This window comes from Bacillus sp. FSL R5-0593 (genome assembly GCF_038603755.1).
In the GTDB taxonomy this organism is placed as follows: domain Bacteria; phylum Bacillota; class Bacilli; order Bacillales; family Bacillaceae; genus Bacillus; species Bacillus velezensis.
The window spans coordinates 1,535,878-1,651,220 of sequence record NZ_CP152011.1 but is presented as its reverse complement, the minus strand read 5'-3'; the positions used below and the strand labels follow the sequence as shown (position 1 = coordinate 1,651,220).

Sequence of the window (115,343 nt, the reverse complement as noted above, 5' to 3'; positions counted from 1 at the left end):
CCGAGAGGGCCGAGAACGTCTATCCTGCCGCCCTCTTTTTTCTCGGACAAAAGACGCGTTCCCTCACCGTCAGCTCTGTAGATAACGGATACTTCATTCGCGGCGAAATTGACGTCCGCAATGCTGAGCGGTCTTCTTAATAGCGGCGTGACCGCGTCACTTACCTTCAGATGAAGAAATTGACCCGGCTCGGTAAGGTGCCGGACAAGCTCTCCTTTCAGCACCATCTTATAAATCCGGTCGGCAATTTCTAAGTTGGATTGAACAGTCAAATGCCCTTTCTTCATATCGTGACTGCCGCCTTTTGATTGGTTTCGGATGCAGGCATATGATCCGCCCGGAATGTCATGCTTTCCAGTACCCGCAAAATGGCTTCGGCCGTATCTAAAGATGTCAGGCAGGCGACTCCGTTCTCAACGGATTCGCGGCGGATTCTGAAGCCGTCTCTGGCCGGCTGTTTGCCCTTTGTCAGCGTATTGATGACAAATTGCGCTTCGCCGTTTCTGATCACATCGAGCAGATTTTTCCCTTCTTCGCCGATTTTTCCGACGACTTGAGCCGGAATCTGAGCGTCTTTCAAATAAGCCGCCGTTCCTTCCGTCGCCAAGATTTTATAGCCGATGGCGTGGAACCGCTTCGCGATCAGCAGTCCTTCTTCTTTATCTTTATCGGCAACAGTCAACAGCACTGAGCCGTAGTTCGGGATTTGAATGCCAGAAGCAATCAGCGCTTTATAGAGCGCTTTTTCCAGGGTTGAATCTTTGCCCATGACCTCTCCCGTCGACTTCATTTCAGGGCCTAACGTAATATCCACTCTTCTCAGCTTCGCGAATGAGAAGACAGGCGCTTTCACGAATACCCCCTGCTGTTCAGGCTGCAGCCCCTCTTGATAGCCGAAATCAGCAAGCTTTTGGCCGAGAATGACCTTTGTCGCCAGATTCGCCATCGGAATCTTTGTGATTTTGCTTAAGAACGGCACGGTTCTGCTTGACCGCGGATTTACCTCAAGCACATACACTTCACCTTGCGACAGTACGAACTGGATGTTCAGCAACCCGATGATGTTAAGGCCTTTTGCCAAGGCTACAGTGTATTGTTCGATTTTTTTCTTAATGTCTTCGCTTAAAGACTGAGGCGGATAGACGGCGATTGAATCCCCTGAATGGACGCCGGCCCGCTCGATATGCTCCATAATTCCCGGAATAACGACTGTTTCGCCGTCAGATACGGCATCGACTTCGATTTCTTTCCCCGTCAGATAACGGTCGATTAACACCGGATGCTGCGGGTTGATTTTGACCGCATTTTTCATATAGTGAAGCAGCTCTTCTTCGTGATAGACGATTTCCATCGCCCGGCCGCCGAGCACATACGAAGGGCGGACAAGTACCGGATAGCCGATGGATGCGGCAATTTTGACCGCTTCGTTCACCGACACGGCGGTTTTTCCGAGCGGCTGCGGCACATTCAGCGCCTCAAGCGCCTGCTCAAACTTATCCCGGTCTTCCGCACGGTCTAAATCTTCAAGTGATGTGCCGAGGATTTTGACGCCGCGGGCGCTCAATTCTTCCGCAAGATTGATCGCCGTCTGGCCGCCGAATTGGACGACAACGCCTTCCGGCTGTTCCAAATCGATGATGTGCATGACATCTTCTACCGTCAGCGGTTCAAAATACAGTTTGTCTGATATGCTGAAATCAGTGGACACCGTCTCAGGATTGTTGTTGATAATAATCGCTTCATAGCCTGCCTGCTTGATCGCCCAGACAGAATGAACGGTCGCATAGTCAAATTCGACGCCCTGTCCGATACGGATCGGCCCGGAACCGAGGACGACGACGCTTTTTCTTGAAGTAACCTCAGACTCATTTTCTTCCTCATATGTGCTGTAAAAGTACGGGGTTTCTGATTCAAATTCCGCCGCGCATGTATCCACCATTTTATATACAGGCTTGATGTCTGCTTCTTTTCGCATTTGATACAGCTCTTGTTCCGGCATGTTCCATTCCCGGCTGATATATTTGTCGGAGAAACCGAGTTCCTTCGCTGTCTGCAGGACGGTAAGGCTGCCTTTTTCCGCTTTCAGCTCTGTTTCAAAAGCGACCAGCTTACAGAGCTTGTGCAAAAAGAATACGTCAATTGCAGAAAACTCATGAAGCTGCTCGACTGTATAGCCTCTTCTGAACGCTTCAGCAAGATAAAACAAGCGTTCATCCCCGGCCTTTCTGATCCGTTTTTCCAAAAGCCCGTCAGAAATCTCTTCCGCATCCTTCAGTTCCAGGTGATAGACATCAGCTTCCAATGAGCGGACCGCCTTTAACAGCGATTCTTCAAGGGTGCGTCCGATGGCCATGACCTCTCCGGTGGCTTTCATTTGCGTCCCGAGCCTGCGGTTTGCCGACTCAAATTTGTCGAACGGCCAGCGCGGGATTTTAGAAACGACATAGTCAAGCGCGGGCTCAAAAGCCGCATATGTTTTTCCCGTTACGGGATTCATCATTTCATCAAGAGAAAGCCCGACTGCGATTTTCGCCGCAAGCTTTGCGATCGGGTAACCCGTCGCTTTTGAGGCGAGGGCAGATGAGCGGCTCACCCGCGGATTCACTTCGATAATGTAATATTGGAAGCTGTCGGGATCGAGCGCGAGCTGAACATTACAGCCGCCTTCAATGCCGAGCGCGCGGATCAGCTTTAATGAAACATTGCGCAAAAGCTGGTATTCCCGGTCGCTCAAAGTCTGGCTCGGGGCAACGACGATGCTGTCGCCCGTATGGATGCCGACCGGATCGATATTTTCCATGTTGCAGACGACGATCGCGTGATCTCTGCTGTCTCTCATGACTTCATATTCGATCTCTTTGTAACCGGCAATGCTTTTTTCAAGAAGGCACTGATGGACGGGGCTGAGTTTTAATCCGTTTTCGACGATCTCTTTCAGTTCTGCTTCATTCGAGCAGATGCCGCCGCCCGTTCCGCCTAATGTGTAAGCGGGGCGCACGATAACCGGAAACCCGATCCGGCCGACAAATTCCTCGGCTTCCTGTAAAGTGCGGATGATCTCACTTTCCGGCACCGGTTCATTCAGCTCATTCATCAGCGTACGGAATAAGTCGCGGTCTTCCGCCTGCTGGATGGCGGACAGCTTTGTCCCGAGCACTTCCACTCCGCATTCCTCAAGAACCCCGAGTTCAGACAGCTCGACGGCAAGATTCAGTCCGGTCTGTCCTCCCAGAGTCGGCAGGATGGCGTCCGGCCGTTCTTTTCTGATAATACGCGTGAGAAACTCCGGCGTCAGCGGCTCTATGTATACCCGATCAGCCATTTCCGTATCCGTCATAATCGTTGCCGGATTCGAGTTGACGAGAATGACTTCATAGCCTTCTTCCTTCAAAGCGAGACACGCCTGTGTGCCCGCATAATCAAATTCCGCCGCCTGTCCGATAATAATCGGGCCTGATCCGATCACTAAAATCTTTTTAATATCTACGCGTTTTGGCATACCGCTTCCCCTTCTTTCTCAGTTGTTTCGATCAAGTCAATGAATCTGTCAAATAAATGATTGGCGTCTTCCGGCCCCGGTGAAGCTTCAGGGTGGTACTGAACCGTAAATGCCGGCAATGTTTTATGCTTGAGTCCTTCGATCGTTTGATCATTGATCGCAATGTGCGTCACTTCAAGCTCTGTCTCATCTATTGAAGAAACTGTATATCCGTGGTTTTGGGCGGTTAAAGCGACTTTCCCTGTCGCAAGCTCTTTAACCGGATGATTGGAACCCCTGTGTCCGAATTTCATTTTTTCCGTTTCCGCTCCGGATGCCAGCGCAAATAATTGGTGGCCGAGGCAGATTCCGAATAACGGCACCTTCCCGAGTATTCCTTTTATCATTTCAATGGCTTCCGGCACATCTTTCGGATCTCCGGGTCCGTTAGAAAGCATGATGCCGTCCGGCTTGAGCTGAAGCACTTCTTCCGCCGTTACATTGTACGGCACAACGATGACATCGCATTTTCTTTTGTTTAACTCTCTTAAAATGCCGTGCTTCATACCGAAATCGACGAGTACGATGCGTTTGCCGCGGCCCGGACTCGGATATGCCGTTTTCGCAGATACTTGAGCGACTTGATTTCTCGGCAGTTCCGTTTCTTTCAGCCTTGCAAGAACCTCTCCGACATTCTCCTCACTTGAAGCAAACGTTCCTTTTAATGCGCCGGCCGTGCGGATCATTCTTGTGAGCTTTCTCGTGTCAATCCCTTGTAAGCCGGGGATATTTTTCATTTTCAAATACTCGTCAAGCGTGTAAGCCGAACGCCAGTTGGAAGGCAGCTCGCACAGTTCTTTTACGATCAGCCCTTTTACAAAAGGAGTGATGGATTCAAAGTCATCTCTGTTAATTCCGTAGTTGCCGATCAGAGGATACGTCAGCGTCACGATCTGCCCGCAGTAAGAAGGGTCTGATAAAATTTCCTGATAACCGGTCATTCCCGTGTTGAATACGACTTCACCCGCGGTATGCTCCAGGCTCCCGAATGCTTCACCCTCAAATACCGCTCCATTTTCCAGCACTAGTCTTCTTTTCATTTGACGAGTCTCCCTTCTTCGTATGCAAGCTTACCGGCAGCCATCGTTGCAACAGGCCAGCCGAAGCACTTCATCTTGTTGAATGGCGTATTTTTTCCTTTAGATAAAAATGTATCTTTGTCAATGGCTGCTTCTTTTTCCAGATCAATCAGGGTGATGTCAGCCGGCGCCCCCGGTGCAAGCGTTCCGTACGGAAGATCAAATGCCTCGCAAGGTTTTACCGTCATGAAATCAACCAGCTGCTTCAGCGTCCACGCCCCGTTTTTCACAAAATGTGTGTACAGAAGCGGAAAGGCTGTTTCTAAACCGACGATCCCGAAAGGCGCAAGCTTCATATCCGTGTTTTTCTCTTCTTCTGTATGCGGCGCATGGTCAGTGGCGATGAAATCAATCGTACCGTCTAAAAGCCCTTCAATCAGCGCCTCTCTGTCCTCTTTGCTGCGAAGCGGCGGATTCATTTTAAAATTGGTATCAAGTCCCGGGATATCTTCCTCACAAAGAAGCAGGTGGTGCGGCGACACTTCCGCCGTCACGCGGATTCCGGCTTTTTTTGCGTCTCTTACGGCTCTGACGGATTCTTTCGTACTGATATGACACACGTGGTAATGGCAGCCCGCCGCTTCCGCCAGCAGGACGTCACGGGCGATATGTACCGCTTCACAAATGGAAGGTATGCCGTTCAGGCCGTTCGCTTTTGAAAAAGATCCTTCATGCACGCTCCCTCCGTAAATAAGCGAGTTATCCTCACAATGAGCGACAATCGCTTTATTCATTGAAGCCGCCCATTTCATGGCTTCATACATCATTCCGGCCGTCTGAACGCCGACGCCGTCATCGGTAAAGGCGAATGCTCCGGCTTCATGAAGCGCCTTAAAATCTGTCATTTCTTCGCCGGTTTGTCTGATCGTAATGGATGCGTAAGGAAGAACCCTGACAGATGAGGTTTCTTTGATCCGGTTTTGCAGCCATTCCATCTGCTCTTTCGTATCCGGCACCGGCCTTGTATTCGGCATGGCTGCGACTGTGGTAAAGCCGCCCCGCGCCGCGGCTTTAGAGCCCGTCTCAATGGTTTCTTTTTTCTCGCCGCCCGGTTCTCTGAAGTGGACATGAAGGTCTACGAGTCCCGGTGAAACGAACAGTCCGTCAGCGTCGATCACCGTTTCTCCGTCTTTCGCTGTCAGAAGCCCGGTTTCCGAAATGAATTCACCCGTTACCCGGATATCCTGTGCCACTTTTTCTCCCTGTTCATTTAACATCCAGCCGTTTTTAATGAGATAAGACATAAGCCGCTTCTCCCCTTTTCACATTGGTTTGCAGTGCTCTTTTTAAGACTGCCATTCTGATATACACGCCATTTTCCATTTGTTTAAAGATTCTTGATTTTCCGCATTCCACTAATGTTGTGTCAATTTCGACTCCTCTGTTCACCGGTGCGGGATGCATGATGATGGCATGCCGCTTCATGCTCTCCGCCCGCTTTGCGGTCAGCCCGTATGCTTCCAGGTAGCCTTTTTGGTCGGCTTCTGTCTGATGCCTTTCATTTTGGATGCGGAGCAGCATGACGACATCTGAAGCTTGTATGGCTTCATCCGTCTGAACACAGGTGCCGAAGGCGTTTTTCTCATCCTGCCATTGCGGCGGCCCTGAAAACAGCACGCGTGCGCCGAGCCTTGTCAGCACCTCGGCATTTGACCTTGCCACCCTGCTGTGTTTGATATCGCCATGAATGGAAACCGTCAGGCCCTGAAAGGTCTCAAATTCCTCTTGAATCGTCATTAAATCGAGTAATGACTGAGTCGGGTGCTGGCCGCAGCCGTCGCCGGCGTTTAAGATCGGAATATTGACTCTGCCGGTCAGATCTTTGTAATATTCATCCGTGCTGTGCCTGATGACGCAGGCGTCCGCTCCGATTGATTCCAGTGTTTTGACCGTGTCATATAAGGACTCGCCTTTTTGAACGCTTGTGCTCGTATCGTCTAAGCTGAGCACGTTCATTCCGAGTTTCTTTTCCGCCACTTCAAAGCTGAACCGCGTTCTCGTGCTCGGTTCAAAAAACAGATTCGCAACAAATTTTCCCGCGAGATCAGGGCGGACTGTTCCCTCTTTTATTGCTTTTGCCTCACGCAGCAGTTCTGTAATTTCAGCCGTGCTCAGTTCAGACATCGCCGTTAAATGATTCATGTTTTTCTCCTCCGTTTCCGCTTGAAGGCCGTAAAAAAACACCCCGGTCTATAGACTCGGGGTGCGGTTAAAGAGAGAAGCAGCGTACAGCTTCTTCCCGTTATAACCCTTCCAAGCCTCTCTGGACTTTCTTTAAAAGGTTTTACATATGATTTTGTTTTTCTGATGCCATCGCGTCTTCTTCATTTGCATGCGGCAGGATGAGGTTCAGGATGACTCCGACGATTGCCGCAAGCGCCATGCCGGATATTTGGAATCCGCCTTTTGATACTTGAATAAAAGCCCCTCCGACGCCGATCACGAGGATGACGGATGTGATAATCAAATTTCTCTTGTTTTCATAATCAATGTTGTTGTCAATCAGCATTCTTAAGCCGCTGGAGGCGATAATTCCGAAGAGCAGGAAGGAAACGCCTCCCATAACCGCGGACGGAACAGAGCTGATCAGCGCCGAAACTTTTCCGATAAATCCGAAGCACAGCGCAATCACTCCCGCGCCGCCGATGACAAAGACGCTGAAAACTCTCGTAATTGCCAGTACACCGATGTTTTCGCCATATGTTGTCGTGGGCGGGCCGCCGATTAACGAAGCAATGATCGTCGCAACACTGTCCCCCATTATGGAGCGGTGCAGTCCCGGCTTTTTAATGAAATCCTGTCCGACGACTTTACTCAGCACCATTTGATGGCCGATATGTTCTGACATCGTCACGAAAGCGACCGGCACCATCGCAGCCGCAATGCCCAATGTCACTGACGGCGTATAGTCTTTGAAAGGGATGATAAATTCAGGAACGGCGAACCATTTTGCATCAATGACCGGCTGAAAATTGACGATGCCCTGTGTCAGCGCAAACAGATAGCCGCCTATAATGCCGATCAATACCGGAATCAGGCTTAAAAATCCCCGTAAAAAGATGGCGCAGATAATGGTGATGGCCAAAGTGACGCCGGCTACACTGAAATGTTTCAAGCTGTAGACGAGTTCCTTCGCATTCGGATCGGCATACATTGCCATATTGACGGCTGTGCTTGCCAGTCCGAGACCGATGACGATGATGACCGGCCCAACGACGACCGGGGGCAGCAGCTTCATCAGCCACCCCGTTCCAAGCTGCCTGATGAGCAATGCGATCAGGCCGTACACAATTCCCGCCAGGAAAGCGCCGACCATGGCAGCCCCCGGCCCTCCCGTCGCCTTCACCAAGATAATCGGTGATATAAAGGCGAATGATGAGCCGAGATAAGCGGGAATCTGGCCTTTTGTCACCAAGAGATAGGCGAGTGTCCCGATTCCGCTCGTGACAAGCGCCACTGCCGGGCTCATTCCGACCAGTTTCGGCACGAGTATGGTTGAACCGAACATGGCGAATAAATGCTGCAGGCTGAATGACAGCCAAGACAATGGATTGGGGACGTCCCTGACTCCCAGGTTTACTTTTTTCTTACTCATGGCGTTTTCCTCCCGGTTGACTTTCAAATGGTATAAAAAAACCTCTTTGCTTTTTGCGCAAAGAGGCATACAAAACCTGGCCGCGTCGATCCGCCCGGCTTTGTGTTTTAAAATCCTCTTCGCAAACTCTCTGGAATGCATTTAAAAAGGGTGATTATTCATTTTCGTAAATGGCGACCATATCAGTCTGATCAACTTCGCTCAGCTGAACCATCACTTTTTCAGCTTTTGAGGTCGGAATGTTTTTCCCGATATAGTCCGCTCTGATCGGCAGCTCCCGGTGCCCTCTGTCGACAAGCACGGCAAGCTGTATCGATGACGGCCGTCCGACATCAACGAGGGCATCCATCGCCGCTCTCACCGTCCGGCCGGTATAAAGCACATCATCAACCACAATGACCTTTTGGTCTGTAATATCGGCCGGAATGTCCGCGCCTTTTACAAGCGGCTCTTCATTGCTCGTTTTTTTCGTGAGGTCGTCACGGTAAAGGGTGATATCGATTTCCCCGACGGTGACCGGATTCCCTTCAATCTGTTCGATCCGCTCGGCCAGCCGCTTCGCTAAATAAATGCCTCTTGTTTTAATCCCTACAAGAATGCAGTCATTCATTCCTTTATTCCGTTCGATCATTTCATGGGCTATCCTTGTCAGCGCCCGCCTGATCGCCTGTTCGTCGAGAATAACAGCTTTTTGATTCACTCGTGACACCTCTCCATTCGTATATAAGAAGAAAAAACCCCTCCTGCCAGAGCATAGAGGGGTTCCTTTCCAGGACGAAGACACATGCGTATCTCTTCTGTCCTATCCGTTATCCTTCTCAGCCTCTCTGGACTGTGTTAAAGAATCTATTCAGCTTGTTTTTATTATTTCAGAAAAGAAAGTCGCTGTCAATGGCTATTTCTTAAATCTTCAATGAGTTTTTTCATATCTTCAGGAAGGGGCGCTTCAAACTCAATGTATTCGCCCGTCCGCGGATGATCAAAACCTAATATTCCGGCATGAAGCGCCTGACCATTGAAATCAATGGTTTTTCTCGGTCCGTACTTCGGGTCGCCCGCCAAAGGAAACCCGATATATTTCATATGAACACGGATCTGATGCGTTCTTCCGGTCTCAAGCCGGCACTCTACGAGCGTGAACTCTTGAAAACGCTCAAGCACGTGGAAGTGCGTGACGGCGTTTTTGCTGCTTTCTCTTGTTACGGTCATGCTTTGACGGTCTTTTTTATCTCTCCCGATCGGAGCGTCAATCGTTCCGTCATCATGTGAAATCACCCCGTGGACAACCGCTGTGTACTTTCTGGTCACGGTTTTATTGACGAGCTGATTAACGAGTGATTCATGCGCCATATCGTTTTTAGCGACCATTAACAGACCGGAAGTATCTTTATCAATCCGGTGGACGATTCCCGGACGCATGACGCCGTTAATGCCGGAAAGGTCGTTGCAGTGAGCCATCAGTCCGTTTACAAGCGTCCCTGTCACATGGCCGGGCGCCGGGTGTACAACCATGCCCCGCGGTTTGTTCACAACCAAGACGTCCTGATCCTCATAGTAAATGTCCAAATCCATCGGTTCTGCAAGCACGTCCAATTCTTCCGGTTCAGGAATGGTGACGTTTACCTGATCGCCGGGCTGCATTTTATAATTCGCTTTTACGGATTTGCCGTTAACGGATACCAGTCCCTCTTTTACCCATTGCTGCACTTGAGTGCGTGACCAGTTTTCTCCCGTTGAAGCCAAAAATTTATCAATCCGTTCGCTCTTTTGTTCAGGCTGAACGGTTATCTCAAATTGATTCATGTTATTGCTCCTTCTTTTTCCCGCTGTCAAACAGCATATGAATAAATAAAAGTATTACACCGACGCACAGTGAGGAGTCCGCGATATTAAAAATCGGATAGTGATAATCCACGATGATGACATGAATAAAATCCACCACTTCCTGGCGCGCCGCCCGGTCAATAAAGTTTCCGGCCGCACCGCCCAGCATTAAGCCGAGAGAACTTCCGAGTAACATCTGCCCTTTTGCATAACGCTGTATGTAATAAACGATTCCGATAATCACGGCGATGGTAATGACGTAGAAAAACCACATTTGGCCGGCTAAAATCCCCCACGCCGCTCCCGTGTTGCGATGAGATGTGATATAAAGCACCTGGTCGATGACAGGTATGCTTTGTCCCAATTCCATATGGCTGACGACAAGCCATTTGGTCAATTGGTCGGCAATAATAATAAAAAGAGCGATAAGATAATAAAGCACACACGTTCCTCCAGTATACAGTTACTTTTATCCTTTATGAATTTTATCAGTAAAAGGTGCCAGAGTAAAGGCAGATCATAAGCGCATGCAAACAGACGCTGTCACTCATACAGCGCCTGATCATATGCATAATCTCCGGGTTCCCAATATGGAAGGGTTTTCTTTTCAAATTGAGCGGGATAATAGAAATCATCAGCGGTTCTGGCCGTCGGCAGCACCGCAAGTTTTTCAATCGGAATGGGGTCGCCTGTTTTTTCACAATAACCGTACGTATTGTTTTCAAACTTAGACAGGGCAAGAAGAACGTCCTGAAGTTCTTCTTTTATATGATAGATCAGAGTTGCTTCTTGGTCGTTCATTGAAGGTTCAACAGATGCTGACATTTGAAAGCAAGAATATTCGAATAATCTTGATTGAAGTTCTTCTTTCATCATGAGAAGCTCCGTGTGGATTGCGGTCAGTTGATCATTCATTCATCACAACTCCTGCTCTTGATGTTATAGCTTTATTGTTGCCCCCAGGGCGCCATTTGAAGCCCATAAGATTTTTCCTGTCGTTCTAATCGATGACATTAGTGGCATGTAAAAAAAGCGCCCGGCTGTCACCGGGCGCTTTCTCATTCATTATTTTTGATAATATTTTTCAACGATTTCCGCATTGCGCAGTGATAATGTCGGATATTTCGGATTGGCTCCGACATCTTTAGAAATTACGCGGGAACGTTCACACATCTGGCCTTCCGCTTTTTCTACGGTCATTTTTCCTGTTGTGAAGCTTTGCGCGTTTTCAGGCGCTTCACTTTCGTCTTTTACTGTCAGTTCTGAGACGATAAACAGCTGCGCGATATTTTCTTTAATGGATGACAAGAGGTCGCGGTTTTCTTTGTTCGGATACAAAGTCAGGCTCGCTTCCAATGATCTTCCGATAATTTTTTCGTTACGGGCTGTTTCCAAAGCTTTCAGCACGTCGTTTCGAAGCTCCATGAAGCGGTCGAACTTTTCTTCTGTCGCTTGACTGTCCGGAACAGCAATGGTTTCCGGCATATCTGTCAGCTGCACGCTCGCTTCTTCAACAAATGATAAGTGAGACCACATTTCATCCGCCGTATGCGGGAGAATCGGCGCCGTCAGCTTCACTAACGCCAGCAGCGTTTCATAGAAGACGGTCTGCATGCTGCGGCGGTCCGGATGATCCGCATGCTCGATGTACACAACATCTTTTGCAAAATCAAGATAGAAAGAGCTGAGCTCGATCGTACAGAAATTGTGAATGCTGTGATAAACAACCGCAAATTCATATTCATCGTACGCTTTTTTCACCTTATCGATCAGCTTATTCAGCTTGATCAGCATATATTGATCCACTTCGCGGAGATCTTTTACATCCACGGCATTGACGCTTGGATTGAAATCGAACAGGTTGCCGTGAAGGAAGCGGAACGTGTTGCGGACTTTCCGGTATACTTCCGCGACCTGCTTCAGAATGGCGTCAGACACGCGAACGTCCGCCTGATAATCCACTGACGATACCCATAATCTTAAGATGTCGGCACCAAGCTGTTTCATGACTTTAGCCGGAACAACAACGTTACCGATTGATTTACTCATCTTGCGTCCTTCTCCATCCAGTGCGAACCCATGGCTGAGCACACCTTTATACGGCGCTTTTCCTGTTACGGCTACTGCTGTAGAAAGAGAAGAGTTAAACCAGCCGCGATATTGGTCAGATCCCTCTAGGTATAAATCAGCCGGGCGAACGAGGTCATCACGTTCTTCAAGCACTGCTTGATGTGAAGAGCCTGAATCAAACCAAACATCCATGATATCCTGTTCTTTTGTAAATGTGCCGTTCGGGCTGCCAGGATGCGTAAAGCCTTCCGGAAGAAGATCCTTTGCTTCTTTTTCAAACCAAATGTTTGATCCGTGCTGTCTGAACAATTCAGAAACATGTTCAATGGTTTCATCTGTAATAATCGGTTCTCCGTTTTCAGCGTAAAATACCGGAATCGGCACACCCCACGCACGCTGTCTGGAAATACACCAGTCTCCGCGGTCCCGAACCATGTTGTGCAAACGCTGCTCACCCCATTCAGGAACCCATTTGGTTTCTTTAATGGCATCCAGCAGGTCTGATCTGAAATCTTTAATAGACGCAAACCATTGCGCTGTCGCTCTGAAAATGGTTGGTTTTTTTGTTCTCCAATCATGCGGATAAGAGTGAGTAATGAATTCAAGCTTCACAAGTGCGCCTTTTTCATCGAGCTGCTGTGTGATCGCTTTGTTTGCATCATCATAGAACATGCCTTCAAACCCAGGAGCTTCGCTTGTCATTACACCTTTTTCATCGACCGGGCAAAGCACATCTAAACCGTATTTTTGGCCAATGATAAAGTCATCTTCCCCATGTCCTGGCGCTGTATGAACACAGCCTGTTCCGGCATCAGTTGTTACGTGTTCACCAAGCATAACGAGAGAGTCTCTGCCATATAGCGGGTGTTCAGCGATAATGTTCTCAAGGTCTTTTCCTTTGACCGTTCTTGTCACTTCATACTGATCAAATCCGCATGCTGATGCAACACTTTCGACTAAGGCACTTGCTACGACAAAGCGGTCTTCACCTACTGCAATCACGCTGTACTCAAGATCAGGGTGCACTGAAATTCCGAGGTTCGCCGGAATTGTCCAAGGCGTTGTTGTCCAAATGATGATGCGCTCGCCGTTTTCAAGAACGCCTTTTCCGTCTTTTACACCAAAAGCGACGTAAATAGATGCTGAACGTTTGTCTTGATATTCGATCTCGGCTTCAGCCAGAGCAGACTCACTTGAAGGTGACCAGTTAACCGGTTTAAGGCCTTTGTAAATGTAGCCTCGTTTTGCCATTTCACCAAATACGCGGATTTGCTGCGCTTCGTATTCCGGTTTTAATGTCACGTATGGGTTTTCCCAGTCACCGCGGACACCAAGACGTTTGAATTGCTCACGCTGTCCCTCGATTTGCTTCCAAGCGTACTCTTCACATAGTTTGCGGAAATCAGCGACGGACATTTCTTTCCGGTTTACTTTTTTGTTTTTCGTCAGCGCCGTTTCAATCGGCAGTCCGTGCGTATCCCAGCCCGGCACGTACGGTGCGTTGTAGCCGCTCATTGATTTATAGCGGACGATGAAGTCTTTCAGGATTTTGTTCAGGGCATGGCCCATGTGGATGTCTCCGTTTGCATAAGGAGGTCCGTCATGCAGCACGAATTTCGGGCGGTCTTTCGTCCGTTCTTGAACAAGACGGTAAATGTCCTGCTCCTCCCAGTCTTTTTGCATGTCCGGCTCACGATTCGGCAGATTTCCGCGCATCGGAAAATCTGTTTTCGGCATTAACAGCGTATCTTTGTAATCCATTTTCATTCCTCCACAACATTTTTCAGAAAATAAAAAAAAGCCCTCTCATCCCATAAGGGACGAGAAAGCTTATCTCGCGGTACCACCCTTTTAGAAAAAACGGATCATCCGTCTTTTCCTCTCGAACATCGTAACGTGATGGAACGTCCTTTCCTACTCTCGGTTCAGAAAGGAAACTAAAGGGCTGATCTGCATGATTCCGGCCATCCCGGGCTTTCACCTTCCCCGGGTCGCTTTATAGCCTGTTTTGAGTCATGCCGGTCCCTTTCAATCGTCTTTTCATCTGAATTTATGAACGTATTATATTCGAACGGGCCGGAGAATGTCAAGAAAATCAGAAAATTATTCTTTTTCCTCAAATACCGCGTCGACTTCGTATTCCAGCAGATGATCCCAATCATCGTTCTTCAGCAGATCGAGCTGAGCTTCAATCAGCATTTGGAAACGTGTTCTGAAGACTTTAGACTGTTTTTTCAGCTCTTCAATTTCCATTGCGATTTTTCTTGATTTGGAAAGCGACTCATTGATGATGCGATCAGCATTTTTTTCTGCTTCACGGACGATCAGCTTCGCTTCTTTCTGCGAGTTGCGCTTTACGTCTTCTGCGGCTTCCTGGGCTACGAGAATTGATTTATTCAGCGTTTCTTCGATATTGGCAAAGTGGCCGATTTTTTCGTCCAGCTCGTTCACTTTCGCCTCAAGCTCCGTTTTTTTACGGAGTGCGATTTCGTAATCTTTTCTGACCTGCATTAAAAATTCATTTACTTCATCTTCATCATATCCGCGAAAACCTTTTGTAAACGTTTTGTTATGGATATCATTCGGCGTTAATGGCATATTGCCACCTCCATTTTTACATTTCAGTACGGTTATCTAGTTCACATTATAAAACAAATACGGCACAGATGGAGAAAAAAACTGAAAAAACGACTCATTTTTGCCGTTCAAATGTAACTTTCCATTTGTCTTTTTTCGTTTTTCCGTCAACTTTTGCCAAACTGCATCGTCCGAAGCCGCGAATCGAGAGCATGTCCCCTTCAGCAACCTGATAAGACGGATCTTCAATGGCTTTCCAATTCACCTTAACGAGCCCGTTTTTCACAAGCGCCTGCGCTTTCTGCCGGGATTGCCTGCTCATTGAAGCGCAGACGGCGTCGAGACGCAATGAAGAAACCGTGTCATCTCTTATTTCGACATCTGAAGCGGGAATGTGAAGAGCGGAAAGCTCGATTTTCTCAAGCTTTACCGGCGCTTTGCCCGCCTTGGTCAGCTGAGTGCTGACAAAATCGGCGATTTCACCGGAGACGATCAGCTGCACGGCTTCCTCTGAGAAAATCAGATCGCCGTATTTCTGCCGCTTTAAGCCGATCCCCATTAATGATCCGAGAAGAGAGCGGTGGTCAATGCTGACGAATTTTTCAGCGTATTGAACGTCAAAAGCCCGAAGCTCAAAATCATCCTGTTCAGGTTCCATATATTCAGGGTATAAAATCGCGCGTTTGCGCTCAGCTCTGTCATATCCTCCGAAAAACGCAAGACCGCAGGCGTCGCCGATAACGGCTTTTACAATGACCTGTTCTCTGGGATCTAAGAAATCAGTCAGCTTCATCCGATACTGGTCCAGGACAATCTGTTTCCATTCAAGCACCTGATCAATAAAAGGCCGCTCGTCTTGTCTGAAGTGCTGGTAAATATCGCTCATGTTCTTTCCTTTCTATGTAAAGAGGCTTGGCTGGTGCCAAGCCCGTATCAAACTGTCGCATTCAAGTATACATTGCGATCATGCGGTATAGGCCCCAAAGTCCCGTCGTGGCAAACCGAAGCACGATAATCGCTACAATCGGGGATATATCCAGCATGGCAATGGGCGGAATGATCCTTCTGAACGGCTCTAAATACGGTTCGCAAATCGCTGCGAGAAACCGTCCGACCGCCGTTTCTCTCGTACTCGGCACCCATGACATAAAGATATAGATGATCAGGGCAAACGAGTAGATGTAAATTAAATAACTCAGAACGGAAAAAATTTGATAAAGAATCATCCTGCTTTACCACCTCTGATGTTCGTCTTCATTTATAAGCTCCGAAATCGTGCCGGAAACGTCGACATTATCAGGCGTGCACAGAAAAATATCTGAACCGATTCTCTGAATGTCGCCGCCGATGGCGTAGACGGTACCGCTTAAAAAGTCGACGATTCTTTTCGCCTGATCATGCTGGATGCGCTGCAGATTGACGACAACCGCCCGCCTGTTCTTTAAATGATCGGCGATTTCCTGCGCTTCCGCATATACACGCGGTTCACTCAACACCACTTTAGAGGATTTCTGAACACTTTGCAAGCTTACTACGTTCTGCTTGCCCTGCGGCTTCTGAGCGTAAGCAGGCTGTTTATCTTTCTGCTGTTCATGCTCTTCCGGATGATCCTGCTCCGTTTCAATGTATTCGTACTCGTACTCCTCCTCATCCATTGAGAAAAAGTTTTTCAGTTTATTTTTCATGCTCATTTGTTTACACCCCCCGGTTCATTTCCGACTAATGAAGAGCCGATTCTGATAAAAGTTGCGCCCTCTTCAACAGCGATTTCATAATCATTTGACATGCCCATTGACAGTTCCCGGCACGGTGCGTTTGTCTGATTCAGTTTTTGCACCTGATCCCTCAGATCACGCAATTGCCGGAAGCAGGCTCTGATCGTTTCTGTATCGTCTGTCAGGGGAGCCATCGTCATCAGGCCCTCTACAGAAATGTATCTAAACTCAGAAAGCTCTCTGATAAAGGGGATGACCTCCTCTGTTTTCAAACCGTGCTTAGACGGCTCAAGCGAAGTATTCACCTGCACAAAACAGCGAACCGCATGCTGCGCCCGTTTTTCAATTTCTTTTGCCAATGACAGTCTGTCTAAGGAATGAATATAAGATACACGGTCAACGACGGCCTTCACCTTTCTGGACTGAAGACTGCCGATAAAGTGCCACTCCGGGCTGCCTTTGATGACTTCCTGCTTATGGATAAGCTCGGCATCCCGGTTTTCTCCCAGACTTGTAATACCGGCATCAACGGCCTCTTGAGCCCTTTCAGCTGATACGTATTTTGTAACCGCGATGACGGTAACATCTTCGGGGCTTCGGCCCGATCTGTTACATGCTTCGTTTATTCTTTCGTTTATATGTCGTAATTGATCAGCAACACGCAAGATCTTACGCCTCCTTCATTCCGATAAAGGACATCATGCGTCCCGTTTTCCCTTTGTCGCGGCGGTGTGAAAAGAATAGTTCATGCTCTCGTTCGGTGCATAAACCGCTGACTGAAATGTTTTCTTCCGGAATGCCGCAATGTATCAGAAGAAGACGGTTGACCTCTTTTAAATCAAGCTGATACTGGCCTTTTTCCGTTTCGCATATGGCGGATTCAGCCGTAAAAGGCAGCGCCCGCACTTCATTGATGACGCGGTCGTCGACTGTATAGCTTCCCGCGCTGATGGACGGACCGATGACAGCCTGAATATCTGTTAAACGGGAGCCTTCTTCGTTTACCCAGCGTTCCGTCATGATGCGTCCGATTTGTTTGACCGTCCCCTTCCATCCGGCATGGGCAGCGCCGATAATGGATTTCACCGGGTCATAAAAATACAAGGGCACACAGTCCGCAAAACAAAGGGCCAAAAAAAGATTCGCATCTTTCGTGTAGAGCCCGTCCGTCCCGCGGAATGCGGAAGAATAGTCTCTCGCCCCTTTTCCTTTATCCCCGGCTGTCACGCGCCGGACGCGGTTTTCATGTGTCTGGTCGGCGAACACCCAGGAATCCAGATCAGTACCGCATAAGGACGCTATGACTTCACGGTTTGTCACAACATCATGAGCTTCGTCTCGGACGTGCAATCCGGTATTTAATGACTCATACGGAGGATTGCTGACCCCGCCGTTTTTCGTCGTGAATCCGGCGATGACCTTTGTGTTAAGCTGATTCACACAGTTCCAGTCTTCTATCATGAGTGCCGAGGGGGTGGTAAGACTAAACGGGTGATATGTATTCATGGAGATCCAACCTTTCGACAAACATTAAAAAAGCGTAATTTCCCACTCATTTTAACACAATTTTAAGCATACGTTTAGCGGCTGATTGAAAAATGAGATAAATAAATGTGCCGGAAACATTGAGATTTCCGGCTTTTTACAAGTAAAGGGAGGATTACGCTCCCCCCTTTGGTTCGTTTACACGCACTAAGATGACATCTTCCCCAATTTTAACTATATTTCGCCAAGGAATGATCATTTCCTCTTCTTTTCCGAAAAAACCGAGAACTTTTCCGCTGCCGCCTAAAATAATCGCCTGAATTTTTCCCGTTGTCACGTTAATATCAATATCACCGATGCTTCCGAGTTTTTTTCCGTTCGACACGTTTACCACATCTTTTATTTGAAATTCAGATATGCTGATCATCCGTATCACGCCCTTTGCCCGTTCTTTTTCCTATTATATGAACGGCCGGGCTGAACCTTGTCACATCGGGCAATCTTTTTTGCGGCTGCACCAGCCGAGGATAAATCTCAGCATAATTTTCGTATAGTCCATAAGCTCATCAACGGACACTTCCTCGTTTACGGAGTGGGCGTTTTTTAAATCGCCGGGACCGTATATGACGTTCGGAATCCCGGCATGATAAAGCCACCCTCCGTCAGTTACGGTTTGGGAAACATCAATGACGGGCTCCTGTTTTCTGACGGCTGAGTGTGATGCAGCCAAGACAGAAACTGCCGGATGATCCGGGTCGATTTCCAGCGCCGGGAACACCTCTCCTCTGTCTTCAATCATCGAAGATCCGCCCCATTTGAACACCGGCCTGTTTTCTTTGAGCCACAGATCACTGTCAGCGACACGATTAATATAGTCTTCGATTTCTGCGGCTGCTTGTTCGTGCGTTTCGTTCGGATAAAAGTGGACGGTGATCCATAACCGGCATTCATCGGCGACAAACGCTGCGTGTCTTCCGCCTTCAATGACGGCGGGGTTGATCGTATTGGTGCCGGGCGCAAAGCCGGGATAGCTTTTCGTTACCGCCCAGTGGCGCTCCAGCTCTCCCAAGGCAGTGATGATTTTTGCCATTTTTTCGATGGCGCTCGCTCCGAATGTGCCTCCGCCCGCATGAATCATATTGCGCCTCATGCCGTCATGAAATGTTTGTTTGCTTTTCAATTCTATCCAGCCGGTGATGACACCGCCCTGCCCTTGAATATGCAGGCTGCTCGTATCCGCAACAACCGCAAAATCCGCGTGATAGCCGCGGTTGCAGCATTCCAGCGTCCCCGCCTCACCGACTTCTTCTCCGATTACAGACTGTACAATGAGGTCGCCCGGAAGCTCAATGCCGGCATCATGGATCAGCTTCAGAGAGAAAAGAACACACGCCAAACCCCCTTTCATATCAGCGGCGCCCCTTCCGATCAGCATGCCGTCTTTTACGATCGGCTGAAACGGGTCAGAGTGCCAGTCTTCGCCCCCGGCTTCTGCCACATCAATGTGTCCGTTTAAAATCAGGCTTTGATGCCTGCTTGAATCTGTCCCTTTTAAAACACCGACTACATTCGGATCTTCCGGATACACATCCCACATATCGACCGAGAAGCCCGTTTCTTTTAAAAAGCCGGCCACCCACTTTTGGGCTTCTGCCGTATTTCTTGCTGGCGGGGCCGGAGTCGGAAAGGCTATCAACCTTTCAGCAATATGTATGAAGTCATTCCGCCGTTTTTCCGCCTGGTGTAACAGCATATCAATCTGATGCATTGGAAATCTCCCCTTTGGCTGTATCAAAAAACCCGTTTCATTCATGAAATGAAACGGGTGAAAAACGGATCTTCCTCCGCTTTTTTCACCGCTTCCCTCCGCCGGCATGATCCGGATCAGGTCCGTTAAGGGTTGAGACAACGTCTCTCTCAGCCGCATGGCAGCACCCCCAGGGTGAATTTATGTTATTTTACGGATGATGCCTCTTTTGCACGTGTTAAAAACGGGCGGCCATTGTTCCATAAGACATTGACAGGCGTATCGAAAAACGCTGTAAGCCGCTCGTCAGAAAGCATATCCCTGATTTTCCCGGAGGCGAACACCTCGCCCTGTTTTAAAAGCAGCGCCTGATCAAATACCGGCAGAATTTCTTCAGCGTGATGGGTGACATAAAGGATGGACGGCGCATTTTCTTTTTCGGCGATCGACGTAATCGTGTCCAGCAGCTGCTCCCTTGCCATAAAATCAAGACCCGTCACGGGTTCGTCCAAAATCAGCAGTTCCGGATCAGCCATAAGCGCCCGCGCAATCAGCGCTCTTTGTCTTTCCCCTTGTGATAACGTTTCATACCGTCTGTCGGCGTAACCGATGGCGCCCAAATCCTTCAGAAGACCGATCGCTTTTTCCCTTACCTGCTCACTTGGAGTTTCGTACAGCCCGATTGAAGCGTACGCGCCGCTGAGGGCGATTTCAAAAGCGGAGTCCGCGGCATATAATTTGTGCTGAAGACCTGCTGAAACAAGGCCGATTTTCCTCCTGAGCCTGTCACCGAGCTCTGTTTTGCCGAATTGATGGCCGAGCACCTGCATCTCTCCTGAAGTGGGGAAGTAATAAGAGCATAACATATTCAGCAAAGCCGTTTTTCCGGCTCCGTTTAATCCGTACAGCACCCAATTTTCGTTTTTCTCGACGCGCCAGTTGATATCTTTCAAAATCCATTTCCCGTTTCTTTTTAATGACACACTGTCCAGCTGTAAAATCATTGCAGTTTCCCCCGTTTACTTTATTTAAATTTTCCAAAAACTTTTACACATTAGAATACATCACTTTTTTGCAAACGTAAACCATCGCATGAAAAAAGCCTTTAAACAAGGTTTAAAGGCTTTTTCCGTTATTGATGGATATTCTTATTCATTTGTTTAATGGCTGCCTTTTCAAGCCTTGAGACCTGAGCTTGGGATATGCCGATTTCTTCAGCGACTTCCATTTGGGTTTTCCCTTGGAAAAAGCGCTTTCGCAAAATCATTTTTTCCCGTTCGTTCAGTCTTCTCATGCCTTCTTTCAGAGCCAGCTCCTCAATCCATTGTGTATCCTTATTGCGCTCATCGCTGATCTGGTCCATCACGTAAATCGGATCGCCGCCGTCATTATAAATCGGCTCAAACAGTGAAACCGGATCCTGGATGGCGTCAAGGGCAAACACAATTTCTTCATGGGGCACTTCAAGAACTTTGGCGATTTCCTCTGCTGTCGGCTCCCTGCTTGTCTCACTGATTAACCGCTCTCTTACTTGAAGCGCTTTATATGCGATATCGCGAAGCGACCTCGAGACGCGGATCGGATTGTTATCCCGCAAATATCTGCGGATTTCTCCGATGATCATCGGTACAGCGTATGTTGAAAACTTAACATTATGGCTTAGGTCAAAATTATCAATGGATTTCATTAGTCCGATGCAGCCGACCTGAAATAAGTCATCAACATACTCTCCTCTGTTGTTAAACCTCTGAATGACGCTTAAGACAAGGCGCAGATTGCCGTTTACAAGCTTTTCCCTCGCTGAATCATCGCCCTCATCCTGTAATTGCCTAAACAGCTTTCTCATCTCTTCATTCTTGAGCACCGGTAATTTGGAGGTATCCACCCCGCAAATTTCGACTTTATTTCTTGACACGTTTTTCCCTCCCACTAGGAGCTGCTGTACAACGTTAAGTATCTCCTCGGGTGGGAAAAATATGCACCGCCATTTTACAGAAATAAACATCCGGCTGCGGCAATCCTTGCAGCAGTAAGGGCTGTCAGATGGAAAAAAATTTACACCATTTTGTTAAACTCTTTTCTCAGTCTTTTGATAATCCGCTTTTCGAGCCGGGAGATATAAGATTGTGAAATCCCCATCATGTCGGCTACATCTTTTTGTGTTTTTTCTTCTTCTCCGACAAGCCCGAAACGCAGTTCCATAATCTGCTTTTCTCTTTCGTTTAATTGCTCAAGCGCTTTTTTCAAAAGTTTTTTATCCACATTGGCTTCAATGTCTTTTGTAATAATATCATCATCTGTGCCGAGCACATCCGAAAGCAGCAGTTCGTTTCCGTCCCAATCAATGTTCAGCGGTTCATCAAAGGACACCTCTGAACGGATTTTATTGTTTCGGCGCAAGTACATTAAAATTTCGTTTTCGATACATCGCGACGCGTAGGTGGCGAGTTTGATTTTCTTTTCCGGATTAAAAGTGTTTACCGCTTTGATCAAACCGATGGTGCCGATGCTGATTAAGTCCTCGATATTGATGCCGGTATTTTCGAATTTGCGGGCAATGTAAACGACAAGACGTAAGTTTCTCTCAATCAGAATGGCCCGCGCCGCCTGATCCCCGCTCGGCAGCTTTAATAAGAGCACCTGCTCCTCTTCTTTAGACAAAGGCGGCGGCAGCGCCTCGCTTCCTCCTATGTAATACACTTCATCGCTTTTCAGTCCGAGTTTCATCAGCCATTTATACCACAAATATGTCAGACGCAGCTTAAGTTTTTTCATCTTCCTCCCCCTTCTAAATACAACGCGTTTTGAGTATGATGAATAACAGACTTTTCGTCAGGAAACATGTTTTACAGCCTTCCCTGTCAGCATCTTCGGATGAACGATTCCGTCAAATTCACCGTCCGCGGATAATGGTTTCGTGCTGATGCCGATCAGGCATTTTTCACAAGCGATCATTTCGTCTTTTGTTAAAATCGTGACGTAATCCGGCTTTAAACAGAGTAAAAATTGATTGTCCTGGCCGACGCCCCTGTACGGAATCAGCCTCAGCTTATCCGCATGGCGGAACGAATCATCAAGCTGCTCTATCACTTCAAGCGGACTGGCGGATTTGATGAGGGCCGTTTCCTTTTCGCTGAGAATCGGAGCGAATTTGTCAATGTGAAGGATCATGACCGGCGTTTTCGTCAGCGGATCATACAGCTGATTCCCGGAATCCACCAATCCTTTCGCGCGGATTGTCTGTCCGCTGAATTCCGCCTGCACCATGACAAGTTCATCGTACTGAATGGACTTCGTCTCGATGTCTTCAATTCTCTTTTTCGAAAAAAACCATATGGCCGGAAATCCGATAACTACAAACATCCAGCTGATCGGGTCGCCGAATCCGGTCTGGCTTGTGACCATTACGCCTTGCTGCACAATTGATTCTGTCTGCAGCAGGGAATGTACGCCGATCATTCCCCCGCCGACGAGAAAAGTCGCGAAATAAAAGGCGAACAAATTTTGAAAAAAGTATCGGAACCGTTTAAAGCCAAAAGCCGCAAGCACGATGACTACTGAAAACGCCATTTTTCCCGCCGGATGCTCCACAAAGGGAGAAACAGGCGTAAACATCAGAAGCACAATGGCTGACCCGATGAAACCGCCGGCGGCCACTCTTCTTTTTTTTACCTGGCGTTTTAAAATAAAGGCGGTCAATAAAAGCAAAAGAGAATCAAAACAAAAGTTCAACAGCCAAATGACATCCAGATAGATTTTCACATCTGACCCCTTTCCTCTTTTGTCTTACTTATCTGTTTCTCTCTCTTGTTTCATAAGTATAAAGCAAGCTCTGTGGGAAAGTCTGTCAATTAATGTTGAGGGTAAAGTACAATTTTTAAGGGATAACCGTTTTATTTGTCGAGGGCCAAAAAGGTTGATTTCCTATTGTCCGCTTCAACTAAAAAAGCGCTGCCGTGATCTGGCAGCGCTCTGTTTTTACTCATTGATATAAAGTTTTCCTTTAGCCGTCTGTCTCGTTTCATTTCCGTAGTCATCTCTAGCGATAACGTCAATTTTTGCTCCGCTTGCTTTGATGGAAGAAGTCGCCGTCCAGTAACTCTCATATCGTCCCGGAGAAATTTCTCTCAGCGGAAGCTCTGTTGCGTTTTGGCTCCCTGCCCGGGCGTTTGTCAGAGGCAGACGGATAACGAAGGAAGCGTCTAATTTCTTTCCGCTTGAAAAAGCGATTTTCACTGATTCTCCGGCTTTTAATTCCTTATCCGCTCCGGGAACCAATCCGGAAATGACGGGAGCATTGTAATTGACATCGATTACCGTCTTTTTCGTTGTTTTGTTACCCGCTTCATCTGAGGCCGTGACCTTGATCTCATTGCTGCCGTTTTCCAGAAGGGTTCTCGCTTGATAAGAACCGTTATTTACTTCAGCTTTTTTTTCGTTCACCTTTACCCATTTTAAATGGGCGTCGTGCACTTTTCCTTTTACGGTCACTGCTTCTTTATTTGTTTTATCACCGTTTGCCGGACTGTCAATCGTCACATCCGGCTTATCCTCATCCAGTATGACCGTGACAGGGCTTGACTCATCGGTTGACCCGCTGTCTGTCACAGATGCCGCCGTCAGCCGATTGGCATCTTCAGTGAGTGTGACGCCGGCCTGGAAATTGCCGTCTGCATCTGCTTTCGTTTCTGCGGCGGTTTTACCGTTATTGGTAAGACGGACAGCGGTTTTTGGTGAAGCCGTTCCTTTCACCGTGATTGACTTCTTGTTTGTAAATGACCGGTCTTCAGGCGACGTTATGTCAGGCACAGAAGCTTCGTAGTCGACCAAAGCCCTGATCATAAAGTTTCCGTCTGATTTATCGGTTTTAGACCAGCGGCCGTCGAGGTATTGCCAGTTTCTGTTCGAGTACGGACTGCCGTCATCAGATGACAGGGCAGGTGTATAAGGATCGGGTTTCGTCTGGCGGAACACAAGATAAAAATCCTTTCCGACCGCGATTCCTTTTGAGCTGAGATCCACTTTGGTCCATTCGCCGTTTCGAAGCGCTTCAGCTTGGAACGGGCCGGCAATTTTGCTGCCCGGAGCTCCATCAGGGCCGGATGCATCATATACTTCTGCTTGAAATTCGGTACCGCCCGGATCAGGCCAGTCGGCGCCCCAAAATTTAAAAAGGCCTCCCGTCAGCATACCGTGTTCTTTTCCGTCTTTGAGCGTCATCTTAACGGCAGATTTGCTGCCGGCTTTAAAATATGACAGCGCGGCTTCTTCCGTTCCGTTATCATAGGCAATTTCCCCTTCATAACCGATATACGGCTTAAGCTTGACGTTTTTTTCAGCATCTCCTTTGATGTCAACGGAAAATTCGCTATTGTAAAAGCCTTTTGCCGCTACTTTGATTGTGTAGGAGCCTTCGTACGCCTTAAGCGAATATTCCCCTTTATCGTTTGTCACCGCCGGTTCAATTGCGGCATCCTCAGCCACATAAAGCGCAGCCCCTTTTACCGGTTCGCCTGTTGACTGATTGGTGATGGTTCCTTTTAGCGTGCCGGACGGCATTTGCTCCAGTGTAAAGTCTGCCTGTGCGGTTTTGTCTGATTGAATAGAAACTTGTTTCGAAGCGGACTTAAATCCGTAAGCCTCGGCTTTCAGCGTATAGCTTCCCGCCTTATGCGACAGGCTGTAGCTTCCGCTTGCAGGGTCGGAATATACGGATTTCCCCGTCTCGGCGACACTGATTTGCGCTCTGAGAGGCAGGAGGTTTGTTTCACGTTTTACTCTTTTTCCGGGTGATTTCACTGCCGGTTTGGCCTGTTTCGGACTGACTGCTTTTTTCTTCAGGTGGCCGGGAGGTGTTTGTCTATTGTGTTTACTTTTTTTAGCCGCCTTGCCGAGAGGGCTGCTTGAAAGCCGGACATCATCGATATACCATCCGTCTTCATTGAGTACTTCGTCTGACTGCATATTAAACATGAGCTTTATGTTTTGGCCTTTATACGCAGATAAATCTGCCTCTTCATCGTTCCATCCTGCGGAGTCACCATTGTAAACGGCCGCCTGCTCCCAATGTGATTTTCCTTCCGGAAGAACGAACACATACCCGTAATCAAAAAATTCTTCGAGCTTGTGCCAGCTTTTAAATTGCAAAAACAGCCGTCCTGTTTCCGGAACTTGAATCGGAGGCATCACCAAATTCATGTTGGCTGAATCGGCATAAGGGCCGGACAGATTCGTCGCATACACTTTATCTCCGGAAAATGCGGTGCCGGGCCCTGAACCCGGGATACCCCATTCCCATTGGTCATGTGTCCCGTAACTGGACCAGCCCGCCGGCTGTGATTCAAAATCCTCTTTGTATCCCGCCGTAATGCTCGGTTTCACGTCAGCCCGGTACGTATCAGATTCTACAGAATGGCCTCCGAAATCTTTTATGGTCCATTTATAACTTATCTTGCTTCCCGTTACATCCGGAATTTCCGCCTGGTATGTTCCCTTTTTTTCATCACCGCTTTTTTGAACGGCGGCTGTCGTTTTCCACTCTCCTTCATCAAACTGATAGGAAAGGATGACTTCAGTTACGCTTACATCGTCTTCTGCTGTAACCGTTAACGGAAGGTTTGCCCCTTTGTAAGCCGCTGAGACCGGTTCATGGTGAAAGCTGGGCGGATTGTGATCTTCGCCCGCAGAAGAGACCTTGCCTTCTACGCTTCCGATTCCGTCCGTTACGGCAGAAACGGCATCAAAAGCGTTAACGAGACCGTGGCCGTAACCGTTATTCGGTGATTCCGGAAAAACGGAATCTGTCAGCTTTTCGGCGGTGCGCGTCAAAACGTCTTCCATTTCATCGACCGTAATAGAGGCGTTCGCCTGCCTTAACAAAGCCGCCGTCGCCGCCACATGCGGCCCGGCCATTGAAGTTCCGTCCCAGCCGCCTTCGTATGTTCCTCCAGGAATCGAAGAACGGATATTCACTCCCGGAGCCGAAATGTCCGGTTTTGTTTCATGATACGGTGAGGGGCCTTGAAGTGAGAAATCAGCGAGTTTCTTGTCGATGTCAGTCGCACCTGTCGCAAATGCTTCAGGATAATTGGCCGGATTTGCGATTGACCCCGGTCCTCCCGGTGTAAATAAGTCTTCATTTCCCGCAGAGAATTCCGGAAAAATCCCTGCCGCTCTCCACGCATTCACCATATCGCGGTACCACTCGTCCATTCCCGAACCGCCTGCCCAGGAATTATTAACAACATCCGGCGCCATCTCGGGATGGGGCGTGCCGTTTTTATCTTTAGGCGCGAGCACCCATTCACCGGCATCCAAAATATCGGCATCGGTTCCTCCGTCATCTGAAAATGCTTTTACTGCGATCCATTTCGCCCCCGGAGCCACACCGATTTGATTTGAGCCGTCAGGTTCTGAACCCGTCATGGTCCCTGTTACATGAGTGCCGTGTTCAAGATCATCGTAGGGAGCGTCTTTATGGGACACGGCATCATACCAGTTCATTTCATGATTCGGCGCTGCGGGATTTTCAGGATCGTAACCCCGGTATTTTTCTTTAAGCGCCGGATGATCCCACTGAACTCCCGTATCAATGGAGGCGACAACCGTGCCGGTTCCGTCGTATCCTGAGGCCCAGGCCTGCGGCGCATCAATTTGGCTGATATTCCATTCGATGCCTTCCTTTGCTTTGATCTCTTTTTGTTTTTTCTTCATTTGAAAAGGAGCTTTTGATTGTCGTTGAGTAAGCTGACGTTTTTCATTCGGAAGAACTTTTTCTACTTCAGGAAATGAGGCGGCTTTTTCCATTACCTCTTTCGAAGCAGTGACTGCCATTCCGTTGACAATATAATAGGAATGGATGTGATCAGCCTTGCCTTTCTTTTTTTGTTTTTCCAAATATGTTTTCAGATTCTGCTGCGCATCATGAGCCGCCAGTTTTAAAGAAGAAACGACGGCTGACCGCTTTTGATATTCGGTTTTTGCTGCGGAAAGCGATTGAGACTTGGCGTTTTTTTCTGCTTCTTTGACCGCTTTTTTCGTATTGGCTTTCTCTTTAAATTTGATAAGAAACGTGACTTTATCATTTTTTTCAAAACGCTTCTTGACTGAATCGGAAATCTTATGCTGAATGCTCTTAGAGGAAGAAAGATCTTTGGTGAAAGAAACTGCCCCCGGTGTGCTGTTCGCTCCGGCTGCACCCGGAAACAACAGGGAACTGACGACAATCGCGCTTAAAACGGAGCCTGTCCATCTGTTTCTTGTTTTTTTCTTCAATCGTATCCCCCCTTATTTGGTAACGCCTATAAAATGTGTATCCCTCCTTCATAATTGGAATCGTTTGTCATTTCGATGCTGTACGTTAAATGTAGACAATCTTCCATCCAGATATTGTCACATTCTGTAGAAAGCCGTATGAAATTAAAAAACAATCAATTCGTCATAGGTATAAAGTTTCTTTTTTCACTGTATAGATCATGGGGATAGGAAGGAAGACTGTGCACAAAAGAAAAAGGACAAAACCATGTGGTCTTGTCCTTTTTTACATCAGCCGCGTTTGTTGCGGTTTCTTAAAAATGTAGGAATGTCGAGGGCATCATCCGCCGGCTGTGATGTATGGCGGTTCACCGTGTTTTGATGCTGTGTTTCTTCTCGTTTCGGCTCACGTTTCGCAGCGTTTTGGCTTTGAGACTTCAATCCTTGGTTTAAAGTCGGACGCTGCGGTTTTGAGTCATCTTTTTCCTGTTCGATAAAACCGGTCGCAATAACGGTGACGACGATTTCATCTTTCAGATTTTCATTGATAACTGAACCGAAAATCATGTTGACATCAGGGTCAGATGCAGAAGCGACGATGTCGGCTGCTTCCTGCACTTCGTAGAGGCTCAGGTTTGTACCTCCCGTAATGTTCATCAAAACACCTTGCGCTCCGTCGATTGCCGCTTCCAGTAACGGACTGGAGATCGCCTTTTTGGCGGCTTCAGCAGCGCGGCTTTCGCCCGTAGCGATCCCGATACCCATCAATGCTGAACCTTTGTTGGACATGATGGTTTTGACATCGGCAAAGTCCAAGTTGATTAAACCAGGCGTCGCGATGAGGTCAGAGATACCTTGCACCCCTTGGCGAAGCACGTTATCAGCTTCACGGAATGCTTCAAGCATCGGTGTGTTTTTATCGACGATTTCAAGAATGCGGTCATTCGGAATAACGATCAGTGTGTCAACGGCTTCTTTCATTGCCGTGATACCGCCTGCAGCCTGCAGCTGACGTTTTCTTCCTTCAAATGTAAACGGTCTTGTTACGACACCGACAGTCAAAGCGCCTAAGTCCTTTGCGATTTGCGCGATAACCGGTGCGGCTCCCGTTCCGGTACCGCCTCCCATTCCGGCTGTAACGAACACCATGTCAGCACCTTTTAGCGCTTCTTCGATTTGTTCCTTACTTTCTTCAGCGGCTTTTTTGCCGACTTCCGGATTCGCTCCCGCTCCGAGACCGCGGGTCAGCTTTTCCCCGATCTGCATTTTCACTTCCGCTTTTGACAGGTTAAGAGCTTGCGCGTCCGTGTTTACCGCAATGTACTCTACACCCTGCACTTCATTTTCAATCATTCGGTTGACCGCGTTATTACCGCCGCCTCCTACTCCGATTACTTTAATTGATGCTAAGCCGTCTATGTTTGTTTCGAAATCCAACATGCTAAATCCTCCTAATCTGCCGAATGACTATCAATCTATTCCCAAAACATGCTTAATAGTTTTTTCATTTTGCTCGGTTTGTTGTGTTCGGCTTGTGTTTTTTGTTTTGCTTTTGGACGCTGCTGCGCCTCTGGCCGCTGATGATGTTCTTCTTCGTGAGAGACCGCGATTTCCTGCACGGCTTCTTCCGGCATATGAAAGCCTATTTTTCTTCCCTGAATTCTGGCATTTCGGCAGGCAAATTGTATCAAGCCGACACCCGTCATATACTGAGGGTCTCTTACACCGATATAATTCGGGCTTGCGACCCTTACATTGTGCCTCAGCACTTCCTGTGCCAATGAAAGCACTCCGGGCATTGCGGCCTGTCCGCCGGTCAGCACAAAGCCGCCGGGCAGATCTGTAATTCCCATATGCTCAATTTCAGCTGCGGCAATCTCAAGAATCTCTTCCACTCTTGCTTCAATAATATTAGCAATTTCCTGCTGTGTAAAAGATTGCTTTTGATTCGTTCCTATGACGGTGACTTCAAATACTTCATCTTCTGAAGCCTCATCGTAGAATGCATGTCCGAATTGTTTTTTTACTCTTTCAGCCTCTTCGGTGGAAGTGCGCAATCCGATCGATACATCTTTCGTGATGTTTTCGCCTCCGAGCGGAATGACGGCTGTCTCCTTCAGGTGCCCCTGTTCAAATACCGCCACCGTCGTCGAGCCGCCGCCGATATCAATCATGGCGACTCCGAGGTTTTTTTCGTCTTTTGACAAAGCCGCCGAACCGGCCGCAAGCGGCTGCAGGCAAATATCAGTAATTTCAACGCCCGCTCTCTCCACACAGCGAAGTAAGTTATGTAAGATCGTTTTGGAGCCGGTAATCAGCGTGCCTTCTACTTCCAGGCGCACGCCGAGCATTTTTTTCGGATCGGTAATTTCGTCTCTTCCGTCAACGATAAACTGTTTCGGAACGACGTCTACGATCAGCTGCTCATGCGGAACTGACACGACCTGTGCCGCTTCCATTACCCTGCGGACGTCTTCAACGTGAATTTCTTTGTTTTCACTGGAAACAGCGACAACGCCGTTCGTATCTTGAATATGAATATAATTTCCATTAACGCCGACAATGGCTTTTTTCAGCGGAAAACCTACCATTCTTTCAGCTTGGTCAAACGCTTTTCTTATAGAATGAACGGTTTCATCTATATCAACGATTGAGCCTTTTTTCAACCCTTCAGACGGTACATTTCCCACTCCGATAATGTTAAGGGAATCATCTGTCATTTCTCCGACGATCACTTTTGTATTGGACGTACCGATGTCAAGACTGACGTAAAGTTCATTGTTGTTCATTCTATGGCACCTCCTCACATTTCGATCAAATTCTATTCTATTATTTGCGGAACAACAATACAATGAATGTGGCTTTACAAGTGTGTAACAAAAACAACAGCATCAACAAATTCTTATCTGATTTCTCACAATTTATGTTTAATGAAACTATTCGTTATATTCTATGTATATCCTCTTTTATATCGTATTTTTTTTATTTTTTTTAGAGAAGGCCCACCTTACCGTAAGATTTCCTGTCACGGTGCCATACTGTGCAAACCAGATGCAAATATACCCGCTTTCCATTAGTCTACACTAAGATGAACCTCCAGAAAAGCTATAGATATTTCCAGAAACATCCGAAAAAAGAAGAAACAGGAGGAAAATTCCAAATGCAATGCTCATTGCAGAAGACACGCCCATTGCATTGAGAATTTTCCGCTTGTCCGGCAGCCATATCCCGGGCAAAAACAAACATAGTCATAATGATTCCGCTATCGGTTATATCGGCTGCCCTGCTGATTGTAATAGATTCTTTTGAATCACCTTTAAATTAGTTCTTTAGAACTATTAATCATTTTCTTTTTTCTTGCCGGATTTACCTTTGTTAAATTCTTCAAAATATGTAGCGACTTCTAAGTGGATAATCCCCTTTTTCCCGCCGTCCAGCTGGGAAACGATAGAAGGATAGGTCTTCATCCGGCCGGCAAACGTTTTAATAGAAGCGGTAACTACATACCCGTCGTTCATATACAGCTTGATCCGGTCCTGATCCATTTTTGCCGGTGTATAATAGATTTCAGAAATCGACTGCTTTAGCGAACCGGAAAGCTTATCAAGCTGCTCCGCCATTTTGACCCGCTTTTTCGCGTTTGTCCAGTCAACCAAAATCGGGCCCGCGTCATCCGGCGTGACTTCGTTCGGCAGCACAGTGCCGTTTTCGAGCACTTCATAATATACATCATGTCGCTGCAGATACGCGATCGTCTTGTATTCTTCAATGTGAATGCTGACTTTGTTAGGAAATACTTTTGAAAGTTCCGCCTTTTTCACCAGCTTATTCTGCTCAATCTTTTCTTCTGTTTGTTTCTTGTTCAGACTCCAGAACTCGGTTTGTCCGTTATGTATATCAGAAAGCGCGTTGATCTCTTTTACAGACACGTTTTCGTTTCCGGAAACGGTGACAGAAGACACTTTGCTGATCGGCATCTGCAAGTACACGATGATCAGCACCATCATAAAAAAGAGCACAATGAATGAAATCAGCCGGCGGTTTGCTTTTTGTTTCCGCTGCTCTTTGATTTTCGGAATCCGCTCTTCAATATTTACGATTTTTTCTCTTTCATGATTTGGGTTCACTGCCTGTCCACCTCACTAAGAATGAAACAGCTTGACATTCGTCTGATTGAAAAACAAACGGCATGCTGTGATGCCGTTTGACATTTGTTAAAAGTATATCACATGAGCTCATGTAATCAGAGAACCTTTTAACGATTCCCTCCGATGATTTCAACTTCTGTATGCATGTCAACATCATACTGCTCACGGATTGTCTTTTTCACATATTCAATCAGGTCAAGAACGTCCTTGGCAGTCGCTCCGCCGGCATTGACGATAAAATTCCCGTGCATTTCGGACACTTTCGCTCCGCCGATCTGATGTCCTTTTAATCCCGCTTTTTCAACGAGGTTTCCGGCATGATCCGGCAGCGGATTTCTGAATATGCTCCCGGCGCATGGGCTTGAATACGGCTGAGTGTTTTTTCTGTAATCTTTGTTCTGCTGCATTTGCGCCGTAATGGCTTCCCGTTCCTTTTGCTCAAGCTGAAGAACTGCCTCGAGACAGACGCCGGGGCGTTTTTTCTGCAAAACAGACGTTCTGTAGCTGAAACCCATCTCTTCGTTCGTCAGCCATTCGATTGTGCCGTCTTCAAATAAGATACGGGCTTTCACAAGAATCTCACTCATATCAGATCCGTGCGCCCCGGCATTCATATAGACGGCTCCGCCGATTGATCCGGGAATGCCCGCTGCAAATTCGAGACCGGACATTCCTTTTTTACTCATGGAAGTCGCAAGCCGGACGACCGAATAGCCGCCTCCGACCGTCACCTGATCACCGTCAATCTCCAAATGATCCAGACCCGCTCCCAGCTTGATGACAACTCCTCTTATGCCTTCATCAAGCACGAGCAGATTTGAACCGCGGCCGATAACCGTCCATGGCAGATCATGTATCTTCACAATATCCATAATATCTTTGACCGCTTCCACACGGTTGGGGATGATTAAAATGTCCGCCGGACCGCCGATTTTCATCGTTGTATGGTTCGCGAGCGGTTCTTGTTCCAGCACTTTGCCGACTTCGCGGTCTCTTAATTCCTGAATTACGTTCTCCATCATAAACCTCCGCATTCCATTTGCTCTATTTTTTTATGTCTTCCATGATACTGTACAGTCTGGCTGCCGCATCCGGAACACCGAGTGATTTTGTCCGCTCACTCATGTCCTTTAAGGTTTCTTCATTCATGACGATTTTGTCCAGCGCAGCGATCAGTTTTTCTCCGCTGAGCTCGGTTTCCTTCAGTACGATTGCAGCGTCATGCTGGCTGAGCGCCTTCGCATTGACTTCCTGGTGATTGGCTGTCACATACGGGCTCGGAATAAGCACGCTCGGAATGCCGAGAGCGGTGATTTCCGCAATCGTCGTCGCTCCGGCTCTGGCCACAATGACATCAATTGATTGTAAGTACTCCGGCATTTGGTGCAAAAACGGTTTTGTCACCATATTATCAGCGGCTTTTCCGCCTTTCAGCTCAGCCGTTACCTTCTCGTAATGCACTTCCCCGGTAATATAAAGCACTTGGTAAGGTCTCGTTTTCAATTCTTCCTGCATATCTATAACGGCACGGTTAATGGGAGCCGCGCCTCTGCTTCCGCCGAAAATGAGCACCGTTTTTTGATTGTCTTTCAGCCCGAACTCAGTTAATGAGCGGCCTGTCTTAATTGAGACGACTTCAGAGGCTCTCGGGTTTCCCGTAAACACAACTTTTTCAGCAGGAAAATGCGATTTTGCCTCTTCAAAGCAAATTGCTACCTTATTAACATATTTCGAGAGAAACTTATTTGTGATGCCGGGCAGGCTGTTTTGCTCATGAATGATCGTCGGAATTCCCATTTTTGCCGCCGCGTATACGACCGGACCGCATACATAGCCGCCTGTACCGATAACGGCATCTGGTTTAAACTCTTTTAAATATGATTTGCTTTTCTTCACGCCTTTTAAGAAGCGCATGACGGTTTTTACATTTTCAAAAGAAAGTTTTCGTTTGAAACCTGTAATTTCAATGGCGCGGAACGGAATATTTTCCCGTTCAACAATTTTTTTCTCAAGACCGTTCTCTGTTCCGATATACAAAAATTCCACATCCGGATGCCGGCGCTGAACTTCTTTAATAAAGGCCAGGGCCGGATAAATATGTCCTCCGGTTCCGCCTCCGCTTACTGCAATACGCATTCGTATGTCCCCCTTAATCACATAGCGATAACCCTGTTTTTTAGGACAGGGTTATTGATGTTGTCTGTTTTTTTATAGATAACGAATAAATCATGAGTGATGAGGTAAGATACAGATCAATACCTCGAGTACCGGCTGACATTTAAAAGCACGCCGACCGCTGCGAGCATCAGCGTCAGTGATGAGCCTCCGTAGCTTAAAAACGGCAGCGTAATTCCTGTTACCGGGATCAGCCCCGTCACAACGCCGATATTAATCATGACTTGAATAGCTATCATAGAAATAATACCGATGGCGACAAAGCTTCCGTATAAATCCGGCGCGCCGAGGGCAATCCTGACGCCCCGCCATAATAAAATAGTGAACAGCAGCAATATGAGCGAACCGCCGATAAAGCCGAGTTCCTCAGATAAAATAGCAAAAATGAAATCGGTTTGCGGCTCCGGCAGGTAAAAAAACTTTTGCCGGCTTTGGCCGAGCCCCATCCCGAACAGTCCGCCCGGACCTACGGCATAGAGCGACTGAATGATCTGAAATCCGCTTCCAAGCGGATCCTCCCACGGGTTTAAGTAAGAGGTAATCCGTTTAATCCGATAAGGAGCGGACAGAACTAGCGCCGCAAATCCGCTTAAACCGATGAGTCCGAGGAACGCAAAATGAGCGATTCGCGCACCGGAAACAAAAATCATCACGATGCACGTGCCCACCATTACCGTCCCCGTTCCCAGGTCTGGCTGGCACATAATAATAATAAATGCAGAAAACACGATTCCGAGCGCGGGAACGAATCCGCGTCTGAATGACGTAATATTCTTCTGTTTTTCAGAAAGAAATTTAGCCAGAAACGCAATCATCGCCAGTTTCATAAACTCCGAAGGCTGAATGCTGAACGCTCCCACTCCGATCCAGCTTCTTGAACCGTTCCGCACCATTCCGACTCCCGGAATCAGCACAAGCACAAGCAGAAAAAAACAAATGATCAGAAGCAGCTTCGACCATGTGCGCCATGTCCAATAATCCACATTCATAATGAAAAACATGGCAATGACGCCGATCCCCGCAAACAGCAGCTGCCGTTTCGCGAAGAAAAACGAGTCGTCAAATTTATAATCCGCCCATACCGCACTTGCACTGTAGACCATAATTAATCCTATTGTTAAAAGCAATAACGTAATGATAACTAATAACAAATCAGGCGCTGTTTTTTTAGTAGTCAAAGCAATCGACACCCCAAGCATAAGTCATTTAGGGCTGCCGATGAACAGAGACAAGCCCTTACTTAAGCATATGCACGGCATCTATAAACATGTCACCGCGTTCTTCAAATGTTTTGAACTGATCCCAGCTTGCACACGCGGGTGACAAGAGGATGACGTCTCCTTCATTTGAGAGCGCAAACGCCGCAGATACTGCTTGTTCAACATTATCGACACGTTTGACATGTTGTATTCCCAGCTCATTGCCCAGTTTTTCTATCTTCGGCGCTGTCTGTCCGAACGTCAGGACCGCTTTGACATTGTCCATATACGGTTTCAGGTCGTCAAAACCGTTGCCGCGGTCCAGTCCGCCTGCAAGCAGAATAACCGGTGCTTTGAACGCGGAGAGCGCTTTGCTTGTGGCCAAAATATTCGTCGCTTTGCTGTCATTATAAAATCTACGATTCTGGATCGCAGTTACATACTGCAGACGGTGTTTGACACCGGTAAAGCTTGTCAGCACCTTCTGAATCGCTTTATTAGACGCGCCCGCCGTTTTTGCCGCGGCTACAGCGGCTAAAATATTTTCTAAATTGTGCGCGCCCGGCAGTACGATGTCATCAACAGGCAGAATCGCTTCATCGCCGAACATCAGCATTCCGTCTTTAATGAATGCGCCGCTTGACAGTTCCTGGTGAACTGAAAACGGAACGGTGCCGGCTTTTCCGCTTTCGGCAAGCCGCACGACTGTTTCATCGCTCTGATTCACGATGGCCGTATCACTCTCAAGCTGATGAAGATACACGTTCTGCTTGGCTTTTTCATAGTTTTCACGGCTGTGATGGTAATCCAAATGAGCGTCGAACACATTTAAAATCAGGCCGATTTCAGGTCTGAATGCATGAGTCCCCATCAGCTGGAACGAAGAAAGCTCTGTGACGATCCATTCATCACCGTCAGCATGATAAGCCACTTCACTGGCGACAGTGCCGATATTCCCTGCGATCAGCGTCTTTATCGAATCAGCTTTCAGCATTTCATAAATCAGGGTCGTCGTTGTTGTTTTCCCGTTTGAACCTGTAATGCCGATGAATTTTGCATTGGTGATATAATACGCAAGCTCGATTTCCGTCCAGACCGGGATGCCTCTTCTTTGTGCTTCCTCCACCATGATATTTTCATACGGGATTCCGGGATTTTTGATCAGAATGGTAATGTGATGCTGATCAAAAAGTGACGTCGGATGCTCACCGCAGATGACTTCAATTCCTCTTTCTGCAAGCCTTTGGGCAGGTTCGTTCTCTTCAAAGGCTTTTTGATCATTCACGACGACGTTAATGCCTTTTTCATGAAGAATCGACGCAGCCGCATATCCGCTTTTCGCCAGTCCGAGGACCAGAAAGTTTTGTTTTTGCAAAAAAAGTTCGTTTTCCACTTATAACCACACCTCGATGTAAATTCCTAAAACGGCAAGCAGCAGTCCCGCAGTCCAGAATGTGACGACAACTCTCCATTCAGACCATCCGACCAATTCGTAATGGTGGTGAAGCGGACTCATCTTAAAGATTCGTTTTCCTGTCGTTTTAAAGCTGATGACTTGTAAGATAACAGATAAGGTCTCAATAACAAATACTCCGCCGATAATGACGAGCAGAATTTCAAGCTTCGTCAGAATGGCAACGGTCACGATCGCTCCTCCGAGCGCAAGCGAACCGGTATCCCCCATAAATACCTTGGCGGGATGGGCGTTGAATACAAGAAAACCGAGAACGGCGCCGACAACGGCAACCGAGAAAATCGCAACGTCATATTGTGACTGGTTCCACGCAAGGATGGCGAAAGCGCCGAATGCGATAGCCGCGGTACCGGACAAGAGACCGTCCAGACCGTCTGTCAGGTTGACGGCATTTGAACCTCCGACAAGCATAAAGAGAACGAGGATAAAGTATCCCCAGCCGAGATCGATTGACAGATGTGTGCCCGGCACCCTGATGCCGGTTGAAAAATGGCAATAATGATATACTCCGTAAAATACAATGGCAATAATGATCTGGCCGATCAATTTCTGCTTCGACGTCAATCCGAGATTCCGTTTCATTACTACTTTAATATAGTCATCCAGAAAGCCGAGCAGGCCGTATCCGATCGTGACAAACAGCAGAAGAAACATTTCCGCGCTCAGATGCGAAAATTTCTGCGTCATGACAATCGCCGTAATGGCGATGGATACAATAATCATGACCCCGCCCATCGTCGGCGTCCCTGATTTTTTCATATGTGATTTCGGCCCCTCTTCCCTGATACTTTGGCCGAATTTTAAACGTCTTAAAAACGGGATAAGAATCGGAGATATCAGAACACTGATTAAAAATCCCATTATTATTGTAAATAAAATCACTTGCTCAAGCATTGCTCTTTTCTCCTCCCGTTTCGTTCAAACGACATACGTATTTATCATATTCACATTGTGTCCCCGTAATTCTTTTCATTTCCCTCATTCTAACACTCTTTCCTGTTTTACTTTTTATTCAGCTCAACAATAGCTCTTCCCGCTACTTCGGCGTCATCAAAGTCGAATGTTTCATTGCCGATCTGCTGATAGGTTTCATGCCCTTTCCCGGCAATCAGAACCACATCTCCCTTTTTCGCGTTGGCAATGGCAAAAAAGATAGCCTGCTCGCGGTTTGCGATACTGTGATAGTAAGTGCCTTCTACCCCTCTTTCCATATCTCTTAATATGGCCAGCGGGTCCTCGCTTCTCGGGTTATCTGAAGTGAAAATCGGTTCGTCGGCAATCCGCACCGCAATTTCCGCCATTTTCGGGCGTTTCGTTTTGTCCCGGTCTCCGCCGCAGCCGACGACGACGAAAAGCTTGCCCTCTGTCATGTCTTTACATGTATTCAGGACGTTTTCCAGACTGTCAGGCGTGTGCGCGTAATCGACAACTACAGGAAACGGCTGATTGTGATTCACCAGTTCAAACCGGCCTCTGACACCTTGCAGCTCTTCAAGAGCGCTTGTGATCGTATCAAACGGCAGACCCGCTGCGATCGCTGTCGCCGCTGCAGCCAGTACGTTATACACGTTGAAGCGGCCGACGAGTGAAACTGTGATCTGCTTTGTTCCTTTTGGCGTAACGAGTTCAAAGCTTGTGCCTTGCGCAGAGATCTCGATTTGTTTCGCCATGACATCGGCATCATTCTCGATTCCGTATGTAAGGATGTGCGCCGCCGTCACTTTTTCAAAATAAGCACTGGCTTTGTCATCTGCGTTTAAAACGGCCCGCTTCGGCTTTTCGTGGTTAAAGGAGCCGCCCAGCTGGGAAAACAGGAGGCTTTTAGCCTGTCTGTAGTCTTCCATCGTCTTGTGATAATCTAAATGGTCCTGCGTCAGGTTCGTGAATACGGCGATATCATAATCGCAGCCGTGAACCCTGCCGAGTGACAGAGCGTGAGAAGACACTTCCATAATAGCTGTGTCAACATGCTCATCATTCATTTTCTTGAACGTTTTTTGCAGTGTGACGCTTTCGGGCGTTGTATTTTTGACCGGGAATGTCTCATCCCCGATTTTAATGTACATCGTTCCGATTAAACCGGTCTGTCTTCCCGCTTTTTTGAAAATCTCATCAACCATGTGCGTCGTTGATGTTTTGCCGTTTGTGCCGGTGATGCCGATAAGCTGAAGCTGCTTTGTCGGCTGCCCGTAAAACGCGTCAGAAAGAACGCTGAGCGCCCGCTGTGACCGGCGGACAATAATGACAGGAACATCGACGTCAAGCTCTTTCTCGGCAACGATGGCCGCTGCGCCGTTTTCTGCGGCTTTTTGGGCAAAATCATGTCCGTCTACCGTATACCCTTTTATACACACAAAAAGACTCCCTTTTCTCACTTCCCTGGAGTCCATCTCAATTGAAGTTATGTCAGGGTCATGAAAGTCATTTTGAACAGGTTCGGCCATTAAATATGTAAGCAGCTTTGTAAGTTTCATTGTATCAAACCTCTCAGAAATTCTATTCATTCTTTTATCATGATAACCGTTTATAAAAGTCAGAATGGCTTTTAAACATACAGTTCATATTTTAGCGTAAATAAAAGGATACATCCAGTTAATCTTAAAAGTTATCTTCTTTTTTTCTCTTTATGATAAGAGGCAGCCGAAAACAATCGGCTGCCTCAAAAAGACTCATTCTTCACTCAAGTAAACACGGATCTTTGAGCCTTCTTTTACTTTCGTTCCGGCTGCAGGTGATTGTTTCACAATTTTGCTTCCTTTTCCTGAGGAGTCAATATTCAAATTGACAAGCAGCGACTCAAGATCAGAGACAGACATCCCTACAACATTCGGAACCTCTATTGTTTTTGTGTCGTTCCATTGATATTTTTTCTCGATTTGATTTTTTCGCGGTTTCACGCCGAGCTCAGGCAGACTGTCTCTCATCATATTTCCGACAATCGGCGCGGCGACGGTTCCCCCGAATTGAATCGTGCCTTTCGGATTATCAACCGCGACATACACGACAAGGCTCGGGTCATCGGCCGGCGCAAAACCGATAAAGGAGACGATATGGTTGTTTTCGAGATATTTGCCGTCTTTCACCTTTTGTGCGGTACCTGTTTTTCCGCCGACGCGATATCCTTCCACAAAGGCATTCCGCCCCGTTCCCTGAGCGACGACGCTTTCTAAAGCATATCTGATCTGCTTTGACGTTTCCTGGGAAATAACTTGCCTTTTCGCAATCGGCGATTGTTTCTTAACGGTTTTTTTCGTAACGGGATCAACCCACTCTTTGGCAATAAACGGAGTATAAAGCGTTCCGCCGTTTATTGCTGCGGAAACGGCTGCCACCTGCTGAATCGGCGTGACGGAAACCCCTTGTCCGAAAGCGGTTGTCGCCTGTTCGACCGGGCCGACTCTGTCAAGCGGGAATAAGATCCCCGTTCCTTCCCCTTGCAGATCAATGCCTGTTTTCTTTCCAAAACCGAAGTCCTTAATATATTGAAACAGCTTTTGTTTTCCGAGCCGTTCCCCCAGCTGTACAAACCCGGGGTTGCAGGAATTTTGAACGACTTCAAGATAAGATTGCGAACCGTGGCCGCCCTTTTTCCAGCATCGGAGGCGGGCGCCGTCGACCTCGGCAAATCCTTTGTCATAAAAGTGGTCTCTTTGCAAGTTTACTTTTTGCTCTTGAAGAGCCGCCGCAAGCGTAATAATCTTAAAGGTCGAACCCGGTTCATATGTGCTCCATACCGGCAGGTTCCGGTTGTAAACGGACGGATCCACCGATTGATAGTCAGCCGGATCAAAATCAGGACGGCTTGACATGCCGAGCACTTCCCCGTTTTTCGGATTCATTGCGACCGCAATCATTCCGTCCGGGTTATATTTCGCCGCTGCATTGTCGAGCTCTCTTTCTATAATCGTCTGAACCTTGGCGTCAATCGTCAGTTTCATATCAAGTCCGTCTTTCGGAGGGGTGTAATCATCCGCTTCATCAGGCATTTTCTTCCCCTTGGCATCCGTATAAAATTTCACGGATCCCTTTACACCTTTTAAGTCATCATCATAATAAGCCTCCAAACCGAGAAGACCCTGGTTATCAATACCAGCAAAACCGAGAACATGGGACAAAAAGCTTCCGTACGGATAATGGCGGATGCTGTCTTCAGCCACATACACCCCTTTTAAGTCGAGCGCTTTGATTTCTTTCGCTTTTTTATTGGAAATTTTCCGCCCCTCGGGTGAGATTTTTTCTATGGAGGTTTTCTTAGTAATGTGTTTGTAGACCTTCTCTTCCGACATATTTAAAACTGACGCGAGAAGCTTGCCCGTTTTGATGGGATTTTGGATCTGGCGCGGTACGACAAAGACGGTCGGCGCGCTTTTATTAGTAGCCAGCTTCACGCCGTTTCGGTCAAGAATCTCTCCCCGCTCAGGCTCAAACGGCAAATTCCGGCTCCAGGAATCCTTAGCCAGTGAAGTCAGCTTTTCTCCCATCACAAATTGGACATAGCCTAATCTGCTGTCAATGATCAAAAAAATGATTACGCCAAAAAGCAAAACCAGTAATAAACGTTTTCGAACCGTTACATTTGAAACGCGCAAGGGACCGTCCACTCCTTATTTAGGCTTGTTTCAATTTATGCCTCAGCTTGGACACATAGAACGGCGGCGCATAAAAAAGAAGCCCGCGGGCATCCGCGGACTTCTCTGTCCCGTTAATCAGGATTTTTAAATTTCACCTTGATCACGGTATTTTCTTTCAGTTCTTTGCCTTTTTTCACACTTTGGCTTGAAGCGTAACCTTCACCGCTCACATCGATGTGAATGCCTGATACTTTGCTGAATTGAAGCACTTCCCGTCTCGACCATCCGGACATATCCGGCATCGTCATCTTTCCGTCTGTTTTTAAGAAGATTTTCTGATTGGTGATCACATCTTCTCCGGCTGTCGGATACTGCTCTTTTACGGCAACATCGCTGCCGATGACAATCGGTGTGAGATGTTCATTTTTCGCTTCCTTCTCAGCGCTCTTGACCGTCTTATCTGTCAGGTCAGGCATCTTTTGGCTTTTCGTTTCTTCCTGACCGGAATCTGTTTTTTCCGTCGGTTCGATATTCATGTAGTGGAGGCTGTTTTTCATCGTCGGGTTAAAGATTTCCGCGACAGGATCAGAGCTGCTTTGCCCCGCTTTTAATTGCGGCTGCTGCACGGCTACATAGATGACAAGCTTAGGATCATTTTTCGGCGCCATGCCCATGAATGAAAACACATAGTTGCTCGTTCCTCTTAAATATCCGCCCGTCCCGGCAATTTGTGCGGTTCCCGTTTTACCCGCGACGTCAAATCCTTCAATTTTATAAGGTTTTCCGGTTCCGATGTCTGACGTCACGACTTCTCCGAGCAGATTCCGGACTTTTTTAGCCGTATCGGCTGAAATCGGCGTGCCTGCCTGCTCTGGTTTTGTCTGCTTGACGACTTTTTTCGTATCGGGGTCGACAATATGATCAATGACGTAAGGTTTCATCATTTTGCCGTTATTGGCAATCGCCGTGACGGCCTGAAGCTGCTGGATCGGCGTTATCGCCGATGCTTGGCCGTAAGCCGTAGACGCTTTGTCAAAATCATATTTGTAGTTAATTTTACTTGATACTTCACCGGGCAGATCAATCCCTGTTTTTTGATAGAGCCCGAATTTGTGCAGGTACTCATTAAACCGGTCAAACCCCAGTTTTTCGTTGGCCAGTTTGGCGAAAGCAACATTCGATGACCTCATGAGGCCGTCATGGAAGCTTGTCATACCCCAACCGGCGCCATCGTTCCAATCTTTAACAGGTTTGCCTCCCACTTTATATGTTCCTGATTTATATTTCTCGTTTGCAGAAAACACATTTTCCTGAATCGCCGCGGCAAGCGTAAAGATCTTCATCGTTGAACCCGGTTCATACGCGTACGACACTAAGTCGTTGTAATAATTGGTGACGTTTCTGATATTCGGGTCAAAACTCGGACGCTGCCCCATCGCAAGCACTTTGCCTGTTTTCGGTTCTACGACAGCCGCCATAATTTTTTTCGGTTTATATTTTTCCGCTACTTTCGTCATGCTGTCTTCTAAAAAGGTTTGAATTTTCTGATCAATGGTTAAATATACATTGTCACCGTTTTTAGGTGCGGTGATTTTTTCTTTGCTGTTCGGAAGTTTCCAGCCGGATTTATCACTTTCGTAAGTGACGGATCCGTCGCGTTCCGTCAGATAGTTGTTCAGTATTTTTTCAAGCCCTAAAGAGCCTTGTATCTCGTTTGTTTTTTCATTCACATCGGCATACCCGAGAACATTTGACAAAAATACGCCGTTCGGATAGTAGCGCTTCGTATCTCTTAAGAAAGAAATACCCGGAAGATTCATTTTTTCGATCTTTTGTTTTTTCGCATAAGAGATATCGCGGCCGGCTGAACCGAATTCCACCTGCTTCGCGCCATCCCTGTTTAAGATGTCCAGAATCTCGCTTTTATCAAGATTGATAACGGTCGCCAGTTTTTCCGCCGTTTTCTCTTTGTCTTTGACATGCTGAGGATGCTTCGGATCACTTGTCATTTTTTTATCAAGCACGGCAATGAGCTTATATGTCGCCGTGTCCTCTGCAAGCACTTTGCCGTTCCGGTCAAGAATAGAGCCGCGGCTCGCTTCTATCGTCCGCTTTTTTTCGTGCTGCTCGGTCGCTTTTGTTGCAAGTTCTACACCGTTTGCTTTACCAGTTAATTGAATGTACGCCATTCTCCCGAGAATGACAAAGAAAAAGAGAGCGAAACAAATACTGAGTATCGCTGCTCCTCTGTTCATAAACTTATTTTTTTTCGGCATGGGTTATCATTCCTGTATGTTTTTCACTTTTTTATCTTTCAGATTCAAACCGTGCTTTTTAGCGATATCCATCAGGCGCTGCGGCTGGCTTAAGTCAGCAGCCGTCTTTTCGAGATCACCGATCTGCTTATTCTTCTCAGATACTTTCTCCTCCAGTTGTTGCACCTCAATATTGGATTGGTACGCCGCGTATGCCTTTGATACGATAAACATTGATGTGGAGAGAACGGCAATGGCAAACAGGACGAGCAGCACCTTTTCCCCGAGTGTAATGGAAGCCCTCTTTTTGACAATCACCTTTTTTTCGGGACTTATCACTGGCCGTTGTTGTTTTTCCTGCTGGTAAGCTAAGTTGCTCATAGGCTGATGACCTCCTTTAATGTTGTCATTTGCTGCCCTTTATATTCGTTTCTCCGCAATGCGGAGCTTCGCTGACCGGGCGCGGTTATTTTCTTCAAGCTCCTCTTTTGATGCCGTAATGGGCTTTCTTGTAATCAGTTTTAATTCCGGTTCAAATTCTTCCGGTATCACAGGAAGACCCGGAGGCAGTTCGGGAAGTGATGATTTTTCCTTGAATGTCGTCTTGCACATTCTGTCTTCCAGCGAGTGAAAAGTGATCACAGACACCCTTCCGCCCGGCTTCAGCACCTCTATCGCTTGCAAGAGGGCCTCTTCAAATACTTGAAGCTCGTCGTTTACGGCGATTCGAATGGCTTGGAATACACGTTTGGCCGGATGACCTCCGCTTCTTCTTGCCGGAGCCGGTATCGCGTCCTTTATTAGATCGACCAGTTGGCCGGTTGTTTGAATAGGCGATTTTTCTCTTGCCTCTTCAATTTTTCGGGCGATCTGCTTGCTGAATTTTTCTTCTCCGTATTTAAAGAAAATCCTCACAAGGTCCTCATACCGCCATTCATTTACGACTTCTTTCGCCGTAAGGGCGGCCGACTGGTCCATCCTCATGTCCAGCGGTGCGTCATGATGATAGCTGAATCCCCGTTCCGGTGTATCAAGCTGCGGAGAGGATACTCCTAAATCAAATAGAACTCCGTCGACACTCGTAATGCCGTGTTCATGTAAACACTCTTTTAAATAACGAAAGTTGCTTTTCACCAGAATGAGCTGTCCTTTGTATTCGGACAATGTTTTCTTTGCGTTTTCAAGTGCCGTATCATCTTGATCAAAGGCGATCAAGCGTCCTTTTTCCGATAATTGCTGCAATAAATATGTACTGTGCCCGGCGCCGCCAAGGGTGCAGTCCACATAGGTTCCGTCCGGTTTGATATTTAAACCGTCGACGGTTTCACGAAGAAGTACTGTCTTATGCTGAAACATTTGTGTCGGTCCCACCTTTATCAGGAATGAATTGAATTGTCAGTTGTTGTTGTGATGCACGAAGATCCATTATATATCAAATCCAATCATGTTTTCAGCAATTTCAGCGAATGAATCTTCTTGCTCTTCTGTGTATTGTTCCCATATTACCTTACTCCACAATTCAATTCGATTGGAAACCCCGATGACAACACATTCTTTTTCCAGTTTTGCGTAATTCAGAAGAGATGACGCAATATTAACCCTTCCCTGCTTGTCCAGTTCGCATTCGGTCGCACCGGAAAAAAAGAATCGGGTAAATGCGCGGGCGTCTTTTTTGGTGAGCGGCAGAGCCTTCAGCTTTTCTTCAATCAGCTTCCATTCATTCATCGGATAGCCGAAAAGGCATTGGTCAAGTCCTCTTGTCAGCACAAACTGCTCACCGAGGCCTTCTCTGAATTTTGCGGGTACGATCATGCGGCCCTTTGCATCAACAGTATGCCGGTATTCACCCATAAACATGATAAGGACCCCCACTTTCTCCCCTAAACTCACCACTATCCGCCACTTCTCTCCACAACCTCATTTTACACTGTTTACACATAAAAAAAAACCCTGAACTATTCAGGGTTCTTTAAAACTTTATTTCAAAGTTTGACAATCTGATGTTGGTTTTGAAAAGAAAATGGCAGATGTTTGAAGGTTGTGAAGAATTTTGGACCGTAGCGGTTCAGATAATACATCACATTCCAAATCCGTTCCTGCGGAGCGCCGAGCGGTCTGATGCTGTTTTGGATTCTTTCATAGTCACGCAGCACAAAGCCTTCTTTTTCTTCAATTCTTTTCGTTACCGTCCGTTCTAAAAACAAGAGCTGATCTTGAATGAAGGCGGCATTCTTCTGTAAGAGCGGCTCAAGGCTTGAATCGACCTTCAGCGCTTCGTCCCTTGCGCGTTTATGGACAGCTTCAATCTGCGACTTCGCCTGTTCCATTACAGAAGAAAACTCTTCCGGAATCTGCTCTTCAAAATAAGTGTCTTTCAGGTGTCCGGTGCCGTGTTCGATCGCTTCCTGAAGCGGGATATTTCGTTCTGAAAGCTTCTTTTCAATATGGCGCTCAAGAATCGTAATGTTCAGTCTCGGCATTACCGGGGTCATGCGAAAGCCCATTAATGAGAAAGCCCGCTTCAGCTCACCCCAATAATTGATCTCCCCCGGTCCCGCGATAAACGCCAGAGTCGGGATGAGAAACTCCTGCATAAGCGGCCTTGTCACAACGTTATTGCTGAAACATTCCGGTTTTTCTTCCATATGGGTATGAAGCTCGTCGTTCGTCCACTTCAGGTCAAGCTCCTTAATGACAAAAACGCCGTTTTCTTTTTCAATTAAGAAACGCTCTCCCTCATGTTCGTAAAACAGATTGGCCTGATCTTTGTCCGATTCAATAATCGGGTGATAACCGGCTTCCCGCATAAGACGCTGCTGGTCTGACACGGCTTTGGCAAGCTCATGATTGTGTTTTAAAATCTGCTGAAACATACCCGTTTCCAGCTTTTTAATCCCCGGATCTCCCGAATTCATCAGAATAAGGCCTTCTTCTTGAAACAAGTCGGCGATCAACAGTTCAAAAAAGTCCGTGAATGTCTCTGATGAGCGTAAACATCGCTTCACGTTTTGAAGGAGTGTGTTTGTGTGATCCGTCTCCTCAAAAGCAGCGAACACTTCATCAATCCAAGCCGCGCATTTTTCCTGATCAAGCTCGGTTTTAGCCGCCGATGTTTTTTTCCAGTACGACTGCGGCAGTTTCTGTTTCACCGGACCTTTATTCTCTGTTGACGTATGCACAAAATTGATTTCTTCCAGATCGTGATCTTCACCCGCCACCCAGAAAATCGGAACGACAGGAATCTGCAACGCCTCTTCCTGCTGTCTGGCAAGTACGATAATGGAGATAATTTTATGTATGGTGTAAAGAGGCCCCGTTAAAAGACCGGCCTGCTGGCCGCCTACTACCGCTGCGCTTTTTGGATCTCTCAGTTTTTCGATGGAGGCCTGCATGGCGGCGGAGTGAAATTTTTCGTGATAGGAGGATAAATAATCCGCTAATTCTTCTCTGGCAAACGGCCGCGAAGACAGGTCATGAAGCCGCTTTTGCCATACGTCCTCTGAATGAATATCATAATCAAAAAATGAAGACATGTTTTCTCCATCTATATAGTGCTGCACAAACTTATTTTGACTTTTGATGGAAAGTTCAGTTAGCTGCATCTGTCTGGAACTTCCTTTCTCCAATAAATAGTTAGGTTTCCGAAATGAGTATAGCATGTTACCGGAAAACCTCAAAAGACTTTGTTTCAGTTTCTTTCTAACGCTTTTATGCCGCGGTGTAAAAATGGGAGATGAACGGCCGGCAATCCGCGGCTTTCCGCTTCTTTTACAATGTAGCCGATAATCGCATCGGCCTCTGTCCGCCTGCCTGCCATGATATCGACGAGCATGGAAGAATGATTTTTTTCCGTCAGTCTGCAAACTTCGCAAACCTTGTTCCACGCTTTTTCTCTATCAGCGAGGCCAAGTATTGTCTCCGCTTCTTCAAACACGTTTCTCATATATTTTTTGTAAGCGTCATTTGTTACCAGCTCTCCGTTTTTCACGCGCAGCAATGCAGTTAACGGGTTGATGCATACATTTATGATCAGTTTTCCCGTTAACAGCCGATACCAGTCGTTTTCATCATATACGGGAAAATCCCGGTGCATGCCGGAAAAGATGCTTTTGAGCGTTTCCGGCCGGGATGCGCTGAATACACTCCATCTTACGGCTCCGGCTCCCGTATGTTCAACGGCATGATCTGATATCTTTTTTGCTCCGTGCTCAACAGTGCCGACATAAAGCGAATGATCCGTATGCCAATCTTTAATGTCGTGTATGTGTCCCATGCCGTTTTGCAAAAACAGCACATTCGTCCCTTTTATCGTCTCAAGATCCCGCAACACAGCACTTAGCTGGTGCTGTTTAACGGCTGCGATTAAGAGGTCGAATCCGGAAGTGAGGCCTGTTTGCGCTCTGCATGCCGCCGTACATTCTATTCCGTCTTTCAAAAGCCGTATACCGCCTGAGTTAATCGCATCAGCCTGCTCCGTCCGCCGCGTAATGACCGTTACCTGATGGCGGGACGATAAGTAGTAAGCACATAAAAGGCCTACCGCTCCGCCTCCGATAATTCCGATTTTCACACTGTCACACCCTATATCTGCATTTTTCCATATTATCATAGCAGAAGCCGCCGCAAATTACTTCAATTTCGTTTTGAGCAAAAAGACTGGCAAGCATATTATAGTTGGAATTTTCAATTAAAGCGTTTACAATAATGGTAGAACACAACAAAGGGGGAGTTTGTGTTGAAAATAGAGCGACTGCTCATCAACTTTAAGACACTCGAAGAATTTAAAAGGTTTAAGGAATACGGGATGCAGGAGCTGTCGATGCTTGAAGATCTTCAGGATAATATCATTGAAAATGACAGCACCTCGCCTTTTTACGGGATTTACTTCGGGGATAAACTAGTGGCGAGAATGAGTTTATATCAGGTAAACGGAGGCGCGAATCCGTATTTTGATCACCGTCAGGACTTTTTGGAACTTTGGAAGCTTGAGGTTCTTCCGGGCTATCAAAACAACGGATACGGAAAAGCGCTTGTTGATTTTGCCAAATCCTTCAGAATGCCGATCAGGACAAATTCACGCATGAAATCAGCAGATTTCTGGGATAAGATGAATTTTGAGCCCGTTAAATATGATATGGCGCGTGATAAAGGAGAAAATCCTTATATCTGGCATCCCGATATGGACGGTGAAATGACATCCGGAGAAACGGCATAATAAAAAACCGGCGGGGCGCCGCCCCCAGGCCGGTTCATTTTACAGGCTCTGCGCCGATTTTCTGTCGTCTTCTTTTGAATTGACCATCCTTCTCGCTCTGTCCATAATGTCAATTAACGCTTTATAATCTTCTTCCGTCATCTCCAGCTTGTTTCTCAAGCTTTCATTTTCCTCACGCAGATCCTCGACTTCTTTTTGCAGCGCGGTCAGCTGTTCTGTGAGTTTTTCTTTTTCATGACGCATATCCGCTGCGGCTGGCGACTCTTTAAATTGCTGCAGAAACAAAATGACATCATCAATGGACAGCTCTTTTTCTCCTTCCGCCCTGCGGATCGGAGGCTGTTTGACGGTTCCCGGCAGATTGGCGGAATGCACCCCGATCTGCTTTCTTAATTCCTTCCGCTGTTTTTTCGCCAGTTCTATCCCTGACTGATATTGTTTTCTGACATAAGAATTCCATCTGAACCCGCAGGCGGCAGCCGTTCTCGTCAGCGCTCTGCCGACTTCTTCAAAAGCGGAAAGCTGGGTCCCGCCTTCCCGAATATGCCTGAGCACCACTTCGGCCAGCAGCAAATCTTCATCTTGCGTCCACGCGTCTTGTCTCGTTATCGTCAATCGTATCTCCCTCCATATTTGCTCATTTACCTCATACATATGCCGCTGATAGATTAGATAGACTACTGGGGCTCACAATTTTTTCGGCGGGAGCAGGCCGGAGGGGCAAAAAAAAAAAAGAAAAGCGCAGGAACCGAGATTCCCGCGCTTTTCTTCATACATTAATTGCTTTTAACATTTATGTCTTTGCCGTTGTATGATCCGCATGCTTTACATACACGGTGAGACAATTTCATCTCTCCGCATGACGGGCATTCTGTCATACCAGGTACATTTAGTTTGAAATGTGTACGGCGCAATCTTTTTTTCATTTTAGAAGTTCTTCTAAAAGGTACAGCCATTATTCCCACCTCCTTAAAGAGTTAAGATTCATCATCTTGTGTTAAGAGCTTTTTCAGATCCGAAAGTCTGGGGTCGATTTGATTTTTCTTGTCTTCCTCAGAAATCACTTGCCAATCCTTCCCCACTTGGGGAGCGGCTCCTTCTTTTTGTTCAGTTTCACAAAAGACTTGCATAGGAATTTCTAAAAGAATCTCTTCTTTTATGATCGGAGTTAAGTCGACGGTATCGTCTTCAGCAAAATGAACGTCCTCATCTTCTATATCATCCGACTTATGAAATCTAAACAGTTCTTTTGTCGCGATTGTAAATGGATACGGCACATCAACTAAAGTTCTTGAGCACGGCAAAACCATTTCGCCTGAAATCGTAAAGTCAAACGAAACTTGCTTGGATTCAATCTCCGCGCGGCCCTTCACCCGGACGGGAGAAATGCGGCGGATGTCAGAATTCAATTTTGTCAGCTCATTTAACTCAACTGTTTCATCAAATTCAAAGCTCTTTTTCGCGATTTGATGAAGCTGATAAATCGTCCATTTCATTTGTATCACCTCAGGAAAGCAACAAACATGATTATAGCTTTTCAGAATGTTTTTGTCAATATTTTTTCTTTACAGCATAATGCCGCCGTCATGCAATCGTTGACAGCCGGATAGGCTATGCATACACTAAACGAAACGGACTAAAATATGCACTTCATTTGCAAATGTACCACACGAAGCAAAACATAGCAAGAAAGGCGGGACAAATATGAAAGCAGTCGGCCTGGTTGTTGAATATAATCCCTTTCATAACGGACACCGCTATCATGCGGAACAAGCAAAAATCAAAACGGACAGCAGCGTCGCGGCGGCGGTGATGAGCGGCCCTTTTTTGCAGCGCGGGGAACCGGCCGCCGTCTCAAAGTGGGCCCGGACAAAAATGGCGCTGGAAAACGGCGTGGATATCGTCATTGAGCTCCCTTATATATATGCCGTACAAAAAGCGGAATTATTCGCGCGCGGCAGCGTTTCGCTTCTTCATCATTTAGGATGCAGCAGCTTGTTTTTCGGCAGCGAAAACGGGCGGATCGAATCCTTTCTTGAAGCGTCTGAAGCGTTCAGCCGAAAGGAAGATGACTGCAGCCTGATTCTGAAAGAGGAGCTGAAAAAGGGTCTCAGCTATCCGGCCGCCGCCTCAAAAGCTTTTTCACACATATTCAAAGGGCGGGACATGCTCGATTTGTCCAAGCCGAACAATATTCTCGGTTTTCACTACGTTAGAGCGATACACACCTCCGGTTCCGCTATGAAGCCTTATACGACAGCCAGAATCGCTTCCCAATATCATGACGCCGAGCTTCCCGGAGATAACAGCCGGATAGCCAGCGCAACAAGCATCCGGAAAGCGCTGATAGAAAAAGGAACGGCGGCCGCAAGGAGCTTTCTCCCGGAAGCGTCTGCGCGTGAGCTGGAGGCATACAGAAATTCATACGGCATATGGCACAGCACGGAAGACTATTTTTCATATGTAAAATACAGCCTCAGCACTCTTTCCGCTGAAGAATTGAGCCGAATCTATGAAGTGGAAGAAGGCCTTGAGCACAGAATTCTGCGCACCATCAGACAAGCCCGATCCTATCGCGAAATGATGGAACGATTGAAAACAAAACGATACACGTGGACGAGGCTGCAGCGGATGAACACGCACATTCTGACACGGACGAAAAAAGAAGACATGCATCGGCTCTTAAAGCCTTCAAGCGCTCCTTATATCCGTCTTCTCGGAATGACGAAAAAAGGACAGGCGTACCTGTCGGCAAAGAAAAAAGAGCTTACCGCACCTCTCGTCAGCAAGCTCTCTTCTTTCTCTCATCCCGCTCTGGATCTGGACATACTGGCGGGACGGGTTTACAGCCTGCCGATAAACGAACCTGAACGCACATTGTTTGAGAAACAGGAATTTTCACAAGCGCCGATCCGCTATGATGAAGACGAAAAGCGTTTTTTGAATGCGTAAAAAAAAGCACCTGTCTGTATCAGGTGCTTTTTACTTTCAGCTGATCCAAATAGTCAAGTGCGTCCTGCATGGTGTCGACAGGGACGATCTTCATATCGGACTTGATTGCTTTCGCCGTTTTTACCGCATTTTTGTAATCAGAATTTTCAGCTCCGTTTTGATTCGGAGCAAAGAAAATATCTTTTCCCGCTTTGTCTGCGGCGACGACTTTCTGATCGATTCCGCCGATCGGTCCGACTTTGCCGTCCACGTCGATTGTCCCCGTTCCGGCTATATTATAGCCTTTTGTTTCGTCAGGTTTTGTCAGCTGGTTGTAAATTTCTAAAGACATCATGAGACCCGCAGAAGGCCCGCCGATGTTTTCAATGCTGAAATGAAGATCCGGCTTCACTTTCACGTTCCGGTCCGTATATAATGCGACACCGATTCCCGCTCTTTTCGGGTCGTCCGGGAATGATTTCAGCACAATGTCAACGGTCTTTTCTTTCGTGTCCCGTTCAATGTGAAACGTTACTTTTTCCCCCGCTTTTTTGCTGCTGATATAATCAATCAGCTTTTCAGCGGATTCGTATGTTTTCCCGTCCGCGCTGATGATTTTATCACCGACCTCTATTTTTCCTTTTGCCGGCATGTCAGAGACGACTGAACTGGCATAAATGCCGTTAAATGAGTATTTCACCTGTTTCCCGGCTTTTTGATAAGCGGCAATGACCGCGTTTTCTTGGGAGCTTTTCATCATTTGCAGCTGGCGCTTCATATAATCCGAGTCCGATTCGCCCTCTTCTTTTATGCTTTCATCAGGGACGATTTCTTCGTAAGGATGCACTTTCGCCCAAAGATATGTATACGGATTGGCGGGGCCTACTTTGACAGTCATCAAGGAAAGGCTTCCTTTTTCAGGATAGCCTCCGTCCACCTTAATCAGCGGTCTCAGCTCTGATGCTTCTCCCGGCTGTGTGATGTAATACGGAAGCTTAATAAATGTAACAGCGATTAATAAGATCAGGATGATAAACACCCAGCGAAAATGTTTTGCTTTCATATGAGTTAGCCCTCCCAGTTCTCTATTTCTTGTTTAATCCGGCCGATCATCCGGTCTGCGGCTTCTTCGCCCGCTGTGATCATATGATCAATGTTGGCAAAAGAACTTGAGCTGAATGATTCAAGAGAAGGGCGGATCATGACGTCTGCGGCAATGGTCTGGTGACGGACCAATTCATTTTGCAGTATATCCATACTTTGCATGATTACATCAAAAATATGTGCCGCCTTTTCCGTTTTTTTCACCCGGGATACGTCAGAGGCGATGACGATATCAGCACCCATATCTTTTACGGCGGAAACCGGGATTCTGTCGACCACCGCGCCGTCGACTAACATACGTCCGTTCATTTTTTGCGGGACGAAAACGCCCGGTATGCTGATGCTCGCGCGGACGGCTTCGGATACTGAACCTTTCGTAAAAACAAGCTTTTCGCCGGTCTGAAGGTCGCAGGCCACGATGCCGAGCGGGATCCGCAGTTCTTCTATCGCCTTGCCGTACGTATAGGCATGAACGAGCTGCCTGATGCGGTCCCCTTTTAAAAATCCGAGCCTCGGCATCGTATAATCCGCGTACAGCCGCCGCTTAAATGCTTTGGCGACTTTTTTCATCGTGGCCACGTCATGCCCGGCCGCATAAAAGCTTCCGACTAATGCTCCCATGCTGCTGCCGGCAATCATATCAATTGGAATCTGATGCTTATGTAAACTGGATAACACTCCGAGATGAGCGATGCCTCTTGCCCCTCCCGAACCTAACGCTAACCCGATTGTAGGTTTGGCCAACGCGACGAACCCCCTAATAGACATCCTATACATGAATTCTATGGTCTAAATTGAACCCCTATGCTCGTATATTAGTACAGGATGACAAATAGGTACTTGCCCGGCCGCCTTTAAGGTCTGTTCTATATTTTATCATGATATAAATGTCAGTGTGCAATTTTAGCATCGGGGAGGTAAGAATGAATTTGTCTAAGTTTCATACATTTTTGATTTCATTGTTTTTCATTTTTTTGACGGCTACGGTTATTTCACACCCTCAGGCCTCATTCGAAGCCTCCAAAACCGGTCTTTCCATGTGGTGGGAGGTAGTTTTTCCTTCATTGCTTCCGTTTTTTATTCTATCTGAGCTTTTAATCGGATTCGGCATTGTCAAATTTGTCGGCCTTTTACTCGAACCCTTTATGCGTCCCATTTTCAGAGTGCCGGGGGTCGGCGGATTTGTACTGGCTATGGGCATGGCTTCAGGCAATCCGGCCGGCGCGAAGCTGACTGCACGGCTGCGCCAGGATAAACAAATCTCCAGAGTAGAGGCTGAACGCCTCGTCTCTTTTACCAATTCATCCAATCCGTTATTTATATTCGCTGCTGTGGCAGTCGGCTTTTTTCATAACGCGTCTCTCGGCATTCTGCTGGCATCGGCTCACTATCTCGGAAACATCGCCGTCGGCCTGACGATGCGTTCATACGGACGGAAAGAAGAAGCGGCGTATACCGGTAAAAAGACGATCGCTCTCCCTTCTCTGAAGGAAGCATTTCTGGCCCTCCACAAGGCGCGGCTTTCGGAAAAGAGGCCGCTCGGAAAAATTTTGGGCGACGCCGTCACCTCTTCTGTACAAACCTTGCTGATGGTGGGCGGTTTTATTATATTGTTTTCGGTTTTCAGCCGGTTATTATCAATCGTACAAGTCATGGATGTGCTTTCTGTATTTACAAACGCGCTGCTTTCGCTTTTTCATCTTCCGGCAAATCTGGACATCCCTCTTATCAGCGGAATGTTTGAAATTACACTTGGGAGCAAGCTGGTCAGTGAAGCTGATGCCGCCTTGCTGCCGAAAGCCATGATTGTGAGTTTTATTCTCGGGTTCAGCGGCCTTTCCGTACAGGCCCAGGTAGCCGGCATTTTATCGGAAACAGATATCCGCTTTAAACCGTTTTTCGCGGCGCGTATCCTTCAGGGCATTTATGCCGCACTCTTTATTCTCTTACTGTGGAAGCCGCTTTACCTTGCATTGGACGAACCTTACCAGTCCGTATTCCTCCCTTTCCGCGATCAGGAAGCGGGATCTGCTGCCGTCAGCGGCTGGAATACACTTGTTGAAACCGGGCCCGCCATCACGCTGACAGCTCTCGCCGTATACGCATTGATTTATTGTTACAGGCTGTCAGCACGGACAAAAAAAGGATGAGACGCCAATCAGCGCTTCTCATCCTTTAAATTTCTGCATCAGCGCCTGTTCAACTTCCGGAGGAACAAACTCTGAAACAGGCCCGTTATATTTTGCGACTTCTTTTACGATGCTTGAACTTAAAAAAGAGTACTGATTGTTCGTCATCATAAAAAAAGTTTCTATTGATTCGTCGAGCACGCGGTTGACGGAAGTCCCCTGCATCTCATATTCGAAGTCAGAAACGGCTCTGAGCCCCCTGATAATCGCCTTCGCCCGCTTTTTTTTCGCATAGTCGATTAACAGTCCCTGTGACGTCTCGACCGTAACATTCGGTATGTCTTTTGTCACTTCTCTTAACAGCTCACATCGTTCCTCAACTGTAAACAGCGGCTGCTTAGAAGAATTATTGAGCACGCATACGTACACCTGCTCAAACACGTTTGCCCCCCGTCTGATAATGTCCAGATGTCCGTAGGTAACGGGATCAAAACTTCCGGGACATACAGCTATACTTGCCACATCATTACCCCCTATTTCGGTATATCGTCACTCCTGTAAGCCCGTAAATTTCCCTTCTTGTTACAGAAAGCGCGCCGACGGCTTCAGGAAGCGCAACGGCTTTATCATGCTCGGCTACGACAAAACCGTCTTCATTCAGCATGTTCTGCTCATCAATCATTTCGATAAGCGCTTTCAGCTTTTGTTCCTTATACGGAGGATCTAAGAAAATTCCGTCAAAACCTTTTTCCCGTTTCGCCGCGGCATAGAGGGCCCGTTCTGCATCATTGCGGTATACTTCCGCTGAAGACAGCAGATCAAGCGCTTTGATATTCGCTTTTACCGTTTGGATGGCTTTGAAATCACGATCCACAAAGATACAGCGGTCAAATCCGCGCGACAGCGCTTCAATCCCGAGACCGCCGCTCCCCGCAAACAAATCCAGCCCCGTTCCTCCGTCAAAATACGGGCCGATCATATTAAAAATAGACTCTTTTACTTTATCCGTCGTCGGCCTTGTTGATGTGCCCGGCACAGCCTTTAAGGCTCGTCCTTTTCTTGAACCGGAAATTACTCTCATTATTCACACCACTTTTTCTGAAAACTTTGATGTTTCTCATCGGCTGAGCCGTTATGTATCAAAACAATCCCTATCTTATCATAAAGCATTCTTTCAAACAATGAACGTGAAAAACGTGTATACATATTCACATTCCTGTCAAGACTACGTGTAACAGCATCAATGAATGATGTTGTTGCCAACCGCGGAGAAGACTTACGTTTCCCCATAAGTTCTTCCTCCGGTTTCTCCTCTCCCTTTTCCTTCTCCTTAACTTGTTAAGGAATAGAAGGACCCCGCAGGTATCTGCGGGGATTTTTTTATATACCGACTTTGTAATCGTACTCTTTCGCCTTATCAAGCTTTGATTCAAATTCCAGCTTTAAAAAAGGTTTATAAGAAGGCTCTACCTTCTTCACATAAGAATAAGAAGAAATCTTTTCCATTGTTTTTTCGATTAGGTCCATATCGCAATACAGCACAACGTATTTCAGCCGCTTGGAAACATAATGAACGTTGCCGAATTTTCTCAGCATTTTGCTGTGTTTTAAGGAATGCAGATATACGATTATGCCTTGGCGCTTATTTTCCATCATGATCACCCGCCTGACTTTCTGTTCATTTTATGTAAAAGACGAGACGGCCGTCTCGTCAGGAAACTTTGCATCCGCAGCCGCCGCCGGAACCGCACCCGCCGCCGCAGGATGACAGGCCGTCAAAATAAGGATTCCCCGTCGGAACTTTTACATGCTCCGAGACGGCCGTTCCGAGTTCAATGCTGATCTCGTCAAGCAGCGACTGAAGCTCAGTCTCCGCTTTTTTAAATTCGGCCACCTTATCGTTTAAATCCAGTTCCCGCTTCATTTCTCTCATTTTGCGGGAAATCTCTCTATAATCAGGATGGTATTTGCCAAAACGCTGCACATCCTCATACTGCTCTTTAACGCTCATAAAAGAACGAATGATCCGCCCTGCCTCTTCATCTTCACGGAGACGCTTGTAACAATCGCGGTAATTTTCAGCCGTCTCAGACTGCAGAATCATGCCGGCAAGCTGCTCCGCTTCACTTTGAAGCTTGACGGACTCAATTGTTGCATACATAAATACGCACCTCCAGTTGCTAGTTTACCATGAAACCACCCAATTGGAAAATGCGGCGTTTAAACGCTTTTTAATCCTGTGAACGCATGGCGTGAACCATCTGCATCATCATCTGCGCCATTTGAATCCCGTTTGAGAATTGGCTTACCCGATGAGGTATCGTCTTTTCATAAAAATTCATCATGTCAAGCTGAAAGGAATTGAGATCGTCCGGTTTTCTCGCAAGTCTGCGGTACCAGACGGGGCGCTGCCGTATAAACCGTTTCCGTTCCTCATCTGCGGATATGAATTCCTGAACCTCTTTTCGCATACACGATCCCCTTCTTTAATCCTTTCTGAACGAAAAAGGATGTTGTCCGGAGCCTTGCCGGGGCTGCTTCGTGCTGCTCCCCGAAAATTGGCTTAAAAGGCTTTGCAATGATGAAATGGATTGGCTCATTTTATTGATCTGCTCATTCATTTGGTTGATATCCATCTTTTTGACGGCAGTGACCATTTTTGAAACGAAATCGTTTTTTTCAGCTGGTTCCTGTTTGGTTTCCGCGTCGGAAGAAGGCTGAACGGCCTCGTCTTTAAAAGGGTCCCATATCGGATCATCCTCGCCCAGAAGAACCCAGTTTTCATAGACTTCCTGCCAGCTTCTTTGTTCCTTGCGAACATTTTGGATCAGTTTGGGATGCTTTTTTACGAATTGTTTAAAATCATCGATTGATTGCCGTGATTGCTGATTCGCCACAATTCTCACCCCCTCCGAAAAGTTTTGCCTGCTATAATGTATCGGTTCATGCGCCTTAATGTTCGCCTAAATTGCGAAAAAAAGCAGGTATATTTTTTTCAGCAGGAGCGCCGCTCGCGAAAAAACATAAAAAAACCGCGGGGGACGCGCCCCTCTGCGGTTTTTTACTGCCAAGGCTTAATGAAGTTTTGCGTATAATACTTCTGATCAACGCCGACACCGAGGTGCGTATAATCCGGGCTTAACAGCGCCTTTCTGTGGCCTTCGCTGTTCAGCCAGCCCTCCACGGCTGCAGGACCGTCCACATAGTTGTAGGCAATATTTTCACCGGCCTCCCGGTATTTCACATCGCCTTTTTCCAAGCGGTCCTTCAGAGTCCCGTATTTCTTTGAGACGTGAGAGAAATACTTGTTATCCTTCATGTCCTTGCTGTGACCGAATGCCACTTTTGCGGCGCCTTCGTCCCATTTCAGCCTTGCAAGTCCGTGTTTTACGCGGATGACATTTGTAATATCGAGAATCTGCTGTTCACTCGCTCGTTCAATATCGTTCCATTTTTTATCAGAAACAGGCTCGGGTTCTGTCAGCTTTCCTCTGTACATGACCTCATACGGCCTTTGTTTCACAAGTGTTTCCGCATCAAATGCCCTGATGCTTGACAGATTCCCGTCAAATTTGTCCATGTACAGCTGAACATACATTCCGCCTATCTTAACGGTGGGACGGGTATTGATATCTTCTTCAGAAAATTCGAACCGATACGTGTTTCCCTTGTCAGTCACATTGACAAAAGGAGAAACCTGCGTCGTTTTAAAAACTTCGCCAGTCGATTCGCCGATCTTAAACGGTTTTGCGTTGATGCCGCTTCCCGAAGCGTATAAAGTCACGGCTTTATCATTCAAAATACCGACTTGTACGTATTGGTCTTTCCCCTGGTTGTACACCCACCACTCGTAATCGTAGGCAGAAGGATCTTTCCGGGACGGTTCCCCAAGTTTCTTTTTCACATCGGCGGCAGATTTCCCCATGAGAGAAAGCAGTCCGGATGACGGCATTTTTAGCCGTTTTCCGCTCTCTTCTTCATTGGAAACCTGAGGCTCCTCCTGATCCGTCTTTTTCTGAGGAGCCGATCCATATTGTATAAACAGAACATACGCTCCGTAAATAAGCAAAAGGATAACGAGAGCCCTTGCGATATTTTTCAACCTCTCACCCCCATATGTTCAAACCGTTCTGTTTTTGTTTACTCTTATACAGTACAGCCTATTTGCATCGTCCGTGATTTATGTTTAATGGATAAACCCCTCCGGACCGCCGTCTTCAGAAATGTCAGACAGCACTCGGCCTGCTTGCTCATTTGATTGCTCGGCCAACGAAAGATCGCCGAGCGTAACAATGCCGACCAGTTTTTTATCCTTTGTGACGGGAATTCTTCTGAGCTGATGTTCAGCCATCAAATGTAGCACCTCCTCCACAGAGGCGTCTTCTTCTGCACTGATAACCCGCTCTGTCATTGCGTCGGTTATTTTTTGAGAGTTCGGCTTTTTTGAAGCAATTCCCCGTAATACGAGATCTCTGTCTGTCACGATCCCGACAAGTGTGGCGCCGTCTTCATCCACTATCGGAATGGCGCCGACATCTGCGTCTTTCATCTTCACCGCAGCTTCATATACATTATCTAATACTGTACAATATTGCAAGTCTGACGTCATGAGCTTATTGATCTTTGTCATTGCGGAATTCCTCCTTTTTTCTGCTACTATTGTCGTCAAATTTTTCTTTTTGCATACTTTCACCGTATGAATCATTGAAAGTGTAACGCTTTCATACTATGATTGTCAGGAAAGGGCATTTTTAAAAGGAGGGGGAAGGTTTGAAGTTTGAAAACAGCGGTCTTGAAGGGGTAACAGCGGAGCTCAGCCGCTTGAATGATCTGATGGAAGGTAAAGGGCTCATTCTGGCTGGACAATGGGATTATGAAAGAGTGACTTACGACAAAAAGTTTTCAGTACCTGAGGGGACATTTTATCTGCGGATTCAAGGAACGGCAAAAGAGGGCGATGTCGGCGGCAGCCGGGCCGTAATTCAGCTGAAGGCCCCTCTTTTAGGAAAGCATTATTATCCGCACGGCGTAGAATACGGCAGCGCTGAAGAATTTCCGGAATATGTCGTCGCTGAAAGCAAAGCTTTACTGCTTGAATTGGAAGAGTCATTAAAAACAGTGCAAATGTAATAAAAAAGTACAGCATATTCTGCTGTACTTTTTTTCATGAGACGGTATGCTCGATATACGGCGGCTCTGACAGCGTATCTTTTTCCCGTTCCGTTCTGACCCACTGAAAAAAGATGACAGCCAAATATGTTCCGTAGACCGCTTCTTGAATGATTTTCATCAGTACTGCCCCAAGCTGCTGATCTTCCAGAGGAGGAAGCGTGTTAAACATCTCCGGCCCGGATAAAGGGATCTCCTCCAGCAAATCTAAAGGAACGCAAAGCTTCATTGCTTCGGCCCAAGCCGCCGGATCTGTATACGTGGCATACATGGGCGCCCCGCTGAACATAATGAGCGCGCAGGCCGGCGTTAACAAAATCCCGTCTGCCATAATGTACCCCAGCTTCATTAAACCGCTGAGACGGGGCAGACCGTCCACCTTATGCACAAGCGGCCACCACATAAAAAACGCCGTTACAAAGATGAGTCCGTTCATCAGCGTGTGATACAGCGAATCCGTTTTGACGAAATCAAATATAAACGGGATGTGATACAGTGAAAAAATACCGTTAAACAGCACTAATGCGATAAGCGGCATTGAAAAGAACGAAAACAGCGGCTTTACGACAGGACGGAAGATCAGTTTTTTCCATGCCCAGCCGGGAATTCCGGAAATCAACAGCGGCGGTACGACTAAAAACAGAACCGCCATCTGCGTCATATGGGCGCTGAACATCACATGGCCCAATAAATCAACCGGACTTCCCGCAGCCGCGTAAAAAAATAGCGCGGAAAGCACAAACAGCACCTTCTCCTTAGCGGACACACGTCCTTTATGCCGGCTGCACCAGTAAAAGTAAACACCTGTTATCACGGCAGTTATACAAAACAGATACGGGCTCCACATTGCGCGAAACCCGAACATTTCCAAATTAATCAAATCTCTCACTCCCCGCCGTCCCGATTACCACCAAATAATCGTGACAAATGCAAGCACGGTGATAAACGCGACAAATATTCCCGAATACAGAAATAATGACGGCGCTTCATGCCCCTTCTGGCTCATATGCATAAAGTAAAACAGCTGAAAGATGACCTGGATGACCGCAAGCAGGATCAGAAACGGCATCGTAAACCATCCGGCAATGCCGTCTGCAGCCACCGTCAAAAACGCGACAAGCGTAAGACCGATCATCAAGCCGAAGGATATGACCTGATATTTCATCTCCTCGGCATTTTTCTTTTTTCGATATTCGAGATCCGTACTGACAGTCCCTCTGTTTTTGTTATCGTCCATCGTTATCCCACCATCCCCATCAAATATACAACGGTAAAGATAAAGACCCACACGACATCGATAAAATGCCAATATAAGCTGGCCACGTAATATTTCGGCGCATTATAAAGGCTGAGCCCTCTTTTTGCATTCCGGATCATCAGCGCGCTGATCCACAACAGCCCGAACGCCACGTGTGCTCCGTGTGTGCCAACGAGCGTGTAAAACGCTGAGCCGAGCGCAGAGCTTGTAATGGTAAAGCCGAATTCGTGAGTGTAATGCATAAATTCATAGATTTCTACCCCTAAAAATCCTGCTCCCAATAAAACGGTAACCAAAAGCCACACCTGCATTTTTTTAAAGGAGAAATTTTTCATATGATACATCGCATACACACTCGTTAAGCTGCTCGTTAAAAGAAGCATCGTCGCGATAAATACGATCGGCAGCTCAAACATCTCAGCCGTTGACGGCCCTCCGGCTTTAGATTCCCGTAAAGCAAGGAATGTTGCAAATAGCGAGGCGAACAGAACCGTTTCCCCGCCGAGAAACAGCCAAAATCCCAAAAACTTATTTTTCCCCTCCAGCGTTGCTTTTTCAGGAGAAGCCGGAAAGGTTTCAGCCGTCATTTTTTCCTGCAGCTGCATTACGCCTTCACCCCTTTATCATCATTCGGCAGATCTTCTTTGTGAATATGATAGCCGTAATCATCGACCACAGAGCGAAGCATCATGGTAAAGAATGTGATGCCGAGCCCTATGAAGATAACCGGAAGCCCCCATGAATAATCGGAGTGGTATAAAAACCCGAACGCTGCGACAAACAGCCCGAAAGATATAATAAACGGCATGATGGAGCCGTTCGGCATATGAATGTCCTCTACAGGCTCTGCAGGCGCCATCCCTTCATTTCCGGCCTGCTTTTCAATCCACAGCGGGTCAAGTCCCCGGACAAACGGAAGCTGTTTAAAATTATATTCCGGCGGCGGCGAAGAGACCGCCCATTCAAGCGTACGACCGTCCAGCCACGGGTCGTTCCCGACGTATTTCCCCTTTATTGAGGTATAAATAATATTGACGACGAGTAAAGCAGCCGCGCCCGCCATGAAAAACGCGCCGATTGAACTGATCAGGTTGCCGGTATCAAGCCCCTGGCCGGGCAGATATGTGTAAACGCGCCGCGGCATTCCCATCAAACCGAGGAAATGCTGAATGAAGAAGGTAAGATGAAACCCGATAAAAAATAAGACGAACGAAATTTTCCCCATCGTTTCATGAAGCACCTTCCCGAACATTTTCGGCCACCAGAAATGCACGCCCGCCAGGATGCCGAACACAACGCCGCCGATAATGACATAGTGGAAATGCGCTACGACAAAATACGTATCGTGGAACTGATAATCTGCCGCTGCGGCCGCCAGCATGACACCCGTGACTCCTCCGAGTACGAAAGAAGGAATAAAGGCGACGGCATACAGCATAGGCGTAGTGAATTTGACGTTTCCTCCCCAGATGGTCAAAAGCCAGTTGAAAATTTTAATGCCGGTAGGCACCGCGATCGCCATCGTCGCAACCGCAAATATCGCATTAGCGATCGGTCCGAGTCCCGTCGTAAACATATGGTGAACCCAAACCATGAACCCGAGAAAGCCGATCAGCACGATCGCAAAGACCATAGATGAATAACCGAACAGACGTTTCCTCGCAAATACGGGAATGATTTCTGAAAAAATCCCAAAGGCGGGAAGAATTAAAATGTATACTTCCGGATGCCCGAAAATCCAAAACAGATGCTCCCAGATTATCGTATTGCCGCCCAATTCAGGATTAAAGAAATTCGTTCCGAACAAACGATCCAGCATCATCAGCGCCAAACCGACGGTGAGCGGAGGAAATGCGAATAAAATGAGTGCCGACGCCACAAATGTCGTCCACGTAAACAGCGGCAGTCTCATATACGTCAAACCCGGCGCCCTCATATTAATAATCGTGGCGAGAAAGTTGATCCCCGCAATCAGCGTACCTAAGCCTGATATTTGCAGGCCGAGCACGAAAAAGTCTATGCCGTGCCCTTTCGAATTCAGCGCAAGCGACGCGTACGACGTCCAGCCTGCATCAGGAGCGCCTCCTAAAAACCAGCTCAGATTCAAAAAGATGCCTCCGAAGAAAAACAGCCAAAATCCGAGCGCATTCAGAAATGGGAACGATACGTCACGCGCCCCGATCTGAAGCGGCACAACCGCGTTCATCAGCCCGAATAACAGCGGCATCGCCGCCAGGAAGATCATTGTCGTGCCGTGCATCGTCATAATTTCATTAAACTGCTGCGCACCCATAAAATCGTTCCCCGGCCTCAAGAGCTGAATCCTGATAAGCATGGCCTCAAGTCCGCCGACGACGAAGAAAAATCCCCCGGCGATCATATATAAAATCGCGATTTTCTTATGGTCAACCGTCGTCAAATAATCCCAAAGCAAAGAGCTTTTTCTTTGCTGTCCTGTAAGCGTATTCATCATTTACGACCTCCCCCCTGATATCTCCCTGTCCTCACTTGTTCTCCGCTTTCAGCCCTTTTAAATATTCATACAGCGCATCCGTTTCAGCGTCCGAGAGCTTCGGATAAGTGCCTGTCATTTTATTGCCCGGTTTAATGCTGTCCGGATTTTTCAGCCAGGCTTTTATATTCTCTTTATTCGCATCCTTAATGCCGGCCACTTTGACCCGTTCACCGAAGGTAGCGAGGTTCGGAGCCGTTCTTGCCGCTTCAGCCCGTTTATCATTGGGCTCAACCGCATGACAGCTCAGGCAGTTTTTTTCCTTAAACAGCTCTTCTCCTTGCGCGGCTAAACCGGAGTCTGTTGTATGCTTATAATTTTTCATCGCTTTCGTCCATTGTTTAAATTCTTTTGACGGCAGCGGTTTCACTTTGAAATCCATCAGCGCATGTGAAGGTCCGCACAGCTCTGCGCATTTCCCGAAGAAATATTCTCCCGCTTCTTTGCTGCGTTTAGAATCGAAGGTCAGAAAGAAAGTATTGTCATTATCCGTATTCGTATCGATTTTTCCCCCGGCTGACGGAATCCAGAAAGAGTGTTTCACATCTGAGGACTTCAGCTTGAAATAGACGCGTTCATCTGTGGGAACGATCAGCTCCTGACTTGTCACAAACCCGTAATCAGGATACTCGAATTCCCACCAGTATAAATTCGCCCTTACATTAATCACGAGCGCATCCTCTGCTTTACGGTTTTTCTTATCCATCGGCGACGTATCCGCCAGCGCCAATGTATCGATGACAACCGGAATGACAAGAATAATCAGAAGCAGGATCGGAATAACGGTCCAGGTGATTTCTAAAAAACGGTTCCCCTCCACCTGTTTCGGTATCGTGTCTTCCCCTATACGCGACCGTCTGAATCTCACAATGACGTAAAAGAAAATAACTGCTACGACCGCAACGACGACAACCATGATAAGTGTGCTGAGCACCGTCAGATCATATTGTTTATCAGCCACTTCGCCGGCAGGCTTGAGTGTGGACAGAAACGGTTTTCCACAGCCGCTCAATAAAAGCGGCACTAAGGCTAATAATGATAAAAGACGCCAACGCTTTAACATTTCACCCAACCCCTTTTTTGAATCAGTACGAGATGCACAAGCAGTAAATCTGCTTCCAGCCGAAATACTTCTTTTCCTCATTTCTTAAAATATGAGATTTTTTACTTAAAATTCCATCTATGTATAAAAGCAAAGCCGCCTGATTAAACAAAAGGTCAAGGCGGCGTTTACTAGTTGTCATTGTTTGTTTTGGCGATCAAACAAGCTCATTATTCAATTAAAACAGCGTAAAGACCACCATCGCTACAAAATAAATGGTCATGTAATTAAGCGAATAGACAAACATAAGAGTTGCCCACTTCATGATGTTTTTCATGCGGAATCCCATCAGTCCGAGAACAAGCCATCCGACATTCAGCAAAGTGCCGAGAATGACGATCGGAAGACCGAGACTGCCGAGGAAAAACGGAAGCGGCAGCAGGCATGCGACCCAGACGATAATCTGTCTTTTCGTCACTTCAAAGCCGTGCACTACCGGAAGCATCGGAATATTCGCTGCTCTGTAATCTTCCGTCTTTTTAATCGCAAGCGCTAAAAAGTGCGGAATCTGCCAGATGAATAAAATCATGAATAAAACCCACGCGACAACACCGATGTGCCCTTCAACCGCTGTCCAGCCGATTAACGGCGGCACGGCGCCTGATACACTTCCGACAACCGTATTAATCGTATAACGGCGTTTGGTCCACATTGTATAAAGAACAACGTACGTAAACACGCCGATAAAACCGATGACTGCTGCCATCACGGTGGTCATCAAAAGCATGATAAGTCCTAAAGCAATGAGTAAAATTCCTGACCACAGCGCTTGATTCGGCTGAATCTTTCCGGTTACCGTCGGTCTTACTTTCGTGCGTTCCATTAAATGATCAATATCACGGTCGTAATAGTTGTTAACCGCACAAGAACCGGCGATGATCAAAGAAGATCCTATTAATGTAAGAAGCACGGTGTTTAAATTGCCTAAAAAACTCAGACCGGATATATGTAACGCAAGCCACATGCCGGTAAAAGTCGTAATTAAATTCGAATTGACGATTCCTATTTTGATAAGCGAAAGGAAATCCTTCCATGCCGTCGTCTCTTCAATCTGTCCGTCTATAGCTGTATCGTTTAAAATTCTGGAATTAGCCATAACGTAAACCTCCCTTACAAACCTAAAGCAGGTTTTTTAAGACCTGCAACTCTATCATACAAGATAATGACCTGTAAAAAAACATCCTCTTAAATATTAAACGAGAAACAGGAATTTATTTGTGAACTTTTTATGAATTTTACCAAATCCGCCGGTTTCATAATAAAGCGGTTACTTTATTTCTATCAGACCCATCTGGAATAATCAACCCCATTATCTAAGAAGTCCTGATTCTATTATATTTTTGTGAACAAACAGAATTGAGAATTGCCACAAAACACATATTCGCTTACACTTGGTACGTATATCATTTTGTCCAGTTTGTTAAGAAGGTGAATGTAAAATGAATAAAGCTTTGAAAGCGCTCGGCGTGCTGACGACATTCGTTATGCTCGTCGTGCTGATCGGCGGCGCTCTTGTCACAAAGACAGGATCGGGTCTCGGATGCGGAAGGCAGTGGCCGCTTTGCCACGGCCGGTTTTTCCCGGAGCTTAACGCCGCTTCTATCATTGAATGGAGCCACAGACTCGCAAGCGGTGTCTCAATCGTTCTCGTGCTGAGTCTCGCTTTTTGGGCATGGAGAAAAGTCACGCCTGTTTTCCGTGAAACAACCTTTCTCGCCATTATGTCCATTATCTTTTTATTTTTACAGGCGCTTCTCGGCGCATTAGCGGTTGTTTTCGGATCAAATGCGCTCGTTATGGCGCTTCATTTCGGCATATCGCTGATTTCTTTCGCTTCTGTTCTGATTTTGACGCTGCTCATATTCGAAGCTGATAAATCAGACAAAAAGCTCGTCAAGCCGCTCAGAATCGGCAGAAAAATGCAGTTTCATATGATCGGCCTTTCGATTTACACGTATATCGTCGTTTATACGGGGGCTTATGTACGCCATACGAAATCAAGCCTTGCCTGCCCTGACGTTCCGCTTTGCAGCAGGCTGAATCACGGGCTTCCGTCCCATTTTCAGGAATGGGTGCAGATGGGCCACAGAACGGCAGCGCTGCTTCTGTTCGTATGGATTCTTGTCGCTTTTGCACATGCGGTGCGCTCTTACAAAGACCAAAAACAGATTCTTGGGGGCTGGATAGCGGCTGTTGCCTTTGTTGTATTACAGGCGCTCTCCGGAATCATGGTTGTTTATTCAGAAATGGCCACCGGCTTTGCACTTGCCCATTCGCTCTTTATTGCCGGCCTGTTCGGCGTCTTATGCTATTTCTTATTATTAATCGCCCGCTTCCGCTATGAATCAAAACAGCGGAACATCTGAGGCACATGAAAAGGCCGAAGCATTAGAGCTTCGGCCTTTACACATAAAAAACCTGATCGCACACGGGGGCGGATCAGGTTTTTTTAGGTTCATTTTTTACGCTTTTTCAATTTCGATCAGTAAATCGCCTGTCTGAATCGGTTCACCGTTTTTCACATGAATCTGCTGTATCGTCCCGGAGAACGGCGCCTGTACCGTCGTCTCCATTTTCATCGCTTCATTAATCATCAGATGATCGCCTTTATTCACCTTTGCCCCGGTTTCCGTTAACAATTTAATGACGGTTCCCGGCATGGATGCCGCAATGTGGCTCGGGTTTGTCCGATCTGCTTTTAATTTTTCCTGTACGGACGATTTAATGCTTTCATCTTTAATGACCACCTCGCGCGGCTGGCCGTTCAATTCGAAATAAACGACACGTGTCGCATCTGGCTGCGGTTCACCGATAGATACAAGCTTCACGATCAGCGTTTTTCCGCGCTCAATTTCCACTTCGATTTCTTCACCGAGTGTCATGCCGTAGAAGAAAGTCGGTGTGTCCAATACGGAAATATCACCGAAGCGTTCCGCCGTTTTAACATATTCAGTAAACACCTTCGGATAAAGAGCATACGCGATTGCGTCCTGATCACTCAATTCCATCTGATGCGTTTCTTTCCATTCTTCTTTAATACCTTCAAAAGATACCGGTTCAAGCAGCTCACCCGGTCTTACCGTGATCGGCGTCTGTCCTTTCAGAACGAGCTTTTGCAGTTTTTCCGGAAATCCGCCGTGCGGCTGGCCGATCTGTCCTTTAAAGAGCTCAACGACTGAATCCGGAAAATCAAGCGTTTCGCCTTTATCATAAACATCTTGTTCTGTTAAATTGTTTTGCACCATGTAAAGCGCCATGTCTCCGACGACTTTGGAAGAAGGTGTTACTTTCACGACGTCGCCGAACATGCGGTTGACGACGCTGTACATGTCTTTCACCTCATTCCAGCGATCACCCAGGCCGACTCCTTTTGCCTGCTGCTGCAGATTACTGTACTGGCCGCCCGGCATTTCATGATTATAAATCTCAGTATGCGGAGACTTCATCCCGCTTTCAAATTCACTGTAATACTGACGGACGGATCCCCAGTATTGCGACAGTCTTTCCACCTGCCGGACATCCATTTCAGGACGGCGGCTGTTTCCTTCAAGGGCATGATAAAATCCGCTTGCGCTCGGCTGTGAAGTCAGACCCGCCATTGAGCTGACGGCGACATCCACGATGTCCACACCCGCTTCAACAGCTTTGGCATAGAGAAAGACGCCATTGCCGCTCGTATCATGCGTGTGAAGATGAACGGGAATATCAATCGTTTCCTTCAGCGCTGAGACAAGTTCGTATGCGGCTTGAGGTTTCAAAAGACCGGCCATGTCTTTAATGCCGAGAATGTGGGCACCAGACGCCTCAAGCTCTTTCGCCATAGAAAGATAATATTGCAAATCATATTTCGTCCGGGTCTTATCAAGAATATCTCCCGTGTAACAAATCGCAGCCTCCGCCACTTTTCCGGTTTCACGGACGGCATCGATGGCCAGCGTCATCCCTTTTACCCAGTTCAGGCTGTCAAAGATCCGGAATACGTCAATACCTGACTCCGCTGACTGCCGGACAAATTTTTGGATGACATTGTCCGGATAGTTTGTATAACCGACGGCATTTGATGAACGAAGCAGCATCTGGAACAATGTGTTCGGCACTTCCTTGCGAAGATCTTCAAGGCGTTTCCAAGGGTCTTCTTTTAAGAAACGGTACGCTACATCAAATGTCGCGCCTCCCCACATTTCAAGGCTGAACAGTTCAGGCCACAGGGCAGCCGTAGGATTCGCGATTTTTTTCAAATCATTGGATCTGATCCGGGTTGCAAGCAGGGACTGATGGGCATCCCTGAACGTTGTATCGGTCAGGAGCACGGATTTTTGCTCTTTCACCCAGTCTGCAAGCCCCTCGGCGCCTCTTTCCTCAAGGATCTGTTTCGTACCGCTTGCCGGTTTTTCCCCGATACCTAACGTAACGGTCTGAGGCTTATCAAATGCAGGTTTTTCTTTTTTCCCGATTCCCGGAAAACCGTTCACCGTGACATTGCCGATATAGGAAAGCATTTTTGTTCCGCGGTCCTTCTGTTTTGGGAAAACAAACAGCTCAGGCGTTGTGTCGATAAACGATGTGTCATATTGGCCCGTCAGGAATTTTTCATGCTTTGCCACGTTTTCAAGAAACGGAATATTGGTCTTAATGCCCCTGATCCTGAATTCCTGCAGGTTGCGGACCATTTTCGCTGATGCCTGTTCAAACGTCAGCGCCCATGTCGACAGCTTGACAAGCAGTGAATCATAATAAGGCGTGATGACGGCGCCCTGGAAGCTGTTTCCCGTATCAAGGCGGACGCCGAAGCCGCCGCCTGAGCGGTAAGCCATAATTTTACCCGTGTCAGGCATAAAGTCATTCAGCGGATCTTCAGTGGTCACACGTGATTGTATCGCATACCCGTTTGTAAAAATGTCTTTCTGCTCAGGGATATTGACGGCACGGCTGTGCAGTCCGTGGCCCTGCGCCACGAGGATTTGCGTCTGAACGATATCAACCCCCGTTATCATTTCCGTAATCGTATGCTCCACTTGCACGCGCGGGTTCACTTCAATAAAGTAAAATTCACCGCCCGCTACGAGAAACTCCACGGTCCCTGCGTTGATATAGCCGACATTTTTCGCAAGCGCCACAGCCGCTTCACAGATTTCGTCCCTTAATTCAGGCTGCAAAGATACACTAGGCGCCACCTCAATGACCTTTTGATGGCGTCTCTGAACGGAACAGTCCCGCTCATACAGATGAACGACATTGCCTTCTTTATCTCCGATCACCTGAACTTCAATATGCTTAGGATTTTCGATCAGTTTTTCAACATACACTTCATCGTTTCCGAATGCGGCTTTCGCTTCTGATTTGGCCCGCTCAAACGATTCTTTCAATTCGCTTTCGTTTCGGACGATTCTCATTCCGCGGCCTCCGCCTCCGAGCGATGCTTTAATAATAAACGGAAATCCGTGGACTTTTGCGAATTGTTCGACATCTTTTAATGTTTCAGCCGGTCCGTCACTCCCCGGAATAACGGGGATGCCGGCTTTTTCTGCCTGCTCCCTCGCCTTTACCTTATCTCCGAACATATCCAAATGCGCTGACGTCGGTCCGATAAATACGATGCCCTCTTCTTCACAGCGTCTCGCAAATTGGATATTTTCAGAGAGAAATCCGTAGCCCGGATGAATGGCATCTACGCCGTTTCTTTTTGCGATCTCAATAATCCCTTCAATATCAAGATACGCATCAATCGGTTTTTTGCCTTCTCCCACAAGATAAGCTTCATCCGCTTTATAGCGATGATAGGAGCCCGAATCTTCTTTTGAATAAACGGCTACCGTTCTGATGTTCAATTCTGTGCACGCCCGGAAAATCCGGATCGCAATTTCTCCCCTGTTTGCTACTAACACTTTTTGGATGGATTGTTGTGACAAACTTTTCTCCCCCTTGGCCTAATAAATATGTAGTTTATAATAAAGGAATATCCGCCCTGTGTATACACTTGTTTTTTAGAGATACACAGATTTTTCCGTCTGCCGTCTTTTTACCCCCTTAGACGGAACGGGCTCCCTCTTTTTCTTCTTTTCTGAGTACTTGACATGCATGCTGACATTCACCAATATACCGGCGCTCGTTAATAACAAAAACATTGATGAGCCCCCGTAGCTGATAAACGGCAGCGGAACACCTGTGATCGGAATTAAGCCGCTGACACCGCCGAGATTGATAAAGGTCTGAATCGCAATCATGCTGGATATCCCGATTGCCAAAAGGCTCCCGAACGGATCTTCACATTTTCTCGCAATATAAAAACCTTTTAACACGACAAAAGCCAGCAGCACAATGACAAACAGGACGCCGAAAATGCCGAGCTCCTCTGAAATAACCGCCATAATAAAGTCTGTATGCGATTCAGGCAGATAACCGTATTTTTGAATGCCTTCTCCAAGACCGAGACCGAAAAAACCGCCTGAGCCGATCGCATAATACGAATTTATAATCTGCAGGCCTGATGTGCTGGCGTATTTAAATGGATTTTCAAGGCTTTCAAACCGGCTCATACGCCCGGGTGTCAAAATATCGTCCCATTTCAGGTAGATGATCGGGCTGACAAGGAGCAATACGATTCCCGCCATGAGAACCAGCCTGAGCAGGGTCCTTCCGCTGAATCCCGAACACATAATGACGCAAAACGCGATCAGGCCGATAATCATCGCCGTTCCGAAGTCAGGCTGAATGGCGATAAGCGCACAAATGACTACGGTGACGATCACCGGCGGCGCAACCCCCGTCAAAAGCTGATCGATATAGCTTTGTTTCTTTGCGTATACCGCGGCAAGGTACAGTATCAGGGTCAGCTTGACAAATTCCCCCGGCTGAATGGCCATTCCGCCGATTTTAAACCAGCTTTGCGCGTTTCCGGCAACATGTCCGAAAACAAACAGCGCGCAAAGCGCAGCCACTGACGCAAGCAGTATGAATTTCTGAATCTTTTGATGGGCGAACACTTTGTACGGAAAAACGGCCGCGATGATAAACAGCACAAACCCCGCGATGACGGCGAACAGCTGCCGTTTAAAGAAATAGTCGCTGCTCACGCCGTAACGCATAACGGCGGTAATCATGCTTGAGCTGTATACCATTACCAATCCGAAACTGCACAGCAGAATGATAGCGCATATCAATGAATAATCGTAAGATTTTAACATTCTTTTAAACATAACATCCTCTTTCCTGCTTAAAGCTTACGTTTAATACCTATTGCGTATTATATTTTACTATAATTCATAAACATTTTACGCAGTTTCTTTATAGTTTTTCGGATGAAATGCAGATTAAGAGACCGTCTTACGAAAAGAAGATGCAAAAAAACGGTTTACGGTTATAAAAAAACCCAAACCGTTGAATAGTTTGAGTTTGATCATTTATTTTCCTGTAAACGCGTCATGCAAAGCAGACAGTTCTCTTTCAAGTCTGTCCAGCAGCTCTTTGCCGTCGTTTTCGTCAACTAATCCCAGGCGGACAGCAAAATCGATTTCCCTCGACAGTCCGAACATCTGAGTATCCAAGACCTCTTCATAAAGAGGACATTGAGGCATCGTTAAGTTATCCATTTGTACTCGGATCAGCTTCAAAATCTTCTCAGCATCTAACTTCAACAGCTCGAATGCTTTCTGCTGATGGTCAACTATAATCTCTGAAGCCAAAAGTATCCCTCCGTTCCCCAGGCGAGTACCTAATTCTTCTATTTATCATAAAGGGTATCAGATGAAATTGCAAGAGGATTTAAGCAGATGTTATGATAAAAAATGTTTCAAAAAATACTCAGCCTGTATTTCTCAGACATGATTTCCAAAAGCTTCACACCCGCGATGCTGTTGCCTTTTTCATCAAGCGCCGGGCCGAATATACCGATTCCGAAGTTGTACGGCGAAATGCCCATGATCCCTCCCGAAACGCCGCTTTTAGCGGGAATGCCGACCTTAATCGCGAATTCCCCGCTCGCATTGTACATGCCGCATGTCACCATAAACGTCTTGCAGATTCTCGCCACATCTTTTTTAATGACCTGCTCCCCGGTTTCCGGATGCTTGCCGTCAAGGGCGAATACGCAGCCGATTTTGGCTAAGTCCAGACTGCTCATCTTAATCGCGCACTGTTTTGTATACAGATCCATGACCTCTTCTACATCGCCTTCAAAAATGTCATACTGCTTCATGTAATAACACATGGCCCGATTAATCATGGATGAACTGAATTCCGATTCCGCGACATGTCTGCAATATGTAATGTCCTGATTATTCGCAAGTCTTCTGATGAATCCGAGCAGGTAATCCAGGCGGTCTTTCGGCGAATGCCCTTTAATGAAACCCGTAACGACGAGAGCTCCCGCATTAATCATCGGATTTAAAGGCTTGCCCGGATTTACTGTTTCAAGCTTAATCATGGAATTAAATGGGTCGCCGGTCGGCTCCTGACCCACGCAGCTGAACACCTTTTCCTTTCCGTAATCCATCAGTACGAGCGCCAGAGAAAGCACTTTCGAAATGCTCTGCAGCGTAAATGTCCGATCGGCGTCTCCTGCCGTCAGACATGTATTTTCCGCATGATAAATCGTGACCGAAAGGCTGTCTTGTTCAGATTCAGCCAGAGCCGGAATATAGTCTGCCACTTTGCCTTCTTCGGTCCTTTTTTTCGCTTCCTGAACTAATGCGTCCAGCTCTTGGTAATGCCGGCATACCATGTCGATCATCCTCACTTCGCTGCCGTTGTATACATCTAATTTGCGACGCAAAGTGACAATTCATGCGAAAACTTTTATACTTTAAGTAAAGGGGGGCTTCACCATGAGCGTTATTCAGGTAAAAGGCAATGTTATATATCCGATTACAATTGATCCGAGTGTCTGGATTTTCGATGACCGCAAGTTTCCGTTTGAAAAAAATCAGCCCGTTCATCCGGACGGCTCTGCAGAAACCCAGGAGCATACGCTTGATCCGGAACGGGTGATCAGAGAAGGGCGCATTTCGCCGCCGACTTTAAAAAGCGAAAAACGTTATGAAAAAGAAAGACTGATGAACGGCAGCTTCGCCATGAAGCTCGGCGCTGTTTTAGCAAATGCCGAGCCGAAAGAAAGCGCTGTCCTGTGCGCATTTATTTCAAAATCAGAAAGAACCGAAGTGCCGCTAGAAAAGGCGATGGACGCAATCGCGCATTTCAGCGATGCGGGGAAACCCCTTCAAGACGGCGGCCCGGTCCATTTTTACGTGGACGGCGACTTTGAAAAACCGATAACGGGCGTCACAGAAATCGAAGTTTTATAACAAATCGGCGGCAAGCTGTGCAAGGCCGGATCTCTCACCTTTCACAAGCTTCACGCTGCCGGAGACGGTTTGTTCTTTAAACCGTTCTACAACATAAGCAAGTCCGTTGTTTAAACTGTCTAAGTATGGGTGATCTATTTGCTCCGGATCGCCCATCAGGACAATTTTGCTGCCCTCTCCCACCCGAGTCAAAAGCGTTTTGACCTCGTGCCTCGTCAAATTCTGAGCCTCATCAATAATAATAAACTGATCCGGAATGCTTCTCCCCCGAATGTATGTCAGCGCCTCCACCTGAATCGATCCGATTCCTGCCAAAATCGCTTCAAGTTCACCCGGCTTTTTCGCATTGAATAAAAATTCAAGATTATCAAAGATCGGCTGCATCCACGGCTTGAGCTTTTCCTCTTTTTCGCCAGGCAAATATCCGATATCCTTTCCCACCGGGACGATGGGACGCGCGACGATCAGTTTTTTATAAATACCGAGATCCTCCGTCTGCAGAAGCCCTGCCGCGAGAGCAAGCAAGGTTTTTCCCGTTCCCGCTTTTCCGATCAGGGTGACAAGCGGGATATCTTCCCTCAGCAGGAGTTCAAGCGCCATTGTCTGCTGGACGTTCTTCGGCCTGATACCCCATACATGCTCATCATCGAAAACGAGTCTTTTTACGGTCTCGCCTTTCTTATCTGTCATGCCGACCGCAGACGAAGATCCTCCTAATTCATCTTTCATCAGCACAAATTGATTCGGATAAACCTGATGCTGCTGAAGCTCCTTGACTGAAATTTGTTTGTCTTTATAAAACGAGGCAAACCGCTCTTTATTCATAAATATATCTTTGTACCCGCTATATATTTCATCATGGTCAACGACTCTGTCGTTTAAAAAGTCCTCCGCCAAAAGCCCGATGGCATCCGCCTTTACCCTGACAAGCACATCTTTGCTGACCAGGATGACGAGGCGGCCGTTTTCTTTCGTTTCCTCCTCAAGGCTTAAATTTTTTGCCACCGCCAAAATGCGGTTATCATTCGTTTTTTCGATAAAAATTTCTTGGAGCTGGTGAAATGACCGGTGGTTCAGTTCAATTCTGAGCGTTCCTCCGCTTTCAAGCGGAACTTTCTCGTGCAGCCTTCCTTTCTCCCTGAGCCCGTCTATCAGCTTAGATACGTGCCTCGCATTTCTCCCGACCTCGTCCATATACCGCTTTTTTGAATCGACCTCTTCCAGCACGACGGCGGGGATGACAACTTCGTTTTCTTCAAAGGAAAAAATGGCGTTAGGATCCTGCAAAAGTACATTCGTATCTAACACATAAATTTTACTCAAGTCTCAGCCTCCTGAAATAAGGATCAAAGCCCATCGTGTGCTTCTCTTTCCGCGAAAAACGGGGATGCCTGCTAAAATATATGATTTGGTGAATAAAGATAGAAGGTTAATTCAACAATAAAATAAATGAAAGCATTCAAGGAGGAAATCTGACGTGCGAATTCTTTTCATTATCATACAAGCCTTGTTTATCCTTACCGGCTGCACTGCTGTACAGGACGGCCGCGGCCGTAATATTCAGAACGAATCAGCCGATCAGCGCGATGCAAAACCGATCCATGTGAAAAATACGGCTCCTGAGACAGCTGAAAATCCCGGCCGGACAGACATCGCTAAGCATCTCGTTGAGGTAACCGAAAAAATCCCCGGCATTTCAGATGCCACCGCGGTTGTACTCGGAAGATACTCCGTTGTCGGTATCGATGTGGATGACAATTTAGAAAGAAGCAAAGTGGAGAGCATTAAATACACGGTTGCCCAGGCGTTAAAAAACGATCCTTACGGCGCCAATGCCGTTGTCGTGGCTGATCCTGATACGGTTTCCCGCCTGAGAGGCATGGGCAGCGACATTAAGGCCGGCCGCCCCGTTTCAGGCATTTTGGACGAACTTGCCGCCATCGTCGGCCGTGTCATGCCGGAAGTCCCGAATGATGTGACCGACAATGAAAAAGAATCACCGACTCAATCGAATGATGATCAGCTGAACCAAAGAGACCAGAACAAGCTGCAGAACGAACAGAACGATCAATCGGATCATCATATGAAAAACCGCCGGTAAAAAGCAGCGCCCGCTCCATAGGAAGGGCGCTGCTTTCTTTCCCTTTGGCAGGAGGGGCATCCATGATATAATGCTTGTCATAGTGAAAGAGGTGAAAATCAATGAGAGTAAAATGTTCCATTTGCGACAAAATCGAACAAATTGATGATGAAACACTGACAGCCAAACGCCTCCGCAATCGTCCGATTCATACATATATGTGCCGGGAATGCCATGACCGAATCAAAGTCAAAACGGAGGCGCGGCTGAATACCGGACACTTTTCCTTTCATCCCGGACAAAAAGCGAAAAAAGATAAACTGAAAAAATAAACCGAATAAAAAATGACCCGCCGGAAGGCAAGGTCATTTTTTTATTGCGGTTTAGCTGACTGGCTTTTTTTGGACTGGTGCAGACGGATTTTGTAAACGATCAAAATCAAGGCGGCGACAACAAGCCCTTCTCCGACCGGCAGAAACACACCGAAAAAAGTCAGCACGGTGCAGCCGAGCGCGAGAAAGAGATAAACTGCCGCAGCCTTCAACACCGGCAGCCGTTTGGCAAAGCCGAGTTTAAATACAATTACCGAAAGCACGACGATCGTTCCGTATAACAGCCACATTCCCGTCAGCGGATGCTCATCCACTTGGTAAAGGGCCGCAAAGAACGACAGCCGTTCACTTACTTCATTCAAAAAGATCCCCCTCCCCTTTTCCGTTCGGGTTCTACCTTTTCAAATTCTGCAAGTGATTAAGACATTCCTGCTGTTTTTTTCTTTTTCGCCGCTTTTTCACGTTCGTTTTTATTCAGGATTTTCTTTCTTAAACGGATGGATTCCGGCGTTACTTCACAGTATTCATCTTCGTTTAAGTACTCGAGTGATTCTTCAAGCGACATAATGCGCGCTTTCTTAATCGTAGTCGTTTGATCCTTCGTAGCGGAACGGACGTTTGTCTGCTGTTTCATTTTGCTGACATTGACGACAAGGTCATTGTCACGGTTATGTTCGCCGACAATCATGCCTTCATATACTTCTGTTCCGGGCTCAACGAAGATGACGCCGCGGTCTTCAATACCTTGAATTCCGTAAGATGTCGCTTTTCCGTTTTCCATGGAAACGAGCACACCCTGACGTCGGCCTCCGACTTGGCCTTTTTGCATCGGCTGATAGCTGTCAAACGTGTGGTTCAGGATACCGAAACCGCGTGTCAGTGACAGAAACTCAGTAGAATAGCCGATGAGTCCGCGTGAAGGTACGGTAAAGATCAGGCGGACCTGGCCGTTTCCGTTATTAATCATATCAAGCATTTCGCCTTTTCTCGCACCCATTGATTCCATAACAGAACCGGTATGCTCTTCAGGCACGTCAATCTGCACGCGCTCAACAGGCTCGCAGCTTACGCCGTCGATTTCCTTAATGATAACTTCAGGTTTAGACACTTGAAGCTCATAGCCTTCACGGCGCATGTTTTCAATTAAAATGGACAGGTGAAGCTCACCGCGTCCTGAAACAACCCATGCGTCAGGTGATGCAGTCGGTTCGACACGAAGACTGACGTCTGTTTGAAGCTGCGCGTTCAGACGCTCTTCAATTTTGCGGGCTGTGACATATTTGCCTTCACGGCCTGCAAACGGGCTGTTGTTTACGACAAATGTCATTTGGAGCGTAGGCTCATCAATGCGCAGAACCGGCAGCGGCTCATGGTGGTCAGCCGGACAAACCGTTTCACCGACATTGATGTCTTCCATGCCCGAAACGGCAACGAGGTCTCCCGCTCTCGCTTCTTCAATTTCCACGCGTTTCAATCCTTGGAAACCGAAGATTTTCGTTACGCGGAATGATTTTACCGTTCCGTCAAGTTTCATCAATGAAACCTGCTGACCCACTTTCATCGTGCCGCGGAAAACGCGTCCGATACCGATACGGCCGACATAATCATTGTAATCAAGCAGCGCCACTTGGAATTGAAGAGGCTCTTCGGCGTTATCTACCGGGGCAGGGACATGTTCAAGAATCGTTTCATACAGTGATTCCATATTTTCGTCCTGCTTTTTCGGATCCAGACTTGCCGTTCCGTTAATCGCAGAAGCGTAGACGACAGGGAACTCAAGCTGTTGTTCGTTTGCGTCAAGCTCGATGAACAAATCAAGCACTTCATCAATGACTTCTTCCGGGCGGGCGAAATCACGGTCGATTTTGTTTACGACGACAACCGGATTTAAGTTCTGCTCAAGGGCTTTTTTCAGTACGAAACGGGTTTGCGGCATGCAGCCTTCATATGCGTCAACGACTAACAGAACGCCGTCAACCATTTTCATAATCCGTTCTACCTCTCCGCCGAAGTCGGCGTGTCCCGGAGTGTCCAAAATATTAATGCGTGTATCTTTATAGTTAATCGCAGTATTTTTCGCAAGAATTGTAATACCGCGTTCACGTTCAAGATCGTTTGAATCCATTGCGCGTTCGGCAATATTTTCGTTGGCACGGAATGTTCCGGCTTGGTGAAGCAATTGGTCTACCAAAGTCGTTTTCCCATGGTCAACGTGGGCAATAATCGCGATGTTGCGAAGATCGTTTCGAAGTTTCACATTTTCATCTCCTAAAAAAATTAGATAACTTTCATATTATACCACACATCCTCTTTAAAAGCGTTACGTTTTTCTGTAAACTGAAAGTATGACGTTAAAGGGGATGGAAATATGAAAAAATTGAATTGGCTCTTATTATTATTTGCATTCGCAGCAGTCTTCAGCATGATGCTGATCGGCGTATCAATCGCTGAGAAAAGCGCATGGGGCATCATCGGAAGCATTGTTCTCGTTATCGCCATGATGGGAAGCGGTTTCACCGTAAAGAAAAAAATGCGCGAACAGGGACTGCTTGATTAAAAGCATGACCCTTTGCAAAATTCCGTAAACATGGAAAGAAAATATCTAATGAAGCCTGAATCAAAGATTCAGGCTTTTTTACATCCTCAAAACAGGCTGAGATGTAAGGCTTATCTCCCCCGCCGCCTAGTCAGGAAGCCGGAAATGACAGCTCCCATTCTAGTTACATCAGCAGATTCCCTCAGAATATGCAGTCTGAAATAGTCCGGCATCGTTATGCAGAAAATACCATACCTCCTATTTCAATTCCATCATTGTCTTTTTATACTTGTGGCTGTAAGCAAATACACATGACAAGGAGAGAACGAAATGAAAACATCTTTTTTGAAGAAAACCGCTGTAACTGCCGCCGCAACCGCCTCAGCCGCCTTGCTTGCATTCAGTCCGCTTGATTCTGCCGGCGCAAAAACGATTCAGGCAAATGAACCGCATGTCCTGCAGGCTTCCGCAGAGAAAACACCGGAAGACGCGGCAAAACTCATTGACATCATCAGCCAATCGATTTACAAAAAAGACGGTGTCTATTATTTTGACGGTGAAAAAGCGGTTGAATTGGGATTAGATCAAGAACAAGCCCAGATCATTCAAAAGCTGTGGGACAGTTCAACCGAATTTTTAACCGTACTTTCCCAATGTATTGAGAAAACGGACGGCGAATATACATTTAATAAAGAAAAAGCGGTGGAGCTCGGCTTTACGGAAAAAGAGGCCCTTATCGTTGATCAGCTGTTCACCGCTTTTTCCCAAAGTCTTCATATCCTTCAATCTGCGCTGATTGAAGAAGACGGTGTGTATACATTTGATCAGGAACTTGCTGAAAAAGCAGGAGCAGGAAAAAAAGAAGCAAAGCTGTGTGCGGGATTCTTTAATTCACTGCCCCAGGAATTGCTTGAAGGCATTTATACAGCCTTTCATCCGGCTGAGTAAACGGATTAAAACGCCCGGTCATTCAGCCGGGCGTTTTTTTAAATAAGCAGTTTAAGGACCAGCATGATAAGAAATACAGCGCCGAACAAACAGGCTGCTTTTATCAGCAGCTTTCCGTAATACCGTTCCTTAAACCGCCTTTCTTCTTCTGCATAACAGGCTGGCGCCTTCATCTCAGGGCTGCCGAGGTCAAACGGCTCCTTCATCATATGATATAAACTCCCGCACTTACCGCATGATTCAAGATGGCGGGAAATAAACCGCTCCGTTTCTGTTTCACAATCGCCTTCAATATATAAAGGGAGTAAATCTCTCACTAAACAGCAAGTCATATCTGTCCGTCCTTCCTTTTTTCCGCCAAGTGCTGTTTCAGCTGCATTCTCGCCCTGTACAGGGTGCTCTTCACCTTCGAAAGACTCCAGTCCAAAACATCAGCAATCTCTTCGTAAGACAGCTCTTGAAATTCCCTTAAAATTAAAACAGTCTGCTGATCGCTTTTCAGACGCTGAATCTGCCCGGTCAGCGCATTCTGAGTGTCTGTCCGGGCGACGTAATGCTCCGGCAGTTCATATGTTGTTTGCTGAAGCCCTTCATTCAGGGTGATATCTGAAAATTGATATTTTCTATCACGTCTGTACCAATTGATGAAGGTATGATGGGCAATTGCATAGAGCCACGTTCTGATAGACGAATGGCCCTTAAACGACTCAAGCCCGTTAAATGCTTTCATAAATGTATCCTGAGCGAGGTCTTTAGCGGTCTCAGCATGTTGTGTGCGTCTGTAAAGGTAATACATAATATCTTGATAATGTTCACGGTACAGCTGTTCAATTGACATCTTGTTTTTCATTTAAAAGTAAAACCACACTGTCATCCAGATTGAGAGCACAATGAAGAATCCGTACAATCCATACGTCAGGCATTTCATGTATTTAATCTGGCGGATATCGCCGGACGGCGCATTCAAACCATGTTCATACTGCCCTTCTCTGTTTTCCGCCTCAGCTCCGAATAAAAGCTCATGTTCTTTCATCCACTGGAGCGTGCCGCCTTCGAGTTCCCCCTCCTTATATAGGTCGTATAAATCGAAGAAGACAGCCTTTTTTTCTTTATTGTTCATAAAGGTTCACCGCCTCGTAAGTATCCGCGTTCACTACATATGCGTCATGACGATTTGAACCGAACGGCTGAATAATGACGAGCCATGCGTTATATGTTACGCCGTCTTTCACCGCTATGACAGGCTTCACCCGCTTTTTGTAAATGATGCCGTTATAAGCTGCCGCCACTTTTTTGAATGCTGTTTGTCCGTCTCTGTATGTATGCGGGAATGTTTTGGCACTTACCTGTCCGTAGAATGAGGCCTCTTTCATGCCTTCTTCATTTCGGAGCATATAAACGAATGTGCCTTCAGAGTTTTCAAAAACGAGATTGCCTTCCGATTTATCAATTTGTCTAAGCTTTGAAGTATCCGCGTCCAGCAATGAAAAAAGCTTCTTCTGAAGTTCTGTTTTTGTTAAAACGGTGCTGTCAGGTGAGACTCTGATTTTCATAAGACGTCCGGATACTGCATCAAATATCAGCTCCGTTCCGTTATTCGCAGTTACGGTCAAACTGCTGCCGATCAGGCTGTTTATATCCGTATTTGTGATTTCAAATGTCTGATCAGGCATTTGAAGCGTACGAAAGGCGGCTTTTGATGCTTTCACTATGTCTTTTTCCGTCATATGCACCTGCGGCAGTGACTCAAGCTGATAAATAGACGGGTCTTCTGAAAAACCCATAATGGTGTCTTTTTCCCAGTAAAATACTGTGCCCGAATCTTCGTGTTTCGTCCCTTGTGTTTTCGGCGCAATCTCCACGACAAACTGTCCGTTTTCTTTTCTCACTGTTGTCTGAATGCCTTGTGTTTTTATTTTTCGGCCGTGTGCCGACAAGAAATCCAGCGACTTTTTCCGGTATTCCTCTTCTGTAAAAGTGCGGCCTTTCGGTTTTTTGAAATATTGATAATTTGTAATCAATTGGGAAACCTCGTCCACTTCCGCTTCGTAATCTTCCGTTTTAAAACGGTAAAAGTAATGGAGGTCCTGATTGGTTTCTGTTAAATAAATCGGATTCTCAGCCGGAAAAAATGATGTAAGGATCCGTTCCGCTTGGTCTGAAGTGATATGTTCACCCACATTATCAACAGAATCTTCAGCTATCGGCTTTGAAACCGCAAAAGCTGCATCGCCCGCATTGTATACCGGATTCAAAAAGACAATAAAACCAGCGGCCGTTGCCGCCGCAAGAAAGCTTTTCGTCCGCTGTCTGATCCTGTCTGACCGATCAAATAAATGATGGGTCATCAGAAAACCGGCCATCGTTAAATACACCGTAAATGGGAGAAGTCTGCCGTAATCTTTTGTTACACCTGCCGAGGGCGCAGCGAGCACCCACACCAACAGCCCGATGACTCCAACATAAAACACTCCGATAAAAACAGGTCTCGGTTTCCAATACATTTTAAAGAATAAAACATTCATAGAAATCAGCAGAAGTAAAACAACCGTAATAAAACATAGCATCGAAACTATATCCTCCCCCGCCATCGCATCGGGACTGATATTCCAGAAAGTGAAAAAGCTGAAGATCAGCTGAATGACAGGCAGTGCCACCACAGTGAGATCAAACGTATAAAACATGCCCTTTCCCCTCTGCTCCCGCGGCATGAGCATATAGTGAAACGCGGTGAGCAGCACATACCCATACATTAAGAGATGAACGATCGGAAGAAGCTCTCTTTCTTCCGATATCAAATAGTGCGCGCTAAAGTAAGTACTCTGCACCTGATGAACCAATTCAACTGTTATGCCCGCTAATAATACGGCCCTGAGCAGAATTCCTGAATAAAACCAAACTCTCTCACGGCTGATTTTCGGATGAAAAGTCAGCGCATATAAAACAGCAAGGCAGACGGCTGACCACTGAATGATCAACACGCTCTGTCTGCTTAAAATGAAATACCTGTCGAAATGCTGAATAAAATGACTGAAAATCTCTGACATCTGAAACAATCCTTTTCGTTTATTAAGGCCTCACCTGTTTAGACAAACGGCTATAAAAAAAGTTTTACAGATTGGAACATTTTTCCCCTATCATTTTTCCCGACTTCATTTGTCATTTTTTTCAGAATAAATCGCATCATTCGACTCATGTCTGATTCAACACGTGCCTCTCGGCTTATCCCCCGATGCTGGCCGCCGGAAGCCTTTCCGGGACGATTCTATCAATTCATCAGCGGAGTCTAGTTTTATATTGCAGAATGAGAGAATGCTGGTTTATTATAACAATATAAGTTTTCATTATTTTCAAAAAGGGGGATTTATTGTGGGTTTAGGTAAGAAATTGTCTGTTGCTGTCGCCGCTTCCTTTATGAGTTTAACTATCAGTCTTCCGGGTGTTCAGGCCGCTGAGAATCCTCAGCTTAAAGAAAACCTGACGAACTTTGTGCCGAAGTATTCTTTGGTGCAGTCTGAGTTGCCTTCAGTCAGTGACAAAGCAATCAAGCAATACTTGAAACAAAACGGCAAAGTCTTCAAAGGCAACCCTTCTGAGAGACTGAAGCTGATTGACCACACGACCGATGATCTCGGCTACAAGCACTTCCGTTATGTGCCTGTCGTTAACGGTGTGCCTGTGAAAGACTCGCAAGTCATTATTCACGTCGATAAATCCAACAATGTCTATGCGATTAACGGTGAATTAAACAACGATGCTTCTGCCAAAACGGCAAACAGCAAAAAATTATCTGCAAATCAGGCGCTGGATCATGCTTTTAAAGCAATCGGCAAATCACCTGAAGCCGTCTCTAACGGCAACGTTGCAAACAAAAACAAAGCCGAGCTGAAAGCAGCGGCCACAAAAGACGGTAAATACCGCCTCGCCTATGATGTAACCATCCGCTACATCGAACCGGAACCAGCTAACTGGGAAGTAACCGTTGATGCGGAGACAGGGAAAGTCCTGAAAAAGCAAAACAAAGTGGAGCATGCCGCTGCAACCGGAACAGGTACGACTCTTAAAGGAAAAACGGTCTCATTAAATATTTCTTCTGAAAGCGGCAAATATGTAATGCGCGATCTTTCTAAACCTACCGGAACGCAAATTATTACGTACGATCTGCAAAACCGACAGTATAACCTGCCGGGCACGCTCGTATCAAGCACTACCAACCAGTTCACAACTTCTTCTCAGCGCGCTGCCGTTGATGCGCATTACAATCTCGGCAAAGTGTACGATTATTTCTATCAGACGTTTAAACGCAACAGTTACGACAATAAAGGCGGCAAAATCGTATCTTCCGTTCATTACGGCAGCAAATACAATAACGCGGCCTGGATCGGCGACCAAATGATTTACGGTGACGGTGACGGCTCATTCTTCTCGCCTCTTTCCGGTTCAATGGACGTAACGGCCCATGAAATGACACACGGTGTTACACAGGAAACAGCCAACCTGAACTATGAAAATCAGCCGGGCGCTTTAAACGAATCCTTCTCTGATGTATTCGGATACTTCAATGATACTGAGGACTGGGATATCGGTGAAGATATTACGGTCAGCCAGCCGGCTCTCCGCAGTTTATCCACTCCGACAAAATACGGACAGCCCGACCATTACAAAAATTACCAAAACCTTCCGAACACTGATGCCGGCGACTACGGCGGCGTGCATACAAACAGCGGAATTCCGAACAAAGCCGCTTACAACACGATTACAAAAATCGGCGTGAAAAAAGCGGAGCAGATTTACTATCGCGCACTAACGGTATATCTCACTCCGTCATCAAACTTTAAAGATGCAAAAGCAGCTTTGATTCAATCAGCGCGGGACCTTTACGGCTCTCAAGACGCTGCAAGCGTAGAAGCGGCCTGGAGTGCGGTCGGCTTGTAAACAAGAAAAGAGACCGGAGAAATCCGGTCTCTTTTTTATATCCGAAACATTTCACAATGGCTTCACCATGATCATATATGTCTTTTCCCGATCGTCTTTTTCAAGCTTAAGCTGTTCAAAGCCGCATTGGCTTAAAAACAAAACCCATTCATGCCTGTCCAGGGGAACGGCTGAAAACATCGCTTTATGCTCCCCTCTCAGCCGGCCCGCAATCTCTTCAATGACCGCGCGTCCGATTCCTTTCTCTTTTGCCTCCGGAGCGACGGCCACGGTTCCGAGCCACGGTTTTCCGTTTGAAGGCGCCCATTCCAAATGAAAACTGACGGCGGCAGGAGCGCCGTCAATCTCCCATACGAGCCACGTTCCATTGTACATGGAGTATGCAAGCATAAACTCCGCCGCATTTTTTGTTCCGAACTCTTCGTTTTTCCACACCGGGTGTGCAGCCGCCAGCTGCTCCAGAAACCCGAGATCTTCTTCTTCAAAATCTCTACCTGTCAGCATGTAAATAGTCGTCAAAGATAATTTTATGTATTGCCGGATTGCCCGCAAGCACGCTGTGGTTGTCTAAAAACGTAAACGGTTCGCCGTCTGTGGTCGTGTAAATGCCCCCGACTTCGTTCAGCAGCACGCAGCCGGCAGCGTAATCCCACGGCGCGAGCCTCATCGTAATGTATGCGTCAATGCGGCCGGCCGCAACACTGGCGAGCTCAAGTGCCGCCGAGCCGTAGGAACGCGTTCCTCTGACCCGTTTTACGAGCGGCGCCAAAATACTCGGGTCAATCCTTCTGTTTTCCGTCACCCATGTGGCATTGATTGCAATAATGGCTTCTTCAATGGAAGCTTCTTTTAAAGGAGCAAGCGGCGTGTCGTTCAGATAAGCCCCTTTTCCACTGAAGGCGTGATACAGCTCGTCCTGCATCACATCATAAATTAAGCCGATTTTGCCTTTTCCGTCTTCAAAGATGCCGATGGAGATCGCGAAATGCCGCTTTTGATGGACAAAATTCATCGTTCCGTCAATCGGATCAATGATCCAGACGATTCCGTCAAGGGAGCGGAGTTTATCCCCCTGCCCTTCTTCTCCGAGAATCCGGTGTCCGGGAAAAGTTCCCTGTATACGGTCAATGAAAAAGCGCTCCGTCTCTTTATCAATATTTGTGACTAAATCATTCGGATTTGATTTTGTTTCAATCGTCAAGCTTTCCTGCATGGATTGTCTGATTCTCGTTCCGGCTTCTTTTACCCATTGTTTTGCGATATCATCAATTTCCGTCCAATTTGTCATACCGTGTACCTCTTTTCTATGTATAGCTTATTCTATAGCATACTGATAAAGGCGATGAAAAAGCAAGGAAAATGAAAAAAATGCCTTCTCACGTAAAAACGAACCATTTCCTGCGGTTCGTTTTTACTATTCTTTATCCGTTAAGCCGAATCCATTCTTTTCTGAGACGTTCCAGTTTTCTTTTGCTGAGATCGATTTGATCTTCATTCTCTTTTTGCATGGCCTCATACAGGGTTGCCAATTCATAATCAACCTCTAGTCTCCAGACAGCTACACGGTTATTTTTTTCCTCCCTGAATCCTTCCTTCACCACTTGCCTCATTGTCTTTCGCCCCTTCCAGAGATCATTTGTTAAAAAAGCATCCCATTTTTCCAATTTATTAATGATACTTCTTATATCGTATGGAAACTTATATTCGGCTGTAACAACATTCTTAAAATTGTGTGTTTACCTATTCGTTTTTTACCACCAATCCTCTCGGTTCAAACGTTCTCAATGTTTTTGCGGCCGGCGGCGGCTGTGGTAAAATATGAATACTTACGATAAGGAGGAAAAAGATGACTCAGATGCGTTTTACAAAAGAAGACTTCGATACATTTACAATAGAAGGTTTAGATCCGCGCATGGAGGTGTTAAAAGAACAAGTCCGTCCGAAGCTGACCTTGTTAGGAGAGCATTTCGCACCGACATTGTCAGCATTGACAGGCGATGAAATGTTCCCGCATGTCGCCAAGCACGCGAGAAGATCTGTCAACCCGCCGGCTGACAGCTGGGTTGCCTTTGCCAACAGCAAACGCGGGTATAAGAAACTCCCTCACTTTCAGATCGGTTTATGGGACACTCATATGTTTGTATGGTTTGCCATCATTTATGAATCTCCGATAAAAGAGGAATACGGCAGATTGCTGGCAGCGAAGCAGGAGGACATCACAAAACAGATTCCCGGTCATTTTGTATGGTCGCCGGATCATACGAAGCCAGGGGCGTACAAGCAGTCCGACATGGATCAGGAGCAGCTGAAAACATTATTTGAACGCCTGCAGACAGTGAAAAAAGCAGAGCTTTTGTGCGGCATTCAGCTGCAAAAAGAAGACGTGATCAACATGAACAACAATGAATTCCTGCAAACCATTGAAGATGCTTTTAGGAAGCTTTCCTTTTTATACACACTGACTCAGAAAGTCTCATAACATAAAAAGCGGGCCGATTGCCGGCTCGCTTTGTCTACATTTTGATAATCGCTTGATCTGATTGTTTCGCCTGTTTCACAGTCCGATACGGGGAATAGGTGCTGTCAGCTTCAAATTGGCTGCAGATTTTCTTTTCCTCCGCTTTCCCGGGAACGATTTCTTTAAAGCGGCGGTACGCATTCAGAAGTCTGTCTCGGTCAGCTCCTTTTTCATAGGCGTTTTCCACCTGCTGAAAAAAAGCAATGACATCCACGGCCTCCTCTGTCGTCCAGTCCTCATTCATCGGATATTGATATTCCAAATGTCTTCACTCCTTTATAATCATGCTCAAAATAAGCATCTTCCATAGATCATAAATTGTTCTTTACTTTCTTTCAAGTTCATAATATAATTCATTTGTTTTACGTTTAAAAAACGGGTAATAAAACTGAATGTAATACAAACTAATCCGTAGGTATTATGATAAAGGTGGGAAAACAATTGCCGCAACATGAAACACCCCTGTACAGCGGACTGAAAAAGCACGCGGACAGACAGCCTGTCCAATTCCACATTCCGGGCCATAAAAAAGGCGCGGGAATGGATCCGGAATTCAGACAATTTATCGGAGAAAACGCGTTAAGCATAGATTTAATTAATATCGAACCTCTGGATGATTTACATGCGCCAAAGGGCATCATTAAAGAAGCCCAGGATCTGGCCGCGGAAGCATTCGGCGCAGACCATACCTTCTTTTCCGTACAAGGGACGAGCGGCGCCATTATGACGATGGTCATGGCCGTATGCGGACCCGGAGATAAAATCATCATCCCGAGAAACGTTCATAAATCCATTATGTCGGCCATTGTATTTTCCGGAGCGGTGCCGATTTTTATTCACCCGGAAATTGACGATGAGCTCGGAATTTCTCACGGCATTACGCTTGAGTCCGCCGAGCGGGCTTTGACGGAGCACCCTGACGCAAAAGGCCTGCTTGTCATAAATCCGACGTACTTCGGTGTGGCAGCTGACTTGAGCAGCATTGTAAAGCTCGCGCATTCTTTCGATGTGCCTGTGCTTGTCGATGAAGCGCACGGCGTGCATATTCATTTTCATGATAAGCTTCCTCTGTCCGCCATGCAGGCGGGCGCTGATATGGCAGCCACAAGCGTGCACAAATTGGGAGGCTCCCTGACGCAGAGCTCCATTTTAAATGTGAGAGAAGGTCTTGTTTCCAAAGAAAGAGTACAGTCGATTTTAAGCATGCTGACGACAACGTCAACATCCTATCTGCTTCTCGCTTCACTGGATGTCGCAAGAAAACGCCTCGCTACAGAAGGCCGCGACCTTCTTGAAGATACGATTCTGCTGGCGGATCAGACACGGAAACGCCTCAATCAAATTGAAGGCATCCGCTGTGTCGGCGAAGAAATCACAGGGTCTAAAGCTGCATTCAGTTATGATCCGACTAAATTAATCATTTCGGTCAAAAACCTCGGCCTGACGGGTCATGACGTTGAAAAATGGCTCCGCGAATCATATAATATCGAAGTCGAGCTGTCCGATTTGTATAATATTTTATGTATTTTCACCCCCGGCGACAGAGCGAGAGATGCCGACCGTCTTGTAAGCGCGCTTACAGACATTTCAAAGCAGGCTTCCGACAATGACTATGCTCATCAGCAAACCGAAGTTCTGCTTCCTGAAATTCCTCTGTTAGCGATGACGCCAAGAGACGCGTTTTACGCAAATACGGAAGTCATTCCGTTAAAAGAATCCGCGGGACGGATCATCGCAGAGTTTGTCATGGTGTACCCGCCGGGAATTCCGATCTTTATTCCGGGCGAGATCATTACTGAAGAAAATATCAGCTACATTTTTAAAAACTTGGACGCCGGCCTTCCTGTGCAGGGTCCCGAAGATGCAACGCTTGAAATGATCAGAGTCATCAAAGAGCAAAAAGCCATCCAATAAACATAAAGAAGCCCGAAACGAAATCGTTTCGGGCCTTTTTACGCTTTTTACTCTTCTTCAAGATGACACTGGCATTGTCCGCAGCATGTTCCGTATAACGTCGTGACCTTCTCATCCTCAAAGTAATGAATCGCTTCGTTACAGTCTTGGCAAACAATTGTACCCATCTGTCATTCCCCATTTCTCAGAATTTGAAAACGCTTAATTTTCACTTGTTGTTATTATATTATTATGTCACATTTAATATGTCAACTGATAAATTGTATAACACATTTATTTTTTACGGTCTTTTTATAGCTCGAGGATCAATCACAGTATATCCTTTATGACGCAATCCTTTTACAATGTCCGGCATGGCTTCCGCCGTCCATTTCCGGTCATGCATCAATATGTTGGCCCCGTCCCGCAGATAAGGACTGCTCAGTGTGATATCGGTAAGCGCTTTTTTGGATTGATATTTCTGATCCCAATCATACCCGAAGGTCCAGTTCATTTTCACCATACCTTCTTTTTTTATAAGTCTGTCACTGTAGTCCGTATTGCTTCCGAAAGGCGCCCTGAAAAATGCGGGTTTCTCTCCTATTACCTTTTCAACCGCTTTATTGACGCCAATGATTTCTTCACGTTGTTTTTGTTCGGAAAGATCTTTTAAGTTTTGATGAGTCATTGTATGATTACCGATCATAAAACCTAACTCATGAATATGCTTAAGCGCTTTCTTATTTTCATCTTTTTTCAAAAAATGTCCGTTTACAAAAAAGATCGCTGACGCATTGAGATCGTGCAGTTTGTCCGCAATCTCAGCGGCATGCTGATCAGGCGCGTCATCGATCGTTACCAATGCGATCGGTTTTTTCTCTTTCTGTTCATCCATTTTTTCCACAGAAAAGCTATTCGGATTGATATAGTAACGGGGCTCCGCCTTCTGTTTTTTCTGTTTTTCCTCTTTTGTATGGTGGTTTTCCCGTTTGGCATGATTGGCCGCGGCTTGAGAATGGGGTTTGTTTGTTTGCATCTTTTCATTTGATTGGCAGCCGGCGAGTAAGCACATACATATGACAGCTGCAGCGGCTTTATACATGACAATCCCTCCTGATATGGTTTTGCTCCCAGTATAACGAAAAAACAGCGCTCTCACGAAAAACAATGTGCCTTTTTTACACATCGGCTGCGCAAGTTGTCACACGTATTATTTCTTCATTAAAAACGGTTTCAATTATATAACAATTCAGTAACAAGCCTTAGGTTTTTCACCTCTCGTGATACACTTGATATAGGCTTATAAATGGATGAACCCATATATTATATAAAACAGAGGAGTAAGATAGATGCGCTACCGTACGGTGATTCCCTTTTTTTTGATGCTGTTCGTTCTGTCAAGCTGTTCGGTTTCTACTGTCAGTCCATTCACAAAAAACCGGATCGACAGCATTCATCACACTCAAATCTTGTTTTTTTCCGATGAAAATCATATAGATAAAGAAGTGCCTTATTACGATGCGATTCTTGATTTAGAAAAGAAATATCCCCATCATGTCGATCAAATGAAGGTTTATGACAACAGAAAGGGATGGGAAGAGGAAATCAACACGTTCCCTGCGCTGATGGTGATCAATCATCGGCATGTGGTCATGAAGATTGAGGGATCCGTAAAGAAAAAAGAGGATATCATCAAACCTATGCAGCATGTGCTTGCACAATAAAAACAGCCCCCGCTTTTACAAACGGGGGCTGTTTCTTTGTTACATTATTATTTTACGATATGGATCGGGCTTCCGATTGCTACTTCGGCAGCTTCCATAGTGATTTCGCCCAATGTCGGGTGAGCGTGAATTGTCATTGCGATATCTTCAGCAGTCATTCCGCCTTCGATCGCCAGGCTCAATTCAGAAATCATGTCAGAAGCGCTTGCGCCGGCAATTTGCGCACCGATTACAAGACCGTCTTCTTTACGAGTGATCAGCTTCATGAAGCCGTCAGTTTCGTTAAGAGACAGCGCACGTCCGTTTGCTGCAAACGGGAACTTAGCTGCAACGACTTCAATGCCTTCTTCTTTCGCCTGTGCTTCAGTGTAACCGACAGAAGCCAGTTCAGGCTCAGAGAATACAACCGCCGGAATACCGAGGTAATCGATTTCAGCCGGCTCTCCTGAAATAGCTTCGGCAGCGATTTTACCTTCGTAAGACGCTTTGTGAGCCAATGGAGGTCCGTCAATGATGTCACCGATTGCGTAAATGTTCGGTACGTTTGTGCGGCACTGCTTGTCTGTTTTAATGACACCGCGGTCAGTCATTTCGATACCGACTTGCTCAAGGCCGAGCTCATCAGTGTTCGGACGGCGTCCGACAGTGATTAATACGTAATCAGCATCAACCGTTTTTTCTTCGCCTTTTACTTCGAATGTAACTGTTACGCCGTCAGGTCTTTCCTCAACGCCTTTAGCCATGGCGCTTGTATGGATTTCAACGTTGCCTTTTTTCTTCAGTCTGCGGGTAACGAGAGAACTCATTTGTTTTTCGAAGCCAGGAAGAATTTCATCTCCGCCTTCTAAAATAACCAATTCAGTTCCGAAGTTCGCATACGCTGTTCCAAGCTCAGTACCGATATATCCGCCGCCGATAACAACGAGCTTTTTCGGAATTTCTTTAAGCGCAAGTGCGCCTGTAGAGTTCAGAACGCGTTCGCTATATTTGAAGTTTGGCAATTCGATAGGGCGAGAACCGGTAGCAATGATTGCGTTTTTAAATGTGTATGTTTGCGCAGAGTTCTCATCCATTACACGGACAGAGTTGCTGTCTACGAAATAAGCTTCCCCTTTTATAACATCCACTTTATTTCCTTTTAAAAGACCTGCAACACCGCCGGTAAGCTTATTTACAACAGAAGCTTTCCATTCTTGGACTTTTGTAAAGTCAACCGTTACGTTCTCAGCAGTGATTCCCATGTCATCTGAATGTTTTGCATTCTCGTAACGATGGCCTGCATTGATGAGCGCTTTTGAAGGAATACAGCCGACGTTCAGACAAACGCCTCCAAGAGTTGCTTTTTCAACGACTGTTACTTTTTGTCCAAGCTGAGCAGCGCGGATGGCAGCTACATAGCCGCCGGGTCCCGCACCAATCACAAGAGTATCTGTTTCAATAGGGAAATCTCCTACTACCATAACATTACGCCTCCATTAAAATAAGTTGTGGATCGTTCAGTAAACGCTTGATGTGGTTTAACGCATTTTGTGCAGTTGCTCCGTCAATCATACGGTGGTCAAAGCTGAGAGAAAGAGCTAAGACAGGAGCAGCTACAATTTCACCGTCACGGACGATCGCTTTTTCAGCAATACGGCCGATACCGAGAATCGCAACCTCTGGATGGTTGATAACCGGTGTGAACCATTGGCCTCCGGCAGAACCGATATTTGTGATCGTGCAAGAAGCGCCTTTCATTTCCGCAGGTGCAAGCTTGCCTTCACGCGCTTTTGTTGCAAGGCTGTTGATTTCATCAGAGATTTCGAAAACGGCTTTACGGTCGGCATTTTTCACTACCGGCACAAGCAGGCCTTTTTCGGTATCCGCTGCAATTCCGATGTTGAAGTAATGTTTTTGGATCACTTCATCTGTTTTATCATCAATAGATGTGTTTAAAACAGGGAATTTTTTCAAAGCGGATGTTAATGCTTTGACGACGTAAGGCAGATAAGTCAGCTTGATGCCTTGATCAGCAGCAACTTGTTTGAACTGTTTGCGGTGAGCAACAAGATTTGTTACGTCAACTTCATCCATAAGAGTTACGTGCGGTGCAGTATGCTTAGAGTTCACCATTGCTTTCGCGATCGCTTTACGGATACCGCTCATTTTTTCGCGTGTTTCAGGGAATTCGCCTTCAGGAGCCTGAGCCGCTGCAGGTTTAGCTGTTTCCTGAGGTGCAGCTGTTTCTTGCGGTGCCGCTTCTTGAGCCGCTCCTCCATTTGCAAAGCTGTCGATATCTTCTTTTACAACACGTCCGTTATTGCCTGAACCTGTTACTTTACGGATATCCACGCCTTTTTCACGGGCATATTTGCGTACGGAAGGCATCGCGATCACGCGTTTGTTCGGATCAGCTTCCACTTGGTCCTGCTGTCCTGCGCCGGTTTCTTTTGCAGGCTCTTTAGGAGTCTCTTCTTTAGAGATATCCTGCCCTGCTTCAGCAGACGACTGAACTTGAGCTTCAGTTTTCGCATCTCCTGAATCATGGCTTCCTTTAAATTGAAGATCTTCGTAACCAGGTGCGTCAAACGTAATAATCGTTTGTCCAACAGTTGCAACTGTTCCCTCTTCAACTTTTAATTCTAATACTTTTCCTTTAACAGGTGAAGGAATTTCTACCACTGCTTTATCATTTTGCACTTCAGCCAGAACATCGTCTTCTTCTACCTCGTCGTTCGGCTTAACAAACCATTTTACGATTTCGCCTTCGTGGATACCTTCCCCGATATCCGGAAGTTTAAATTCAAATGCCACAGTTTTCGACCTCCTAGTTGATTAAGCAAATTTTAGTTATGCATTCGCAAGCATTGAACCTAGTAAACAGACTCCTTCATATAAGAGAAAAGGACTCTCTTTACCGTCTTTTATGATGCCTGATTAAAATTCAAGAACTTTTTTCGCAGTTTCAAGAACGTCTTTATGGTTTGGAAGCCATACGCTCTCAGCAAGCGAGAAAGGAAATACTGTATCAGGCGCCGCAACACGCAGAACCGGAGCTTCCAGGCTCAGAATCGCGCGGTCATTGATTTCAGCTACAACGTTGGCAGCGATGCCGGCTTGTTTTTGAGCTTCTTGCACGACAATTACGCGGCCTGTTTTTTCAACAGAAGCAATAATCGTATCAATATCAAGCGGACTTACAGTGCGAAGGTCGATAACTTCAGCAGAAACGCCTTCTTTTTCAAGCTCTTCAGCAGCCTTAAGCGACTCATGAACCATCGCGCCGTATGTGATGATAGAAAGGTCAGTACCTTCGCGTTTCACATCAGCTTTGCCTAGCTCAATTGTGTATTCCTCCTCAGGAACTTCCTGACGGAAAGAACGGTAAAGTTTCATATGCTCTAAGAAAACAACCGGATCATTGTCTCTGATAGAGGCAATCAACAGTCCTTTTGCATCGTAAGGAGTGGATGGGATAACAACTTTAATACCCGGCTGCTGAGCGATAAGGCCTTCCAAACTGTCAGCGTGAAGTTCAGGTGTATGAACCCCTCCGCCGAATGGAGAACGGATTGTCACCGGAGAAGTCCAGCGTCCGCCGGAACGGTAGCGGAGACGAGCCATTTGTCCTGAGATTGAATCCATTACTTCATATACGAATCCGAAGAATTGGATTTCCATAACAGGACGGTAATCTTGCAGGCCTAAACCGAGAGCCAGACCGCCGATACCGGATTCAGCAAGCGGCGTGTCAAATACGCGGTCCTCACCGAATTCTTTTTGAAGGCCTTCAGTTGCACGGAATACGCCTCCGGCAACGCCTACATCTTCCCCGAAAAGCAGAACGTTTTCATTGTTTTTCAGTTCTGTGCGTAACGCATCAGTGATCGCTTGAATCATTGTCATTTGCGCCATGGCTTACTTCGACTCCTTCGCTTTGTAAATTTCAAGTTGTTCTTTCAAGTTGAACGTCGGCTCTTCAAACATATTCTCAATCAGCTCTGTTACTTTCGGTTTTGATTCGCCGTCAGCCTTTTTGATAGCTTGTTTGATTTCTTCTTTGGCCTGTTCAATCACTTTGTTCTCTTCTTCTTCAGACCATAGTCCTTTGTTTTCCAAGAACTTGCGGAAACGTACGAGCGGGTCTTTTTGCTCCCATTCATTTTCTATTTCTTTCGTACGATATTTAGTCGGATCGTCACCGGACATTGTATGAGGTCCGTAACGGAATGTAAGAGTTTCAATCAGAGTCGGACCTTCACCGTTAATTGCGCGCTGGCGTGCTTCTGCGGTTGCAGCGTAAACGGCAAGTGCATCCATTCCGTCTACTTGAACACCTGTAATACCGACGGCAACTGCTTTTTGGGCAATTGTCTGTGCGGATGATTGCTTTTCTACAGGAGTTGAAATCGCATAGCGGTTATTCTGAACAACGAAGATCGCTGGCGCTTTAAATGCTCCGGCAAAGTTCATTCCTTCATAGAAGTCACCTTGAGAAGCTCCGCCGTCACCAGTGTAAGTAATAGCTACCGCTTTTTTACCGCGCTTTTTAAGACCTAAAGCTACACCTGCGGTTTGGATAATTTGAGCACCAATAATAATTTGAGGTGATAAAGCATTTACTCCCTCAGGCATCTGATTACCTTTAAAATGGCCTCTTGAGAACAGGAATGCCTGGTGTAAAGGAAGACCGTGCCAAATCAGCTGAGGAACGTCACGATAACCCGGAAGGATAAAATCGTCCTGTTCAAGCGCGAAGTGTGATGCAATTTGAGAAGCTTCCTGGCCCGCTGTCGGTGCATAGAAACCTAAACGTCCTTGACGGGAAAGAGAAATTGAACGCTGGTCTAAAATGCGGATATACACCATTCTTCTCATTAATTCCTTTAACTGATCATCTGAAAGATCAGGCATTGCGTCTTTATTTACGACTTCTCCTTCAGCATTTAAAATTTGGAACGTTTCAAACTGCTTATGAATAGCATCAAATTGTTTTTTGCTATCAACAATTGAAGTTTTTGTCTTTGCAGCCATTTTTTAAACCACCTCTTCTTTTGATTTAACAGGGTTAGGATACCGTTTAGCCATCCGTATTAAAAACAGTCTTATCATGCTCTGCAATTCTAAAATTAATCATTCAGAAATTCACATAGCGCTTAAGCAAAGATAATGACGTTTAAACTGTACTAATAAAAAAAGATTTTTTATTAGTACAATATGATCAACAACCATAGTTTACAGTAATTAAACAAAGCCGTCAATCATTTATAACCTCATTTTGAAACCGCTTATAAAACTTAAGATCATATTGCGCCAAACTGTACTATAAAAGACTTTAAACTGTATTATAAAAATGCTCTACTGTACTATAATTAAAAAAAATTACAAAGTGTAAATTAAGTTATTTAACTTAGGGGCGGGCTTTGAAAAGATGCCGCAGGATAAAAACGGGCAGTTAGCAATCGTCCCGCCTGCCGAACAGACGGGACGATGCTTTTGTCTAATTATTCAATACCCGCCCACACGATATTCAGCGGCGTCAGCACGGCATGAGGATGAAACTCGGAAATCGGAGTGAAAAATACATACGTAAAATCTTCGGCTGGATCAGAAAACATGCCGCACCACCCCATTCCAAGATGTGAGAAGGTGCCTTCTGTCATGAAATAATGGTCACCGGCCGGCCACAAATTAATGCCTAAACCAAAGCCGCCTTCCTCTCTGGGCGCTCCGAAGAAGTAAAAAGGAAGACCGGGCTTTATTTGATTTCTCAGCATCGCTTCGACTGTTTTTCTTCCAAGCAGCTTCTTATCTTTCAATCTGCCTTTATTTCTAAACATTTCAGCTAACTTCCAAATATCTCGCAATGAAGAGTACAGACCGCTTGTCGCTTTATTCGGAAAATACGGGTGATGACTTTTTTCCAGCTGTACGCACTCGTGCTCATTGATCACACAAACTTCTTCTTTTAAAGCATCAGGCACATAAAAATACGTTCTTTCTAATCCGAGCGCTTCAATAATATGCTTTGTTACATACTGTTCGTAGGATACGCCTGTTACTTTTGAAATAATGATGCCAAGTATAACAAAGCCGGTTCTGGAATAGTTCCATGCTTCATCCACTCCGTACTCCAAAGGCGTACGAACCAGATAGTTTATCCATTCTTCCTCATTCGTTAAGTCAATGCCTTCAGCCTTTTGAATATCCAGCTCAAAACTTAATCCCGCCGTATGAGTCAAAAGGTGCAAAATTTTAATTTCTCCGAAACCCGGTTTATCAAACGCTGGCAAAATGAGCTTGACCGGCATTTTCAGATCGAGCAAACCTTTTTCGACGAGCTGCATGACGGCTACAGCGGTAAACACTTTTGTCAAAGAACCGATTTCTCTGATTGTATCAAGCTGAAATGTTTGCTTTTCTTTTTGTCCGCCGGTAAATTCCCCTAACGACTCAGCTGCAAAAACCTCACCTCCTCTTGACATCATATAACTCGCACATTGCAGATCTCCATTGTCTATCATCGTCTGATAATGGCCGTTAAGAGCGTTAATTTGTTTCATATCAAATGCCGGATTGCTTAATGTTTGTTTCATTGTTTTCTCCCCCTGTACTGTATGTATCGTTTTCATCCCTTACTTACTGATTTCTTGATGAATTCTGACACCGCTTTATTAAATTCTTCCGGATGTGTGATGTTCGGAAGATGCCCCGCTCCCTTAATTTTCTTTAATTCTGCATTGCTCAGCAGTTTCCGCAGCCTTTTTGTTTCTTTCTGATCAACTACGCTTTCCTTCTCACCCGTAAGGATAAGCGTTCTTGTATGAATGTCTTTTAAAAAGCCGATCGTAGAATAGCCTTCTTGTTGATGTATCTTCATAAAACGTTCAATAGAAGCATTTAAGAATTGATTACTGTATAAACTTTCATATTCATGCGACTTTCCTATAGCTATAAAATCATTTTTCAGTTTTTCCTCGACACTGCTTTCAGGGTCTTCTTCGTATGCGGTGTAACTTCCGGAAAGAATGAGCGTTTTTACTTTTTCAGGGTATTCATAGGCTATCCTCTGCCCTATCATGCCTCCCCAAGAAGCTGCCGCAATGTGGATCGGCCAAGCAACCCCTATCTCGTTCAGCACTTCGATAAAAGTCTGAGCCAGCCCGCTCAGTGTAAAATCGGCGCTCCCCTCACTCAGCCCGTAACCCGGTGTGTGTATGACAATTACATTAAATTGATCTGCCCACTCCTTCATTTGTTCTTTCCACATGTAAGCAGTGGTAGCAAAACCGCAAATCAGTAAAATTGTTTCACCCTTACCGCTCATCAATATTTCCATATGCCGGGCATTTTCTGTGTTTGCCAGAAAATGAACGGTTTCCGTTTCTTCTGTCTGGTAAAAAGCGATGAGTTTTTTTGCGGCATCGCTTTGATTGTGCTGAAGGGCTCCTTTCTTCAGTCTGCTCCAATAATGCAAATAATCGTCGAGATGACGATTGGAAGCCGTGCCGAGTATTCGGAAAGGACTCTCGGCTTCTTCCGTAACGACTGACGAAGCATCAAAATCGGCTGCAATCGCTGAATCTCTTACCAGAGGCGGTGCTGAACGGGCGGATAACGGCTTGAAATCGTTTTGTATTTTTTCTTTTTCTCCGTATAACACGATCAGCTGGTGGCCTCGGCCGAGAAGCGAGTGTTCAAAAGCTTTGATTCCGGCAGTATTTTCTAATGGGTGAAGTCCGTACTCCCTTTTCATAATATCTTGAATGCCGGGATCAACTGACATGCCTCCGTCTTTCCAGAAAGGCCAATTTACAGCGATGGTTTTTCCTGATCTTCCCCCCGCCTTTCTCATACATTCCCTCCACTCGGCAAAATGCTCCAGAAAACGATTGGCGTAAGCGTAATCGGCTTGACCCAGACTTCCGATTTCTGAGGAGATGGAAGAAAACAAAACAAAAAAGTCTAAAGGCATATCTCTGAGCGCTTCATCCAAATGAATCACACCATTGACCTTTGATTGCAGCACCGCTTGAGCTTCCGCGTCTGTTTTATTCATAATGAGAGAGTCTTTTAACACGCCTGCACTGTAAATGACCCCGTTGATTTCGGAAAAATCAGCACGAATTTTTTCCGCTAACTTGATGACCTGCTGCTTATCTGACATGTCAGCCTGGATATAAGAAATGCTTGCCCCGTCATATCGGATGCTGTCTAATTTTTCTTCCATGTCTGCTGTCATTTTCGATCGCCCGGCAATGATAACGCTGGCTCCGTGATTTGCATAAAGAAACGCTGAAATAATCCAGCCGATGCCGCTTAATCCTCCGATGATGAGATACACCCCGTTTTTTGCAAACTTTGCGGCCTTTTGTCCTGTTTGCAGCGAAGCGTCTTTGTATGCTGTCACCCGCCTTTTTTGATCGCCGTCATATTTCACAGCCTGATGATGTCCGGCACTTAATTCATTGAGAAGCAAAGGTGCTTTTTCAATGGTTTGTCTTGAAGAAATCTCAACCGTTTTACACTTTATATTCGGCTGCTCCGCATTCAGCGTTTTAAAAAAGCCTCCAATCGCGGCGTAAACCGGATTTGTATATTGACCCTTGTCATGTACGTACAGAATGTTGATGTTTTCTTTTACTTTTTGATGGATCAAAGCTTTACTCAAATAAAGAATTGAATAAAAGCTGTGAGTCAGATCTAACGCTGCCTCAGTATAAGCTTTTTTTGACAGGTAATGAATGATTGACGCCGGAAATGCTCCGGACTTTTTCATATCTTCTAACAGTCTGGAGTAATGAGCAGACTGCTCCGGATTAAATTTATAATGCTTTTCATTTACCATTTCATATTCAGCGGCGGCTTCCGCATAAATAACATTTTCACTGCCGATGTACTTTCGGATTTCATCACTCAATGAACTGTCGAAATCGAAAATCAGTGTATTTTCCTTAGGTACTTCTCCGGACTTTAATGGCGATTCTATCCATTCTTTTTGTAAATATAAAGATTCAAGCACCGGCTTTTCAGACGGCTCTTTCGTTTGCGTTTTTTCTTTAAAAGCTGCGGCCGGCGTATTACGCACATCATATTTTTCTTCTAAATAAGCCGCTAAATCATGAATATTGTTATAATCAAAAAGCAATGTCGGATACAATTGTGTATCCAATCTTTCCTCGAGCATTTTCGATATATGCAGCAGCTGTTTTGAGTCAAGACCCAGTTCGTAAAAAGATTGGTGTTTGTCCGCTTTATTTGGCGGTGTGTTTGTAACCTCTCCAATAATGGATGACAGCTCATCTGTTAATGTTTTATGACTGTCTTGGTGCTGAACTGTATCAGAGATAGAGTCTGTAATGTTAGCTCCGTATTTCTCCTGCAGAAATTCCGTCAATTCACCGATTGTGGAGTAATCAAATAATAAAGTCGGGTACAGCTTTGAACCTAACATCAGTTCTAATTTTTTGGATAAGTCTAATAATTGTTTAGAATCCAAGCCCATCTCATAAAAGGAAATATCATTCTTCACTGTTTCAGCAGGTTTTTCAATCATGCCGGCTATCTCTTGGATCAAATTATTTCTGATCATTTCTTTATTGTTCGCTACGCTGCCGACCTCTTTAGCTTTTTGGGAATGCTCCAGCCTTTGTATTGATTTTTCATTTCTGACTCTTTTCACACCGAATCGCTCATAATAAAAAGCAAGCTCTCCATCAGGCCTGTATACTTCTATGTCCGCATATAAAATGTCTTTAGAAGGCGGCTGCGTTATACTGGTTTTATTAATATACACAAAACAAGACCCAGTTGTTTTATGCAGTGCCCGGAATGTCTCAATATATATAGGGATAAACGCATTTGTTCCTTCATCCGGCAAGTCTGATGTAAGGATTCCCAACAAGCTGAGAGACCCATCCAAAAATGCGGGATGCATGTAAAAGTCATCTGTATATTCTTTTGAAAGTCCGCTTAAACTGACCTCTCCCAGAATATAATTTTCACCTTCATATACTGTACCTTCCAATTTCATAAAATCTTTATGAATCAGGCCGCCCCTGCGCAAATTACGATAGGCGGATTCAGCATCCGAAGTCCGGACGGCCCCTTTCTTTAATTCTTCGATTGAAATTGTCTTTTCTTTTATCGCATTTTTTCTTATGATTTCCGCCTGCAAGTTGACTGACGCTTCACCTTCCGCCTTTTCAGCGACCCATTTCCTGCTTGTTGTTTCAACAAGCCAGCCGTTTTCTTGTTTCGTAAACTGGAAGGTGACTTTTTTATCAAAATGGACTGACGTCGCAACAGGTTCACGGAATAAAACATGTTTGATTTCAAAACTTCGGGGTGATATCCCTTTCTCAGCTAAAAATCGTGTTATTAAATCCAGATACGTTACGCCGGGTATCGTACGCACTTGATGAAGGACATGGTCTGAAACAATATAATCGTCATGTTTGACTAATACGCTGAACCTCATGCAACTCGACAACCTTTCTTCTTTTACAAAGTAAAGAAACAGAGCAGGTGCTACTCTGTTTCATCAATAATTTCAAGAAGCCGTTTTTTATTCTGTTTGATTTGTTTTTTCCGATTTGAATCCGGCCAGTACTCTTTTCTGACAAACTCAGCAGGCGGCAGCGGAGTTCTGACGGAATGATATGAATCATCCAGGCCGCTTACCAAAAGGTGGGCGTTTGTTCCGCCAAAACCGAAAGCGCTGATGCCCGCCCTCCGTTTTCCATCCTTCCAGCTTCTCAGCTCTGTATTCGGATAAAAAGGCGACTTTTCAAATTCAAAGCGCGGATTTGGCGTTTCACAATTCAATGTAGGCGGGATTTCCTTATGCCATATTGATAAAATCACTTTAATGAAACTTGCCGCTCCGGCAGCGCTTAATAAGTGTCCGATATTGGTTTTCACACTTCCTACTCCGCAAAATTGCGTTTTGTTTGTGTCTCTTCGGAATACTTTTGTCAGAGCCTGAAGCTCAATCGGATCTCCAATCATCGTGCCTGTGCCGTGAGTTTCGACGTAGCTGACTGATCCGGGAGTGATATCGGCTTTTTCAAATGCATCTTGAATAACCTGCTCTTGAAGCTTAGGATTGGGGGTCGTAATTCCCATTGTCGCACCGTCGTTATTAATAGCTGATGCTTCAATGATACCGTATATCCGATCACCGTCAGCTTTCGCTTTCTCCAGCGGTTTTAACAGAACAGCGCCAAAACCCTCTCCGGGTACAAAACCGTTTGCCCTTTCATCAAAAGTAAAACACTGACCGTCCGGCGAAAGAGCTCCTCCTTCTGTTAACATCAGGTAAGGAATTTCATCCAAAAGCAGATCCGCTCCTCCTGCCAGCGCCATCTCTGAATCACCGTTTTTTATGCTTTGGCAGGCTAAATGAATGCTGACTAATGAAGAAGAACAAGCGGTATCAGAAACCATGCTTGGACCGTGAAAATTAAAGAAATGCGACACATGTGAAGCAATAAAGTTTTGACTAAGCCCGACGATGTGGCTGCTGCTTTCTTTCGGCAGTTTGTGACCGTAACCGCCCATTCTGGAACCGACAAATACGCCGACTTTTTTTCCCGATAATTCCGTTTCTTCATAACCGGCATCCCGTACAGTCTGTACACTCGTTTCTAAGAAATGTCTTATCAGCGGGTCCGTTTGGATGGCTTTCTCCTCTTCCATGCGGAAATACTCCGGATCGAAGCTGCCGATTCCATTGATAAATCCTCCCCATTTGCTGATGCTTTTTCCCTTTTGTTTGACCGGAGAGTAATTTTCTTCTATATTCCACCGGGAATCAGGTACTTCTTTAATATGATTCTTCCCTTTTCTCAGATTGTCCCAAAATTCCTCTTTATCAGCCGCTCCAGGGAACTTACATCCGATTCCGATAACAGCTATCTTTGCAGAGGAAGCCGTCTGCGGTTCTGTATTTCGGCTCGTCACAGACTGCATATCTTGCATATCTTGCTGATTGCTGCTTTGAGAATCAGTCTGTTCGATTTGTTTCTTCAACGGCGGCGCCGTCTTACCGATATATTCCGCAAGACCATGAACCGTGTTGTGTTCAAGAAGCACAGTAGGGTCAATTTTTTTCTGAATCATTGCTTCTATTCGATGTATAATGCTGACAAGAAGTATAGAATCCACACCGTATTCCTGAAAATCCGTATTTGGGTTAAGCTTTTCAAGGGGAATGCTCAATTCCTCGGCAAATACGGCAGAAAGTTCACTGACAAGCCCTTCTGAATGATCAAAAGTGTCGGGAGTCTCCTGTCTTCGGACTGGAACCGAAGCTCCGCCGGTTTTATTGATGTTCAGGAGACTGTCTGCATGAAACACTGTTCCTTTTTTCACGATAGGAATGATATTGGCCGATTTTTTCTCCAGTGCATGATACAAAATCGCCAGTCCTTCCCGTGTGGAAAGAGAGTCCAATCCCAATTCATCATATAAAGGACTCGTCACAGTACCCATTCCGACTTCTTTCCAGCTCGGCCAATTGATGGACGTGAAATACGTTCTCCCCTTTTGAAAATGATAAACCGCGAAATAGTCCATATATGCGTTTGCAGACGCGTAATCAGTCATTCCTTTCGACAGTTTGGGTGACTGTGCTGCAATTGATGAAAATAGAATAAAGAAATCCAGCGGCCTATTATTAAAAATCCGCTCCAAATTCTGAAGTCCAGTGACTTTCGGCCCGTACACCGTCTTAAATTCACTCATTCTTTTATGAATAAAGGCCGGATTTCCGCCGCTGTGCAGTCCGGCACAGTGTATGACACCGCTTACATCTTTAAATTCAAGGCTTACTTGGTGAAAGAATGAACGCAGCTTCTCTTCATTTGTGAGAGAACCGCTGTAATACAGATAGTTGACACCTTTCTCTTCAAAACTTTGAAACAGTTTTATATTGCTGACTGTCTTTTCGTCCTGTCTGCCCTCTTTCAGCAAATGATCCCATTCACTTCGCAAAGGTAATGGACGCGTACCCGTCAGCACGAGTTTTTTCACTCCCCGTTTCACCAAATCTTCAGCTATTGCTCTGCCAATGCCCCCTGTCCCGCCGGTAATCACGATGGCTTTATCCGCAGGAAATGAAACAGGCGCGCCGGTATGGATTCTTTCTTCTTCAAAATACGGAACATATCTGACGCCGCTGCGGTAGCATACTTCATTCTCTCCGGTACATTGCGCCCTTTCATTCTCAAAGATTTGTTTCAGCTCATGCGTTTCTTTCATGCTGTCTATATCTATTGTTTTCACATGAACAAAGCCGTATTCCGCAGAAAGGGCTTTCAGAAAAGCCGCTGATTCTGCACCCGTCAGCTTTGGTTTTTCCGCTTTAAATACCTGCAAGCCATTGGTGATTTGTAAAATGGATAATGGTGTTTCCTTTTTACTCCGCTTAATTATTTCTTGTATAAATAAGAATTTACCATATGGGATGCCGTTCTGATTGTCACTCTGGTTTCCGATATCTGAGAAATCAAATATATTTTGGACCTGCCGCTCACCGCCCGAGAAGATCTCACGGATAACGTCGTATGCGTGGTTTTCATCTAATAAAGAACACTCAAACATTTGATCAGAGTGTTTTATAAATGAAGAGTGATGTTTTATGACAATCAGATTCTCCTGATCTATATCCGAACAAATGGTGCGGGCAATTGATTCTGTGTCTTGATTTACAAATGCTACTGTCAGTCCGTACTCTTTTGTTTCGGATGGATTAACAAACGGATTTTCCCTCCATTTTTTTTGCAAGTGATGTTGAAAAGAATGCTGAGGGATCTCTGTCTTCTCAGTCCTGAACGGAACCCAATAACGTTCTTTTGCAAACGGATAAGTCGGAATTGAGATCCGTTTACCCGGCTGCTTTAAATGTTGATGAACGGATTTCCAGTCGATATCCGCCCCCCAAACCCATAATTGAGCCAGCTTTTCCGCTTCACCGTTCTCAATAATGGTCTTTACAAACAATTCACCTGCTGTGCCTTCCGTTAACGCCTTCATTTTTTCAGCAAATGCATCTGCTGATTGCTGATGAACATATACGCCTGGAACTTGCTTGTCACCGCGGCAAAACTCAAATAATTTATCTTTCATTTCTTTAAGAGAGGTACCGATAATCGCCGCTCTGGCCTCCATCGCTTCTCTGCCCGATTGTGTAGTGTATGCCAGATCCCGTAAAACGACGCTTTCCGATTGGCTGCCTTCCATCACTTCATTCGGGAACAGGTTTCTTATCGCTCCGGCATATTCCTTCAATACGTATTCAGTAACCGCTTGAATGGAGGGGCAATCAGTTAATTCATACATCGTGAGTTCAATATGAAACATTTCGTTAATAAAATCCGCCATCCGGCTTAATTCCAAAGGCCCTACGCCAAATTCACTCAGGTGATCAGCAATATTAATTTCTTCCGGATGGATATGAAGCAATTCCGAAACAAACGGTTTGAGTACTTCATACACCTTTTCTTTCATATCAGGCTGCTTATCCTTTACTTCAGGACTTAGTGAACGCTGGATAAAATCTCTCATGTTTTCGGCATACTCAAGAAGACGTTCATTGTCTTTGGCAGATAACAGGACAATATGCGGTTCGTTCTCAACATGTTCTGTTGAGACGTTTGTTTCTTCATATTCTTCTATAATGATATGAACATTCGTTCCTCCCGCTCCGAATGAGCTGATCCCCGCTCTTCTCGGAACAGTTACTGTTTTTCCGTTTTCCTGCAGTTTTGGTTTCTTCCAATCTTGCAATGACCGCTGTACATAAAAGGGAGATGCTTTAAAATCGATATTTGGATTCAACGTCTCCGCATGTATGGAAGGAAACAGTTTTTTCAGTTTCATTTGCAAAAGAACCTTTGTCAAACCGGCAATTCCCGCTGCGGCCTCAAGATGGCCGATATTTGATTTGACAGAACCGATGGAACAATATTGAGTGTGCTCCGTAAATTCCCGAAACGCTTTTGTTAACCCGGTGATCTCAATCGGGTCTCCAAGAGAAGTTCCCGTTCCGTGAGCTTCAATATAACTAATTGTACGAGGGTCAATACAAGCTTTCTGAAGCGCGTCCTGTATCAGTTCAGACTGACCATTTGGATTAGGAACCGTAAAACCGTTTGTTCTCCCTCCGTGATTGACTGCTGTCGCTTTAATCAGCGCATAAATATGATCTCCGTCCCTTACCGCTTCCGCCGCCGGCTTTAAAAGTACGGATCCCACTCCTTCTCCCGGTACATAACCGTCACCGCCCTCGCCGAATGTCCGGCATCGGCCATCACTTGCAAAGAAGCGGCTTTGATTTAATAATGTATATTTATTCGGATGAAGCGTAAGATTGACCCCGCCGGCAACAGCAAGTGTGCTTTCTCCTCTTCGTATACTTTCACAGGCTAAGTGAATGGCGTTAAGAGAGGATGAACACATTGTATCAACCGCCATACTCGGCCCCTTAAAGTTAAAGAAATACGATATTCTGTTTGCTATTGCAGAAAATGGAGACCCGACGGCCAGTTCATTTCCTTTAAGTGATTCTTCAACGCCGAAAAATTGATAGCTTCCATATGTGACGCCTGCAAATACTCCGACCTTTTTGCGGGTCAGATCTGAAGGTTTATAACCCGCATCCTCTATGGTATTGTACACTGTCTCTAAAAAGAGACGTTCCTGAGGATCAAGAAAAGCCGCTTCTTTCGGTGATATCCGGAAAAATAAAGGATCAAACCGGTCTGGATTTTTCAGAAAACCTCCCCACTTATAGCAGCTTCCCTCCAGCATTTCTTTCCGGTCATCGGGAATTTCGCTTACGCAATCCTGTCCATTCATCAGCACATTCTGGAACTCCCTGATGTTTTCCGCACCCGGATACCTGCCGCTGACACCGATAATGGCTATATCAGCAGAAAGGGAATCGGCCGCCATGTGCTCTTTTGAATCTTCTCCTTCAGAGCGTACCGGCGCTTTTGTTTCCACTGGTTTTCTTTTTGGCTTTTTTTGATATGAGACAAGTTCAGATGTGCCGGCCGGTTTCAGCAGTTTCATCATTCGTTCGCTGTGATGACTCAGGAAATATTCAGCTAACTGCGATATTGAATGATATTCAAAAAATAATGTTTTCGACAATCTGCCGATACTTTGCTCCAGCTTTTTGGTCAGACGCATGATCATCACTGAATCAATGCCGTATTTCTCCAGATATTGTTTTTCATCTATGAGTGAGGCCGGTAATTTCAATTCCTCTGACATTATATTTTTCAGATAACTGATGATATTTTGTCTTAATTCATCGTTTTGCAAATCGGCATCTTCCTGCTGGTCTGAATGTAAGCTGATTGTGCCGGCACGCTTCAGCACATCCTCAATCTTTTCTTTACGGCCTTTCAGGGCAATCAGCTGTTCAGATGATTGACACAAGCTGTTCTCCAGAGCCTGTATTCCGTCACCGTCATCTAACGGGTCAAGACCGAGTTCCTGTTTCATGTAGGATATTCCTTCATCGTCAATATTCATCCCGCCGGAAGTCCATAGCGGCCAATTGACTGACACTACCCTTCCGGCAGACTCTTTTGCGGTCATAACTGCTGCATACTGATCCAAACAGGCATTGGCGAAAGCATAGTCACATTGGCCGGCTGAGCCGAAGACTGCCGATGTGGATGAAAACAAGACAAGTAATTCAACTTTCATTTTTTTGATTTCTTCCGCCAGCCACAGCGTGCCATAAACTTTCGAACCTGTGACTTGATCAATTTCTTCTTTTGTCTTTCTTAAGATAAAAGAGTCACGGAGTACGCCGGCACTGTGAAATACTCCATGTAAGGTGCCGAACTGCTCTTTTGCAAAAGCAAACATCCGTTCAGCATCACTTTGTTTTGAAACATCAGATCGGATATATTCAACTGTTGAACCTGAACTTCTTAAATATTCGATCTTTTTCTCCTGCTCTTCAGTTAAATCAGAGCGCCCTGTCAATATGAGATTCGCTTTCCATTGTTCCGACAGATGTTTTGCCAGAATATAACCGAGACCGCCCAGGCCTCCTGTAATCAGATAGTTCCCATGATGTTTCAGCGGCTGGGTTAAATCGAATGAGCCGGCTTTATTATAGCTTTTCGTAAAACGTCTCCCGTTTTCATAGCGCACTTCAAAATGGATATCCCGTTTTTCGTCACACTCTCTCTGATATATATCCGCTATCGCTGGAAGAGCGGCTCCCTCACCCTCTGATTGCGTGATATTGATAATCTGATAGTGAAAATTGGGGTGTTCCTGGTGAACGGTTTTCACCAATCCGCCGAGAGCATGATGCAGCGGCAGTTGTTCTTTATTCTCTGTTTGAAAAATATGCGTCAGCTTTATTATCTTTTTCCATTTTAGTTCAATCAGCGCCTGTGTAATATACAGAAGAGAAAACAATCCGTTTTCCAATTGTTTCTGTATACCTCCCTTACTCATGTCAGCCTGAGAATCAGACCACAAGTGAAGAATCTTTTCGGGCAGCTGATAATGATCATGAATGTATCGGAACAGCTTTAGATAATCGTCTTTTTTCACGTGGTTCATACAAATCGCATCATCATGTAAAACAGCAAATTCTTTTCCGCGGATGACAAACAAGAGAGTACAGTCCTTAAACAAACCGCTCAATTCTTGTATTTGCCGTTCATTTTCTGCAAAAATCAGGAGCAATCCCGTCAAGGGTACGCTCTTCTTACTCGGAATGAACGATTCTGTCCATTCCGGCTTGTAATATAAAAGCGGATGGTTCGATGCCCGTGATTTTTGATTCTGAATGGATGTCACACGGGCATAGCCTTCGTCAGCCGACATTTGTCCTGTTTGAATCAGATCAAGAATATCGCTGAGTTGTTCACGTTTTCCGTTCATCATTCTTCCCCCATTAATTGTTTCAATACAGCCTTCTGATCAATATCATTGGTTTCCAATTGACGCAGGAGACGAATGAGTTCGTCGTCCGTCTGAACAGTGTCTTTTTCATGACCATATCTGAATCTCACATCTCTGCACTCTGCCAGAATGCTTCCGTTTTTATCTGTAAACGTCATATGACACGTTACATCACGGCTGTTCTGCCGGTTCTCTTTTTGAGTATAGACATAAAAATTTTGAGCGAGAGGGTGATAGACATCCGCCGCTCCCATTCCGATCAATTCCGGGAAGGTTTCTCCGCTGACAAAAAACGCACTGGCTTGAATCGCGGACTCAAGCGCTTCAGGAGAGATCGTAAAATTCTCTCTTTTTGCATAAAGCTCATCCGGCAATGAATGAAGCGACAGCATTCCGTCACTGTTTTTCGCTGATTCAATGACAAAAGGCGCTTCAGCAGGATGTTCAGTCATTTTTGATTTGACTTCAGCAATATAAAGCGCTTCAGGAAACATACCGCTTTCAGGCTTAGCAATATGCGCATTTCCCCTGGCAAGACGTACTTTATTCTCATTTTTTGTGTTTGCATATATGTCAAACCGCGCAAAGTCGCGCTCAGGCGTCAGCGTAATCATCAGTTCCCGTATATCAGTTATTCCGTTCATGCTTTCGGTCCACAATAAATCAGTCAATGTATGAACTGGTTGTCCAAATGCCGCCGCTGCATTGACGATAGCCATTTCAGCCAAAGATGCATAAGGGAAAAAGGACACGTTTCCTTCAGACAGACTTAGTGCGAACGGATGATTACGGCTGATTTTTTTCGTGAAACTGAACTGATTAAAATCGGACGTGTTACTCCCCAAGAAAGGGTGAGTCGGCTTACTCACATCCGCTGAAACAAGTGCTTCCCCTTTTTCCGCTATCCAATACCGCTGTTTGATCAGCGGTTGTCCCGGAATAGAAATCCTGCGAGCATTCCGATTCACCTCAAAAGTCTCCCAATCTATCTTTCTTCCATTTACCCATTTGGATGCTGCTTCGGCGTAATCTGAACAAACGTGAGGCATTTCATTGTGAACTTCTGATTCGAATGTATTACCGGTATGACTGAAGTTGCTTTTTTCACCCCTGATATAAGCTGAAAGCTCTTCAGCAATGACCCGCCCGGAATCTGCCACTATCGCCAGCCGTTCTTCCATATGATCGCGTCCCGTCTGAAGTGTATAGGCAATATCCTGAAGACGCAGTTTATGATTGTTATCCTTCGATTCATTTTCTGATAGAAAATCAGCCATAACCTTTGCATATTTTATCAGCCGTTGTTTGTCTTGAGCCGATAAAACAAAGATCACTCGGCCGCTTTGATGATCAAAAGCTTTTGGCGGCTCATACGCTTCCAATATAAGATGCGCGTTTGTTCCTCCTGCCCCAAAAGCGCTTACCCCGGCTCTCAAAGGATGAACAGCATTGCTGTTTTGCGGAATATTCCATTCAGCCGCTTTCCGCTGCACTTGAAAAGGAACCTGATCAAAATCTATAAACGGATTAACAATATCGGAATGCAGAGAAGGAACAAGCTGCTTATTCTTCATTTGGAGAAGCACTTTCGTTACCGCAGCGATTCCTGCCGCAGATTCTAAATGTCCGATATTTGATTTCACCGAACCGATGGCGCAAGGATGGTTCAATTGATAGGAATCTTTCAGTCCTTGAATTTCAATCGGATCGCCTAATGACGTCCCTGTTCCATGTGCTTCAATATAATTGACGGTATTCGGATCAATGTCAGCTTTACGAAGCGCTTCTGAAATGACCTCCGCCTGCGCATCCGGATTCGGTATGGAATATCCGCTCGTCTTTCCTCCATGGTTAACGGCGCTTCCCTTAATCACACCGTATATTTGATCTTGATCTTCTATTGCTTTTTTCAATGGTTTTAACAATACGGCTCCGACTCCCTCACCGGGAACATAACCGCTTCCGTCTTTTCCAAAACTCCGGCATCTGCCGTCACTTGATAGAAACTGTCCCATACTGAGGAACTTATATTTATTCGGATGTATTGACAAATTCACTCCGCCGGCTAATGCCATATCGCTCTCTCCGCAATGTATGCTTTGGCATGCGTAATGAATAGAGGTCAGTGATGAAGAGCACATTGTATCCAGAGCCAAACTCGGACCTTTTAAATGAAAATAATAAGACACCCGATTGGCAATTGAAGAATAGACGGACGCCGGCGAGAAAGCCACTCCATTTTCTTCTCCTTCAAATAGTTGATATTGGCCCCACATTGCACCGACAAATACACCGACTTTCATCTTTTCCAGCATGTTTCTCGGGTACCCTGAGTCTTCAAAACAATGTTTGGCCGTTTCTAAAAAGAGCCTTTCCTGGGGATCCATAAGTTCTGCTTCCCTTGGGGAAATATGAAAGAAAAGCGGATCAAATTGATCGGCTCCGCTGATAAAACCTCCCCACTTGCTGTAAGACTTCCCTTTCATATCTCTGTCTTCGCTGAAGAAATCATCCATATTCCAGCGGTCAGGCGGGATTTCTGTAATACAATCTTTTCCGCTCTTTAAATTCTCCCAAAATTCAGGTAAGTCTTCAGCCATCGGATACTTTCCGCTTAATCCGATAATGGCAATGTCCTCATGCCTTGTATCAGCTTTCTCATTTATTTGGATCTCGCAGTTTTCATCCTCTATGAAGGTATCTTGAAGTGCAGATTCCAATTTTTCTTTGTCACCTTCAAACACGATCAGCTGTGATGCGTTCAGAGAGAGTGAATCTTGAAAAGCTTTGATCCCATTGGTTTTACTAAGAGGAACCATACCGATTTTTTGTTTCATCCATTTTTCAGTTTGTTTATCCACTTTCATGCCGCCGTCTTCCCATAGCGGCCAGCCGATGGCTACTGAGACGCCGGAGCGTTCTTTTTTCCGCCTCATTCCTTCACGCCACTCAGCGAAAAGATCGATGAACCGGTTGGCCAATGCGTAATCCGTCTGTCCGATATTCCCGTACATCGAGGTGCTTGATGAAAACATCACAAAGAAGTCCAAAGGTTCGGTTTGCAGCAAGCTGTCCAATAAGACCGTCCCATTTATTTTCGGAGCGATTACTTCCTGAATTTCATCTTTTGATTTTTGAATCAATAAAGCGTCGTGCGTCACACCGGCACTGTGTATCACACCGTTGATTTCTCCGAATTGCCTTTTAATGGTTTTTATGATTCGCTCTGCATCACGGCTATCTGAAAAATCACCTCTTATATATTGAACCGAAGAACCGCCTGCTTTCATTCGGCTGATTTTGTTCTTTTTGTCTTCCGTAAGTTCAGAACGGCCCGCTAAAATAATATTGGCTTTCGTTTGGGCTGCGATATGTTCAGCAAATATAAGGCCTAAGCCGCCGGCCCCTCCTGTAATCATGTATACTCCGTTTTCTTTAAAGGAGAAATCTGAGTTTGGAGCCGGTTCCGCTTCCCGTAAGGCACGGACCCAGCGCACATTTCCTTCATAATAAAGATCGGTTTCTCCCGGATGAGCTTCCGTAGATTCGACTCTGATGATTTCAGCTGTAAGTTCCGTCAACGATGACTTGTCTGAAACTGATATCCCGATTGTCTTAAGGGCCAGTTTCGGGTTCTCAAGCACAATAGACTGCCCTGCGCCATGGACTGAAGCGTAAAGCGGCTGATCATTTTTATGGTCCGCCGGATAAAGGAAAAGCGATACAACCTTTTTTTCCGTCTTGCTGCGCATCAATGCCCGGCTGAAAAAGAATAGCGGATAAGCCCCCTTAGAAAGCTGTTCACTTATTTTTTCCGGGCCGGCAAATGACCCTTCCGGCCACCCGTAAACCACGGTGTCGGGCATTTGCCCCCTTTTTTTCAGATCAGCTGCAAGCCTGTCAAAGTGAGCTTCCTCCCTGTGATCTATCTCATAAACACCGTCTCCGTGATAGGAGAAACGATTCCCTGATAAAACGAGAATGATCTGTGTATTTTCGAATCCATTTTCAGCATTTTCCCGCATAAAATGAAAAAGCTCTCTGTCATATTGAAACAGCAGGCATGTTCTTTTCTTTTTATTTCCGCAATTCGGGTCCCAAGCGGCAGCCTTTTGTCTCCAATGCGGCGTTAAATAGGTCAGAGCCGTATGATTCTCTCCATGATGAAGAGGGAGGTCTTTTTCAACGGAAGTTTTTTCGCCGCTCTCTGCAAAATAGTTTGCAAGTTTTTGAATCGTCGGATACTCAAACAATAAAGTAGGGTACAGTTCCCTGCCTGTTTTCTCTTCCAATGCCTTTACGGCTTGCACAAGTGTTACGGAATCGAGGCCTTGTTCATAAAAACCTTTTACCACAGAGAGTGTTTCAGGGGCAGTCCCTTTGATATCTGCGATCAGCTGCTGAATGTCTCCTTCTGTTATAAGAGCGGAAAGATTTTCGTTCATACTTTCTTTCATGTCAGGCTTTTCAGCTGATTGATTTCGCGTTAAGAAATAACTGGACATTTTTTGATTTTCTTTAATATACGCGGCGAGTTCCCGGATCGTTTTCTGCTCAAACAGGAGTGTAGGATACAGCTGTTCCCCTGTTTTGTTTTCAAGTTCTTTGACAATGGCAAGCAAAGAAGCTGAATCCAGGCCCTGTTCATAAAAACCAATGTCTGTCCTTATGTCACGCAGATCTATATTTGAAACCCCGGATATTAATTCTTTAAGGTGTGTCTCAATGCTTTCGCTTCGATTTATGATTGAATCTTTTCTGATCAGGCTGTCTTTTGGCTGAGAAGCCGCTTCAGTTTCCAAACGAGTCTGCTTCAGATTTTCAATTAAATCTTTTGAGCGAATATGTTTCACAGACAGCCGCGTAAAATAAGCGATCATCTCCCCGTATGCATCGTACAAACCGTAACTTACTTGGATGACATCCCCTGAATCATGATTTTGGTCTTGCTTCTCTATGTACACATAACACCTGTCTTCCAGGCGCTTCGTCATACGGAAAGATTCAATATGAATGGGAATATACGTCTTCATCCGGCTTGCCGGAGATCCTTGTGTAAAATATTCGGGACATGCCTGATAAAGGATCGATATGATGGTAGACGCATCAAGAAAAGTGGGATGCAATTGAAAATAGCCGGTATATTGATTGGCAATTTGGCTGAGCGTCAACTCTGCAAGTACAGAATGATCAGACGCATAAACCTTCCCCAGACTCTTCATAAATTCAAAATGCTCTATATCAACCTTTTTTAAATAGTCATAACATATCTCCATATCAGCTTCACGGGCGGAGGCATGTTTAATTTCATCAATATTGATTGAACTCATGCTTTCCGGGAATTTCTGCATGAGCCTGCAGGTCATATTCTCATCCCAGCTTTCATCCAGAATGCGGTCATCTTTTACCTTTCTGCTCTTCGCCTGAATTCCCCATCCCTGTTCCAATCCCTGAAAACGGATGCGGATTTCTCTGTCAAAGGTATCCGATGTTGCTACAGGTTCCAAATACAAAATATTCTGACATTCGAGTTCTTCAATAGGCAAACCTTTGCTCAGCGCCATACGGTATATCATATCTAAAAATGTGACACCGGGTATAATCCGGGTGCCATGCACCCGGTGATCCCTGACAATATAGTCCGTATGTTTAATTGTTAATGTGAACTGATAGTTTTGATTACTGGCCACCTGTCTCATTCCTTTTCTTTATAATTCTTTGAAATCAAGTAAAGGAATCAGCAATTCTGACTCTTCCTTTTCTGGAGTTTCTCCATTGTCGATCCAGCATTGTTCCTTATTGAATATAATCGGAGAAAGCGGGTGTCTTTTTGTCTCTCCATATCCTAATGTGAGATGGCTGTCGCTCAATATCATATGTGCGTTCGTGCCCCCGAATCCAAAAGAACTGATTCCGGCTCTCAAAACCCCTTTTCTGGGACGCCATTCTTTTAAAGACGTGTTCGGAAAGAATGGCGACTGATCAAATTTAAAACGCGGATTTGGCGTTTTACAATGTAATGTCGGCGGGA

At 46.0% G+C, this 115,343-nt stretch carries 100 protein-coding genes, 1 riboswitch and 1 other annotated feature (2 of these 102 only partly in view); of the genes, 14 read left to right on the top strand and 86 right to left on the bottom strand.

Going from position 1 to position 115,343, the window contains the following annotated elements:
* The 40 genes from NYE36_RS08285 to NYE36_RS08090 form a co-directional block, all read right to left on the bottom strand.
* Positions 1 to 287, bottom strand: the beginning of a protein-coding gene (locus tag NYE36_RS08285) for a dihydroorotate dehydrogenase electron transfer subunit (RefSeq protein WP_095352173.1). Its footprint begins 484 nt before the window's first position; the window shows 287 of its 771 coding nt (coding positions 1-287); its start codon is at positions 285 to 287; its stop codon lies off the left edge, out of view.
* Positions 284 to 3,499 carry a carbamoyl-phosphate synthase (glutamine-hydrolyzing) large subunit gene (gene carB, locus NYE36_RS08280; protein WP_060675453.1) on the bottom strand — a complete coding sequence of 1,072 codons (3,216 nt, stop codon included), beginning with the start codon at positions 3,497 to 3,499 and terminating at the stop codon, positions 284 to 286. Before carB ends, NYE36_RS08285 begins: the two co-directional genes overlap by 4 nt.
* Positions 3,484 to 4,578, bottom strand: a complete 1,095-nt coding sequence (locus NYE36_RS08275; RefSeq protein ID WP_007409730.1) for a carbamoyl phosphate synthase small subunit — start codon at positions 4,576 to 4,578, stop codon at positions 3,484 to 3,486. Before NYE36_RS08275 ends, carB begins: the two co-directional genes overlap by 16 nt.
* Positions 4,575 to 5,861 carry a dihydroorotase gene (locus NYE36_RS08270; RefSeq protein ID WP_064115982.1) on the bottom strand — a complete coding sequence of 429 codons (1,287 nt, stop codon included), beginning with the start codon at positions 5,859 to 5,861 and terminating at the stop codon, positions 4,575 to 4,577. Before NYE36_RS08270 ends, NYE36_RS08275 begins: the two co-directional genes overlap by 4 nt.
* Entirely contained in the window at positions 5,845 to 6,759 is a 915-nt protein-coding gene (locus NYE36_RS08265; RefSeq protein WP_014417729.1) for an aspartate carbamoyltransferase catalytic subunit, read from the bottom strand. The genes NYE36_RS08270 and NYE36_RS08265 overlap by 17 nt, the downstream gene beginning before the upstream one ends.
* 142 nt (positions 6,760 to 6,901) lie before the next feature.
* A complete protein-coding gene (pyrP, locus tag NYE36_RS08260; protein ID WP_025284702.1) occupies positions 6,902 to 8,212 on the bottom strand; it encodes a uracil permease PyrP in 1,311 nt (436 codons plus the stop codon).
* Between the two features lie 154 nt (positions 8,213 to 8,366).
* Positions 8,367 to 8,912 (bottom strand): bifunctional pyrimidine operon transcriptional regulator/uracil phosphoribosyltransferase, encoded by a 546-nt coding sequence (pyrR, locus tag NYE36_RS08255; protein WP_003154392.1) that lies wholly within the window; start codon positions 8,910 to 8,912, stop codon positions 8,367 to 8,369.
* 188 nt (positions 8,913 to 9,100) lie between these two features.
* Positions 9,101 to 10,015, bottom strand: a complete 915-nt coding sequence (locus NYE36_RS08250) for an RluA family pseudouridine synthase (protein ID WP_053573421.1) — start codon at positions 10,013 to 10,015, stop codon at positions 9,101 to 9,103.
* A 1-nt stretch (position 10,016) separates the two neighbouring features.
* Entirely contained in the window at positions 10,017 to 10,478 is a 462-nt protein-coding gene (gene lspA / locus NYE36_RS08245) for a signal peptidase II (protein ID WP_053573420.1), read from the bottom strand.
* Positions 10,479 to 10,579: 101 nt separating this feature from the next.
* Entirely contained in the window at positions 10,580 to 10,951 is a 372-nt protein-coding gene (locus NYE36_RS08240) for a TraR/DksA family transcriptional regulator (protein WP_007409725.1), read from the bottom strand.
* A gap of 150 nt (positions 10,952 to 11,101) precedes the next feature.
* Positions 11,102 to 13,867, bottom strand: coding sequence for an isoleucine--tRNA ligase (gene ileS / locus NYE36_RS08235; protein ID WP_031378754.1), 2,766 nt, complete (start codon positions 13,865 to 13,867; stop codon positions 11,102 to 11,104).
* Positions 13,868 to 13,919: 52 nt separating this feature from the next.
* Positions 13,920 to 14,148 (bottom strand) — a binding site (T-box leader).
* A 61-nt stretch (positions 14,149 to 14,209) separates the two neighbouring features.
* A complete protein-coding gene (gene divIVA / locus NYE36_RS08230; protein ID WP_003154406.1) occupies positions 14,210 to 14,704 on the bottom strand; it encodes a septum site-determining protein DivIVA in 495 nt (164 codons plus the stop codon).
* A 94-nt stretch (positions 14,705 to 14,798) separates the two neighbouring features.
* Positions 14,799 to 15,569, bottom strand: a complete 771-nt coding sequence (locus NYE36_RS08225) for an RNA-binding protein (protein WP_015388260.1) — start codon at positions 15,567 to 15,569, stop codon at positions 14,799 to 14,801.
* A gap of 61 nt (positions 15,570 to 15,630) precedes the next feature.
* A complete protein-coding gene (locus NYE36_RS08220; protein ID WP_003154408.1) occupies positions 15,631 to 15,909 on the bottom strand; it encodes a YggT family protein in 279 nt (92 codons plus the stop codon).
* A gap of 6 nt (positions 15,910 to 15,915) precedes the next feature.
* Positions 15,916 to 16,374: a cell division protein SepF gene (gene sepF, locus NYE36_RS08215; protein WP_007409719.1), complete on the bottom strand. Its 459-nt coding sequence runs from the start codon at positions 16,372 to 16,374 to the stop codon at positions 15,916 to 15,918.
* On the bottom strand, positions 16,371 to 17,063 hold the full coding sequence (locus NYE36_RS08210; protein WP_031378756.1) for a YggS family pyridoxal phosphate-dependent enzyme: 693 nt from the start codon (positions 17,061 to 17,063) through the stop codon (positions 16,371 to 16,373). The genes sepF and NYE36_RS08210 overlap by 4 nt, the downstream gene beginning before the upstream one ends.
* A gap of 4 nt (positions 17,064 to 17,067) precedes the next feature.
* Positions 17,068 to 17,904, bottom strand: coding sequence for a peptidoglycan editing factor PgeF (gene pgeF, locus NYE36_RS08205; protein WP_032868803.1), 837 nt, complete (start codon positions 17,902 to 17,904; stop codon positions 17,068 to 17,070).
* Between the two features lie 154 nt (positions 17,905 to 18,058).
* The gene (locus tag NYE36_RS08200; RefSeq protein WP_003154415.1) at positions 18,059 to 18,310 is read right to left on the bottom strand and encodes a YlmC/YmxH family sporulation protein; all 252 of its coding nucleotides are present in this window, start codon (positions 18,308 to 18,310) and stop codon (positions 18,059 to 18,061) included.
* Between the two features lie 60 nt (positions 18,311 to 18,370).
* Complete coding sequence (locus tag NYE36_RS08195) at positions 18,371 to 19,651, bottom strand: acetylornithine deacetylase (RefSeq protein ID WP_094032420.1); 1,281 nt, start codon at positions 19,649 to 19,651, stop codon at positions 18,371 to 18,373.
* 76 nt (positions 19,652 to 19,727) lie between these two features.
* A riboswitch (TPP riboswitch) is annotated at positions 19,728 to 19,832 on the bottom strand.
* A 4-nt stretch (positions 19,833 to 19,836) separates the two neighbouring features.
* A complete protein-coding gene (locus NYE36_RS08190) occupies positions 19,837 to 20,634 on the bottom strand; it encodes an ABC transporter ATP-binding protein (RefSeq protein WP_033574591.1) in 798 nt (265 codons plus the stop codon).
* 128 nt (positions 20,635 to 20,762) lie between these two features.
* Complete coding sequence (gene sigG, locus NYE36_RS08185) at positions 20,763 to 21,545, bottom strand: RNA polymerase sporulation sigma factor SigG (RefSeq protein WP_003154420.1); 783 nt, start codon at positions 21,543 to 21,545, stop codon at positions 20,763 to 20,765.
* Between the two features lie 140 nt (positions 21,546 to 21,685).
* Positions 21,686 to 22,405: an RNA polymerase sporulation sigma factor SigE gene (gene sigE, locus NYE36_RS08180; protein WP_007409714.1), complete on the bottom strand. Its 720-nt coding sequence runs from the start codon at positions 22,403 to 22,405 to the stop codon at positions 21,686 to 21,688.
* A gap of 57 nt (positions 22,406 to 22,462) precedes the next feature.
* Entirely contained in the window at positions 22,463 to 23,392 is a 930-nt protein-coding gene (gene spoIIGA / locus NYE36_RS08175) for a sigma-E processing peptidase SpoIIGA (RefSeq protein ID WP_025284698.1), read from the bottom strand.
* 216 nt (positions 23,393 to 23,608) lie between these two features.
* A complete protein-coding gene (locus NYE36_RS08170; protein ID WP_069007001.1) occupies positions 23,609 to 27,904 on the bottom strand; it encodes a S8 family peptidase in 4,296 nt (1,431 codons plus the stop codon).
* 270 nt (positions 27,905 to 28,174) lie between these two features.
* Positions 28,175 to 29,323 carry a cell division protein FtsZ gene (ftsZ, locus tag NYE36_RS08165; RefSeq protein ID WP_003154424.1) on the bottom strand — a complete coding sequence of 383 codons (1,149 nt, stop codon included), beginning with the start codon at positions 29,321 to 29,323 and terminating at the stop codon, positions 28,175 to 28,177.
* 35 nt (positions 29,324 to 29,358) lie between these two features.
* Positions 29,359 to 30,672, bottom strand: a complete 1,314-nt coding sequence (gene ftsA, locus NYE36_RS08160; protein WP_003154425.1) for a cell division protein FtsA — start codon at positions 30,670 to 30,672, stop codon at positions 29,359 to 29,361.
* 549 nt (positions 30,673 to 31,221) lie between these two features.
* Positions 31,222 to 32,010: a cell division protein FtsQ/DivIB gene (locus NYE36_RS08155; protein ID WP_015239820.1), complete on the bottom strand. Its 789-nt coding sequence runs from the start codon at positions 32,008 to 32,010 to the stop codon at positions 31,222 to 31,224.
* 128 nt (positions 32,011 to 32,138) lie between these two features.
* Complete coding sequence (gene murB, locus NYE36_RS08150) at positions 32,139 to 33,050, bottom strand: UDP-N-acetylmuramate dehydrogenase (RefSeq protein ID WP_015239819.1); 912 nt, start codon at positions 33,048 to 33,050, stop codon at positions 32,139 to 32,141.
* A 25-nt stretch (positions 33,051 to 33,075) separates the two neighbouring features.
* Positions 33,076 to 34,167 carry an undecaprenyldiphospho-muramoylpentapeptide beta-N-acetylglucosaminyltransferase gene (gene murG / locus NYE36_RS08145; protein WP_003154428.1) on the bottom strand — a complete coding sequence of 364 codons (1,092 nt, stop codon included), beginning with the start codon at positions 34,165 to 34,167 and terminating at the stop codon, positions 33,076 to 33,078.
* Between the two features lie 116 nt (positions 34,168 to 34,283).
* Positions 34,284 to 35,384 carry a stage V sporulation protein E gene (gene spoVE, locus NYE36_RS08140; RefSeq protein WP_015239818.1) on the bottom strand — a complete coding sequence of 367 codons (1,101 nt, stop codon included), beginning with the start codon at positions 35,382 to 35,384 and terminating at the stop codon, positions 34,284 to 34,286.
* A gap of 58 nt (positions 35,385 to 35,442) precedes the next feature.
* Positions 35,443 to 36,798 carry a UDP-N-acetylmuramoyl-L-alanine--D-glutamate ligase gene (gene murD / locus NYE36_RS08135; RefSeq protein WP_015239817.1) on the bottom strand — a complete coding sequence of 452 codons (1,356 nt, stop codon included), beginning with the start codon at positions 36,796 to 36,798 and terminating at the stop codon, positions 35,443 to 35,445.
* Positions 36,799 to 37,773 carry a phospho-N-acetylmuramoyl-pentapeptide-transferase gene (mraY, locus tag NYE36_RS08130; RefSeq protein WP_007409707.1) on the bottom strand — a complete coding sequence of 325 codons (975 nt, stop codon included), beginning with the start codon at positions 37,771 to 37,773 and terminating at the stop codon, positions 36,799 to 36,801.
* A 107-nt stretch (positions 37,774 to 37,880) separates the two neighbouring features.
* Positions 37,881 to 39,353, bottom strand: a complete 1,473-nt coding sequence (locus NYE36_RS08125) for a UDP-N-acetylmuramoyl-L-alanyl-D-glutamate--2,6-diaminopimelate ligase (protein WP_003154436.1) — start codon at positions 39,351 to 39,353, stop codon at positions 37,881 to 37,883.
* Positions 39,354 to 39,548: 195 nt separating this feature from the next.
* The gene (locus NYE36_RS08120; protein WP_003154438.1) at positions 39,549 to 41,468 is read right to left on the bottom strand and encodes a stage V sporulation protein D; all 1,920 of its coding nucleotides are present in this window, start codon (positions 41,466 to 41,468) and stop codon (positions 39,549 to 39,551) included.
* Between the two features lie 113 nt (positions 41,469 to 41,581).
* Positions 41,582 to 43,726, bottom strand: coding sequence for a penicillin-binding protein 2B (pbpB, locus tag NYE36_RS08115; RefSeq protein WP_015239816.1), 2,145 nt, complete (start codon positions 43,724 to 43,726; stop codon positions 41,582 to 41,584).
* Between the two features lie 6 nt (positions 43,727 to 43,732).
* Positions 43,733 to 44,086, bottom strand: coding sequence for a cell division protein FtsL (gene ftsL, locus NYE36_RS08110; protein WP_015239815.1), 354 nt, complete (start codon positions 44,084 to 44,086; stop codon positions 43,733 to 43,735).
* A 39-nt stretch (positions 44,087 to 44,125) separates the two neighbouring features.
* The gene (gene rsmH / locus NYE36_RS08105) at positions 44,126 to 45,061 is read right to left on the bottom strand and encodes a 16S rRNA (cytosine(1402)-N(4))-methyltransferase RsmH (RefSeq protein ID WP_076424092.1); all 936 of its coding nucleotides are present in this window, start codon (positions 45,059 to 45,061) and stop codon (positions 44,126 to 44,128) included.
* Between the two features lie 69 nt (positions 45,062 to 45,130).
* The gene (gene mraZ / locus NYE36_RS08100) at positions 45,131 to 45,562 is read right to left on the bottom strand and encodes a division/cell wall cluster transcriptional repressor MraZ (protein WP_007409703.1); all 432 of its coding nucleotides are present in this window, start codon (positions 45,560 to 45,562) and stop codon (positions 45,131 to 45,133) included.
* A 125-nt stretch (positions 45,563 to 45,687) separates the two neighbouring features.
* On the bottom strand, positions 45,688 to 47,307 hold the full coding sequence (gene bshC / locus NYE36_RS08095; RefSeq protein ID WP_015239813.1) for a bacillithiol biosynthesis cysteine-adding enzyme BshC: 1,620 nt from the start codon (positions 47,305 to 47,307) through the stop codon (positions 45,688 to 45,690).
* Between the two features lie 86 nt (positions 47,308 to 47,393).
* Positions 47,394 to 48,275, bottom strand: a complete 882-nt coding sequence (locus tag NYE36_RS08090) for a 2-dehydropantoate 2-reductase (RefSeq protein WP_015239812.1) — start codon at positions 48,273 to 48,275, stop codon at positions 47,394 to 47,396.
* Between the two features lie 162 nt (positions 48,276 to 48,437).
* Here NYE36_RS08090 and NYE36_RS08085 point away from each other — a divergent pair, with 162 nt between their 5' ends.
* On the top strand, positions 48,438 to 48,920 hold the full coding sequence (locus tag NYE36_RS08085) for an N-acetyltransferase (RefSeq protein ID WP_007409700.1): 483 nt from the start codon (positions 48,438 to 48,440) through the stop codon (positions 48,918 to 48,920).
* A gap of 39 nt (positions 48,921 to 48,959) precedes the next feature.
* On the opposite strand, the gene gerR is transcribed toward NYE36_RS08085, so the two are convergent.
* From gerR to NYE36_RS08070, 3 genes are all read right to left on the bottom strand, one after another.
* A complete protein-coding gene (gerR, locus tag NYE36_RS08080; protein WP_015239811.1) occupies positions 48,960 to 49,535 on the bottom strand; it encodes a sporulation-specific transcriptional regulator GerR in 576 nt (191 codons plus the stop codon).
* A 161-nt stretch (positions 49,536 to 49,696) separates the two neighbouring features.
* The gene (rpmF, locus tag NYE36_RS08075; protein WP_003154457.1) at positions 49,697 to 49,876 is read right to left on the bottom strand and encodes a 50S ribosomal protein L32; all 180 of its coding nucleotides are present in this window, start codon (positions 49,874 to 49,876) and stop codon (positions 49,697 to 49,699) included.
* A gap of 21 nt (positions 49,877 to 49,897) precedes the next feature.
* On the bottom strand, positions 49,898 to 50,416 hold the full coding sequence (locus NYE36_RS08070) for a DUF177 domain-containing protein (protein WP_265450920.1): 519 nt from the start codon (positions 50,414 to 50,416) through the stop codon (positions 49,898 to 49,900).
* A 208-nt stretch (positions 50,417 to 50,624) separates the two neighbouring features.
* Between NYE36_RS08070 and NYE36_RS08065 the strand changes: the two genes are divergently transcribed.
* Positions 50,625 to 51,872, top strand: coding sequence for a nucleotidyltransferase (locus NYE36_RS08065; protein WP_052827397.1), 1,248 nt, complete (start codon positions 50,625 to 50,627; stop codon positions 51,870 to 51,872).
* 19 nt (positions 51,873 to 51,891) lie between these two features.
* Here the strand turns inward: NYE36_RS08065 and NYE36_RS08060 are convergent, their stop codons facing one another.
* Both NYE36_RS08060 and NYE36_RS08055 read right to left on the bottom strand, forming a co-directional pair.
* The gene (locus NYE36_RS08060) at positions 51,892 to 52,914 is read right to left on the bottom strand and encodes a SepM family pheromone-processing serine protease (RefSeq protein ID WP_007409697.1); all 1,023 of its coding nucleotides are present in this window, start codon (positions 52,912 to 52,914) and stop codon (positions 51,892 to 51,894) included.
* A 5-nt stretch (positions 52,915 to 52,919) separates the two neighbouring features.
* Positions 52,920 to 53,699 (bottom strand): patatin family protein, encoded by a 780-nt coding sequence (locus NYE36_RS08055; RefSeq protein ID WP_015239808.1) that lies wholly within the window; start codon positions 53,697 to 53,699, stop codon positions 52,920 to 52,922.
* Between the two features lie 179 nt (positions 53,700 to 53,878).
* On the opposite strand from NYE36_RS08055, the gene ylbJ reads away from it, so the two are divergent.
* The gene (ylbJ, locus tag NYE36_RS08050; protein WP_094031688.1) at positions 53,879 to 55,105 is read left to right on the top strand and encodes a sporulation integral membrane protein YlbJ; all 1,227 of its coding nucleotides are present in this window, start codon (positions 53,879 to 53,881) and stop codon (positions 55,103 to 55,105) included.
* Between the two features lie 18 nt (positions 55,106 to 55,123).
* On the opposite strand, the gene coaD is transcribed toward ylbJ, so the two are convergent.
* The 9 genes from coaD to NYE36_RS08005 form a co-directional block, all read right to left on the bottom strand.
* Entirely contained in the window at positions 55,124 to 55,606 is a 483-nt protein-coding gene (gene coaD / locus NYE36_RS08045; RefSeq protein WP_007409694.1) for a pantetheine-phosphate adenylyltransferase, read from the bottom strand.
* 4 nt (positions 55,607 to 55,610) lie between these two features.
* On the bottom strand, positions 55,611 to 56,165 hold the full coding sequence (gene rsmD / locus NYE36_RS08040) for a 16S rRNA (guanine(966)-N(2))-methyltransferase RsmD (protein WP_007409693.1): 555 nt from the start codon (positions 56,163 to 56,165) through the stop codon (positions 55,611 to 55,613).
* The gene (locus NYE36_RS08035; protein ID WP_007409692.1) at positions 56,165 to 56,374 is read right to left on the bottom strand and encodes a hypothetical protein; all 210 of its coding nucleotides are present in this window, start codon (positions 56,372 to 56,374) and stop codon (positions 56,165 to 56,167) included. The genes rsmD and NYE36_RS08035 overlap by 1 nt, the downstream gene beginning before the upstream one ends.
* Positions 56,375 to 56,464: 90 nt before the next feature.
* Entirely contained in the window at positions 56,465 to 56,737 is a 273-nt protein-coding gene (locus tag NYE36_RS08030) for a YlbG family protein (protein ID WP_003154470.1), read from the bottom strand.
* A gap of 58 nt (positions 56,738 to 56,795) precedes the next feature.
* Positions 56,796 to 57,245 (bottom strand): YlbF family regulator, encoded by a 450-nt coding sequence (locus tag NYE36_RS08025; RefSeq protein WP_003154472.1) that lies wholly within the window; start codon positions 57,243 to 57,245, stop codon positions 56,796 to 56,798.
* A gap of 70 nt (positions 57,246 to 57,315) precedes the next feature.
* Positions 57,316 to 57,555, bottom strand: a complete 240-nt coding sequence (locus tag NYE36_RS08020; protein WP_003154475.1) for a YlbE-like family protein — start codon at positions 57,553 to 57,555, stop codon at positions 57,316 to 57,318.
* Between the two features lie 15 nt (positions 57,556 to 57,570).
* Positions 57,571 to 57,981: a YlbD family protein gene (locus NYE36_RS08015; protein ID WP_007409691.1), complete on the bottom strand. Its 411-nt coding sequence runs from the start codon at positions 57,979 to 57,981 to the stop codon at positions 57,571 to 57,573.
* A 164-nt stretch (positions 57,982 to 58,145) separates the two neighbouring features.
* Positions 58,146 to 59,186, bottom strand: coding sequence for a CAP domain-containing protein (locus NYE36_RS08010; RefSeq protein WP_007409690.1), 1,041 nt, complete (start codon positions 59,184 to 59,186; stop codon positions 58,146 to 58,148).
* An 84-nt stretch (positions 59,187 to 59,270) separates the two neighbouring features.
* Positions 59,271 to 59,714 carry a CBS domain-containing protein gene (locus NYE36_RS08005; RefSeq protein WP_017417724.1) on the bottom strand — a complete coding sequence of 148 codons (444 nt, stop codon included), beginning with the start codon at positions 59,712 to 59,714 and terminating at the stop codon, positions 59,271 to 59,273.
* A 140-nt stretch (positions 59,715 to 59,854) separates the two neighbouring features.
* On the opposite strand from NYE36_RS08005, the gene NYE36_RS08000 reads away from it, so the two are divergent.
* Positions 59,855 to 60,214 carry a YugN family protein gene (locus NYE36_RS08000; protein WP_015239802.1) on the top strand — a complete coding sequence of 120 codons (360 nt, stop codon included), beginning with the start codon at positions 59,855 to 59,857 and terminating at the stop codon, positions 60,212 to 60,214.
* A gap of 34 nt (positions 60,215 to 60,248) precedes the next feature.
* Here NYE36_RS08000 and ctaG read toward each other — a convergent pair whose 3' ends face one another.
* From ctaG to cyoE, 6 genes are all read right to left on the bottom strand, one after another.
* Positions 60,249 to 61,133, bottom strand: a complete 885-nt coding sequence (gene ctaG, locus NYE36_RS07995) for a cytochrome c oxidase assembly factor CtaG (RefSeq protein ID WP_020953993.1) — start codon at positions 61,131 to 61,133, stop codon at positions 60,249 to 60,251.
* Between the two features lie 24 nt (positions 61,134 to 61,157).
* Entirely contained in the window at positions 61,158 to 61,490 is a 333-nt protein-coding gene (gene ctaF, locus NYE36_RS07990; RefSeq protein ID WP_007409686.1) for a cytochrome c oxidase subunit IVB, read from the bottom strand.
* Positions 61,491 to 61,492: 2 nt separating this feature from the next.
* Positions 61,493 to 62,116 carry a cytochrome c oxidase subunit III gene (ctaE, locus tag NYE36_RS07985; RefSeq protein WP_003154482.1) on the bottom strand — a complete coding sequence of 208 codons (624 nt, stop codon included), beginning with the start codon at positions 62,114 to 62,116 and terminating at the stop codon, positions 61,493 to 61,495.
* A complete protein-coding gene (gene ctaD, locus NYE36_RS07980) occupies positions 62,116 to 63,984 on the bottom strand; it encodes a cytochrome c oxidase subunit I (protein ID WP_094032417.1) in 1,869 nt (622 codons plus the stop codon). The genes ctaE and ctaD overlap by 1 nt, the downstream gene beginning before the upstream one ends.
* 31 nt (positions 63,985 to 64,015) lie before the next feature.
* Positions 64,016 to 65,086 carry a cytochrome c oxidase subunit II gene (gene coxB / locus NYE36_RS07975; RefSeq protein WP_003154484.1) on the bottom strand — a complete coding sequence of 357 codons (1,071 nt, stop codon included), beginning with the start codon at positions 65,084 to 65,086 and terminating at the stop codon, positions 64,016 to 64,018.
* Positions 65,087 to 65,303: 217 nt separating this feature from the next.
* Positions 65,304 to 66,221, bottom strand: coding sequence for a heme o synthase (gene cyoE, locus NYE36_RS07970; RefSeq protein WP_003154486.1), 918 nt, complete (start codon positions 66,219 to 66,221; stop codon positions 65,304 to 65,306).
* Positions 66,222 to 66,564: 343 nt separating this feature from the next.
* On the opposite strand from cyoE, the gene ctaA reads away from it, so the two are divergent.
* Positions 66,565 to 67,491: a heme A synthase CtaA gene (ctaA, locus tag NYE36_RS07965; RefSeq protein WP_015239800.1), complete on the top strand. Its 927-nt coding sequence runs from the start codon at positions 66,565 to 66,567 to the stop codon at positions 67,489 to 67,491.
* A gap of 96 nt (positions 67,492 to 67,587) precedes the next feature.
* Here ctaA and pyc read toward each other — a convergent pair whose 3' ends face one another.
* The 4 genes from pyc to glsA form a co-directional block, all read right to left on the bottom strand.
* Positions 67,588 to 71,034: a pyruvate carboxylase gene (gene pyc / locus NYE36_RS07960; protein WP_094032416.1), complete on the bottom strand. Its 3,447-nt coding sequence runs from the start codon at positions 71,032 to 71,034 to the stop codon at positions 67,588 to 67,590.
* A 75-nt stretch (positions 71,035 to 71,109) separates the two neighbouring features.
* Positions 71,110 to 72,321 (bottom strand): FtsW/RodA/SpoVE family cell cycle protein, encoded by a 1,212-nt coding sequence (locus tag NYE36_RS07955; protein WP_053104324.1) that lies wholly within the window; start codon positions 72,319 to 72,321, stop codon positions 71,110 to 71,112.
* 204 nt (positions 72,322 to 72,525) lie between these two features.
* On the bottom strand, positions 72,526 to 72,807 hold the full coding sequence (locus NYE36_RS07950; protein ID WP_003154494.1) for a YlaN family protein: 282 nt from the start codon (positions 72,805 to 72,807) through the stop codon (positions 72,526 to 72,528).
* A 107-nt stretch (positions 72,808 to 72,914) separates the two neighbouring features.
* Positions 72,915 to 73,844, bottom strand: a complete 930-nt coding sequence (gene glsA / locus NYE36_RS07945) for a glutaminase A (protein WP_012117487.1) — start codon at positions 73,842 to 73,844, stop codon at positions 72,915 to 72,917.
* Positions 73,845 to 73,947: 103 nt separating this feature from the next.
* Here glsA and NYE36_RS07940 point away from each other — a divergent pair, with 103 nt between their 5' ends.
* On the top strand, positions 73,948 to 74,424 hold the full coding sequence (locus NYE36_RS07940; RefSeq protein ID WP_144664975.1) for a peptidyl-prolyl cis-trans isomerase: 477 nt from the start codon (positions 73,948 to 73,950) through the stop codon (positions 74,422 to 74,424).
* Here NYE36_RS07940 and NYE36_RS07935 read toward each other — a convergent pair.
* A complete protein-coding gene (locus NYE36_RS07935) occupies positions 74,419 to 75,747 on the bottom strand; it encodes a PhoH family protein (protein WP_015417407.1) in 1,329 nt (442 codons plus the stop codon). The genes NYE36_RS07940 and NYE36_RS07935 overlap by 6 nt on opposite strands.
* 154 nt (positions 75,748 to 75,901) lie before the next feature.
* Here NYE36_RS07935 and NYE36_RS07930 point away from each other — a divergent pair, with 154 nt between their 5' ends.
* Together NYE36_RS07930 and NYE36_RS07925 are read left to right on the top strand one after the other, a co-directional pair.
* Positions 75,902 to 76,525: a YhcN/YlaJ family sporulation lipoprotein gene (locus NYE36_RS07930; RefSeq protein ID WP_012117484.1), complete on the top strand. Its 624-nt coding sequence runs from the start codon at positions 75,902 to 75,904 to the stop codon at positions 76,523 to 76,525.
* Between the two features lie 101 nt (positions 76,526 to 76,626).
* Complete coding sequence (locus NYE36_RS07925) at positions 76,627 to 76,836, top strand: YlaI family protein (protein ID WP_007409677.1); 210 nt, start codon at positions 76,627 to 76,629, stop codon at positions 76,834 to 76,836.
* A 41-nt stretch (positions 76,837 to 76,877) separates the two neighbouring features.
* Here the strand turns inward: NYE36_RS07925 and NYE36_RS07920 are convergent, their stop codons facing one another.
* Positions 76,878 to 77,198 (bottom strand): YlaH-like family protein, encoded by a 321-nt coding sequence (locus NYE36_RS07920; RefSeq protein WP_265450917.1) that lies wholly within the window; start codon positions 77,196 to 77,198, stop codon positions 76,878 to 76,880.
* A 56-nt stretch (positions 77,199 to 77,254) separates the two neighbouring features.
* Positions 77,255 to 79,093 carry a translational GTPase TypA gene (typA, locus tag NYE36_RS07915; protein ID WP_007409675.1) on the bottom strand — a complete coding sequence of 613 codons (1,839 nt, stop codon included), beginning with the start codon at positions 79,091 to 79,093 and terminating at the stop codon, positions 77,255 to 77,257.
* 111 nt (positions 79,094 to 79,204) lie between these two features.
* Between typA and NYE36_RS07910 the strand changes: the two genes are divergently transcribed.
* The gene (locus NYE36_RS07910; RefSeq protein ID WP_003154504.1) at positions 79,205 to 79,393 is read left to right on the top strand and encodes a YlaF family protein; all 189 of its coding nucleotides are present in this window, start codon (positions 79,205 to 79,207) and stop codon (positions 79,391 to 79,393) included.
* Positions 79,394 to 79,702: 309 nt separating this feature from the next.
* A complete protein-coding gene (locus NYE36_RS07905) occupies positions 79,703 to 80,320 on the top strand; it encodes a hypothetical protein (RefSeq protein ID WP_144664974.1) in 618 nt (205 codons plus the stop codon).
* Between the two features lie 38 nt (positions 80,321 to 80,358).
* Here NYE36_RS07905 and NYE36_RS07900 read toward each other — a convergent pair whose 3' ends face one another.
* The 4 genes from NYE36_RS07900 to NYE36_RS07885 are packed head-to-tail and all read right to left on the bottom strand — an operon-like array spanning position 80,359 to position 83,367.
* The gene (locus NYE36_RS07900) at positions 80,359 to 80,652 is read right to left on the bottom strand and encodes a zf-HC2 domain-containing protein (RefSeq protein WP_063095327.1); all 294 of its coding nucleotides are present in this window, start codon (positions 80,650 to 80,652) and stop codon (positions 80,359 to 80,361) included.
* The gene (locus NYE36_RS07895) at positions 80,649 to 81,170 is read right to left on the bottom strand and encodes a sigma-70 family RNA polymerase sigma factor (RefSeq protein ID WP_017417714.1); all 522 of its coding nucleotides are present in this window, start codon (positions 81,168 to 81,170) and stop codon (positions 80,649 to 80,651) included. Before NYE36_RS07895 ends, NYE36_RS07900 begins: the two co-directional genes overlap by 4 nt.
* Positions 81,171 to 81,440: a hypothetical protein gene (locus NYE36_RS07890; protein WP_062623334.1), complete on the bottom strand. Its 270-nt coding sequence runs from the start codon at positions 81,438 to 81,440 to the stop codon at positions 81,171 to 81,173. It lies immediately after the preceding gene.
* The gene (locus NYE36_RS07885) at positions 81,430 to 83,367 is read right to left on the bottom strand and encodes a hypothetical protein (RefSeq protein WP_265450915.1); all 1,938 of its coding nucleotides are present in this window, start codon (positions 83,365 to 83,367) and stop codon (positions 81,430 to 81,432) included. Before NYE36_RS07885 ends, NYE36_RS07890 begins: the two co-directional genes overlap by 11 nt.
* A gap of 322 nt (positions 83,368 to 83,689) precedes the next feature.
* Between NYE36_RS07885 and NYE36_RS07880 the strand changes: the two genes are divergently transcribed.
* The gene (locus tag NYE36_RS07880; RefSeq protein ID WP_342496886.1) at positions 83,690 to 85,255 is read left to right on the top strand and encodes a M4 family metallopeptidase; all 1,566 of its coding nucleotides are present in this window, start codon (positions 83,690 to 83,692) and stop codon (positions 85,253 to 85,255) included.
* A 51-nt stretch (positions 85,256 to 85,306) separates the two neighbouring features.
* On the opposite strand, the gene NYE36_RS07875 is transcribed toward NYE36_RS07880, so the two are convergent.
* The 3 genes from NYE36_RS07875 to NYE36_RS07865 all read right to left on the bottom strand — a co-directional run bounded on the left by NYE36_RS07875 (position 85,307) and on the right by NYE36_RS07865 (position 86,865).
* Positions 85,307 to 85,759 (bottom strand): GNAT family N-acetyltransferase, encoded by a 453-nt coding sequence (locus tag NYE36_RS07875; RefSeq protein ID WP_095353016.1) that lies wholly within the window; start codon positions 85,757 to 85,759, stop codon positions 85,307 to 85,309.
* Positions 85,746 to 86,543 (bottom strand): inositol-1-monophosphatase, encoded by a 798-nt coding sequence (gene suhB, locus NYE36_RS07870; RefSeq protein WP_007409670.1) that lies wholly within the window; start codon positions 86,541 to 86,543, stop codon positions 85,746 to 85,748. Before suhB ends, NYE36_RS07875 begins: the two co-directional genes overlap by 14 nt.
* 133 nt (positions 86,544 to 86,676) lie before the next feature.
* Positions 86,677 to 86,865 (bottom strand): hypothetical protein, encoded by a 189-nt coding sequence (locus tag NYE36_RS07865; RefSeq protein WP_003154513.1) that lies wholly within the window; start codon positions 86,863 to 86,865, stop codon positions 86,677 to 86,679.
* Between the two features lie 236 nt (positions 86,866 to 87,101).
* Between NYE36_RS07865 and NYE36_RS07860 the strand changes: the two genes are divergently transcribed.
* Positions 87,102 to 87,734 carry a DUF1054 domain-containing protein gene (locus tag NYE36_RS07860; protein WP_265450912.1) on the top strand — a complete coding sequence of 211 codons (633 nt, stop codon included), beginning with the start codon at positions 87,102 to 87,104 and terminating at the stop codon, positions 87,732 to 87,734.
* A gap of 34 nt (positions 87,735 to 87,768) precedes the next feature.
* On the opposite strand, the gene NYE36_RS07855 is transcribed toward NYE36_RS07860, so the two are convergent.
* Positions 87,769 to 88,035 carry a UPF0223 family protein gene (locus NYE36_RS07855; RefSeq protein ID WP_007409667.1) on the bottom strand — a complete coding sequence of 89 codons (267 nt, stop codon included), beginning with the start codon at positions 88,033 to 88,035 and terminating at the stop codon, positions 87,769 to 87,771.
* Between the two features lie 179 nt (positions 88,036 to 88,214).
* Between NYE36_RS07855 and NYE36_RS07850 the strand changes: the two genes are divergently transcribed.
* Positions 88,215 to 89,687 (top strand): aminotransferase class I/II-fold pyridoxal phosphate-dependent enzyme, encoded by a 1,473-nt coding sequence (locus tag NYE36_RS07850; RefSeq protein ID WP_094032415.1) that lies wholly within the window; start codon positions 88,215 to 88,217, stop codon positions 89,685 to 89,687.
* Between the two features lie 47 nt (positions 89,688 to 89,734).
* On the opposite strand, the gene NYE36_RS07845 is transcribed toward NYE36_RS07850, so the two are convergent.
* The gene (locus tag NYE36_RS07845) at positions 89,735 to 89,854 is read right to left on the bottom strand and encodes a GapA-binding peptide SR1P (RefSeq protein ID WP_003154518.1); all 120 of its coding nucleotides are present in this window, start codon (positions 89,852 to 89,854) and stop codon (positions 89,735 to 89,737) included.
* Between the two features lie 113 nt (positions 89,855 to 89,967).
* Positions 89,968 to 90,768 (bottom strand): polysaccharide deacetylase family protein, encoded by an 801-nt coding sequence (locus tag NYE36_RS07840; RefSeq protein ID WP_094032414.1) that lies wholly within the window; start codon positions 90,766 to 90,768, stop codon positions 89,968 to 89,970.
* A 247-nt stretch (positions 90,769 to 91,015) separates the two neighbouring features.
* On the opposite strand from NYE36_RS07840, the gene NYE36_RS07835 reads away from it, so the two are divergent.
* Positions 91,016 to 91,390: a hypothetical protein gene (locus NYE36_RS07835; RefSeq protein WP_007409664.1), complete on the top strand. Its 375-nt coding sequence runs from the start codon at positions 91,016 to 91,018 to the stop codon at positions 91,388 to 91,390.
* A 47-nt stretch (positions 91,391 to 91,437) separates the two neighbouring features.
* Here NYE36_RS07835 and lpdA read toward each other — a convergent pair whose 3' ends face one another.
* The 9 genes from lpdA to NYE36_RS07790 all read right to left on the bottom strand — a co-directional run.
* The gene (lpdA, locus tag NYE36_RS07830; RefSeq protein WP_007409663.1) at positions 91,438 to 92,850 is read right to left on the bottom strand and encodes a dihydrolipoyl dehydrogenase; all 1,413 of its coding nucleotides are present in this window, start codon (positions 92,848 to 92,850) and stop codon (positions 91,438 to 91,440) included.
* Positions 92,851 to 92,854: 4 nt separating this feature from the next.
* A complete protein-coding gene (pdhC, locus tag NYE36_RS07825; protein WP_012117474.1) occupies positions 92,855 to 94,183 on the bottom strand; it encodes a pyruvate dehydrogenase complex dihydrolipoyllysine-residue acetyltransferase in 1,329 nt (442 codons plus the stop codon).
* A 123-nt stretch (positions 94,184 to 94,306) separates the two neighbouring features.
* A complete protein-coding gene (gene pdhB, locus NYE36_RS07820) occupies positions 94,307 to 95,284 on the bottom strand; it encodes a pyruvate dehydrogenase complex E1 component subunit beta (RefSeq protein WP_059367064.1) in 978 nt (325 codons plus the stop codon).
* Between the two features lie 3 nt (positions 95,285 to 95,287).
* Positions 95,288 to 96,403 (bottom strand): pyruvate dehydrogenase (acetyl-transferring) E1 component subunit alpha, encoded by a 1,116-nt coding sequence (gene pdhA / locus NYE36_RS07815; protein WP_007611171.1) that lies wholly within the window; start codon positions 96,401 to 96,403, stop codon positions 95,288 to 95,290.
* Between the two features lie 470 nt (positions 96,404 to 96,873).
* Positions 96,874 to 97,965 (bottom strand): serine hydrolase domain-containing protein, encoded by a 1,092-nt coding sequence (locus tag NYE36_RS07810; RefSeq protein WP_082997962.1) that lies wholly within the window; start codon positions 97,963 to 97,965, stop codon positions 96,874 to 96,876.
* A gap of 32 nt (positions 97,966 to 97,997) precedes the next feature.
* Complete coding sequence (locus NYE36_RS07805; protein ID WP_124693054.1) at positions 97,998 to 101,849, bottom strand: alpha/beta fold hydrolase; 3,852 nt, start codon at positions 101,847 to 101,849, stop codon at positions 97,998 to 98,000.
* 50 nt (positions 101,850 to 101,899) lie between these two features.
* Positions 101,900 to 109,291, bottom strand: a complete 7,392-nt coding sequence (locus NYE36_RS07800; RefSeq protein WP_342496885.1) for an SDR family NAD(P)-dependent oxidoreductase — start codon at positions 109,289 to 109,291, stop codon at positions 101,900 to 101,902.
* Entirely contained in the window at positions 109,291 to 115,002 is a 5,712-nt protein-coding gene (locus NYE36_RS07795; RefSeq protein ID WP_326243952.1) for an SDR family NAD(P)-dependent oxidoreductase, read from the bottom strand. The genes NYE36_RS07800 and NYE36_RS07795 overlap by 1 nt, the downstream gene beginning before the upstream one ends.
* Positions 115,003 to 115,020: 18 nt before the next feature.
* Positions 115,021 to 115,343: the end of an SDR family NAD(P)-dependent oxidoreductase gene (locus NYE36_RS07790; RefSeq protein WP_094032411.1), read on the bottom strand. It continues 6,682 nt past the right edge of the window; 323 of the gene's 7,005 nt are visible here — the last part of the coding sequence; its start codon lies off the right edge, out of view; its stop codon occupies positions 115,021 to 115,023.

Bases quoted from the DNA above. Each gene is read 5' to 3' on its own strand.
- NYE36_RS08025 (WP_003154472.1), bottom strand. From the start codon at position 57,245: ATGTATGCAACAATTGAGTCCGTCAAGCTTCAAAGTGAAGCGGAGCAG.
- NYE36_RS08125 (WP_003154436.1), bottom strand. From the start codon at position 39,353: ATGAAACTTACAAAGCTGCTTACATATTTAATGGCCGAACCTGTTCAA.
- NYE36_RS07810 (WP_082997962.1), bottom strand. From the start codon at position 97,965: ATGAAACAAACATTAAGCAATCCGGCATTTGATATGAAACAAATTAAC.
- NYE36_RS08190 (WP_033574591.1), bottom strand. From the start codon at position 20,634: ATGATTTTACAGCTGGACAGTGTGTCATTAAAAAGAAACGGGAAATGG.
- NYE36_RS08270 (WP_064115982.1), bottom strand. From the start codon at position 5,861: ATGTCTTATCTCATTAAAAACGGCTGGATGTTAAATGAACAGGGAGAA.
- NYE36_RS08225 (WP_015388260.1), bottom strand. From the start codon at position 15,569: ATGAGCGATATTTACCAGCACTTCAGACAAGACGAGCGGCCTTTTATT.
- NYE36_RS08070 (WP_265450920.1), bottom strand. From the start codon at position 50,416: ATGAAATGGACGATTTATCAGCTTCATCAAATCGCGAAAAAGAGCTTT.
- ctaE (WP_003154482.1), bottom strand. From the start codon at position 62,116: ATGCAGCTGCAGGAAAAAATGACGGCTGAAACCTTTCCGGCTTCTCCT.
- ftsZ (WP_003154424.1), bottom strand. From the start codon at position 29,323: ATGTTGGATTTCGAAACAAACATAGACGGCTTAGCATCAATTAAAGTA.
- murG (WP_003154428.1), bottom strand. From the start codon at position 34,167: ATGCGTATTGCAGTAAGCGGAGGCGGAACCGGAGGACATATTTATCCG.
- NYE36_RS08060 (WP_007409697.1), bottom strand. From the start codon at position 52,914: ATGAAAGCAAAACATTTTCGCTGGGTGTTTATCATCCTGATCTTATTA.
- NYE36_RS08200 (WP_003154415.1), bottom strand. From the start codon at position 18,310: ATGATCAGCATATCTGAATTTCAAATAAAAGATGTGGTAAACGTGTCG.
- ylbJ (WP_094031688.1), top strand. From the start codon at position 53,879: ATGAATTTGTCTAAGTTTCATACATTTTTGATTTCATTGTTTTTCATT.
- mraZ (WP_007409703.1), bottom strand. From the start codon at position 45,562: ATGTTTATGGGTGAATACCGGCATACTGTTGATGCAAAGGGCCGCATG.
- rpmF (WP_003154457.1), bottom strand. From the start codon at position 49,876: ATGGCTGTACCTTTTAGAAGAACTTCTAAAATGAAAAAAAGATTGCGC.
- ftsL (WP_015239815.1), bottom strand. From the start codon at position 44,086: ATGAGCAACTTAGCTTACCAGCAGGAAAAACAACAACGGCCAGTGATA.
- carB (WP_060675453.1), bottom strand. From the start codon at position 3,499: ATGCCAAAACGCGTAGATATTAAAAAGATTTTAGTGATCGGATCAGGC.
- NYE36_RS08220 (WP_003154408.1), bottom strand. From the start codon at position 15,909: ATGATTCTTTATCAAATTTTTTCCGTTCTGAGTTATTTAATTTACATC.
- NYE36_RS07840 (WP_094032414.1), bottom strand. From the start codon at position 90,768: ATGTATAAAGCCGCTGCAGCTGTCATATGTATGTGCTTACTCGCCGGC.
- NYE36_RS07955 (WP_053104324.1), bottom strand. From the start codon at position 72,321: ATGTTTAAAAGAATGTTAAAATCTTACGATTATTCATTGATATGCGCT.
- NYE36_RS07905 (WP_144664974.1), top strand. From the start codon at position 79,703: ATGAAAACATCTTTTTTGAAGAAAACCGCTGTAACTGCCGCCGCAACC.
- murB (WP_015239819.1), bottom strand. From the start codon at position 33,050: ATGGAGAACGTAATTCAGGAATTAAGAGACCGCGAAGTCGGCAAAGTG.
- ileS (WP_031378754.1), bottom strand. From the start codon at position 13,867: ATGGATTACAAAGATACGCTGTTAATGCCGAAAACAGATTTTCCGATG.
- sepF (WP_007409719.1), bottom strand. From the start codon at position 16,374: ATGAGCATGAAAAATAAACTGAAAAACTTTTTCTCAATGGATGAGGAG.
- ctaD (WP_094032417.1), bottom strand. From the start codon at position 63,984: ATGATGAATACGCTTACAGGACAGCAAAGAAAAAGCTCTTTGCTTTGG.
- NYE36_RS07865 (WP_003154513.1), bottom strand. From the start codon at position 86,865: ATGAGGCAAGTGGTGAAGGAAGGATTCAGGGAGGAAAAAAATAACCGT.
- NYE36_RS07845 (WP_003154518.1), bottom strand. From the start codon at position 89,854: ATGGGTACAATTGTTTGCCAAGACTGTAACGAAGCGATTCATTACTTT.
- NYE36_RS07900 (WP_063095327.1), bottom strand. From the start codon at position 80,652: ATGACTTGCTGTTTAGTGAGAGATTTACTCCCTTTATATATTGAAGGC.
- NYE36_RS07910 (WP_003154504.1), top strand. From the start codon at position 79,205: ATGAAAAAATTGAATTGGCTCTTATTATTATTTGCATTCGCAGCAGTC.
- NYE36_RS07890 (WP_062623334.1), bottom strand. From the start codon at position 81,440: ATGAACAATAAAGAAAAAAAGGCTGTCTTCTTCGATTTATACGACCTA.
- NYE36_RS08030 (WP_003154470.1), bottom strand. From the start codon at position 56,737: ATGGAAAATAAGCGCCAAGGCATAATCGTATATCTGCATTCCTTAAAA.
- pdhA (WP_007611171.1), bottom strand. From the start codon at position 96,403: ATGGCTGCAAAGACAAAAACTTCAATTGTTGATAGCAAAAAACAATTT.
- NYE36_RS08240 (WP_007409725.1), bottom strand. From the start codon at position 10,951: ATGAATGATCAACTGACCGCAATCCACACGGAGCTTCTCATGATGAAA.
- pgeF (WP_032868803.1), bottom strand. From the start codon at position 17,904: ATGAATACATATCACCCGTTTAGTCTTACCACCCCCTCGGCACTCATG.
- suhB (WP_007409670.1), bottom strand. From the start codon at position 86,543: ATGACAAATTGGACGGAAATTGATGATATCGCAAAACAATGGGTAAAA.
- sigE (WP_007409714.1), bottom strand. From the start codon at position 22,405: ATGAAAAAACTTAAGCTGCGTCTGACATATTTGTGGTATAAATGGCTG.
- coxB (WP_003154484.1), bottom strand. From the start codon at position 65,086: ATGTTAAAGCGTTGGCGTCTTTTATCATTATTAGCCTTAGTGCCGCTT.
- ctaF (WP_007409686.1), bottom strand. From the start codon at position 61,490: ATGGACGATAACAAAAACAGAGGGACTGTCAGTACGGATCTCGAATAT.
- pbpB (WP_015239816.1), bottom strand. From the start codon at position 43,726: ATGCCGAAAAAAAATAAGTTTATGAACAGAGGAGCAGCGATACTCAGT.
- NYE36_RS07940 (WP_144664975.1), top strand. From the start codon at position 73,948: ATGAGCGTTATTCAGGTAAAAGGCAATGTTATATATCCGATTACAATT.
- NYE36_RS08020 (WP_003154475.1), bottom strand. From the start codon at position 57,555: ATGCGAAAAGAGGTTCAGGAATTCATATCCGCAGATGAGGAACGGAAA.
- NYE36_RS08195 (WP_094032420.1), bottom strand. From the start codon at position 19,651: ATGCATCAGATTGATATGCTGTTACACCAGGCGGAAAAACGGCGGAAT.
- NYE36_RS07835 (WP_007409664.1), top strand. From the start codon at position 91,016: ATGCGCTACCGTACGGTGATTCCCTTTTTTTTGATGCTGTTCGTTCTG.
- NYE36_RS07885 (WP_265450915.1), bottom strand. From the start codon at position 83,367: ATGTCAGAGATTTTCAGTCATTTTATTCAGCATTTCGACAGGTATTTC.
- NYE36_RS08250 (WP_053573421.1), bottom strand. From the start codon at position 10,015: ATGAATCAATTTGAGATAACCGTTCAGCCTGAACAAAAGAGCGAACGG.
- NYE36_RS07805 (WP_124693054.1), bottom strand. From the start codon at position 101,849: ATGAGGTTCAGCGTATTAGTCAAACATGACGATTATATTGTTTCAGAC.
- ctaA (WP_015239800.1), top strand. From the start codon at position 66,565: ATGAATAAAGCTTTGAAAGCGCTCGGCGTGCTGACGACATTCGTTATG.
- NYE36_RS07895 (WP_017417714.1), bottom strand. From the start codon at position 81,170: ATGAAAAACAAGATGTCAATTGAACAGCTGTACCGTGAACATTATCAA.
- NYE36_RS07800 (WP_342496885.1), bottom strand. From the start codon at position 109,291: ATGAACGGAAAACGTGAACAACTCAGCGATATTCTTGATCTGATTCAA.
- NYE36_RS08035 (WP_007409692.1), bottom strand. From the start codon at position 56,374: ATGGGGAAACGTAAGTCTTCTCCGCGGTTGGCAACAACATCATTCATT.
- NYE36_RS08265 (WP_014417729.1), bottom strand. From the start codon at position 6,759: ATGAATCATTTAACGGCGATGTCTGAACTGAGCACGGCTGAAATTACA.
- NYE36_RS08065 (WP_052827397.1), top strand. From the start codon at position 50,625: ATGAAAGCAGTCGGCCTGGTTGTTGAATATAATCCCTTTCATAACGGA.
- pyrP (WP_025284702.1), bottom strand. From the start codon at position 8,212: ATGAGTAAGAAAAAAGTAAACCTGGGAGTCAGGGACGTCCCCAATCCA.
- NYE36_RS07860 (WP_265450912.1), top strand. From the start codon at position 87,102: ATGACTCAGATGCGTTTTACAAAAGAAGACTTCGATACATTTACAATA.
- glsA (WP_012117487.1), bottom strand. From the start codon at position 73,844: ATGGTATGCCGGCATTACCAAGAGCTGGACGCATTAGTTCAGGAAGCG.
- bshC (WP_015239813.1), bottom strand. From the start codon at position 47,307: ATGCAGCTAACTGAACTTTCCATCAAAAGTCAAAATAAGTTTGTGCAG.
- NYE36_RS07925 (WP_007409677.1), top strand. From the start codon at position 76,627: ATGAGAGTAAAATGTTCCATTTGCGACAAAATCGAACAAATTGATGAT.
- NYE36_RS08005 (WP_017417724.1), bottom strand. From the start codon at position 59,714: ATGACAAAGATCAATAAGCTCATGACGTCAGACTTGCAATATTGTACA.
- NYE36_RS07875 (WP_095353016.1), bottom strand. From the start codon at position 85,759: ATGCTGACAGGTAGAGATTTTGAAGAAGAAGATCTCGGGTTTCTGGAG.
- ftsA (WP_003154425.1), bottom strand. From the start codon at position 30,672: ATGAACAACAATGAACTTTACGTCAGTCTTGACATCGGTACGTCCAAT.
- rsmD (WP_007409693.1), bottom strand. From the start codon at position 56,165: ATGAGAGTAATTTCCGGTTCAAGAAAAGGACGAGCCTTAAAGGCTGTG.
- mraY (WP_007409707.1), bottom strand. From the start codon at position 37,773: ATGCTTGAGCAAGTGATTTTATTTACAATAATAATGGGATTTTTAATC.
- divIVA (WP_003154406.1), bottom strand. From the start codon at position 14,704: ATGCCATTAACGCCGAATGATATCCATAACAAAACGTTTACAAAAGGT.
- lpdA (WP_007409663.1), bottom strand. From the start codon at position 92,850: ATGGTAGTAGGAGATTTCCCTATTGAAACAGATACTCTTGTGATTGGT.
- rsmH (WP_076424092.1), bottom strand. From the start codon at position 45,061: ATGTTTCAGCATAAGACAGTACTTCTTCGTGAAACCGTCGACGGTTTA.
- cyoE (WP_003154486.1), bottom strand. From the start codon at position 66,221: ATGGCTAATTCCAGAATTTTAAACGATACAGCTATAGACGGACAGATT.
- pdhB (WP_059367064.1), bottom strand. From the start codon at position 95,284: ATGGCGCAAATGACAATGATTCAAGCGATCACTGATGCGTTACGCACA.
- NYE36_RS08275 (WP_007409730.1), bottom strand. From the start codon at position 4,578: ATGAAAAGAAGACTAGTGCTGGAAAATGGAGCGGTATTTGAGGGTGAA.